Source organism: Streptomyces caeruleatus (assembly GCF_001514235.1).
Classification (GTDB): Bacteria; Actinomycetota; Actinomycetes; order Streptomycetales; family Streptomycetaceae; genus Streptomyces; species Streptomyces caeruleatus.
Genome location: NZ_KQ948925.1, coordinates 706,455 through 819,264 on the forward strand (window position 1 = coordinate 706,455; position 112,810 = coordinate 819,264).

Consider the following 112,810-nt stretch of genomic DNA (forward strand, 5'->3'; position numbering starts at 1 on the left):
CACCCTGGCGGGCATCGCCGCCGGGGCGGCCCTCGGGGTCGCGGGCGCGCTCATCCAGGCCCTCACCCGCAACCCGCTGGCCGACCCGGGGCTGCTCGGCATCAACGCGGGCGCCGCCACCGGCGTGGTGCTGTCCATCACGGCTCTGGGCATCACGAGCCTGTGGGCGTCGGTGTGGTTCGCCATGCTGGGCGCGGTGGTGGCGGGTCTGCTGGTGTACTCGCTGGCGTCGGGCGGTCGCGGCGGTGCCACTCCGGAGCGGCTCGCTCTCGGCGGTGCGGTGATCGCGGCCGTGTTCACCGGCATCAGCCAGACGCTGATGCTGCTGGACGCCCAGGCGCTGGACCAGCTGCGGTTCTGGAGCGTGGGTTCGCTCGCCCGCGCCGACGACGAGACCCTGACGACGATCACGCCGTTCGTCGTGGTGGGCCTGGTGCTCGCGCTGGCGCTGGTCCGTCCGCTGAACGCGCTCGCGCTGGGCGACGACGGCGCCCGGGCGCTGGGCGCGCACGTGGACCGCACCCGCTTCCTGGGCCTCGCGGCCATGATGCTGCTGTGCGGGGCGGCGACCTCGGCCGTCGGGCCGCTGGTGTTCGTCGGCCTCGCCGTCCCGCACATCGCCCGCATGATCGCCGGAGCCGACCAGCGCTGGACACTGCCGCTGTCCATGCTCCTCGCCCCCGCCCTGCTGCTCTTCGCCGACGTCCTCGGCCGGGTCGCCGTACGCCCCGACGAACTCGACGCCGGCGTGGTCACCGCGGTGGTCGGCGCCCCGGTGTTCATCGCCCTGGTCCGCTACCGCAGGGCGGTGACGGCATGACGCCCCAGGCACCGCCCGAGGCACCGACGCGGGCCACGGCCCGCTCACGCACCCGCTCGCATGTCGTACGAAGCCGCACGCACCGTTTCTCCCTACGGGTGGACGTGCGCGCCGTGACCGTCTGCGTCCTGGTGCTGGCCACCACCGCCGGCGTCGGCGTCCTCGCGCTCGGCACCGGCGAGTACGCGATCTCCCCGGCCGACGTGGTCCGCACCCTGCTGGGCAACGGCAGCCCGCGCACCGACTTCGTGGTCAACGACCTCAGACTGCCCCGTCTGCTGACCGGCATCCTCGTCGGCGCGGCGCTCGGCCTGAGCGGGGCCCTCTTCCAGAGCCTGACCCGCAATCCGCTGGGCAGCCCCGACATCGTCGGCTTCACCTACGGCTCCGCCACCGGGGGCCTGCTGGTGGTGCTGCTCGTCGGCGGCACCGGCGGGCAGATCGCCGTCGGCGCGGTCGGCGGAGGCCTGGCGACCGCCGTCCTCGTCTATCTGCTGGCGTGGCGGCAGGGCATCCACGGCTACCGGCTCGTCCTGGTCGGCATCGGCGTGAGCGCCCTCCTCCAGGGAGTGAACGCCTACCTCCTCGCCAAGGCCCGCTTCACCCAGGCCGCCCAGGCGATGGTCTGGCTCAACGGCAGCCTCAACGGCCGGGGTTGGGCGGACGTGCGCCCCGCCGCCCTCGGCCTCCTCGTCGTCCTCCCCCTGGTCGCGCTCGCCGCGAACCGGCTGAAGATCCTGGAGATGGGCGACGACGTCGCCGGCGGCCTCGGCGTCCCGGTCCAGCGCACCCGGCTGGTCATCCTGGTCCTGGCCACGGCCGCCTGCGCGGTGGCCACCGCCGCGGCCGGCCCCATCCCCTTCGTGGCCCTCATCGCCCCCCAGCTCTCCCGCCGCCTCACCCGCTCCCCGGGGCCCAACCTCCTCGCCGCCACCTGCACCGGTGCCCTCCTCGTGGTCACCGCGGACTTCGCGTCCCAGCGCATCCACGAGTCGGCCCAGCTGCCGGTCGGGGTGGTGACCGCGGTGGTCGGCGGGGTGTACCTGGGCGTGCTGCTGCGCAGGCAGCGGCGGGCGGGGCGGATCTGAGGTCAGTGACCGTGACCGGGCTCGCCCTCGTGCTCCGCTGAGGACGAGCCCGAAGGCGCGCCAGCGGGCACGTCCGAAGGCGCCTCCCCCGGGCCCGTCGCCGCCCCCGCCCGGACCGTGAACGCGGCGGTGTGCACCTTCCCTTCGTGCTTGAAGTCGAGGAACAGCCGGTACGTGCCGGTGCTCGGTGCCGTCGCCGTGAACGAGATCTCCGGGCCGGGCTCGGTCGTGCCGTCGCCGGGTTCGCCGTTCGGGTGGACGTGGAGGTAGGCGAGGTCGCCGGAGCGCAGGGCGACGAGGTGGCCGTAGGCGCCGAGGTAGGGCTGGAGGTTGGTCACGGGGTGGCCGTCGCGGGAGACCTTGAGCTTCAGTTCGGTCTCCTTGCCGGGGCGCAGGCCGCCGTCCAGCCGGACGTCGTAGCCGTCGACGTCGGCGGTGCTGTTCGGGGCGGGCAGCCGCTGCGGCTCGTAGGTGCCGGAGGCCGCCAGGTCGGCGCCGAGGGTGAGGTTCTCGGCGTCCTTCGCGGCCGGGGTGAAGTCGGCGAAGACGCGGTAGCCGCCCGCGCGGGGCAGGTCCACGGGGATGCTCCAGGTGCCGTCGGCAGCACGGGTGGGGTGCAGGTGACGGTAGGTGCCGAGGTCGCGGGAGGCCACGATGAGGTGGAGTTCCTTGTCGTGCTCGCGCCGGTAGGCGGTGACGGCGCGGCCGTCGTCGTCGCGGATGACGAAGCTCAGGCCGGTGCGCTCGCCCGCCGTGACGCTCCGGGTGCGCAGGTCGAGGGTGTAGCCGCCCTCGGAGATCTGCAGTCCGCCGGCCGGTTCGGTCTCGTGCCCGCCGTGTCCGTCCTGTCCGCCGTCTTCGTTCGGCGCCTGTGACGCCTCGCCGTGGCTCTCGTGACGGGCGGGCGCGGGGTCCTCGACGACGGGGTCGACAGCCTCACCCACGCCGTAGGCGGTGCCGAAGGTCGCGGCCAGTGCGGCGGCGAACGCGGTGATCCTCAGTCCGGCATGCATGGCGGTCTCCTGCGGGTCGGTCACTCGATACGATCCTTCACTGCACTTCACCATACCCCTGGGGGGTATGAAGTCAACCCGGCTAGCACTTGCCTCGCCTACCCCCTGGGGGTATACATGGACATCGGCAAGGATACCCCTACCCCGTATCCTGGTCGACCGCGGCCCCACCCCTCAGGAGGAACCCATGTCCATCACCACCTACGCCGTCTCCGGCATGAGCTGCGGCCACTGCAAGGCCACCCTCACCAGGGCGATCGGCGAGCTGGACGGCGTCACCGAGGTCGGCGTCGACCTCGCGACCGGCCAGGTCACCGTCACCAGCGCCGCCGAGCCCGACGACGCCCTGATCGCCGAGGTCGTCGACGACGCCGGCTACGAGCTGACCGGCCGCGCCGCCTGACCCGCACCCCGCCCCGCCCCGCAGGAGCCCGGCCGCGACCGGCTCCGCCCGCACCCCGCACCAGGAGCAGCGATGACCACCACCGCGTCCCACCCCACGGCCGAGGTAGAGCTCGCCATCGGCGGCATGACCTGCGCCTCGTGCGCCGCGCGCATCGAGAAGAAGCTGAACCGCATGGACGGCGTGACCGCCACGGTCAACTACGCCACCGAGAAGGCGAAGGTCAGCTACGCCGACGAGGTCTCCGTCCAGGACCTGATCGCCACCGTCGAGGCGACCGGGTACACCGCGCGGGAGCCCGCCCCGCCCGTGCCGGACGCCAAGGACGCTCAGGACACGTCCGGGAGCGGAGAGCCGCACGACGAGCTGCGGCCGCTGCGGGAGCGGTTGGTCACCGCCGTCACGCTCGCCGTGCCCGTCGTCGCGATGGCGATGGTCCCGGCCCTCCAGTTCGAGTACTGGCAGTGGCTGTCGCTCACGCTGGCGGCGCCCGTCGTGACGTATGCCGCCTGGCCCTTCCACAAGGCGGCGTTCACCAATCTGCGGCACGGCGCCGCCACCATGGACACGCTGATCTCGGTCGGCACGTCGGCCGCGTTCCTGTGGTCGCTGTGGGCGCTGTTCCTCGGCACGGCGGGCGAGCCCGGGATGACCCACCCCTTCGAGCTGACCATCTCCCGGGGTGACGGCTCGGGGAACATCTATCTGGAGGCCGCCGCCGGAGTCACCGCCTTCATCCTGGCCGGGCGCTACTTCGAGGCCCGTTCCAAGCGCAAGGCGGGCGCGGCGCTGAAGGCGCTTCTCGAGCTGGGCGCCAAGGACGTCACCGTGCTGGACGCGGGCGGCCGTGAACGGACCATACCGGTCTCGGAGTTGAAGGTCGGCGACCGCTTCCTGGTCCGCCCCGGCGAGAAGATCGCCACCGACGGCACCGTGGTCGAGGGCTCGTCGGCCGTGGACGCGTCGATGCTGACCGGCGAGTCCGTGCCGGTCGAGGTCGCCCGGGGCGACGCGGTCACCGGCGCCACGCTCAACGCGGGCGGCCGTCTCGTCGTCGAGGCCACCCGGGTCGGCGCCGACACCCAGCTCGCCCGGATGGCCAGGCTGGTGGAGGACGCGCAGAACGGCAAGGCCGCGGCACAGCGGCTCGCGGACCGGATCTCCGCCGTCTTCGTGCCGATCGTGATCGCCCTCGCGCTGGGCACCCTCGGCTTCTGGCTCGGCAACGGCGCCGGACCGGCCGCCGCCTTCACCGCCGCGGTCGCCGTACTGATCATCGCCTGCCCGTGCGCCCTGGGTCTTGCCACGCCGACCGCGTTGCTGGTGGGCACCGGGCGGGGCGCGCAGCTCGGCATCCTGATCAAAGGGCCCGAGGTGCTGGAGTCCACCCGTGAGGTCGACACGATCGTCCTCGACAAGACGGGCACGGTGACCACGGGCCGGATGACGCTGCTCGCCGTGCACACCGGCGACAACGCCGGGGAGGCCGAAGTGCTGCGGCTCGCTGGGGCGTTGGAGCACGCCTCCGAGCACCCGGTCGCCCGCGCCGTGGCCGACGGGGCCCTGGAGAAGCTGGGTTCGCTGCCGACGCCGGAGGACTTCGTGAACGTGCCCGGTCTCGGGGTGCAGGGTGTGGTGGACGGGCACGCGGTGCTGGTGGGCCGGGAACGGCTCCTTCAGGAGTGGGCGATGGAGCTGCCGGCTTCCCTCGCGCACGCCAAGTCCGAGGCCGAGGCGGCCGGTCGTACGGCCATCGCGGTCGCCTGGGACGGCGAGACGCGGGCCGTCCTGGAGGTCGCCGACGCGGTCAAGGAGACGAGCGCTGAGGCGATCCGGCGGCTGCGCGACCTCGGCCTCACCCCGATCCTGCTGACCGGTGACAACCGGGCCGTGGCCGAGTCCGTGGCCCGCGAGGTCGGGATCGCTCAGGAGCACGTCATCGCCGAGGTGCTGCCGCAGGACAAGGCCGATGTGGTCAAGCGGCTGCAGGGTGAGGGCCGTTCGGTGGCGATGGTCGGCGACGGCGTCAACGACGCGGCCGCCCTCGCCCAGGCCGACCTGGGGCTGGCCATGGGCACCGGCACGGACGCCGCGATCGAGGCCGGCGACCTGACCCTGGTGCGGGGTGACCTGCGCGTCGCGGCCGACGCCATCCGGCTCTCCCGCAGGACGCTCGGCACCATCCGGTCGAACCTGTTCTGGGCCTTCGCCTACAACGTCGCCGCCCTGCCGCTCGCGGCGGCCGGACTGCTCAACCCGATGATCGCCGGCGCGGCCATGGCGTTCTCGTCGGTGTTCGTCGTCGGCAACTCGCTGCGGCTGCGCTCTTTCCGGGCCGTGAACTGAAGCCGCCGCACGAAGGGGGCGCCGCACCCGCGGCGCCCCCTTCCCATTGCCGGCCTCTCAGCCGAAGGCCTTCACGGCCTGGTAGTACGTCCATGCGGTGCTGTTGCAGGCGGTCTTCGTGCCCCCGCTGTAGCCGGCGCACACACGCTTGAGGTCCTCGTAGAAGGCGCTGTCCACACGTGACTTGTTGGCGTCGAAGGCGCCTATGGCCTTGTAGTTGCGGTAGCCGAAGTCGTGACGGGCACAGGACGTGGAGAACGGGAAGCCGAAGGGGTTGTCGGGCGAGGAGGAGCAGTAGTCCGTGGACCAGTCGAAGCCGTAGGCGGACCAGGCGGACTGGTTGGCGCGGGCGGCGACCCAGGCGTTGTAGCTGGACGCGCTGGTCTGGGTCCAACCGGCGAGGACCTGGGGCTTGTCGGCGGGCGCGGCCCCGGCGGCCGGGGCGGCGCCGAGAACCGCGGCGAGGGCCAGGGTCGAGGTGGTCAGAGCGGTGGCGAGTCTGCGGTGCATTCCACACCTCCATGAGACTGCGACCCGGCCGTCGGGTCGCAGGTTCATGACAAGATGATTGACACGCCAACCATCCTTCACACCGCATGCATCCCAAATACGCCCTTAACTCTTGGACATGCCGGTCCGTCGGACATGAACGGCAGTCAGCGCCAGGGCCAACGGCCCAGGGGCGAGGAACGCGAGCGGCACCAGCATCCACGCGCACAGCACCGCCGTCGCCAACGCGAGCAGCACCAGTCCGCTGCCGCCCAGGTCCCGCACCGAGTCCCGGGCGGCCTCCCGCAGCGCCGCCCGCCAGTCGGTGAGCGACTCGGGGCGGACGCAGGCCCCGAGGCCCACGACCAGGGCGGCCGCGCCGATGGCACCGGCCGCCACCGCGAACAGCGGTGCGCCCGGCAGCCCGGCGCCGGCGAGCGCGAGATCGGCGGCGAACAGCAGGGCGCCCAGGAGGGCGAGGGCGCCCGCCGCGAGGTCACCGGCCCGCAGCCGCCGCCGTAGCAGCGCGAAGTACCGCCCGGCGGTGGCCGGTTGCCCCTCTCCGGCGCCCCGCAGCACCGCGCACGCCGTCGACAGCGCGGCCGGCACCGTCACGAGGGGAAGGCAGGCCACGGCCGTGGCGAGGCCGACGCTCAGCACGTCGGCGAACAGGGTCATCCGGGGCCCGAAGACCTCGCCCGGCTCACGTGTCCCCATGCCGCTCACCCCTTGAGCCCGGAGCTGGCCATGCCCTCCACCAGCAGACGCTGGAAGGCGAGGAAGAACAGCACGATCGGCAGCAGCGCGATCACGGACAGCGCGAACATCGGGCCGAACGCCGAGGTGCTGGACGCGTCCACGAACGACCGCAGGGCGAGGGTGAGGGTGAACTTGTCCGGGTCGAAGAGATAGATGAGCTGGGTGAAGAAGTCGTTCCACGTCCAGATGAAGGTGAAGATCGCCGTGGTGATCAGCGCGGGCCGGTTGAGCGGCAGGACGACCTTGAAGAAGCTGCGGAAGGGACCGCAGCCGTCGATGCGGGCCGCCTCCTCCAGCTCGCGGGGCAGTCCGCGCATGAACTGGACGATGAGGAAGACGAAGAAGGCCTCCGTGGCGAGGAACTTCGGCAGGATCAGCGGCCAGTAGGTGTTCACCAGGCCGAGCTGGTTGAAGATGATGTACTGCGGGATCAGCACCGCGTGGTGCGGCAGCATGATCGTGGCGATCATGAAGGCGAACAGCGGCCCGCGGAAGCGGAACCTGAGGCGCGCGAAGGCGTAGGCGGCGAGCGAGCAGCTGATGACGTTGCCGAGGACCGCGCCGCCCGCGATCAGCAGCGAGTTGCCGAGCAGCCGCCAGATGGTCACGTCGTTGACGCCGCCCAGGGCCGTCGAGTAGTTCGACCACTCCAGACGGCTGGGCAGCAGGTCGAGGCTGGCGATGACCTCGTCGGCGGGCTTGAGCGAGGTGGCCAGCAGCCAGGCCAGCGGGTACAGCATGACCAGCAGCGCGGCCAGACAGCCGACGTGCAGGGCGATCCGGCCCCAGGCGACGGGCTTGCGGACGACGGGAGTTGTGGTGCTGGTCATCGCTCCCCCTCGGAGGCGTAGAAGACCCAGGAGCGCGAGGTGCGGAACAGCACCGCCGTGACGGCGCCGATGACGATCAGCAGGACCCAGGCCATGGCGGAGGCGTAGCCCATGTGGGAGGCGACGAAGCCGCGGTCGTAGAGGTAGAGGGTGTACACGAGGGTCGAGTCGGCGGGGCCGCCCTTGCCGGCGCCGATGGCGAAGGCGGGCGTGAAGACCTGGAAGGCCTGGATGGTCTGCAGGACGAGGTTGAAGAACAGCACCGGGGACAGCATCGGCACGGTGACGGACACGAACTGCCGCCATTTCCCTGCTCCGTCGACGGCCGCCGCCTCGTACAGCTCGCTCGGGATCTGCTGGAGCCCGGCGAGGAAGATGACCATGGGCGCGCCGAACTGCCACACCGTCAGCAGGGCCACGGCAAGCAGTGCCCAGCCGGGCTTGTTGACCCAGCCGCCGGTGCCGAGCAGGTTGTCCACGGTGCCGCCGTCGTTGAAGACGGCGCGCCAGACGAGGGCGATCGACATCGAGGCGCCGAGCAGCGAGGGCGCGTAGAAGGCGGACCGGTAGAAGCCCTTGCCGCGTTTCATGGACTTCAGGGCGAGTGCGACGGCCAACGCGAGGGCCAGCTGCAGAGGCACGGCGATGACGACGTAGGTCAGGGTGGTCACGACCGAGCGCCAGTAGCGCGGGTCCTCGGTGAACATCTGGACGTAGTTGCGCAGGCCGACCCAGCGCGGCGGGTTGAACAGGTCGTAGTCGGTGAAGGACAGGTACAGCGACACGGCCATCGGCAGCAGGGTCAGGACGACGGCGCCGAGCACCCACGGGGAGAGGAAGACCCAGGCGGGGCCCTGGCTCTCCCGCTTGGGGCGGCGCTTCGGGGCGGTGGTGGCCCCCGGTTTCCTGGCGGCGGGCGCGGGGATGTCGGTGGTGGTCATGACCTCAGCTCCGCCTTCGCCTCGGTGACGTAGTTCTGGGCCGCCTCGCGGGGCGACATGCGCTCGTACGACACCTGGTCGTAGTCGCGCTGAAAGGTGGCCTGGAGGGCGTTGTCGCCGGAGGGCGGGGCCTGGGGCGGGTCCTTGAGGGTGCCTTCCAGCAAGGACTGGTAGTCGGCGATCGTCCTGTCGAAGTCCTTGAGCTGCGGCTGGGTCTCCTCGCGGACGGACTCGTTGACGGGGATACCGCGGGTGGCGCCGAGGATCTTCGCCGCCTGTTCGTCGTTGACGAGGAAGTCGACGAGCTGGGCCGCCTCCTTCGGGTGCCCGGTGGTGGCCCCGACGCCGAGGAACATCGACGGCTTGAAGTACTGGCCGGGGATACCGTCCTCGCCGGACGGCATCGGGGCGAGCCTGACGCCGGTCGGTATGAGGGCGAGGAAGCCGCTGGCCGGCGCGTCCCAGTTGGGGTCGGAGACGGCCTTGCCGCGGCCGAGCGGGGTGTTCTCGACGGAGCCGTCGAGCTGGGTGGTCTGCTCGGCGGGCGAGACGGCGCCCTCGCGCCGGAGCCGGTCGGTGAAGGTCCACCAGCGGGCCAGGTCGTCGGCCGTGAAGCCGAGCCCGCCGTCCTCGGTGTAGAGGGACTTGCCCTGGCCGCGCAGCCAGACCTCGAAGCAGTCCTCGCTCTGGCCGGGGTCGGTGGAGCCGGGCTTGCCGGTCTTCTTCGCCAACGCCCGCATGGCGTCGGCCCATTCGCTCCAGGTCCAGCTCCGGCCCGGAAGCGGAACGCCGGACGCCTTCCAGGCCTCGACGTCATAGGCGACCGTCTCGGTGCCGCGGCCCTGCGGGACGGCGTACTGCGTGTCGTCAAGACGGCCGGTGGCGAGCAGCCCCGGGTCGATCTCACCGGTGCGCAGGACGGCCTTCTGTTCGGCGAGGTCGAGCAGGACGCCACCGGAGGCGTACTGGTCGATCTGCCGGTAGTCGAGCTGCATCACGTCGGGGGCGTCGCCGCCCGAGGCCTGGACGGCGAGCTTCTGTTTGTAGGCCTCGTAGGCCGAGAACGACGTCCGCACCTGGATGTCCGGGTGCTGTTTCTCGAACAGGGCGACGGCCTGCTCGGTGCGTTCCGCGCGGTCGGGGTTGCCCCACCACGTGTAGCGCAGCACGACCTTGCCGCCGCCGACCGACTCCCCGGATCCTCCACAGCCGGCCAGCATCGCGCAGAGCACGAGTGCGGCGGCCGACGCGCAGAACCCCTTTGTCCTGTGTCCGGGCATGCCGAGGTCACCTCTTCTCTCCTCGGTCCTTCTGTTGGCCCCCCTCGGCCCCCTCGCTCCCCTGGGCGAGCTACTCGCTCTGGTACGGCAGCGTGACCCCGGGCAGGTTGTACTCGTCCCGGCGGCCGCACATCCCGAACCCGCCGAGCCTGGTGGGCCCGGCCTCGTGCGCGGTCGCGTCGGCGAGATACGCCGGCTCGCCCGCCTCCAGCGCGTCGAGCTGGGCGCCCGTGCGCTCGGCGGTGGCCAGCGCGCCCGCCCCCCACAGCTCCCGCCAGTTCGGCACCTTGGCCCGCACCAGCCGGGCCGCGGCCCGCTGAAACTCCAGATACGGGCCGTTGTCACCGGCGACGAGCGCCTCGCGCAGGACGAGGTAGCCCTCGACGGCGAGGTCCCTGCGGCGGCGCGCGGCGGCCGCCGTGTCCGGGCCGGTGCCGGGCCGCAGGGCCGCCACCTGCGCATACCGCTCCGGATCCGCGAGTACCTCCGGCGGGAAGGTGAAGACCGCGTCCCCGGCTTCGGGCAGTCCGCTGTTCTGCATCAGCACGGTGATGCGCAGATCGCCGCCCTGGACCATACGGTGCACGGTCCCGGGGGTGAACCAGGCGACCGAGCCCGGCTCCAGGGGAATGTCCCGGTAGCCGTCGGGGCTCAGCGTCTGCACGGCACCCCGGCCGCCCGTGACGACGTACGCCTCCGTGCAGACCAGGTGGAGATGCGGGCTGCCGCCGCACACACCGTCGGCGGCCTCCCAGTCGTAGGCGCTGAGATGGGACAGGCCGACGGCGCCGGGCAGCGGGTGCGGCAGGTTCGGCTTCACCACGGCAGTCCCTCCAGGTGGGCGGCCACCTGCTCCCGGTCCCAGGCCCCGTCGGCGAACACGACGCGGTAGCGGTAGGCGAAGGACTCGCCCGGCGGCAGCGCGAACTCCTCGAAGAACGCCCAGGAGAACGCGACCGTGGGGATCGGCTCGGAGCGCACGAACCAGTGGGACTCGTGAACGGCGTCCGCGTTCTCGGGCGCGTGCGCGAACACGAGCGTGGAGTGGCCGTCGATGTCGTCGTGCTCGGTGGTGAAGGCGAGCCAAGGACCCTGACTGCCCATCAGCTTGTCGGCGTCCGCGTCGGATTCCGGTGCGAAGGCGGTCCCGCCGGTGAAGTCGCGCGGCCCGCGCCACTGGAGGCCGGTGTAACCGGCCAGCTCCCGGCCCTCGGTCGTCGGGGAGCCGAAGAGCAGCGGCTCGGCACGGAGGTTGGTGAGCCGGATCGACCAGTCCAGCGCCCAGGCGCCGGCCTCCTCGTCCACCGAGTGGACGGTCAGCCCGCGCACCTCGCGCGCCCACTCCTCGCCGCCGTTCTCGACCCAGGTGAGCTCCTCGGTGAACGCGAGCCGGTCGTCCTCGACCGTGAACTCGCCGAACCCGTCGTGCCGCATGGAGCCGACCCGCTCGGGCAGGGGCAGGTAACCCTGGCCGTGGACATAGCAGTTGCCGCCCCAGAAGTTCTGCCCGGACAGGTGACTCGCCGTCATCTGCAGGCCCTTGTGCCAGCGGTGGTCGTTCGGCCGGTAGCCGGTCACGGTGTGTCCGGCGAGGGTGCGCACAGGGTGGGCGTACGGCTTGCGGGACTCGAAGGCCGCCGGGTCGGGGCGGTAGACGTACCGCAGGATCTCGGTGCCGTTCGCGGCCGTGACGGCGATGTGGTCGCCGTGCGCGTGGGTGACGCGGATGCTCATGCGCGCTCCTTGGGGGCCCAGTGGGGGTGGTCGCCGTGCATGGCCGGGTAGAAGGGGTCGCCGGGCCGGATCTCGCCGGCGTGCACCGGGCTGCCCGTGAAGGCTGCCTTGTAGAGGGCGGCGGCGAAGTCGAGGGTGGCCCGGGCGTCGGGGCCGCTGCCCGGGGGCCGGACACCGTTGTCGTAGGCGTCGAGGAGGGCGCCGAGCTGTGCCGTGTGCGAGCTGGGCAGGTCCGCGGCCGGGGTGCGCCAGGCGGTGGCGCGCTCGGAGGGGACGTGCGGGGCGGGCGTGTAGACCCAGTCGTCGTTGCGGTGGCCGTACAGGTGGGTGAGTTCGACCGTCGCGTCGGCGCAGTCCACGCGGATGCGGCTCACCTCGTGCGGGGAGAGCACGCTGTTGACGACGGTGGCGAGGGCGCCGTTCTCGAAGCGGACGAGAGCCGTGGAGACGTCCTCGCTCTCGGTGTCGTGGACCAGGCGCGCGGCCATGGCCCGGATCTCCGCCCACGGCCCGAGGAGATGCAGCAACAGGTCGAACTGGTGGATGCCGTGGCCCATCGTCGGCCCGCCGCCCTCGGTGGCCCAGCGTCCGCGCCACGGCACCGCGTAGTAGGCGGTGTCGCGATGCCAGGTCGTCTGGCAGTGCGCGACGAGCGGGGCGCCCAGCTCACCGCTCGCGATCAGCTCGCGGGCGTGTACTGCGCCGGAGCCGTAGCGGTGCTGGAAGACGACCGAGGCGTACGCGCCCGACGCCTCCTCGGCCGCCGCGATGTCGTCGTACTCGGCGAGGGACAGGCACAGCGGTTTCTCGCACAGCACCCAGGCGCCCGCCTTGAGCGCGGCGACCGTCTGCTCCCGGTGCAGTGACGGCGGCGTGCCGATCAGTACCAGGTCGGGGCGTACGGCGTCCAGCATCTCCCCGGTCGAGGTGTACCCGGTGACGTCCTCGCCCGCGAGTTCCCGGAAGGCGTCCAGCCGGGCCTGGTCCACGTCGACGGCGGCGACCAGCTCCGCCCGGTCCGCGTGGTGTCTCAGGGCGGAGAGATGGCTGCCGCTGACGATGGCGCCGGTGCCGATGACGGCGACGCGGCGGCGGACAGGGCGTGGGGACATGCAGTTCTCCTCGGACGGCCGACGGACAGCCCGCTCAGAAAGCGCTTGCACTTCGAGGGCGACCCTAGGCAGGGAGCGAATGTCAGGACAACCCCTCTGCGGCGACATGAGCAAAGCCCGACCGTTCGGCTCGGCTCACCCCCGGCACGCTCCCCTGCCGGGCGGGCACTCAAACGGGACGAAGATCACCAACGGCCGAGGGGCGACGGCGTGGCGCTCCACGGCGGCGATGTGCGGCACGCCCTCCGCCAGGAATCCGCCGACCAGCGTCGTCACGGTGGCCTGGCTGAGGCCCGTGTGCCGGGCGAGTTCCTGGCGGGAGGACGGTCCGAGGTCGAACAGCGCGTGCAGCACCTCGAAACGGTTCTCGCCGCGGACGTCTCGGGCCGTGTGCCGGGCCACCGGTGCTCCCCCTCAGTCGGTCGGTCCCTCCAGCCAGAGCGTACGGATCTCCGGCGTCCCACGCCCCTCGATACCCTGCGCGAGCAGGGTCAGGCCCGGCCAGTTCGGCGGTACCCAGAGCGCGTCGGGGTCCCCGCCCGAGAAGTCGGGCCGGTCGCCCAACCAGACGCGTCCCACGCACTCTCCGCCGGCCCATCCGGTCACCCGGACCTGCGTGGCGTCCAGCCGGATCAGACAGCCGTCCGGCGAGGCCGGCAGGTCGACGTCGAGCCATGCCTCCTCCCCCGGTTTCAGCACCAGCGGAAGCCTTACCTCCGCCGTACGGCCGGAGCCGGCGGCGAACGCGGTCAGCAACGCGTCGTCCTGCACCGCGCACGACCACTCCCGTACGGCGTCCAGGGCGAGGAGTTCGGCGCGCAGGCCGGGTCCGCTCGGGTGGTGCGGCAGCGTGACCGAGACCTGGTGGGTGCCGGCGGTCAGCAGCACCCAGGGGTTCTCGGTGTGGACGGTCTGCGGCTCCCCGTCGTCCACGCTCACCCGCAGCGGTTCGACGACCCCGCGCAGACGCAGCGCCGACGGGGTGGGCGCGTGGACGGTACGGGTGTAGGTGACCGGCGCCGCGACGCGGGTGCTGCTCCAGCCGCCGAGGACCCGGGTGGGCGCGGGTGTCCCGGACCAGTGGCCGTGCACCGTCCACAGGGCCGAGACGTCGGTGGTGTCCCGGACCTTCCAGAGGGTGCCGAGGCCCCGCAGCGCGCCGAGGCGGAGCGCGGGCAGACGGGCGTCGTCGAAGTTGGCGTGGCCCCAGATCTCCACGACGGCCTCGATCGCGACACTGCCCGTCACGTCCCGCACATCGATGCGCCGCGCCGCGCCGAATCCCGCGATCGGCGGGTGTGTCCGGCCCGCCACCGCCAGGTCGACGATGTCCGCCGCGTCAGTGAGCAGCAGGGCGTCGACGTCCGTCAGATCCGTGCTGGTCCGGTAGGTGCCGCGGCCCCGGTACACCCCGAGCGACTCCAGCGTGGGCGGCAGCGTGTGCAGCCCGGCCGGCTTCTCGGGAGCCGCGTCGGTCCGTCGCCGCACCTCGCGCACGGCGGTCCGGGCGGCCTTCGGGGGCCGCTGCGGCGCGTCGGCGAGGTGCACCGTGCCGTCGGGGTCGACCGACCGCAGTCGCGCGGCCTCGGCCGACGGCAGCACCACGAGCGTGGTCCCGGCCAGGGTCTCCCGCCCGGGCACCGGGATGTCGGTCCGCGTCCCGTCCAGTACGACGGTGACCGGCACATCGGAGGAGAACACCAACACCCCGTCCGCCCGCGCCACCAGGTCCGCCGAGGCGAGGTTCAGGGTGGCGCCGGTGAGCGGCACGTCCACCGCCATCAGCGGGCACGACCCCGCAGCGACCTCGACCGGCACGCCGTCGACGACCGCCGTGCCGGACGCACCGCCCAGATGCGGTACGGCCACCAGCCGGCCGCCCCCGTCCAGCTCCAGCGCCGAGGGCTGCGAGCTCGTCGGGAAGTCACAGTCGAGTTCGGCGTACGACACCGTTGGCGCCAGGGCAAGTCGGGGACCCCATGTCTCCACGACCCGGGCCAGCACCTGCGCCTCGGCGTACTCCGGGCGCTCCAGGCCGGTCGAGGTGACGTATCCGCCGAAGTCGTAGCCGTGGCTCATGAAGTTGCCGGGCCGCCCCCAGTTGCCGCTCGACGGGGTGTACCCGAAGTTCCAGCCGGACGACTGGAGATAGGGGGCGATCAGCTTGGCGCCGCTCGCCAGCAGCCGCCGCAGCGTCCGGTGGCGCCGGTTGGTCTCGGTGACCAGCAGCGGCACGCCGCGCTCGGCGACCAGAGCCGCGTAACGGCGCACCTCGGCCTCGATGTCCGGGGAGTCGTCGTCCGGGTAGAAGTTGCAGGCCGGTACGACTCCGTCCGCCTCGCCCGTGGCGCCCGCGAGGTCGCCCTGTCCGGAGCAGGCGATGAGCGGCACCGTGATGCCGTGCCGAAGTGCCGTGTCGCGCAGGGCGGTCACATAGCCGGTGCGGTCCGCGCAGTCGAAGAAGTCCAGTTCGTTCTCCAACTGCACCATGATCACCGAACCGCCCGCCCCGTACTGGCGCTCCGCCAGCAACGGCAGCACCTGGTCGAACCACGCGGTGACCTGCTCCAGAAAGCGGGGCTCGTTCTGGCGGACCCTCAGTTCCGGGTCCAGGCCCAGCCATGCGGGCAACGCGCCGCCGTCCCACTCGGAGCAGATGTACGGGCCCGGCCGCGCGATGACGTACAGGCCCTCCTCCCGCGCGAGGTCCAGGAAGGCGGCGACGTCCCGGCGGCCCTCGAAGGACCAGCGGCCGGGCGCCAACTCGTGGAAGTTCCAAGGGAGATAGACGTCGACGCACTGGTACCCCGACGCCCGGACCTGGGCGAGCCGCTCGCGCCACTGCTCCCGGGGGAGGCGGAAGTAGAACAGGGACGCGCACAGCAGGGTGCGGGGACGGCCGTCGATCCATATGCCCTGGCCGTCTACGTGGATGGTGGTCACTTCACTCCCGCGCTTCCGCCGCTGATGTCCATCTCGTACAGGTACTTCTGGCCCAGGTAGTAGACGATGATCATGGGCAGGGCGAGCAGGACCGAGCCGACCATGACCAGGTTCCACGCCGGTGACTGGCCCGCCGCGGAGGTGCTGGTGATGTACTGGATGCCCAGGGACAGCGGCATCTTGGACTCGTCGTTCAGATAGATCAGGGGGCCCATGAAGTCGCCCCAGGTGTGGGTCAGGGTGAAGATGCCGATCGCGATCAGCACCGGCCACAGCATCGGCAGCATGATCCGCCGGTAGATGCCGAAGAAGCCGAGGCCGTCGACCATGGCCGCCTCGTCGAGCTGGCTGGGCAGCCGGGAGACGAACTGCCGTACCAGGAAGACGTTGAAGGCGTTGGAGAAGAAGTTCGGCACGATCAGCGGCAGATAGCTGTTCACCCAGCCCAGGTCCCGGAAGAGGATGAACTGCGGGATCATCGTGATCTGCGTCGGGATCATCATGGTGGCGATGACGATCAGGAACAGCGCGTTCTTGCCGGGGGCCCGCAGCCGGGCGAAGGCGTAGCCGACCAGTCCGCTGGAGAGCATCTGCCCGGCGACCGAACAGAGCGAGATGATCACGGAGTTGATCAGGAAGCGGCCCATCGGCAGTTCGGATCCGAAGACCCGGGTGAAGTTCTCCCAGTGGAACTCGGTCGGGAACAGGGTGAAGGAGTTGGTGTTCACCGTCGCGTCGCTGGAGAGCGCGATGGAGCCGACGAACACCAGCGGCATGGTGAGGATCGCCGCCACGACGATCAGCGTCGCGTAGGTGAACGGGGTGGCCCGGAACGCCCGCACCGTGCCGGGGCCCGGTCCCCCTCGGGCCTTGCGTTGCGGCCCGTTTCCCTTCGTCCGCTGCGGCGCCGGGGTGGTCAGGAGGCCGGTCATCACTTCACCTCGGTTTCGTAGAACACCCAGCGCCGGGCGGTGCGGAATGCGATCAGTGTGAAGACGAGGACCACGAGGAACAGCAGCCAGGAGATCGCCGAGGCGTAGCCCATGTGGTAGTTGCCGAAGGCCTCGTCGAACAGGTACGGCACCATCGTCTCGGCCCCGTCGTAGGCCGCGCGCAGTTTGCCCTTCGGCACCAGGATGTACACCTGGGCGAAGACCTGGAAGGCGCCGATCATCCCCATGATCAGGTTGAAGAAGATGATCGGGGTCAGGTGCGGCAGTGTGATGCTCCAGAACTGCCGCACCGCGCCCGCGCCGTCGACCTCGGCCGCCTCGTACAGCTCCCTCGGGATGCCCTTCATGGCGGCGAGCAGCAGCACCGTCGCGGCACCCGCGCTCCATGCCGACATCACGACCAGCGCGGGGATCGCCCAGTCGCCGTCGAGCAGCCAGGCCGGTCCCGAGACGCCGAACAGGCCGAGGGAGTCATTGAGCGGGCCGTTCGGGGCGAGTACCTGACGGAAGATCATCGCCGTGGCGACGAGCGGCACCAGGGTCGGCAGATAGATCAGGGTGCGCAGCAGTTTCCTGGCGCGTACCTGCTTGTTGAGCAGATTCGCCAGCCACAGGCCGAGCACCAGACCGAGCGGGACGGAGACCGCCGCGTAGTAGAAGGTGTGCCACAGCGTCCGCCAGAACCTGGGGTCGTCCGTGAGCAGCGTGACGTAGTTCTGGAGTCCGACCCAGGCGGGTGCGGTGAACGAGTCCCAGTCGGTCATCGAGTAGTAGACCGACGCGATCATCGGTCCGAACAGGAAGACCAGGAACCCGATCACCCACGGCGAGACGAACAGATAGAACCAGAGCGCCTCTCGGCGCCGCCGCGTGGTGGTGGTCGCCATCGCCGGTCATCCCGCGGACTTGATGAGGGACTCGAGGTCCTTCTGGAGGGCGGTCAGCGCCTTCTTGGCGCTCTCCTTGCCGAGCCAGAAATCGGCGAGACCGGAGTCGATGGCCGATATCATCTCGTTCCACTCGGGGATGAACGGCGCACGGAAGATGAAGTCGCTGGACTCGGCGAACGCGCCCATGTTGACGTCCGACTTCATCCACGCGGGCTTGAGGAACGCCTCGCTCTGCTGCACCGCGAGGCTTGCTGGTACGTCCTCGCCGTCGTCGATGATCTGCCGCTGCGCCGCGTCCGAGGTGAGGAAGTCGATCGCCTTGAAGGCGTTGTCGCGCTGCTGGCTGGTGCGGGAGATGGCCAGGCCGCTGCCGAACGCGGACACGGCCTGCTTCTTGCCGCGCCAGATCGGCGCGATGTCCCACGCGAACTTGGCGTCCGTCAGACCGGCGGTCACCCAGAAGCCGTTGGCGTGCGTGGCGCACTTCTGCATCGGGAAGGCCTGGTCGCCGCCGACCTCGGAGCCCATGTCGGCGTAGTCCGCCTTGCTGGGCGCCACCTTGTGCTTGAAGACCAGGTCGCCGGCCCACTGCAGGGCCTCGACGACCTCGTCGCTGTCGACGGCGGGGCGGCCGTTCGCGTCGATGATGGTGCCGCCGTTCTGGTACGCGAGGCTCCACCACTGCGGGAACCACTCGGCGCCGGTGTACCCCCACTGCTTGCCCGGGACGGTGAGCTCCTTGAAGGCGTCCAGCGCGTCGTCCCAGGTCCACTCGGCGGTGGGGGCCTTGATGCCCTTCTTCTCGTACAGGTCCTTGTTGTAGTACACGGTGATCGCGCCGGAGCGGTCCGGGATCGCGTACAGCTTGTCCTCGTACGTGTAGATGGAGCCGACCGGGCCGAACCGCTTGGCGGTGTCGAGGCCGGCCTTCTTGGCGAGGTCGTCCAGGGGCAGGAGCTGGTTCTTGCTGGAGTAGGTGTTGACGCTCTCGGCGACCTGCATGATGTCCGGGCCGCTGCCGCCCGCGATCATCGTCTGCACCTTCTGCGCGTACGCGTCGCTGGGGATCAGCTGGAGCTTGACCTTCAGCTCCGGGTACTTCTTCACCAGCAGGTCGATGCGCTTCTGGTACGTCTTGCGGTCGGCGTCGCCGCCCCAGACGGTCATGACGAGCGGCCCGCTCGAACTCCCGCTGCCGGAACCGCACGCGGTGAGCGTCACGACGCCGGCCGCTGCTCCGAGACCGAGAAACCCTCGGCGCGACATCTGGACCTTGTCTACTGGCATGGCACGACTCCTCGGTGAAAAGGCGAACACGCGGGGAACAGCCCTCGGGAGCCCGGGCCCGGCTTCGAGTGACGGTTAAATTAACCCTCGTCAAATCTCGCTACAAGACCTTGATTCCTACGAATTTCAACCTGCACGACTCGCCCACGAGCGGGAGCGGACCGCCCGCGACGCCCTCCGGAACCCGTCGGCGAAGGTCAGCCCTTGTCCAGGAAGCGCCGCAGCCGGGTCAGTGGCCAGGTGTTGATCACGTCATCCTTGGTGAGCCAGCCGCGCTGTGCCGTGCCGACGCCGTAGCGCAGGTTGGCCAGGTGGACGACGGCGTGGGCGTCGCTGTCAACCGCCAACTTCACGCCGTGCCGCCTCGCTCGCAGGATGTCCTCGTCGCGCAGGTCGAGCCGGTCCGGATGGGAGTTGACCTCCAGAGCGGTGCCGGTGCGGGCGCAGGCGGCGAAGACGGCGTCGAGGTCGACGTCGATGCCGGGGCGCTTGCCGAGGAGGCGGGTGGTGGGGTGGCCGATGATGTGGACGTGCGGGTTCTCGCAGGCCCGGACGATCCGCCGGGTCAGTGCGTCACGCCCCTGGTTGAAGTGGGAGTGCACCGAGGCCACGCACAGGTCGAAGCCGGCGAGGAACTCCGGCGGCCAGTCCACGTCGCCGTCGGGCCCGATGTTCAGCTCGGCGCCGTGCAGCAGCCGCATGCCGGCGCGCTTGCCCCGTTTGCCGTACGCCCCGTCGAGCTCACGGACGCGTTCGCGCTGGGCCAGGATCCGTTCGTCGGTCATGCGCTGCATGGCCATGTCGGGTCCGTGGTCGGTGACCGCGTAGTAGGCGTAGCCGCGCTCGGCGGCCGCGGCGACCATCTCCTCCAGCGGGGCGAGCCCGTCGGTGAGGTCGGTGTGGGTGTGCAGGTCGCCCCGGATGTCCTGCTCCTGGATCAGCTCGGGCAGCTCGCCGCGCAGTCCGGCCTCGATCTCGCCCCGGTCCTCGCGCAGGGTGGGCGCAATCCAGGGCAGGCCGAGACGGGCGTACACCTCTTCCTCGGTCCGGGAGACGATCTTCTTGCCGGTCTCGGTGTCGAAGAGCCCGTACTCGGAGAGCTTGAGCTTCTGGTGGACGGCCATCTCCCGGGTGCGGATGTTGTGCGCCTTCGAGCCGGTGAAGTACTGCATCGCCGCGCCCCAGGAGTCCGGCGGCACGACCCGCAGGTCGACCTGGAGGCCCTTGCTGGTGCGAATCGACGTCTTCTTAGCGCCGTGCGCGATGACCTCCGCGACGTACGGCAGCTCGGTGAAGGCCCGCATGACCGGCTCCGGCTTCGTCGCGGCGACGAGGATGTCGATGTCGCCGACGGTCTCGCGGACGCGGCGCAGCGAGCCGGCGTAGGAGCAGCGCTTACAGCCGGTGACCTGCGACATCTCGGCGACGATGTCCTCGGCGAGGCTCATGGCGACGTCGATCAGGACACGGTCGCCGGAGGACTGGAGCAGGCCGATGCCGTGCAGGATGTTCTCCTCGGTCTTCGGCCCGAAGCCCTTCAGGTCGCGCAGCCGTTCCTCGTGGATGGCGTCCGCCAGTTCCCCGGTCGTGGAGATGCCCAGCTCTTCGTAGATGACCAGGGCTTTCTTCGGGCCCAGCGTCGGGATAGCGGTCAGCTGCCGGACGCCGGCGGGGATCTTCGCGCGCAGTTCCTCGACGGCGGAGACCTTGCCGGTGGAGAAGTATTCGATGATCTTCTGGGCGGTCGACTTGCCGACGTTGGGAATCTCCTGGAGCCCCTTGGCGTCGAGCGTGGAGACGTCGGCGTGATAGCCGCCGACCGACCGGGCGGCCTTTTCGTAGGTACGCGTCCTGAACGCGTCTCCTCCGGTGATGGAGATCAGGTCCGCGTACTCCTGGAGCAGCGCGGCGACCTCGTCGTTGGACCGGGCCACGGTTTCAGGGTAGGCGGGGGAGGGGGGTGCCGCGATGTGTTGTTGATCGTCTGCGGGTGCTTTGTGGCTGGTCGCGCCCACGCGGCGGAGCCGCATGTCGATTCAGGCCCGCGCCCCTTTGGGGGCGTGGTCGAACCGTTCTCCGTTGCGCCAGGTCGGTGGGTGGGCCGGGGTTGCGCCTTCCTTTGTCAGGGCGGCCGCGATCCTGCGGGCCGTCAACGGGTCGGCCGGCAATGTGTGGGACGCGAACCAGCGGGCCGCCTCCGGTGCGGGAGACGGTTCGGCGAACTCGGGGCCCGCGTAGTCGTCGAGGGGCGGGTCGTAGATGTAACCGGTGACTATGCCGTGGTCGACCAGACGTTCCACCAGGGCATCGCGGTCGTTGACCAGCAGCGGGACCCGGAACAGGCACGGCGGGCCGTCGCCGGTGCGACCGCGCAGGGCCGGGGTGGCCCAGGTGGTGCCGGACAGCAGCGAGACGCCGGCCCTGCGTCGGGCGAGATCGCCGTCGAGCAGGGACATCCGTAGCTCCAACTGCCCGCGGACCAGGGCGCCGTGGCGGGAGCGGAAGCCGTGCAGGTCGACCCGTACCCAGGGCTCGTACGCCGCCAGGCTCGGGGCGTGGCGGGCGCTGCCGGCGAGGCGGGGGGCGTGCAGGGCCATGCGGAAGTCGTCGCGTTCCAGCAGGCCGAGGCGCTGCATGGTGCGCCAGACGGGGCGTACCAGGTGCAGGGTGCGGACGGTGGAGCGGGCCAGGGGGCGGAGTGTGGTGGCGAGGTCGTCGCGGAGGCGGCGTGCGGTGAGCAGGTCGTCGCGCAGCAGTTCCAGCTCGCGCCGGGTTCGTGCGTCGTCGACGGCGAGGAAGCCGCCGGCCATGCCGGCGACGTGCTTGGACAGACTGAAGGCCGCGGCCTTCCCGAAGGTGCCGATCGGCTGCCCGTCCACATGCGTGCCGATGGCGTGGGCCGCGTCCTCGAACAGGGGGATCCCCAACTCGTCGCAGCGACGGCGCAGTTGGACCACCCGGTCGGGCAAGCCGTACAGGTTCGTCGTCAGGACGGCGTCCACGTCGCGCCAGGTGGACTCCGGTACGGCGGCCGGGTCGATGTTGCCGTCCCAGGGGGAGACGGGGGCCTGGACGGGGCGCAGGCCGGCCGCGAGGACGACGAAGAGGATCACGTCGTCGTTCACCGGGGACATCAGGATCCGTGCGCCCGGCCGGCACCAGCGGCGCAGCGCCAGGTAGAGGGCCAGTCGGGCTGAGGGCGTGTAGACGCATTCGCGTCCGATGCGCCGTGTCATCATCGCGGCGAGCCGCGATCCGTACGGCATGGTCACCTCTTCCGTGGCAGGGTCCGACGAAGGTTCGCCCCGTGCGGGCTGTGCGCGTTCGCGAACGTCGTTCGAGGACGCCGCTCGGGGTGACGGGGACCGCGAGGGCGGGCATGGCGGAACGACACCGCCGCGCGTGAAGGACGGAGAACTGGAAGGACGGGCGGAGGCAGCCCCGTCTGTTCAGCGGGCGCGGGCTCCCGCTTCGCCCGAGTGAGCCAGGCCCGAGGTGCGCAGGGTGCCGACGGTCTTCAGCAGCCGGTCGGCGGGCTCGCGCAGTCCGGGGTGGGCCAGGACGGTGTTTCTCAGGCCGCGCACCGGTCTGCGCCACAGCCGGTGCGCCGCCGCCACCGGGTGCGGGCGTATCGCGAACCCCTCGGCCACCCGCAGCTCACGGGTCTTGAGCCAGTCCTTGTACTCCTTCTCGCCGCGCCCCATGTCCATGAGCGTGACGCCGTCGCGGCCGGCGGCGTCGGCCAGCCGTAAATGCATCATCAGTCCGGGCGAGTAGTAGCCGAAGTCGGGGTCGTACGCGGTGAACCAGGCCGCGAAGACCGTGCGCGACCTCGGCCCGAAGTGCGCGGCGACCGGCCGGTCCCCGGCGTAGACCACGGACAGGATGCCGGTGAAGTGCTCCTCGCGGACCTGGAACAGATGGTCCACCAGGTCGACGATCCAGGGCTTGGAGAACCGGTCCATCCGCCCCGTTCTGCGGTACTGGGCGGACTTCCAGCGCATGAGGGTGCGCAGCATGCGCGGATCGCGTTCGTCGTACACGAAGCGCACCTCGCCCACGTCACGGCCCAGGCGCCGCTCCTTCTTCAGCGTCGTCTTGGCCTGCCCGGGGTAGGTGGCGCGCAGCCACTCGGCGTAACTGCCCTCGCCGGGCTTCAGGTCGAGCACGGGAGAGGCGAACGTCCCCGTGACGTACGGGCCGAACGGCTTCTGCTCCTCGACGAGGTGATCGAACTCGAACACGGACAGCCCGCAGGCCCGCAGCAGTTCCCGGGTGTCCCAGGTGACGCCCGGCCGGTGCACCAGGGCCTGGCAGTCGGAGAGACCGAGGCCGATGGCCCGGCCGACGCCGAGCGGGCCCCGCTCGTACGGGAGGAAGCCGACGGCCTCCCCGTTCTCGTGCAGGACCGCCACCTGCGCGCCGCGGCGGTGTCTGCCGACCCCGGTCGCGAACTCCGGCGCGAGGAAGGGGTTGGCGTAGTCGGGCGACTCGTCCATGGCCCGGTGCCACGCCCGGCGCAGCGACTCGTCCAGTTCCTCGGGTCTGTGAATCGTGATGGCGTGCGTGGATCGCATGGCGACCGCTCCCCCCAAAGTCCCCCAAGAGACGCTTTTTGGGCGCCTCGCCACTGTTTCCCCCATGTCGAACTTTGTGGCGAGCTCAAACGTCGCGAAACAGCACGCACACTGTCAAGGTGGATGATGAATCCTTTAGCTGTGCTTGGTAACGCGCGGTCCCGGTCCGGTCAGCGGATCGCGACGAGGACGTGACTGTCGCCGTACTGCCAGACGGCGCCGACGTGCCTGAATCCCGCCTGCCGCAGGAGCCGTTCGTGCGTGGACACGGACAGGCAGGGGGCGCCGCCGGTACCGGTGCCCGTGCCGCTGCCGGTGACGGCCGCCTGCCGGCGTCGGCGCTCCGCGAGCAGGTCGGTCAGCTCCGGGTCCTGCGCGACGGCCGCCCACCAGGACGCCCAGTCCTCGTGCGCCAGGGCCTGACCGCGTTCGGCGTGCCGGCGGCCGACGCACCCGGCCAGTCCGGCGAGCGCGGCGTCGTCGTGCGGGAAGTGGTCGCCGTTGACGAGCACGCCCCCGGGGCGCAGCAGGCCCGCGAGCTGCCGGTAGGTGCGGTACAGGGCGTCCGGGTCCAGGTAGTGCAGTGCCGTCGTCGACACGGCGGCGTCCAACGGGCGGTCCAGGCCCAGGGCGTGGGTCCAGTCCCGCGCGCCGATCGTCACGTCGACGTAGCGGGCCGCGTCCGCGTGGTGGGTGCGGGCCAGCTCCAGCAGCAGCGGGTCCATGTCCACGGCCACGATGTCGGCGTACGGCATCCTGCGGGCGAGCCGGGCAGCCAGGGAGCCGGGGCCGCAGCCGAGGTCGACGACGGACGGTCGGCCCGGGAGGCCGGCCACGGACTGCTCCACCACATCGGCGATCACCGTGAAACGCTCCTCGCGGTCGACGGCGTACCGCTGCTGCTGACGCTCCCAGCGCTCCACCCATCGCTCCGCCGTCGCCAGGCTCAGCCCCATCCCGTCGTGCACCTCGCCGTTCCGTACCTGTCCGCACCGTCTGCGCCAGACCCTACAGGTGGAAACGGTTCCCATTCCCTCTAATGGCGGTACGTCACCCGAGCGTGGCGAGGACGTCCAGCAACCGGTCGATCTCCTCAGGGGTGTTGTGGACGTGCAGGCTCACCCGCACCGAGCCGGTCCGCTCCCCCGCGCCGCCCTGGCAGTGCTGGTCGGAGCGGACCATGAAGCCGTGGCTGAAGAGGATGAAGCCGAGGTCCCCGGAGTCGACGGCGTTGTGGCGGAAGGTGACGATGCCCTGGCGTCGCTGCACGGACGAGTCGGCGGCCAGGCTCTTCTGGCAGCCGAGGATCTCGTACGCGTCGAGGTGGCGCAGGCCCTCGGTGAGCCGGGCCGTCAGGGCGAGGGTCCACCGCTCGATCCGGTCGGTCCCGGCGGTGTCCAGCCAGTCCAGGGCGGCGGTGAGGGAGGCGATGCCGACGGTGTTGGGGGTGCCCGACCAGCCGCCCGGCGCGAAGCGCGGTCCGCGTGACTGGCGGGCCCAGACGGCTCCCGTGCCGGGCAGGGCCATGGCCTTGTGCCCGGAGAAGACCACGAGGTCGACGTCGAGGTCGGCGACGGACACGGGCAGATGTCCGACGCTCTGGGCGGCGTCCAGACAGATCACCGCGTCCGGGCCGACCGCCCGGCGGATGCGGTGGACGTTCATGTTGCCGCCGTACACGTGGTGGACGTGGCTGACGGCGACGAAGCGGGTGCGCGGGCCCGCGAGTTCCGCGAGCGCGGTGTGGTCGTAGTCGCCGGACGACCGCTGGTACGGCATCGGCCGTACGCGGATGTGGACGCCCCGCGCCGCCAGGTGCCGTCGGGCCTCCAGCCAGGGCGCGATGTTGGCCTCGTGGTCGGCGACGGGGACGACGATCTCGTCCCCGTCGGCGAGGAGCCCCGGCAGCCAGTCGCGGGCGACGGCGCGCAGGCCCTCGGTGGTGCCGCTCGTGAAGTGGACGGTCGAGCGGTCGGGAGCGGGGTCGTCGAGGAACCGCTTCACCCGGTCGCGGGCCTGCTCGACCAGGTCCGTGGTCCGGTTGGCCCAGGGGTAGGTGCCGCGGCCGGCGTTGGCGTTGGTGGTGGTGAGGTAGGTGTGGACGGCGTCGAGCACGGACTGCGGTTTCTGGGCGGTGGCCGCGCTGTCCAGATAGGCCAGTTCCGGGTGGGCGGTGATGATCGGGAAGTGGGCGCGCAGGGTCCGCTGCCACTCCCCCAACTCCGCGATGGCGTCCGTCTCTTGGGTGTCGGTCCCGGGTGTGGTCATGGGCGTCAGTCCCGTACGAGGGGTGCGCCCGCGTCCCGCCAGGCGATGATGCCGCCGGTCAGGCTGCGGACGTCCGGGTGTCCCATCCGGGTCAGCAGGGCGGCGTGCCGGGCGGACTTCTCGCCGACCGGGCAGGCCAGCAGGACCGGGCGGTTGCGGCTGAACGGCAGTCCGCCGTGGAGGAGTTCCTCGAAGAGCTCGTCGACGATGTTGACGGAGCCGTCGATGTGCAGCGCGGCGTAGGCGTGGGGGCTGCGCAGGTCGACGACGAGCGGGGCTCCGGTGGCGATCCACGCCTGGGCGTCGGTGACGCCGATGGCCGGTGCGGTGCGGATCTCGGCGGGCGTCAGGTCGGCCGGGGAGTTCCTGCGCCGCGGGCGGCCGAAGAGGTCGGGGCGCCGCTGACGGACGTAGCTCAGATAGCTCTCGACGCGGTCGCAGACAATGAAGACCGCTGACTGGCGCTCCGTCAGTTCCTCGTCGACAGCGCGCAGTTGGCGTATCGCACCGAAGAACGCGGCGCCTCCCGTGGGTCCGGCGAGGATGCCGCAGCGGCGGTTGAGGGTCAGCATCCCCTCGATCGCCTCGTCCGCGGTGACCGCGTCGATGCTGTCGTAGGTGCCGGGGTCGAACAGGCCCACCTCGTGCGCCTCGTCGATGGTGCGGATGCCGGGGATGAAGTCGGACTTGGCCGCGACCAGGCCGGCGACCCGTACGGCGGGGTCGTGTTCGCGCAGGGCGCGGGCGACGCCGGTGGAGGAGCCGGCGGTGCCGACACAGGCGATGAACCAGTCCGGGGCGCGGCCGTCCAGGTCCTTGACGATCTCCGGTCCGGTACCGGTGAAGTGGGCCTCGGTGTTGCGCGGGTTGAAGTACTGGTCGGTGTGCAGATACGCGCTGTCGGGCGCGGAGAGGGCGCGGTGGAACAGGGTGAGCGGGTCGTCGGTGGCCGTCGGGTCCAGGCACTCGCTCTGGCCGGGCAGTTCCTCGATCTCCGCGCCGAGCAACAGCAGCAGGTCCTTGATCTCCGGGATGCGCATCCGGTTGGTGACGCTCTTGAAGGTCAGGCCGTGCATGCCCGCGAGGACGGCGAGGGCCTTCGCGGTGTTGCCGCTCGACAGCTCGACGACCTGACCGCCCCGCTCGGGTAGGGCCGCCTCCAGACGCGGGCGGGCCATGTTCCAGGCGGCGCGGTCCTTGACCGAGCCGAAGGGGTTGAGCAGCTCCAGCTTGGCGTAGAGGTCGATGTTTCTCAGGCCGTGGACGGCCGGGTCGATGCGCACCAGCGGCGTGTTGCCGATGGCCTCGGTGATGCTGTCGTACCTCACTGCGCTCCCCCCACGGGTGTGGTCGGCCAGTACTGGTCGTCCAGGCACCAGCGCCAGGTGTCGCCCTCCTGCCAGGCGGCTACCTTGCGCGCGACGGGCTGGTGCTGGGCACGGGTGGCGTGGAAGTCCATGCAGTATCCGGCCGTGTTGGCGAAGGCCAACAGGTCGCCGGGCGCGGGGCGGCGGGGCAGGAAGACCGTGCGGCGCGTGATCAGGTCGGACTCCAGGCAGCGGCTGCCGAAGAGGTACGTGCCGACCGGTTCGGTGGCGGTGCCGGGAGCGGAACCGGAACCAGTCGCGTGTCCGTGCGCGTCCCGTGGGACGACGACGGGGTCCATGAGCACCCCGTGCTCCTCCAGCGCCACGTCGTCCGCCTTCGCCGCCAGTCGTACGAGGAGAGGGCCACCGCTGTCCTGGTCGCGTACCTCCAGCACCTTCGTCAGGGTGAGTCCGCACTGGTCGAGCAGGGCCCGGCCGGGTTCGGTGTGCAGGTCGTAGAGGTGATCGAGGAGCAGGGCGGCCAGGGGGCTGCCGCCGAGGGACGCGGCCGGGTGCGCGAGCAGTTCGTCGAGGTAGCGGGCGCCCGCGACCGGGCGGTGAGCGGGGTACAGGCCGAGCGCGCCGCGCAGGGTGCCGGCCTCGTTGCGCAGTCCGTAGCCGTGCCCGCCGTAGGTAAGGGGCGGGCGGGTGCCCAGGACGGCTTCGGTGAGCCCGGTGGTGTACCGCTCCCATTGGCCGCCGTCGGCCAGGTAGTTGACGCCGAAGCCGCCGCCGATGTCGACGGCCCGGGGCCTGAGCCCTCGGCTCCGGCACTCCTCCAGCACCCGCAGGCAGCCCTCCAGCGCCGTGGCCTTCTCGGTGAGGCTGGTGGTGTCCAGGTGGTAGGCGACACCGACCAGGTCGACCACGTCGCCGTACCGCTCGACGGACTCCAGGAGGGGGTCCAACTCCCTTACCGCGGTACCGAATCGGCTGCGGCGGCTGAGCACGCGTACGCCGGACGTCTCGAACTCCGAAAGACGGAGCATGACGCGGGTCCTGGGCAGGGCGTGTTTGCGTACCAGCGTGACGAGTTGCTCCAGCTCGTCTCGCGTGTCGAGGCTGACGGTGACCGAGGTGCGGGCCGCCAGCCACAGGAACTCCGGGTTCTTCGGGCCCGTCGCCGTGATCCGGTCCGGGGTGAGGCCCGCCCCGAGGGCGTGCTGCAGCTCGCCCAGCGAGGCGACGTCCACGCCTGCGTCCGTGGCGGCGAGGCGTCGCAGCAGGGCGCTGGAGCGGTTGGCCTTGTGGGCGAAAAACACCTGGCCGGAGAGGTGACGGGCGCCGTACACGGAGCGGAACTGCTGGAGGTTGTCGGCGAGCTGGTCGGGGACGACCACGTGCAGCGGGGACCCCAGGGCTTCGGTGAGCGTGTGCAGCAGGACCGGCGAGTTCAGCAACGAGCGCAGCCGCGATTCCAGCCGCGGTTCGAGATACAAGGGCTGCCCGCCCATGCCCGGCCCCTCCCCCAGCGCTACGGGCCCGGCACTCCGGGCGCCGGCGACCACTCCCCGCGGTTTGCCGTATAGCTCCTTTCCCTGCCCTCCGGTGCTTTACGCCCTGTTGCTACCCCCATGGGCGATCAGGTCAACAGACGGCCGGAACCTGTCGGGGGGCCCGCGCTCAGCCGGCTTCCCCGGCGATGTTGACCATCCAGGTGATGCCGAAGCGGTCCGTGCACATGCCGAAGACGTCGCCCCACATCTGCTTCTCCAGCGGCACGGTCACCGAGGCGCCCTCGGACAGCTTCTCCCAGTAGCCGCGCAGCTCGGTGTCGTCGTCGCCGCTCAGACTCACGGCGATGTTGTTGCCGGGGCGGTGGTCGTCCGTCGGGGTGTCGGCGCCCATCAGGGTGAGGCCGCCGGGGGACTCCAGCATGCCGTGCATGACCTTGTCGGCCATCGGGGTGTCCTGCTGGCCGTACTCGCCGTAGGTGTTGAGCACGAGGGTGCCGCCGAAGACGTCCTTGTAGAACTCCATCGCCTGCCGGGCGTCGCCGCCGAAGGTGATGTACGGGTTGAGACGCGAGGCCATGAATCCTCCTGGAATAGGGCCAAGAGCCGACTCCAAGGAAGGTAGCGCGGGCCACTGACAACGGCCCGCGCTCACGACCACATGGGCTACAGCGCCGCTACAGGGTGCGCTCCAGCCGGTCCGCGACCAGCTTCACGAACCGGGCGGGGTCCTTCGGCTGGCCGCCCTCGGCGAGCACCGCCAGCGTGTGCAGCAGTTCGGCGGACTCGGCGAGCTCCGCGCGGTCCTCGCTCGCCTCGTACGCCTGGTGCAGGCCCTTGACCAGCGGGTGGCCGGGGTTGAGCTCCAGGATCCGCTTGGTGCGCGGCACCTCCTGACCCATCGCCCGGTACATGTTCTCCAGGGCCGGGGTCAGGTCGTGCGCGTCGGAGACGACACAGGCGGGCGAGACGGTGAGCCGGGCCGAGAGGCGGACCTCCTTGATGTCGTCGTCCAGGCGCTCCCGCATCCAGCCGAGCAGCCCGGCGTACTCCTCGGCCTGCTTCTCCCGCTCCTCGTCGGCCTTCTCGTCGCCCTTGCCGTCCAGGTCGATCGCGCCCTTGGCGATGGAGCGCAGCTTCTTGCCCTCGTACTCGCCCACGGCGTCGACCCACACCTCGTCGACGCCGTCGGTGAGCAGCAGGACCTCGACGCCCTTGGCCCGGAACGCCTCCATGTGCGGGGAGTTCTCGATGCTCTGCCGGGACTCGCCGGTGATGTAGTAGATGTCGTCCTGGCCGTCCTTCATCCGCTCCACGTACCGCGCGAGTGTGGTCGGCTCGTCGTCGGAGTGCGTGGTCGCGAACGACGCGACGGCGATGATGGCCTCGCGGTTCTCGGTGTCGGTGAGCAGGCCCTCCTTGAGGACCGGGCCGAACTCCCGCCAGAAGGTGGCGTAGCGGTCGGCGTCCTTGGCCATGAAGTCCTTGACCGTGGACAGGACCTTCTTGGTCAGCCGGCGCTGCATCATCCGGATGTGCCGGTCCTGCTGGAGGATCTCGCGGGAGACGTTCAGCGAGAGGTCCTGCGCGTCGACGACGCCCTTGACGAAGCGGAGGTAGGGCGGGAGCAGGGCCTCGCAGTCGTCCATGATGAAGACGCGCTTCACATAGAGCTGGACGCCGCGCTTGAAGTCGCGCGTGAACAGGTCGTGCGGGGCGTGCGCGGGGACGAAGAGCAGGGCCTGGTACTCGAAGGTGCCCTCGGCCTGGAGCCGGATCGTCTCCAGCGGTTCGCGCCAGTCGTGGCTGATGTGCTTGTACAGCTCGTGGTACTCGTCGTCGGACACCTCGTCGCGCGAACGGGCCCACAGGGCCTTCATCGAGTTCAGCGTCTCGGGGTCCGGCGTGCTGTCGCCGTCGGCCTGCTCCGGGACCATCCGGATCGGCCAGGTGATGAAGTCCGAGTACCGCTTGACGATCTCCCTGATCTTCCACGGCGAGGTGTAGTCGTGGAGCTGGTTCTCGGGGTCGGCGGGCTTGAGGTGGAGCGTGACCGACGTGCCCTGCGGCGCCTCGGCCACGGTCTCCAGGGTGTAGGTGGCCTCGCCGCGCGACGTCCAGCGGGTGCCCTGGCTCTCGCCGGCCCGCCGGGTCACCAGCGTCATCTCGTCCGCCGCCATGAAGCCGGAGTAGAAGCCGACGCCGAACTGGCCGATGAGCCCTTCGGCACCGGCCTCGTCCTGGGCCTCGCGCAGCTCCTTCAGGAAGGTGGCGGTGCCCGAGTTGGCGATGGTGCCGATGAGCTGCCCGACCTCCTCGTACGACATCCCGATGCCGTTGTCCCGCACCGTGAGGGTACGGGCCTCCTTGTCGATGTCGATCTCGATGTGGAGGTCCGACACGTCGGCGTCGAGGGAGTCGTCCCGCAGCTTCTCCAGACGCAGCTTGTCGAGCGCGTCGGAGGCGTTGGAGAGGAGTTCCCGCAGGAAGACCTCCTTGTTCGAGTAGACCGAGTGGATCATCAGCTGGAGCAGCTGACGGGCCTCTACCTGGAACTCAAACGTCTCGGTCGGCATGGTTCGCGACTACCTCACATCAGTCACCGGAACAGGGTCGCAGTCACTGTAAGACACGAGGTCAGCGCGGTGTGCCGGGATATGGCAGAACGGTTCAGACGAGGTGGGCGAAGACCACCAGGTTCGCGGTGTAGTCCCTGACCTGCCGGTCGTAGTCCCCGGCGCAGGTGATCAGGCGGACCTGGGCGCGGGGGGTGTCGCGGTACACGCGGTCGCTGGGGAAGCTGTCCTTGTCGAAGGTCTCCGTGTCGTCGACCACGAAGGACGCCTTGCGGCCGTCGGCGCGCAGTACCTGGAAGCGGTCGCCCTTCTTGAGCTCGCGCAGGCTCGCGAAGACCGCGGCGGACGTCGTCGTGTCGACGTGCCCGGCGATGATCGAGGTGCCCGTCTCCCCGGGGGAGGCGCCCTTGGCGTACCAGCCGACGAGGTTGGTGTCGTGGGCCGGCGGGGGTTCGAGCTGGCCCGTGCTGCCGATGGCGAGGTCGGTGAAGGGGGCGTCGACGGAGATCTTGGGGATGAGCAGCCGCACCGGCCGGGACCGCGGCAGATGCTTGCCCACGGGGCGCGAGGCGTGCGAGGAGGACTTGCCCGCACGGGGGACGTGCGACTCGATCGCCGGGGCGGCGTACGGTGCGCCGCGGCCGTCGGGTGCCTCGTCGTGGCCGCCGGGCAGCGTCACCACCAGGAACACGGCGGCGACCGTGCTCCAGAGCAGCCCTCCCGCCACCCGCCTTATCCGCCGTGAGCGCGCGGAAACGGTCTCGGCGGGGGCCGGGTCGTGGTCGGGGGACGAGGGACAGCCGGCGGCCATCGGGCACCACCTCACTCGGGCACAGCAGCGAACACAGCAAGGGGAAAAATAGGGTGACCAGTGATTATTCAGGCAACGGGGCGGACGAACGGGGCCGCCGCGACGCGCGGCGCACGTGCGGCGGCCACGGCCGCTATGACGCAGGGCATGGGTCAGGCCACGGATCCGCCGGCCTTCTTGCGACGCAGCGCGTACCAGCCGGCGCCCGCGACGCCCAGCATGGCGAGCCCACCGCCGGTGACACCCGGGCTGGCGAGGCCGCCGCCACCGGTGTGCATACCGCCGCGCGGCCCGTCGTGGTCACCGCCGCCCCACGAGTCGTTGTCGTGGTCGCCCTTCCACGAGTCGTCGTCTTCCTTCCAGCCGCCGTCGTGGTCGTCGCCCTTGCTGCGGTAGCTGTCCCGGTCGCGCTTCGGGTCCTTGTCACCGCCCCAGTCGCCACCGTTGTTCGCGAGAGCCAGCGCGCCGCCGCCGGTGTGTACACCGCCACTCGGCTTCTCGTGCTTGCTCTCCTTGCCGTAGTCGCTGTCCTTCTCGTACTTGCTGTCCTTGTCGTAGTCGCTGTCCTCGTCGTGCTTGCTCTCCTTGCCGTGCTCCTCGTCCTTGGAGCCGCTCCAGTCGTCGTCCTTGTCCTTCAGGAGAGTCAGCGCGCCGCCGCCGGTGTGTACACCGCCACTCGGCTTCTCGTGCTTGCCCTCCTTGCCGTAGTCGCTGTCCTTGCCGTAGTCGCTGTCCTTCTCGTGCTTGCTGCCCTTGTCGTAGTCGCTGTCCTTGTCGTGCTTGCTGTCCTTGCCGTGCTCCTCGTCCTTGGAGCCGCTCCAGTCGCCCTCGTCGGTCACGAGCGTGAGCGCACCGCCACCCGTGTGCATCCCGCCACTGGGCTCGTCGTGCTTGCTCTCCTTGTCGTGATCCTTGCTGTAGGACTTGTCGTGGTCCTTGCTGTGGGACGAGTCCTCCTTGTCCTTGCTGTGCGACGAGTCCTCGTGGTCCCAGTCACCCGTCGTCATGGCGTAGGCTGCGGGCGCAATCGCCAGTGCGGCCGTGGCCGTCGCGGTGGCGAGCAGCATGCGGACAGAGCGCATAGTGAGTCCTTCCGTCACGGCCTGGGCGGCTGACGCTTCATCACCACGGGGACCAGGCCTGACGTGATCCACCGTCAGCCATTCCTCCCGGTCGCACCATCCGGAGCGATCACACGGGTTACGGCCACACTCCTACGGCCCTATGGCGGGCGCTTTTGCGCAGGTGGGAAGACGTGTCCGGCCGGGGAGGTTTGCCTCGTCCACAAGTGGTGAGGCGCGTGGGATGCCGAAGCCCAGCGTCCAGGCCGTGGACACCGCTCCGACCCCCGCCACCCCGCCGCGACCTGCGCCTTCGCAGCAGCGGGACGCCTTCTTCGACAACGCCAAGTACGCGGCGATCGTGCTGGTGGCGGTCGGCCATGCGTGGGAGCCGTTGCGCGACGGCAGCCGGACCGTAGACGCGCTGTACATGCTTGTGTACGCCTTCCACATGCCGGCGTTCATCGTGATCTCCGGCTACTTCTCCCGCGGCTTCGACGGCCGCCCCAGGCAGCTCAGACGCCTGGTGACGGGCCTGCTCGTCCCGTACGTCGTCTTCGAGACGGCGTACACCCTGTTCACCAGATGGACCGACCGGGAGCCGGACCGCCCGGTCAGCCTGCTCGACCCGCTGTATCTGACCTGGTTCCTCGCGGCCCTGTTCCTGTGGCGGCTGACGACCCCGCTGTGGCGGCGGGTACGTCTGCCGCTGCCCCTCGCGCTCGCCATGGCGATGCTGGCCACCCTGTCGCCGTCGATCGGCAACGACCTCGACCTCCAGCGTGCCCTCCAGTTCCTGCCGTACTTCGTGCTGGGACTGCTCCTCAAGCCGGAGCACTTCCGGATGGTCCGGCGCCGTGCGGTGCGGATCGCCGCGGTGCCCGTGTTCGCGGGCGCGTTCGTGGTGGCGTACTGGGCGGTGCCGCGGATGACCGGCGGCTGGTTCTACCACCGGGACAGCGCCGAGGAGCTGGGGGCGCCCGCGTGGTACGGGGCCGTGATGACGCCGGTGCTGTTCGCCTGCTCGCTGGTCCTGGTGGCCTGTTTCCTCGCCTGGGTGCCCGGGCGGCGGCTGTGGTGCACGGTGCTGGGGACGGGCACGCTGTACGGCTATCTGCTGCACGGTTTCGTCGCGCAGGGCTCGAAGTACTTCGGCTGGTACGACCCCGCCTGGGTGCAGCGGCCGCTCGGCGCGGTCGTCGTCACCGCCGTGGCCGCCGTGGTCGTGACGCTGCTGTGCACCCCGCCCGTCCGGCGGGCGCTGCGCTGGGTGGTGGAGCCGGACATGCGGTGGCTGTTCCGGCGGGAGGCGGCGGAACCGGCGGGCGGCCAGGCCGCCGTACGCGGGTGAACGCCCCTGATCAGGTCTCCTCCACCAGCCCGGCGATGTGCGCGGTGACCGTGTCGAGGATGGCCGTCCAGGCGGCGTCGTCGCCGAGCACGAGGTAGTTGAGGGTCAGGCCGTCGGTCATGGCGGCCAGGTAGCGGGCCAGGACGGGGACGGGGGCCCGCAGCCGGAGGCCCATGGTCTGCCGCAGCTGGTCGATGAGCTCGGCGTACGTCTCGGCGTACAGCTCGTACTGGCGGCGTGCCAGGTGCTCGAAGCCGGGCTGGCGCAGCGCGTACTGCGTGAGCTCGTAGGTCAGCATGTGCTCGTCGGGGTGGGCGCGGACGTGGTCCCAGTAGGCCTGGAAGCCGGCCCGGACCGTCTCCTCGAAGGTGGCCCGGGGCCGTATGGCGTCCTTCACGCGCGTCACGGAGTGCTCGGTGAGGGCCGTGATGACGGACTCGACCAGCTCCTGCTTGGAGTCGAAGCAGTAGTGGAAGACGCTCAGCGAAACGCCCGCCTCGGCGGCGATGGACCGGGTCGTCGTCCTGGGGACGCCGTCCCGGCTCATCGCTCTGATGGCCGCCTCGGTGAGCTGTCGCCGCCGCTCGGCGGACGGCAACCGTGCCATGGAACCCCTCTCGTGGGTGTCAGCTGCTGTGGACGCCGACCTCGTAGAGGGAGTAGCCCCATTCGGTGCCGCGCTGCGTGCCGTGGACGCGAACATACCTGGCCGGGGTGCCGGCGAACCGGGCCGTGTCCAGGCCGCCGTCGCCGGCGGTCATGGACCAGGCGGTCCGCCAGTTCACTCCGTCGGTGGAGAGCTCGATGCGGTACGACTTGCCGTACGCTCGCTCCCAGTCGAGGGTGACCCGCCTGACGAGCTGGGTGGACCCGAGGTCGACCTGGTACGACTGGTTGTCGCTCCAGTCGCTGGCCCAGCGGGTACGGCTGTCTCCGTCGACGGCGCGGCTGGGCTGGTAGCTGGTGAACAGGCTCCACTCCGAGGAACTGGCCGACGTCGCCGCGCCGCTCGCGAGGTTCACCCCGGACGCGTGGTTCTCGGAGGCCCCCCAGGTGTCGAGGTAGGACTCGGCGCCCCGGAAGAGGTCGTCGACCACGTCCTGGCCGCCGACGCGCCGGATGTCCTCGATCCAGTCCGGGACGAGGCCGTAGTGGGCGGCGCCGTCGGTGTTCAGGTCCCAGGTGCGCTGCCCGGTGGTCTGCCGGCCGATGACGGAGCCGCCGTCGACGCTCTTGAAGGGGTACGTCACCTTGTCGGGCGCGTCCGCTCCGCGCGGTCCCGGCCAGCCGCCGACGCCGTTCATGTCGGTGCCGTAGCCGTATCCGACGCCGTACTTGTCGCGCAGGGCCTCCGTGCGCTTCGCCTCCGCGATGAATCCCTCGGAGCCGTGCATGTACTGGGCGACGAAGCCGCCGAGGCCGTAGACCCGTTCGGTCCAGTCCAGGTCCATCCAGCTGTGCGAGGAGAGGACGCCGGGGTAGGACGCGGACTCGAAGATGTCGAGCACCCGGCCGGTGGCCTTGACGCTCATGTGGTCGATCTCCAGCATCATCTTGCGTTTCATCATGCCGCGCACGGCGTACTCACCGAGGTCGGTGAGGCCCCGGACGTTGCACTGGGCGTCAGCGCTGTACGAGGGGACCTCGACGCCCGCCGGGAGCTCCTTCTCGGCTTCGGCCGCCGTGGCGTTGCCGATGGGGTTGTCGTGCTGCGGGCCCTTGCACGTCTCGGTCTTCCAGAAGGTGCCGGTCGACAGGAACTGGCCGACGTTGATGGCCGTTCCGAGGCCGCCCGAGTCGAAGCGGACGCCGCACAGGGCGTTGTCGAACTTGTGGCACAGGAACATGCTGCGCACGCCGAGCGAGTAGAGCTCGTCCAGGCCCTTGTCGATGTCCTCCTTGCTGCACTGCGCGATGTCGAGGACCTGCTTGCAGCCGAAGGGCTCGGAGGTCTCCACGCCGAGGATGACCGCCAGCTTGCCCTGCTCGATGACGTGACGGGCCTGGGCGCTGTCGGTGACGATCCGGAACCAGCCCTTCCCGGTGCCGCCGTACATCTTGTCGACGAAGGCCTGCATGTCGTACGTCAGCTTGGCCTGGAGCCGGATGGACGTCATCTCGTCGCAGGAGCGGTCCTTGAAGAAGTACACGGAGCAGATCACGCCGTTGGTGACGAGGTCGTTGACCAGGACGCGCTGGCCGCCGCGCCAGGCCCGCTCGATCCAGGCGTAGTAGTTCTGCTGGTGGGTCAGCGAGTCGTGCCGGGGCCAGTCCTTGAAGGTGGGCCAGCCGACGGGGTCGTGCTTGCCGTCGCCGCCGTTGGTGATGAAGTCGAAGATCGCGAGGGAGCCGTCCGGGTAGTGCTCGGGGCAGTCCTTGAGGGCGTCGGCGACGCCCTGCTCGGAGAACGGCTTTCCGCAGATCAGACGGCCGCCGAAGGCCTCGTTGGAGAAGATGTGGTCGTGCGCGTCGACGAATCCGCGCACCTCGCCCTTGGCGTTGGTGCCGGTGAAGGGCTCTCCCGTGACGTTGACCTGGGAGTCCGGCGCGGGCCGTGCGGTCGGGTTCCACCAGTCGGTGCCGGCCGCCGAGCTCGGGGTGGGTCCGAGCGTGAGGGACAGCACGAGCAGGAGGAGCGACACAACGGTGACGTTCTTGCGTCGGCGGTACGGGCGTCCGGCACTGGTCACAGCCCACGTCCCTCGGTCGGCGGGAGAGCGGGGTCGAGTTGTCATGACCTCGCACAATGTGCGACGAGGATGGCCACTCCCGCATGACGAGTCAAGAGTCCGGGACAGATGACCTGCTTCGGGGCGGACATGGGCTGCTGACGGAGCGTCGGTTCACGCCGGGTGCGTGACGCGGATCTTGGACTGGCCGTGTGGGAGCTTCTCCCAGTCCGTCATGAAGCGGGCCCGCAGGCCGTGTTTCCCGGCCAGCGCCACCAGGGTCTCGGTGCGGTAGTAGAAGTCCTCGCGCAGGACGTGGTGTTCCTGCCCCTCGGTGCGGTCGAAGGTGAAGTCGAACCAGCCGCCGGGGGCCAGCACCCGGCCCACGTTGGCCAGGCACTCTTCGATGACCGGGAGCGGTGAGTGGGAGAAGACGCTGTGGGCGTGTACGACGTCGAAGTGGGCGTCGGGCAGGAAGCGCAGCGTCAGATCGCGCACCGGGGTCAGCGTGGGGAGCCGCTTCTGCAGGCCCATCTCCACGACGGTGTCCTGGGCGGCGAACAGGATGTCGGGCGAGATGTCGACGCCGTGGTAGTGGCCGGGGTCGAGGTGGCGGATGAACCGCCAGCCGCCGCGCAGGTTGCCGCACCCGATCTCCAGCATCCGGTGCTCGGGGCGCAGACCGTGGCCGACGAGGTAGTCGAACTGCATCGCCCCGAGCGCCAGCCAACGCTCCCGGTTGTGACTGCCGACCGCGGCGTCAGGGTCGGCCCGGGTGTCGGAGCGCATCACTGCGCGGTAGTAGGAGACGTGGTCGGGGTGACGGCGGCGCAGCCACATGTCGCGGGCGGTGCGGGCCAGATGGCGGGGCACGCGGTCGGGGTGGCGCAGGGCGTAGGCGACGCGATGGCCGAGGGCAGCGCGGTTGGCGGTGAGGTTCTTGGCCGGCATGGGTGGGGCCTCCCTGGGGACGCGGTACCACCGAGGATGCTCAAGCGGGCGCCTTGGCGCCACAGGGGCGGGCAGGCGGACGTGCGGGGCCGGGACGGGGGATCCTGGAGGCCGGATGCGGATCGTATGCGCTGTCGCCGTTCTCGCCGTCGCGAACCTGCTGAACAACTGGCTCGCGCGGGGCCCCGTCCTGTACGTGGTCGTCTGTGTGACCGCGACGGCGGCTCTGCTGCTGATCGCCCGATGGGACGGGCTCTCCCTGGCCGACCTGGGGCTCGACGCGGCGGCCGTGCGCAGGGGGCTGCGGTGGGCGCCCGTGCTGGTCGGGATCGTTCTGCTCGTGCTGGTGCTGCTCCTCGCCGCTCCTGCCGGGCGCGAGGCGTTCCGGGACGCCCGGGCCGCCGACCTGTCCGTGGGGCGGCTTCTGTGGGTGTCGCTGGTGCGGGTGCCGTTCGGGACCGTGCTGCTGGAGGAGACGGCCTTCCGTGGCGTGCTGTGGGCCATGATCCGGCGGCGGCACGGCACGGCGTGGGCCACGGCCGGGTCGTCGCTGCTGTTCGGGCTGTGGCATCTGATGCCGGCCCGGGGCGTCAACCGCTCCAACGCCGCCGTCGGCTCGGTCTTCGGCGACGGCACGGCCGGGGTGGCACCGACGGTGGCCGCGGCGATCGTCGCCACGGCCGTCGCCGGGGTCGTCCTGTGCGAGCTGCGCCGCCGCTCCGGGAGTCTGCTGCCGCCCATGGTCCTGCACTGGGCGGTCAACAGCCTTGGTTACGCGTTCGCCTGGGCGGCGGCCCGCTGGTGGCTCGCCGGCTGAAGGGCCGACCGACCGGGCGATCAGAAGTTGATCATGTGCCCCGCGAGCCCGTGCACCGCCTCCTTGACCGCCTCCCCGAGCGTCGGATGGGCGTGGACGTTGCGGGCGACCTCGTGCACGGTCAGGTCCCACTGCTGGGCCAGGGTCAGCTCGGGCAGCAGCTCGGTGACGTCCGGGCCGATGAGATGGGCGCCGATGAGTTCGCCGTGGGTGTCGTCGCTGATCAGCTTCACGAAGCCGGTCGCGTCGCCGAGGCCGTGCGACTTGCCGTTCGCCGTGAACGGGAACTTGGCGACCTTGACGTCGTAGCCGAGTTCGCGGGCCTGGGCCTCGGTGTAGCCGAAGCTGGCGACCTGCGGCTGGCAGTAGGTGGCCCGCGGGATCATCACATAGTCCAGCTCCATCGTCTCGGCGTCGGCGATGGTCTCGGCGGCGATGATGCCCATGGCCTCGGCGGCGTGCGCCAGCATCAGCTTCGCGGTGACGTCGCCGATGGCGAAGATGTGCGGGACCGAGGTGCGGCAGCGGCCGTCGACGTCGATCGCGCCGCGCTCGGTGATGGTCACGCCGGTCTTGTCCAGGCCGTAGCCGTCGATGTTCGGCTGGAAGCCGATCGCCTGGAGCACCTTGTCCGCCTCCAGGACCTGCTGCGAGCCGTCCTTGGCGGTGACGGTGACGCGCACCTGCGGGCCGGACTCGTCGATGGCGTCGACCCGGGTGGAGGTCAGCACGTCGATGCCCAACCTGCGGTACTGCTTGGCGAGTTCGGCGGAGACCTCGGCGTCCTCCAGCGGGGCCATCCGGTCCAGGAACTCGACGATGGTGACCTTCACGCCGTAGTTGTGCAGGATGTAGCCGAACTCGACGCCGATCGCGCCGGCGCCCGCGATGACGATCGACTCCGGCAGTTCCTCGGCCAGGATCTGCTCCTCGAAGGTCACCACCCGCGCGCTGCGCCGGGTACCGGGGAGCAGCTTGGGCGTGGCGCCGGTGGCGATGATGCACTGCTCGAAGCCGATGGTGCGGGTCTCACCGTCGTAACCGGCCACCTGGAGGGTGTGCGGGTCGAGGAAGGTGCCGCGGCCGTCGATCTCGGTGATCTTGTTCTTCTTCATCAGGTAGTGGACGCCCTTGACCCGGCCGTCCGCGACCTTGCGGCTGCGGCGGAACGCCTCACCGAAGTCGAAGGTGACCTGCCCGTCCACCTTGATGCCGAAGGTCTTCGCCTCGCGCGTGAAGATGTGCGCGAGTTCGGCGTTGCGCAGCAGCGCCTTGCTGGGAATGCAGCCCACGTTCAGACAGACGCCGCCCCAGTACTTCTCCTCCACGACCGCCACCCGCTTGCCCAGCTGGGCGGCGCGGATCGCGGCGACGTAGCCGCCGGGGCCCGCGCCGAGGACCACGACATCGAAGCGCTCGTCCTGCTCGACCATGGGGAGTTCCTTCCTGAGTACGACGTCCTGCTCTGCCGGTGCCGGTGCGTCAGCGGTGACGTCCGGCTTCTTCCAGCATGACCGCATCCACGAGGTTGTGTGGCGGTGCGGGAGGGTGACGACGATCTCAGGAGGCGGGCACTCCGGCGAGGGCGGTCCGGTGGCGGTACGGCGGCTCGGTCAGCCGAGGCACACGAGGTTGAGCACGCAGAGCTGCGCCGGCGAGGTCGCCTCCGGTGCGGGGCTGGACGGTGAGGTGGAGGTGCCGGAGTCGGAGCTGTCGGTAGCCGACGGAGCCGGCGTCTGCTGCTCGGCCGACGTGCCACCGCTGTCGCCGGAGCCGGACTGGGCTCCGCCCGAGCTCGCGTTGCCGGAGTTCGCACCACCGGTGGCGGACGGGACGCTCTGCGACTGCGGGGCCGTGGTCGCCGCGGGGGTCGGGGTGGCGGCGACGTCCGGTCGGGTGAACTGCCGGGTGGTGTGCGGCGTCGTGATGGCCTCGCGGGCGGCGTCGGTGGGGTGCGTCTTCGACGGGGTCGTGTCGACGTGCGGGGCTTCGCCGGTGTCCGCGGGGGTGGTCGCCGGGCGGGTGAGCTCGGTCTCCTGCTGCTCGGCGATCGCGGTGTTCGGGTTCTGCGGCGCGGTGGCCGCCTGGGCCTTGTCGGTGGCCCCCCGGTTCATCGCCGAGACGGTCAGACCGCCTCCGACCAGGGCGACGGCGGTCGCCACCACGGCCCGGCGCTGGTTCTTCTTCCAACGGGCCCGCTGGCGACGCCGCGCGGCCCTGCCCTCCGGGACGACGGGCACGCCTTGCACGTCGGCGGCCGGCGCGACGGGCGCCGTCTCCTCCAGGTCGGCGGACGGCACCGCCTCGTCCCGGAAGTAGCCGTCGTACCAGGTGTCGGCGGCGGGGGAATCCCACGCGGCCGCGCCGGGCGCCACCGCGGCGGGCGCGGCCGACACCGTCGGGCCCCCGATCGCGGACGGAGCGATGTCCGGGGCGTAGGCGCCGCACCCGGGGCACACGAGGGCCCCGTTGAGATGCCGTCGGCACGAGGAGCAATAGTCCATCTGCGGTCTTCCCTGGGGTCGCACGGGGGAATCGAACGGCTCGCAACGCTAACGAGGCTTTGGACGGGCTGTGTGCAGCCAGAGTGATACTCCTGCGCAGATACCCCAGGAAGTGTGTGCGGACCATGACCGCTCACAGGTCACAGCACCCCTCACGGCGCATACGGCGGCTCACCTCCAGCCATTCCTCGGCCGCGCGCCTCGTCGCCATGACGTCGGAGGCGTCGGACCCATCGGAGACGTCGAAGGCGTCGAAGGCGTCGACCAGGTCCGACTGCTCGAACAGCACGCCTCCGCGCAGGACCGCCGCCGTACGCACCACTTCGGTGAAGTCGGTGAACGGGTCGCCGTCCACGACCGTGAGGTCGGCCAGCCTGCCCTCCTCGACCGTGCCCAGGTCGGCGTCGGCGCCGAAGACCCGCGCGGGCAGCAGGGTCGCGGTGCGCAGCGCCTCGGCCGGTGACAGGCCGGCCCGGTGCAGCGCGCGCAGGGCCAGATGCAGATGCAGGCCGACGGGGACGAGCGGCTGGTCGGTGCCGAGCGCGACCAGTCCGCCGCCCGCGAGGATCCGCCGGTAGACGTTCATCTCCCTGCCCAGCGTGGCCAGTTGGGCCGCGGTGGGCGGCTGCCCGGCCTGCTGACGGACGAGCGCGGTGTCCCACGGCGGCATGAGCGCGGTGACGCGCGGGTCGTCCGCGAGAGCGGGGTCGGCGCCGAGCAGGGCCAGCGCGGTGAAGGGTGTGGCGACGAGGTGGAAGTCGGTGGCGGTGTAGATCTCCTCGACGTCCTGGTACGCCCGCCCCGTCGCCGAGGTCGCGTGCCCCACCTCCAGCCGTTGCGTCGCCTGGAGGTGGGTCGTCAGGTCCTGCCCCAGCTGTACCCCGGGGCTGCACAGATGGCTGCCGCTGCGCACCCCGAGCCGCTCGTGCGCGAAGTCGGCGGCCTCCTTCATCACCCACCCGGGGGCGCGTACGTACGTCTTCACGAAGTCCCAGTCGAGCGCGGCCCCGCGTGCCAGCGAGCGCCGCAGGCCCTCGCGGGTGCGGTGGGCGCGGCCCATGCTGTAGGCGACCCGTGCCCCGTCGAGGAGTTCGCCGGTGGCCAGCAGCCGGGGTCCGGCGAGGGCACCGGCGGCGACGGCCTCCCGGATGCGGGCCTGTTCGTAGGCGAAGCCGCCCAGCGAGACGGCCGTCGTGATGCCGTACGCGAGTTGCAGCGCGGTCTGGCGGCCGCCGTACGTGGTCTGCCAGGGGTGGGTGTGCGCGTCCCACAGGCCCGGGATCACGGTGCGGTCGCTCGCGTCGACACGGCGGGCGGCGGGGCGGCCGGCACGGTGCGGGGAGACCTCCGCGATCCGGCCGGCGCGGATCACGACGTCGATGTCCTCGCGGACGTCGTCGCCGGTCCCGTCCCAGAGGCGGCCCGCGTGCACGACCGTGTCCGCCGGGCGCGGTCTGCGGTAGTCCAGCGGGACGCGGACGGTACGGGTCCTGCCGCCGCCGTGGATGTCGGCGAGGCGCAGGGTGCCCGCGGAGAGGTAGAGCAGGGTGCGGGCGTCGGCGGACCAGGAGGGGTGGTCGGCGGGTTCGGTGGTGAGCCGGCGCGGCTCACCGTGCGGGGTGCCGTCGGCCCGGACGGGCAGCAGCCACAGCGCGGACTCGGCGACCACGGCCATCCAGCGGCCGTCCGGGGACCAGACGGGGCCCGAGTCGTAGCGGTCGGAGAGGGAGGTGTGCGGGGCGAGGGCGTGCAGGGCGGCGGTCCCGGTGGTCGTGTCGACGACGCGGATGAGGTTGTAGCCCTCGCGGAAGCGCTGATTGAGGCGGTTGCGGTCGCACAGCGCCACAGAGCGGCCGTCGGGCGACCAGCTGGGGCGGCCGGGCAGCCCGCCGGCGCCGAGCGGTGCGGCGAGGACGCGTTCGGTGCCGTCGGGCAGGTCGCGGACCAGGAGGTTGCCGGACATGTCCAGACAGGCCAGCCGGTTCCCGTCGGGCGAGAGGGCGGGGAAGACCCGGCCGCCCTCGGCGAGTACGGTCTCCTCCCCCGAGTCGAGGTCCCGGCGCCGTACGGCGAACAGGCCGTCGCGGTCGTCGGCGTACACGAGCGCCGTGCCGTCGGGCGTCCAGGTCGGCGCCGACACATAGCGGGTGGTGGGGACTTGAAGCACCTTGCGGGGTGCGCGGCCGCCCGTGGTCCCGGCGGTCCACAGCGCGTTGAGCGCGGCGAAGGCGACGCTGCGGCCGTCCGGTGACAGGGCGGGCAGGTGCAGCGCGCGGACGGGACGGGTGCCGGTGCCCTCGAAGTCGTACGCCTTGGTGCGGTGGCGGGGCCGGTGCACGGGCAGCGTGGCCGTGAACGGGATCTCCTCGCCGTCGCCCGGCGCGTCCGGGTCGACCAGGCGGAAGTGGCCGTCGACCGTGAGGAGCAGCCGCCCGGTGTCCGTCCAGCGGGGCGGCACGGGGAGGACGTCGCCCGCCACGGCGACCGGCGTGCCGTCCACGACGAGCGTGCAGGAGGCGGCGGGGGCGGCCGTGGTGCGCAGGTGGGCCAGTCGTCCGGCGGGCGAGACGGCGGGGGTCATGAGCTGGGCGCCGGAGTCGTCGGTGCGCTCGGCGGTGACGGGGCCCGAACCGTCGGCGGCCACGGACGCGACGGTGTCCGCCCTGAGGGTGCCCGTCGCGGTGACGCCGGCCCGCACGAACAGCACCCGCTCGCCGTCGGGCGACCATGCCGGGTCGAAGTCCTCCCAGCCGCCGTCCTGTCCGGGGCCCTGCTGCCCGGGGCGCCCGGTGAGCCGGGTCAGGCCTCCGGTGCGTACGTCCACGACCCAGACGCGGTACGGGGCGCCGGTCACGGTGTCGCCGCCGCGCTCGGAGGCGAACGCGATCCGGGTGCCGTCCGGCGACCAGGCCGGACCTCGGTCGTCCCACGGCCCGTCGGTGAGCTGCCGCAGCCCGGTGCCGTCGGGCCGCAGCGTCCAGAGGTGGAAGCCTCCGCCGCGGTAGGCGCAGACGACGAGGCGGCTTCCGTCGGGCGAGAACTGCGGGCGGGTGGGTTCGAGGCCGGGCGCGGTGATCCGGGCCGCGGTGCCGCCGTCCCTCGGAATGGACCAGAGCACGTTCTGGACCTCGGCGACCAGCCGGTCACCGGCCGGGGCGAGGGTGGCGGAACCGCCGGTGGCGGCGGTGAAGGAGAGGGAGGTCCTGGTGGCGGCCGTGGCCGGTGTGCCGGCGCCGGCGGCGGCCGTAGCCGTGGCCGCCGCGGTCACGGTGGCGGTGACCTGGAGGAATCTGCGGCGGGAGAGCGGGCCGGAACGGACGGCGTCCGAGGCGGCTGACGTGTCGTCGAAGTCCAAGAGGGCTCCCAGGGCGCGGAGTTGACGAGCCGGACAGGAGAGACCCCCGAAGCCTGCCCGGTCACCGGCCGTCGATCGCCGCCGAGCGAAAATTTCGCGCAATCCGGCGACTCTTTCCCGCGGGCCGGCGTCTGGCGCATAGTGAGGGCGCTGTTCTTCGACCCCGAAAGGACGAGATGACGCGGAAGAAGGCTCTGGTGGTCCGAGGCGGATGGGAGGGGCATCAGCCGGTCCGGGCCACCGAACTGTTCCTGCCCTTCCTGCGGAGCAAGGGCTACGCCGTCCGGATCGAGGAGTCCACCGACGTCTACGCCGACGCCGCCGAGATGGCCGCGACGGACCTCGTCGTCCAGTGCGTGACGATGTCGCAGATCAGCGCCGAACAGTTGGCGGGACTGACCGCGGCCGTCGTGGCCGGCACCGGCTTCACCGGCTGGCACGGCGGCATCGCCGACTCGTTCCGCGCCTCCTCCGACTATCTCCATCTGGTGGGCGGGCAGTTCGCGACCCACCCGGGCAAGGAGCCCTGCGAACGCGTGGGAGGCCAGGAGGACAACTACCTGCCTCACACCGTCACCATCACGGAGCTGGGCCGCGAGCACCCCGTCACGGCGGGCATCGAGGACTTCGAACTGCACACCGAGCAGTACTGGGTGCTCCACGACGACCTGATCGACGTCCTGGCCACCACCACCCACCCCGCCCGGCCGTGGCAGCCGTGGCACCGCCCGGTCACCTCGCCGGCGATCTGGACCCGGCGGTGGGGCGCCGGGCGCGTCATGGTGACGACACCGGGGCACAGCCTGGACGTCCTGGAGAACCCGGCCGTCCGCACCGTCATCGAGAGGGGCATGCTGTGGGCAACGCGCACCGCATCGGCGTCGTAGGGCTCGGGGTCATCTCCCGCGCGTACCTGGACACCCTCGTCGGCCACCCCCGTGTGCGGGTCACCGCGGTCGCCGACCTGGACGCCGCCCGGTCGGCCGCGGTCGCCGCCGACGTACCCGGCGTTCGGGCGCTGACCGTCGCTGAGTTGCTGAGCAGCCCGGACGTGGACACGGTGCTCAACCTCACCGTCCCCGCGGCCCATGCCGAGATCGCCCTCGGCGCCATCGGGCACGGGAAGCACGTCTACGGGGAGAAGCCGCTGGCCGCGAACCTCGCCGACGCGCATGCCGTGGTCGAGGCCGCCGCGAAGGCCGGGGTCGGTGTGGGGTGCGCGCCGGACACCGTCCTCGGCACCGGCGTCCAGACGGCGCGGGCGGCCGTGGCCGCGGGGAGCATCGGACGTCCGCAGTTCGCCACGGCCATGATGGTCACGCCGGGCCACGAACGCTGGCATCCGCACCCCGACTTCTACTACACGGCCGGTGGTGGCCCGCTGCTGGACATGGGGCCGTACTACCTCGCCTCCCTGGTCCATCTGCTCGGCCCGGTGCGGGCCGTGACGGGGGCGGCCGGGCGGTTGCGGTCCGAGCGCGTGATCGGGTCCGGCCCGCGCGCGGGCGAGCGGATCCCGGTGGAGGTGGACAGCCATGTCTCCGGAGTCCTGGAGCACGTGGACGGCACCCTGACGACGATCACGACGAGCTTCGACGGCGTGGCGACGACCGCCGCGCCGATCGAGGTGCACGGCGAGACGGGCACCCTCGCCGTCCCGGACCCGAACCACTTCGACGGTGAGGTGCGGCTCTTCGAACTGGGCGCCACCGGGTGGCGTACGCTCCCGCCCTCGGCGGGCTACGTCGACGGCACCCGCGGTGTCGGACTCCTCGACTTCGTCACCGCCGACGAACGGCGCGCGCCCCGCGCCAACGGCGAACTCGCCCTGCACGTGCTGGAGACGATGAGCGCGCTGCTGCGGTCGTCGGCCGAGGGGCGCCGGATCGAACTGACGACGTCGGCGCAGGTGCCCGCGCCGGTGCCGTTGACGGGGGCGGAGGAGTGGAAGGGACACGGCTACCCCCAGTGAGAGGTCGCCCTCTCCTTCCGGTCGGCGAAGCCGTGCTCGGCGTTCAGCGGGAGGTGAGGGGGGTCTCGGACTCGACGCGGGTGAGTTTCTCGGGGTTGCGGACGTAGTAGAGGCCTGTGACGCGGGCGTTCTCCGTACGGAAGGCCAGCACGCCGTCGATCGCGCCGTCCACGCGCAGGATCAGTGCGGGGTTGCCGTTGACCGTCGTGCGCTCGCTGGTGAAGGTGCCGCCGGCCTTGGCGACACTGCCGGCCATGTAGCGGAGCACCTTGTCGGCGCCGACGACCGGATGCGGGGCTGCCAGCTTGAGGCCGCCGCCGTCGCTGACGAAGACGACGTCCGGGGCGAGTACGTCGAGCAGCCCGTGCAGGTCCCCGGTCTCGAGCGCGGACTGGAACGAACGCAACGCTGCCCGGGTCTCTTCCGGGGAGACCGATGTGCGTGGCCGTCGGGCGTCGACGTGCCGGCGGGCCCGGTGGGCGATCTGGCGTGTGGCGGCGGGACTCTTGTCGATCGCGGCCGCGATGTCCTCGTAGTCGATGTCGAAGACCTCGCGCAGCACGAAGACGACGCGTTCGGTGGGTGAGAGGGTTTCGAGGACGAACATGAGTGCCAGCGACAGGTTCTCGGACAGTTCGACGTCCTCGGCCACGTCCGGCGCGGTGAGCAGCGGCTCGGGCAGCCAGGGACCGACGTAGGCCTCCTTGCGCCGTTTGAGGGTGCGTAGCCGGTTGAGCGCTTGCCGGGTCGTGACCCGTACCAGGTAGGCGCGCTGGTCCAGCACCCGCTCCAGGTCGACCTCGACCCACCGCAACCAGGCCTCCTGGAGGACGTCCTCGGCGTCCGCCGCCGATCCGAGCATCTCGTACGCGACGGTGAACAGCAGGTCGCGGTGGGCGACGAAGGCGTCGGTCGCGGGGTCGGTCGCGGGGTCGTTCATGTCGTGCGCTTCGCTCTCTCGTGGTGGGCGACAAGGCACTTGGCGGCTAGGCCGAGCGTCGGGTGCCGTGCGGCGTCGTGGGGTGTTCCGGCTGAGGGGTTTCCAGGCGGTTGCCGCTGTCACCGTGGGATCCGCGGGAACTGGCCTTGCGTGCCCCGGACACCAACTTGTTGAGGGTGAACCGGCAGGCGATCTCCTTGACGCCGGCGCCGGTCCGCCCGCTGATGCTGAGCGCGTTCACCTTGTCGTTCGGGTAGGAGAACTGGGTGACGCCCTCGTTGCGGCCGAGGCTGAGGGACTGCCCGGCGAAGAACATCCGGACGGGAGCGGGCGTCTTTCCCGCGATCCGGCGCCGGATCGTGTCGGCGGCTGCCGGGCCCAGCTGCACGGCGGCCTGGCAGCTCATCCGGAAGGGGTGGTCCGGCATCACCGCGGCGTCCCCGGCGGCGACGATGCGTTCGTCGTCCACGCTGGTCGGCGTCGTGTCGGTGAGCAGCCGGCCGTCGGCATCGGTGCGCAGTCCGCTGCGGGCGGCCAGGTCCGGGACGCGGAATCCCGCGGTCCAGACGGTCACCGCGCTGGGCAGCGAGCGGCCGTCGTCGAGCTGTACGGCGTCCCGCGTCACTTCCGTCACCCGCGCGCCGGCGCCTTCGAGGACGGTCACCCCCAGCTCGGCCAGCCGGCGGGCGACCGGACGACGGACTCGGGCGTGCAGGGAGGGGCCGAGCACGCGGCCGCAGACCAGGGTGACCTCGCGGCCCGCCTCCGCCAGCTCGGCGGCGGTCTCCAGGCCGGTCGGGCCGGACCCCACCACGGTCACCGAAGCCGACGCGGACGCCGTGTCCAGCGCCGACCGCAGTCGTCCCGCCCCCTCGAAGTCCGAGACCCAGTGAGCGAACTCCGCCGCTCCGGGCACGCCGGGCACGCCGGGATCGGCGGCGCCGCTGCCCACCGCGTAGACGAGGTAGTCGTAGGAGAGCGTTCCACCGCCCGCCAGCGACACCCGGCGCCCGGCGGCGTCGATCCGGGTGGCGGTGTCGACCACCAGCCGGACATCCCCGCCCAGAACCTCACCGAAGCCCTCGACCGCGTCGTCGGAGCCGGTCACGAGCTGGTGCAGGCGGATCCGTGAGACGAACTCGGGACGCGGATTGACCAGGGTCACCGACACGCCATCTCGCCGAGCCAGCCGGTTGGCCGCCGTCACGCCCCCGTACCCTCCGCCGACGACCACTACCTCGACGTTCCCGTTCATCGTGTCTCCTCGTGTTGTGGACTCGGCATGGAGACACCGGCCGGCCCTCCGGCGTGACAACCTGCGGATGAGACGTAGCGCACATCAAGGGCGTCGGGATCAGCGCCGCAGGGCCAGGTCGTCGCGAGCCGGCTTGACCGCGGCGGGAAACGCGGCGACCACCACGCCGAACAGGTTGATCGTCATCAAGGCCCTGGTCATCAGCGCCGCGGCCAGCATCGGGAGCGCCACCACCTCGACCCGGACGGCCACCGACCCGGACGAGCCGCCCAGACGGCTGTCCTCCTCGTCGAGCAAGGTGTTGGCCACCTGCCGGCAGACATAGCCCAGACCGAAGTAGATCGGTCCGCGGCGGCTGCCCGCTCGGCGAACTCGGGACGGACGCGGAACGCCCCGTGGACCGGCATCAAGACACCGGCCCCCCCTCTGGACACCGGCCACCCCTCTGCCGTGACAGCCCGCGGATGCGACGTAGCGCACACCGGCCACAACGGACCGTCGTGCCTGCTCCTGGGTCCCGTCAGTCCACCGGCCACGTGTGCGCGGCCGCGTTGAGGTGCATGTAGTCCATGTACGTCGTGGTCATCCGCCGCAGCGCCTCGCCCCTGTCAACGACTCCGGCCTTCTCCAGCTGGTGCACGGTCTCCGCCTGCCACAGGGCCCCGTTGCGGGCGACGAGGCAGCGCTGCTCGACGATGCCCAGCAGGGGTTCGCGCCACGCCGCGTCGAGGCCGGCCAGCTCCAGGCCGCGATGGGCGAGGGGCAGCAGGCGGCGCAACACCAGCTCCGGGACCGGCACTTCGCCCATGCCGGGCCAGTACAGGCGGGCGTCGATACCGTCGCGGGCGGCGGTGTGGAGGTTCTCCTCGGCGACCGAGAACGACATCCGCGTCCAGATCGGCCGGTCCTCGTCGACGAGGGCGCGGGTCAGGCCGTAGTAGAAGGCGCCGTTGGCGATGATGTCGGCCACGGTGGGCCCGGCGGGCAGGACGCGGTTCTCGATGCGCAGATGCGGGCCGCTGTCGGTGACGGCGTAGATGGGCCGGTTCCAGCGGTAGATCGTGCCGTTGTGCAGGGTCAGTTCGCCCAGTTGCGGGGCGCCGCCCTCGTCGAGCGCCTGCTGTGGGTCCTCGTCGTCGCACATGGGCAGCAGGGCCGGGAAGTAGCGCACGTTCTCCTCGAACAGGTCGAAGACGCTGGTGATCCAGCGTTCGCCGAACCACACCCGGGGTCGTACGCCCTGGGCCTTGATCTCCTGGGGGCGGGTGTCGGTGGCCTGCTCGAACAGCGGGATACGGGTCTCGCGCCACAGCTCCTTGCCGAAGAGGAAGGGCGAGTTCGCCGCGAGGGCGATCTGTACGCCCGCGACGGCCTGGGCCGCGTTCCAGTAGTCGGCGAAGTCCTTCGGCGCGACCTGGAGGTGGAACTGGGTGCTGGTGCAGGCGGCCTCGGGGGTGATGGTGTCGGCGTACGTCGCCAGGCGCTCGACGCCGTCCACGGTGATCCGCAGGTCCTCGCCGCGGGCCGCGAAGATCTGCTCGTTGAGCAGCTGGTACCGAGGGTCGCCGGACAGGGCCCGTTCGCCGACGTCCGCCTCTCCCAGGGTCGGCAGGATGCCGATCATGATCAGGTGGGCGCCGACGGCGGCGGCGCGGTCCTCGGCGTGGTTGAGCGCGTCACGGATCGCCTGCTCCCAGGCGCCGGGGCCGCCGGTCGTCAGCTCCCGGGGCGGGATGTTGATCTCCAGGTTGAAGCGGCCCAGCTCGCTCGACCAGGAGGGGTCGGCGATGGCCTGGAGGACCTCGGTGTTGCGCATCGCCGGCCGTCCGGCGTCGTCGACCAGGTTGAGCTCGATCTCCAGGCCGACCCGGGGGCGCTCGCTCTCGAAGGTCGACTCGCGCAGCATCTGCGCCAGCACGTCGAGACAGCCGTGCATCTTCTCCCGGTACCGACGGCGATCCTCCCGTGTGAACACCAGGGCCGGCACATCGCGTCCCATCAGTGCCCTCCCGAGTTCCCTCGGCTGACAGCTCTCGTCCCAGCGTCGCACTTCGGGCGGCACCCGGACAGTCGGCCGGCGAAGGCGCTGCCCTTGTCGTCTCCCCCGGGTCCACCTAGCCTGACTTTGTGCCGCCAATAAACAAAACCCGATCGCACAGCGCCGTGCCGGGTACGCCCCACGACCTGACCCGCCTGCGCATCGCCCTGACCACCTTCTTCGCCCTCGACGGCTTCGTCTTCGCCGGCTGGGTCGTCCGTATCCCCGCCATCAAGCAGCAGACCGGCGCGTCCGCCAGCGCCCTGGGCCTGGCCCTCCTCGGCGTCTCCGCCGGGGCCGTCGTAACGATGGTGCTCACCGGCCGCCTGTGCCGCCGCTACGGCAGCCACCTCGTCACCGTCGTCTGCGGCGTCCTGCTCTCCCTCAGCGTGGCCCTGCCCCCGCTCACCCACTCCGCGCCCGCCCTCGGCGCCGTCCTGCTGGTCTTCGGTGCCGCGTACGGCGGGATCAACGTCGCCTTCAACAGCGCGGCGGTCGACCTCGGCCGGGCCCTGCGGCGGCCCATCATGCCCAGCTTCCACGCCGCCTTCAGCCTCGGCGGCATGGTCGGCGCCGGACTCGGCGGGCTGGTCGCCGGGGCGTTGTCGCCGACGCGGCATCTGCTCGGCCTCACCGTGATCGGGCTGGTCGTCACGGCCCTCGCGGGCCGCGTCCTGCTGCGCGTCGCGCCGCCGGAGCCCCCCGAGAGGACCCGGAAGGACGAGTCCACGCCCCGCCGCCTGGACACCCGGACCCGCCGCCTCGTCATCACCTTCGGCCTGATCGCCCTGTGCACGGCCTACGGCGAGGGAGCCCTGGCCGACTGGAGCGCCCTGCACCTGGAGCAGGACCTGCACGCCTCACCGGGCGCGGCGGCCATCGGCTACTCCTGTTTCGCGCTCGCCATGACCGTCGGCCGGCTCACCGGCGCCTGGCTGCTGGAGCGCCTGGGGCAGACGCGCACCCTCGTCTCGGGCGGCGCCACCGCCGCGGCCGGGATGCTGCTCGGCGCGCTCGCCCCCACCCTCTGGGCGGCACTCCTCGGCTTCGTGATCACCGGGCTGGGCCTCGCCAACCTCTTCCCCGTCGCCGTCGAACGCGCCGGCACGCTGGCCGGCCCCGACGGGGTCGCCATCGCGTCCACCCTGGGCTACGGCGGCATGCTGCTGGGCCCACCCGCCATCGGCTTCATGGCGGACTGGCTCTCCCTCCCGCTCGCCCTCACGAGCGTGGCCGCCCTGGCCGCCACGGCGGCGGTCATCGGCTTCGGCACCCGCCGTGCGACGGCACGCTGAACGGCCAACAGGTATTGCGTCGTAGGTGAGTTGAGGCCCCGTGATGCACATAAGTCGCACTGCGGGGAATAACGTGGGTGTCCACGACCGGTGTTGGCCGGTTTCGTGGTCCTGACCACACACATGCGGGAGTGTCCATGACTGAAGAGCCAGAGAACACCGGGCACGAGGCGCTCGCCAAGATCGACACCTCGGTGCCGCAGTCGGCTCGGATCTGGAACTACTGGCTGGGCGGCAAGGACAACTACGAGGTCGACCGGGTGGCCGGTGACGCGTTCCGCGAGATCTTCCCCGGGATCGAGACCGGCGCCCGCGCCGCGCGGTACTTCCTCGCCCGTGCCGTTCGTCATCTGGCCGCCGAGGAGGGCATCCGGCAGTTCCTGGACATCGGCACCGGGCTGCCCAGTGTGGACAACACCCATGAGATCGCCCAGCGGGTGGTCCCCGAGTGCCGGATCGTCTACGTCGACAACGACCCGTTGGTCCTGGCCCACGCCCGCGCGCTGCTCACCAGCACGCCCGAAGGGGTCACCAACTATGTCGACGCGGACCTGCGCGACCCGAGCACCATCGTGCGGGAGGCCGGGAAGACGCTGAACTTCGACCAGCCGGTCGCCCTGATGCTGATGGGCATCCTGGGTCACATCGAGGACTACGACGAGGCGCGCTCGATCGTGCGGCAGCTCGTGGACGCGCTGCCCTCCGGCAGCTATCTGGTGCAGTACGACAGCACCGACACCAGCGAGTCCTACGTCCGGGCCATCCAGCAGTACAACGACGGCGGCTCGATCCCGTACATCCTGCGCAGCCCCGAGCAGATCGCGGGCTTCTTCGACGGTCTGGAGCTGCTGGAACCGGGAGTGGCCTCGTGCTCGCGCTGGCGTCCGGACCCGGACGCCTGGGGTCTTCCCGCGGAGGTGCACCAGTACGGCGGGGTGGCCGTCAAGCGCTGACGCCGCGGGACCGTTGGCCGGCCGAACACCGGCCCGCGCCCCGCCCCGCCGCGCCGCGCCGCGGATCAGGTTTCCTGCAGGATGCGATGGAGGATCGTCGGCGTCTCGTCCGGCGATTCCGCCTCGACCACCAGGCGGTTCATGACATCCCAGTAGCGCTCGACCTCGCCCGGCCGGTCCGGGTAGAGGGCGGTGGCGAGCCGTTCGAGATAGACCATGTCGGGCAACAGACCGCCGGGCAGGCGCAGCACGGTCACGGGGCCGCTCTCCGCGGCGTGGCCGCCGGCGAGGAACGGCAGGATCTGCACGGTGACCTGCGGGAGCCGGCAGATCTCGATGAGATGCCTGAGCTGGGCGCGCATCACGTCGAGGCCGCCCACCGGACGGCGCAGCGCCGTCTCGTCGATCACGGCCCAGAACTGCGCCGCCGGCCGGCGGTGCAGGATCCGCTGCCGTGTCGCCCTCAGCATGCATCGCCGGTCGGTCTCCCGCGCACCGGCGCCGGGGTGGGCGAGGCGGATGGCGGCACGGGCGTAGTCGGGGGTCTGCAACAGGTGGGGGACGCGCTGGACCTCGAAGCAGCGGATGAGGCTCGCCGCCTGTTCGGCGCCGAGGTAGAGCTGTGCCCAGGCGGGCACGACATCACTGTAGTACTGCCACCAGGCGGGGGTGTTGGCCTGTTCGGCCAGGGTCAGCAGGGTGGCACGCTCGGCCTCGTCCGTGACGCCGTAGAGGGTGAGCAGATCCTCCACGTCCCGCGGTTTGACCCCGTGGCGGCCGCCCTCCAGCCGACTGATCTTGGACCGTGAGGCCCGGATGACGTGCCCCGCGGCCACGCGGGAGATCCCCTGCTCCTCCCGCAGTCCGCACAGCCGCGCGCCCAGCACCAGCCGCGCCGCCACGGGCCCGGCCGACTGCCCGTCCAGGCCCCTGCCGCCGATCGGGGTACGTGCTGCCTCATCGGGGCGCATGGGCGATCTCCCTGCGACGAACGCGACTTGCGCGCATACAAGCGGTGCGGCCGCCATCCTAGGGGCTGTCGGGTACTTTGATCTTCGAGTCCAGCGAACGACCACCCGGACGTGCGGACGACAACAGGCCACTCCAGCCGATCCTCCGGTCGAGCTCGGCCAGAGGCGGCCGCACGGTGGCGTGCCGGTGGCGCGGTCCGCATCATGACCGGATGGCGCGACTCCACGACATCGTCATCGACTGTGCCCGGCCGGCCGCCACGGCCCGCTTCTGGGCTGCCGCCCTCGACGGTTACGCCGTCGCCCCCTACGACGACGCCGAGCTCGCGCGGCTGCGCGCGCAGGGCATCGCCGACCCCGAGGACGACCCGACCGTGCTCGTCGAACCCTCCGGCGGCGGCCCGCGTCTTTGGTGTCAGCTCGTGCCGGAGGCCAAGCTCGTGAAGAACCGTCTGCATCTGGACCTGGTCTCCGGCGCCCCGGAGGCGGAGCTCGGCCGGCTCACCGGCCTCGGCGCGACGGTCCTCGTCCGGTTCGAGGACCACTGGGTCCTGGCCGACCCCGAGGGCAACGAGTTCTGCCTCTTTCCCACCGCGCCCTGAACAGCACTTCGAAAGTGCTTCCCTTGGACCGCACTCCATCCGGCACACTCACCCCCATGGAGACACCCGACTTCGTCCGCGCCCTCGACCGCGAGGGCCGGCTGCTGGCGGCGGCCGCCGAGGCCGCAGGGACCGACGCGAAGGTGCCGACCTGCCCGGAGTGGCAGGTGCGGGACCTGGTGCGGCACACCGGGATGGTGCACCGCTGGGCGGCGGCGTTCCTGACCGAGGGGTACATGTCCCCCCACCCCGACGGCGGGCTGCCCGACCTGGACGGCGCCGAGTTGCTCGACTGGTTCCGGGAAGGGCACCGCCACCTGGTCGACACGCTCGCGGCCGCCCCCGCCGACGTGCGGTGCTGGCACTTTCTGCCCGCGCCGTCACCTCTCGCGTTCTGGGCCCGCAGACAGGCGCACGAGACGACCGTGCACCGCTTCGACGCGGAGGCGGCACGCGGAGGTACGCCGAGCGGGATCGACGCCGGCTTCGCGGCGGACGGCATCGACGAGTTGCTGTGCGCCTTCCACGCCCGGCCGAAGAGCCGGGTCCGCAGCGCCGAGCCCCGGGTGCTGCGGGTGCGGGCGACGGACACGGACGGCGCGGTGTGGACCGTACGGCTGTCGCAGGAGCCGCCCGCGGCCGAGCGGGGCGACGCCGGGCGGGCCGACTGCGAGATCTCCGGACCGGGCGCGCAGCTCTATCTGTCGCTGTGGAACCGGCAGCCCTTCCCGCACGTGACCGGCGACGAGTCCGTCGCCACGCTGTGGCGGGAGAACTCCGCCGTCACCTGGAGCTGAACCAGGGCCCGACGACGGTCAGTTCGCCAGCATTTTCGTCAATACCGCACGCTGCACGGGCAGTACCGTGCCGTGCAGCGTGCGGCCCTTCGGCGTCAGGTACACCTTGACGCCCCGCCGGTCCTCCTGGCACATCCCGCGCTCGACGAGCCCGTCCTTCTCCAGCCGGGCGATCAGCCGCGACAGGGCGCTCTGGCTCAGATGGACGCGCTCGGAGATCTCCTGCACGCGGTACGACGGGCACTTGGCGTCCGCCAGCACGTCCAGGACCTCGAAGTCGCTTGCGCACAGGCCGTGTCGGCCGAGCGCGCGGTCGAGTTCGCACTGGGTACGCGCATGCAGCGCCAGGATGTCGTGCCACTGGTCCACGAGTGCCTGCTCGGGCTTCTTCGCCGCCATGGGCGCACCGTAGCAGAGTCCCGCAATTATTGCATCGGAATTAAATGCGCTTGCATTCGATGCATACGCATGTACTGTCTCCGTCATGACCTCTCCGCTCACCACCCCCGCGTCCGACGGACGCTGGACCCCCCGGCTGTGGGGCACCCTCCTGGTCCTGTGCGCCGCGATGTTCCTGGACGCGCTGGACGTCTCGATGGTCGGCGTCGCCCTGCCGTCCATCGGCGCCGACCTGGGGCTGACCACCTCGACCCTGCAATGGATCGTCAGCGGCTACATCCTGGGCTACGGCGGCCTGCTGCTCCTCGGCGGACGCACCGCCGACCTGCTGGGCCGACGCCAGGTCTTCCTGGTGGCCCTCGCCGTCTTCGCGCTCGCCTCGCTGCTCGGCGGGCTCGTCGACTCGGGCCCGCTGCTGATCGCCAGCCGTTTCATCAAGGGCCTGGCCGCCGCCTTCACCGCCCCCGCCGGCCTGTCCATCATCACCACGACGTTCGCCGAGGGCCCGATCCGCAACCGAGCACTGGCGATCTACACCACCTGCGGCGCCACCGGCTACTCGATGGGGCTCGTCTTCTCCGGCCTGCTCACCGAGGCCAGTTGGCGCCTGACCATGCTGCTCCCGGCGCCCGTCGCGCTGATCGCCCTGGTCGCCGGCCTGAAACTGCTCCCGCGCACCGAGCGCGAACGGACCAACGGCGGCTACGACATCCCCGGCGCCATCCTCGGCACCGCCTCGATGCTCCTGCTCGTGTTCACCGTCGTCGAGGCACCGGCGGCGGGCTGGGGCTCGGCCCGCACGATCCTGTCGTTCGTCGCCGTCGTCGTCCTGCTGACAGCCTTCGTCCGCGTCGAGCGACGCAGCCCGAGCCCACTGATCCGGCTGGGCGTGCTGCGCTCCGGAGCCCAGGTACGGGCACAGCTGGGCGCGTTGACGTTCGTCGGCAGCTACATCGGCTTCCAGTTCCTCGTCACGCTGTACATGCAGCAGCTGCTCGGCTGGTCGGCGCTGCACACGGCGCTGGCCTTCCTGCCGGCGGGCGCGCTCGTGGCACTGTCGGCGACGAAGGTCGGTGCGGTCATCGACCGGTTCGGCACGGCACGGCTGATCGCGGTCGGCTTCGCCGCGCTGGTCGCCGGCTACCTCCTGTTCCTGCGGATCGACCTCGACCCGGTCTACGCCGCGGTCATCCTGCCCACCATGCTGCTGGTGGGCGCCGGCTTCGCGCTGACCTTCCCCTCGCTCAACGTCCAGGCCACCAACGGCGTCGACGAACACGAGCAGGGCATGGTCTCGGGCCTGCTCAACACCTCGGTCCAGGTGGGCGGCGCGCTGTTCCTGGCCGTCGTGACCGCGGTCCTGACCGCCAACAGCCCCGAGGAACCCGCTTCCCCGCAAGCGGTCCTCGACAGCTACCTGCCCGCCCTGGTCGTGACCACCGTGATCGCGGTCGCGGGCCTCCTGATCGCCCTCACCGGACTGCGCACGCGCCGCGAGCAGCGGACCGTCGTGGTCGCCAAGTCCACCGCGAGGGAGGCGGAAGCGGAGCGTGTGGCGCTGCGCGACTAGGGAAACACCCCCTAGGGGGGACCACCTCCCATGTGCGCCCGGCGGAGCCGCTTGCTCCGTCGGGCGCACTCCTGTTTGACTCAAGGTATGGAGAACTACGGGGGACGGCGCCGGCAGGCGGAGCGGGACGCGATCACCGTCGAGATCGGGTACGCGCTGTTCAGTGCGGCGTTCGCGGCGGCGGTGCTGTTCGGGGCGATCGTCGGGCCGGCGTACGTCTTCGACGTGTCGGACGGTACGCGCGGCCCCCTGGTCGGCGTGGGCAGCACGGTCGCTGTCGTGCTGTTCTTCGCCCGGGTCGTCAGCGTGCTGACGCGGTTCCGGCGGACGTCTCAGCCCAGCCAGCCCGGCCGCACCAACCCCGACTCGTAGGCCAGCACCACGAGTTGGGCCCGATCGCGGGCGCCGAGCTTCACCATGGTGCGGCTGACGTGGGTCTTCGCGGTGAGTGGGCTGACCACCAGGCGCCGGGCGATCTCCTCGTTGGACAGGCCGATGCCGACCAGCGCCATCACCTCCCGCTCACGCTCGGTGAGTTCGGCGAGGGCGTCCGCGGCGGCCGGCTCCTTGGAGCGGGCGGCGAACTCGGCGATCAGACGCCGGGTCACGCCCGGCGACAGCAGCGCGTCGCCCTCGACCACCGCCCGTACGGCACGCAGCAGTTCCTCCGGCTCGGTGTCCTTGACCAGGAACCCGGAGGCGCCCGAGCGGATGGCCTCGAAGACGTACTCGTCGAGTTCGAAGGTGGTCAGCACGACCACCCTGACGTCCTTCAGTGCCGTGTCCTCGGTGATCCGGCGGGTCGCGGCGAGGCCGTCCAGGAGCGGCATGCGGATGTCCATCAGCACGACGTCGGGCCGCAGTTCGCGCACCTTGCGCAGCGCCTCCTCGCCATCCGGGGCTTCCCCGGCCACCTCGATGTCGGGCTGGGCGTCGAGCAGTGCCCGGAAACCGGCCCGCACCAGTGACTGGTCGTCGGCGAGCAGTACGCGGATCACCGGTCCTCCTTGACCTCATGAGCCGTCTTCAACGGCAGTACGGCGAGCACCCGGAACCCCCCGTTGGCACGCGGGCCCGCCTCGATCGTGCCACCGAGCGCGGCCGCCCGCTCCCGCATTCCGGCGAGTCCGTTGCCACTGCCGCCCGCGTCGGCGCCGGTCGCGGGACCGTCGTCGTCGATACGCAGCCGTAGCGTCGTCCCGTCGTCGTGATCGAGGTGCACGCGCGCGTGCCGTGATCCCGAGTGGCGTACGACGTTGGTGAGGGCCTCCTGGACGATCCGGAAGGCGGCGAGGTCGGTGCCGGGCGCCAGGCGGGGCGGCTCGCCCTCGACCTCGACGGTGAGGCCCGCGCTCGCGGCCTGCTCCACCAGTTCGGGCAGCCGGTCCAGGCCGGGCGCCGGGGTGCGCGGGGCGTCGCCGGGGGTGCGCAGCGTGTCGAGGACCTGGCGGACCTCGCCGAGCGCCTCCTTGCTCTGGGCCTTGATGGTGGTGAGCGCCGTGCGCGCCTGCTCGGGGTCGGTGTCGAGGAGGGCGAGGCCGACGCCCGCCTGCACATTGATCACGCTGATGCTGTGCGCGAGGACGTCGTGCAGTTCGCGGGCGATCCGCAGCCGCTCCTCGTCGGCCCTGCGCCGCGCCGCCTGCGCCCGTTCGGCCCGCTCCTTCGCCCACTGCTCGCGCCGGGTCCTGGCCAGCTCCGACACCGCCACGATCGCCGCCACCCACGCGGCGATCACTCCTTCCTGCCCCCAGGGCGCGGCCGAGTCACCGGACGGCGGCAGCCACTGGTACAGCCAGTGCGCCACCAGGGCATACCCCACCCAGAACACGCCGACCGCCGCCCAGGCGGCCTTGCGGTGGCCCAGGACGATGGCGTTGAAGCAGGCCAGGGCGACGGCCACGAAGACCGGCCCGTACGGGTACCCGGCACCCAGGTACACCGTGGCGGCCGTCGCCGTCCCGAACGCGACGGCCACCGGGTACCGCTTGCGCCACAGCAGCAGCGCCGACGCCACGAACAGCAGGGCGCGCGCGAAGGGGTCGAGCGGCGCCCGGTCGTCGAGCTGGCCCTGGGCGGCGAAGTTCGAGCCGGCCATCACGAAGAAGGTGACCAGCAGGGTGGAACGCCACGGCCAGCGAGGAGCGCGCTCCTCGTCGGCCCACCCGCTCCACCCCGGCGGCCCGTGCCGCCACCACGTCTGCGGCCCACCGCCCCGGCGTGCCTGCTGCTCTTCCATGCCCGCCACGCTAGACGCGATGACGGCCGGGCGGCGTCCCCCGCGCGTGGTGATCACACGTACTCCCGGCGAAGTACGTCCGCCGTCCCGGCCTGCCTGATCCGCGGCCCGCGCCGCGCGCACTGCACACCCGGATCCTGCGCCAGGACCCGGCGCCGCCGCCGGTCCCCTGACGACTCGCGCCGACCTAACCGCGTCCGTCCACCAGGCCGACCCCGTGCGCGAGCCGGCCCACCGCGTGCCGGAAGAACGCCTCCCGGTGCTCCACGACCCGGTTGAACTGCCCGAACAGGTCGAACCCGACGAGCCCGAAGAGCTCGGCCCAGGAGGCGACCAGGGCCGCGACGTTGGCCGGCGGGAGGTCGGGGGCCAGGTCGGCGGTCATGCGCTCCGCCTCGGGGCGCAGGTCGGCGGGCAGGGGTGCCGGTTCGGTGAGGCCGGAGGTCGCGTGGGCCTCGCGCAGGATGCCGATGAAGACGAGGCCGACGCGGGAGGCGGGTGGGACCGTCGTGTCGGGCGCGGTGTACCCGGGCACGGGCGAGCCGTAGATCAGCGCGTACTCGTGCGGATGGCGCAGCGCCCAGTCCCGTACGGCCTGGGCCACCGATATCCAGCGCTGGACTGGTCCGGCGTCGACGGCCTCGGCGTGCGCGGCCTCGGCGCTCTCCCCGAGGGAGTCGTAGGCGTCGATGATGAGGGCGGTCAGCAGGTCGTCGCGGCTGGGGAAGTAGCGGTAGAGCGCGGAGGAGACCATGCCGAGTTCGCGGGCCACGGCACGCAGGGAGAGTTTGGCGGCACCTTCGGCCGCGAGCTGTCTGCGGGCCTCGTCCTTGATGGCCGCGGTGACTTCCATCCTGGCGCGGGCGCGTACGCCCTTTGCGGTGCTGCTCATGACGGCCAGTCTTCCAGAAGAACAGAGCGGTGCACACATTCGAGAGCACTGCTCTTGCTTTGGATCAGCGTTGTCGTGCACACTGCTCTCAAGTGAGAGCACCGCTCTCTCAATCGTCCGAACCGGAACTCCGGGAGTCGCCATGACGTCGCCGTACTACCTCAAGGGCAGCCCGCTCAACGTCCGCCTCAACAGCGTGATCGGCTGGCTGGCCCGGCACGGGCTCAGCATCGCGGGCACGGCGGAGCTGTCCGTGCGCGGGCGCAAGAGCGGCAGGATGCAGCGCATCCCGGTCAACCCGCACAGCCACGACGGCGCGCGGTACCTCGTCTCGGCCCGCGGCCACTCCCAGTGGGTGCGCAACATGCGCGCCGCCGGCGGTGGGGAACTGCGCGTGGGGCGCAAGGTCCGTGAGTTCTCCGCGGTGGAGCTTCCCGACGAGGAGAAGCTCCCGATCCTGCGGACCTATCTGGAGAAGTGGGGCTGGGAGGTCAACCAGTACTTCAACGGGGTCACCGCGAAGTCCTCCGACGAGGAGATCGTCGCGGCGGCCCAGGACCACCCGGTCTTCCGGATCACCGTCAGGAAGTGACGTCGTCGGCCACGGGCTGCGCACGGCGGTCCATCGCGGTGAGCGCGCGGTGGGCCATCGGATGGGTGCGGACGATCTCGGCCAGTGACGTCGAGCCGCGGGTGATGTCCGTGAACGCCTTCCAGGCCGGCCGGAAACCGGTCAGCGTGGCGTGGAAGAGGCCGGGACGGCGCTCGAAAGCGGTCAGCAGCCGCTTGCCGACGCTCATCTCGACGCCGAGCCCCGCCTTGATCGCGAAGGCGTAGTTCAGGGCCTGGCGCCGGGTATCCACCGCGTCATGCGCCTCGGCGATCCGGACCGCCCACTCCCCCGCGAGCCGCCCCGACCGCAGCGCGAACGAGATGCCCTCGCGCGTCCACGGCTCCAGCAGCCCCGCCGCGTCCCCGCACACCAGCACGCGCCCGCGTGACAGCGGCGAGTCGTCGGCACGACAGCGGGTCAGGTGCCCTGAGGAGATGCCCGGTTCGAAGCCGGCGAGGCCGAGCCGTCCGATGAACTCCTCCAAGTACCGCTTGGTGGCGGCTCCTTCACCGCGCGCCGAGATCACGCCCACCGTCAGGGTGTCGCCCTTGGGGAACACCCAGCCGTAACTGCCGGGAATCGGCCCCCAGTCGATGAGCACCCGCCCCTTCCAGTCCTCGGCGACCGTCTCCGGCACCGGGATCTCCGCCTCCAGGCCGAGGTCCACCTGGTCGAGCTTGACCCCGACATGCGCTCCTATCCGGCTGGCGCTGCCGTCCGCGCCGACCACGGCCCGCGCGAGGAGCGTCTCGCCGCCCTGCAGGACCACGGCGACGCTGCGCCGGTCCGGCACCGCCGAGCCGTGCTGCTCGACGCGCTGCACGGTGACGCCCGTACGCAGCTCGGCGCCGGCCTTCTGCGCGTGCTCGACGAGCTGCTGGTCGAACTCGGGACGGTTGATCAGCCCGAAGAGCATCTGCTTGGAGCGCCGGGTCCGGGTGAAGCGGCCGTTGTTGGAGAAGGTGACCGCGTGCACGCGGTCGCGGAAGGGCAGTTCGAAGCCGGGCGGCAGCGAGTCGCGCGAGGGGCCGATGATGCCGCCGCCGCATGTCTTGTAGCGCGGCAGCTCCGCTTTCTCCAGCAACAGCACGCGCCGCCCGGCGACGGCCGCCGCGTACGCGGCCGAGGCCCCCGCGGGTCCCGCGCCCACCACGACGACGTCCCACACCCGCTGCACGTCGTCCGCCGAAGAGTTCTCGCTGCTCACGATGGTCTACTGCTCCCGATCAAGCCGCCTACGCCTGCTGTCCCCCGCATCCTACGGCGGGCATCGTCGCAGGCCGCTGTGGGAGGATCACAGCACTCACACGTACAACGTCGCACCCACAAGGAGCGTGCCCATGTCGTCGAATCCGGTCGCCGAGACCGTCGCCTCGCTGATGCCCGGCGCGAAGGCGGAGCTCACCGAACTGGTGGCGTTCAGGTCGGTGGCTGACTTCGACCAGTTCCCGAGGAGCGAGAGCGAGGGCGCCGCCCGCTGGGTGGCCGACGCGCTCGGCGCCGAGGGCTTCCAAGACGTGGCCCTGCTCGACACCCCGGACGGCACGCAGTCGGTCTACGGCTACCTGCCGGGGCCCGAGGGCGCGAAGACGGTCCTGCTGTACGCCCACTACGACGTGCAGCCCCCGCTGGACGAGGCCGCCTGGAGCACCCCGCCCTTCGAGCTGACCGAACGCGACGGCCGCTGGTACGGGCGCGGGGCCGCCGACTGCAAGGGCGGCGTGATCATGCACCTGCTCGCCCTGCGCGCGCTGAAGGCGAACGGCGGCATACCGGTCCACGTCAAGGTGATCGCCGAGGGCTCGGAGGAGATGGGCACCGGCGGTCTGGAGCGGTACGCCGAGCAGCACCCGGACCTGCTGGAGGCCGACACCATCGTGATCGGCGACGCGGGCAACTTCCGCGTCGGCCTGCCGACGGTCACCTCCACCCTGCGCGGCATGACCCTGCTCCGCGTGCAGATCGACACCCTCGAAGGCAACCTGCACTCCGGCCAGTTCGGCGGGGCGGCGCCCGACGCGCTCGGCGCGCTGATCCGTGTCCTGGACTCGCTGCGCGCCGAGGACGGTTCGACCACGGTGGACGGGCTGAACGGCGAGGCCTCGTGGGAGGGGCTCCAGTACGCGGACGAACAGTTCCGCCAGGACGCCAAGGTCCTCGACGGCGTAGAGCTGATCGGCTCCGGCACGGTCGCCGACCGGATCTGGGCGCGCCCCGCCGTCACGGTCCTCGGCATCGACTGCCCGCCGGTCGTCGGCGCCACCCCGTCCGTGCAGGCGAGCGCACGTGCGCTGATCAGCCTGCGGGTGCCGCCGGGCGTGGACGCGGCCGAGGCGACCAAGCTGCTCCAGGCGCATGTCGAGGCGCACACGCCGTGGGGTGCCCGGGTCCGCACCGAGCAGATCGGCCAGGGCCAGGCGTTCCGCGCCGACACGAGCAGCCCGGCGTACCAGGCCATGGCGGACGCGATGGCGGTCGCCTACCCGGGCCAGGAGATGCAGTACGCCGGCCAGGGCGGCTCGATCCCGCTGTGCAACACCCTCGCCGCGCTCTACCCGCACGCGGAGATCCTCCTCATCGGCCTGAGCGAGCCGGAGGCCCAGATCCACGCCGTGAACGAGAGCGTGTCGCCGCAGGAGCTGGAGCGCCTGTCGGTCGCCGAGGCGCTGTTCCTGCGCAATTACGCGGCGAGCTGAGGCAGTCGGCGCTCAGGATGGGTCCATGACCCGCACCGAGCGCCTCGCCGCCCACACCGACATCGCCACGTCCCTGGCGCTTCTCTCCGACCACGAGCTCGCGGACCTGGTGGCGGAGGGGACGCCGGTGGGAGCCGGGATCGGCGGGCCGACGAAGGTGATCGAGGTCAACGGCGCCCGGGTCTTCGTGAAGCTGGTCCGGCTCACGGACGTCGAACTGCTCCCGGAGAACGTCAGGTCCACGGCGAACGTCTTCGACGTGCCCGCCTTCTGCCACTACGGCGTCGGCAGCGTCGGAAGCCCGGGCGTCGGCGCCTGGCGGGAGCTGGCGGTGCACACGATGACGACGAACTGGGTCGTCTCCGAGCGGTTCGCGGGGTTTCCGCTGATGCACCACTGGCGGGTCCTGCCGCAGCGGCCGCAGCCCCTCCCGGACGACCTGGCGGACGTGGAGCGGGCCGTCGCCCACTTCGGCGGCGGCCCGCAGGTGCGCGAGCGCATCGAGGCCCTGCGCACGGCCACGTCAAGCCTGGCGCTGTTCCTGGAGTACCTCCCACACACCCTGCACGACTGGCTCGGCGACCAGCTCGCGACGGGTGACCCGGAGGCGGCCTGCGCCCTGGTGGAACAGGGCCTGGAAGCCCTCACCGCCTTCCTGGGCGCGCAGGGCCTCCTGCACTTCGACGCCCACTTCCAGAACCTCCTCACCGACGGCCGGCGGCTCTACCTCGCCGACTACGGCCTCGCGCTCTCCGGGCGCTTCCGGCTGTCCGGGCAGGAGCGCGACTTCCTCGCCCGGCACCGTCACTACGACCGCGCCTACACCAGCTGGTTCCTGGTGATCTGGCTGGTCACCGAGTTGTACGGGTACCGCGGGCAGGAGCGGAGCGCCTTCGTCCGGTCCTGCGCCGACGGCGCGCTGCCCGGCGGCGGGATCCCGGAGGCCGCCGCCGCGCTGATCGCCCGCCATGCCCGAAGCGCTGCCGTGATGGACGACTTCGTGCGTCGCTGGGATCAGGAGAGCAGGCTGACCCCGTTTCCGGACGCGGAGACGTTCGGCGTGGTTCAGGACGTCGGAATCCCGGCCTCCAGATAGAGCGCCGCCCCGCGCTCCCGCGCCCGAAGCGCCCAGCGCAGCCGCTCGTAGCGCACCGGTGGAAGCAGATCGGCCGCCTCCTCCTCGGTGACGAACCGCCAGTCGCGCAGTTCGGGCCCGGGCAGCAGGAGACGTTCGGCCTCCGTGGAGTCCAGGCGGCCGCCGTCGAAGAGAAGGCGCAGACCTCCGTACCCCGGGGGCGAGGGCCGCTCCCAGTCGACCACGAGGAGCCGCGGTACGTCGTCGAGCCGTATCCCCGTCTCCTCCGCGACCTCCCGGATGCCCGCCCGCGCGGGCGCCTCACCCCGTTCGACGACCCCGCCGGGGAACTCCCAGCCCGCCTTGTAGGTGGGGTCGACGAGCAGGACCCGGTCCTCCTCGTCGAAGAGCAGGACGCCCGAGGCGACGGTCTCGGCCGTGGGCTCGGGCGTCTGCACGATGTCGCAGACCGGGACCGCACCGCTGCCGACCGCCTCGGCGATGCGGACGGCGGTCTCGTACGGGGTCAGCGGGCCGTTGTCGACGGGATAGGCGTCGGCCGTGAGCCAGGAGGCGAGTGCGGTGCGGTAGGGCTCTATGTGGTCGTACGACCACTGCCGGACCCGTATCTCGCCGTCGGACAGGTCGGGCGGGATCTCCCGTCCGGCTATTCGCTCGCGCAGGATCGTTTCCGCCGGGGCGAGGAGAACATGTCTGACGGTGATGCGGCGAGCGGCCAGGCCGCCGAAGATCTCGTCGCGGTGCTCCTGGCGCAGCAACGTCATCGGGACCACGAGGGTCCCGCCGAGCTCGGCGAGCAGCGCGGCCGCCGTGTCGATCACGAGACGCCGCCAGATCGGCAGGTCCCTGAAGTCACCGACCTCGGTGAGGTGTTTGGGCGGAAGCAGGTGGCTGAGTGCTCCGCCGATGACCTCGGGGTCGAAGAGCGTGCTGTTCGGGATCAGCTCGATCAGTTCGCGTGCGGTGGTGGTCTTCCCCGCACCGAACGCGCCGTTGATCCAGACGATCACGTTTCCCCCTCTTCTGTTGGCCCCCTGTGGCTTGCCCGCTCCACCCTGCCACGGAAACCAGCTCCCGTAGAGAGCGCATGACAGCGGCGCCGGGCCCCCTCGGGTGCGGGGGTACGGCGCCGCGGTCGAGTCAGGGGGCTCGTCAGCCCTTCTTTGCCTTCTTCCCGTGCGGGGCGTCGTTCACAGCCCGGTCCGTCTCACGGTTGATGGCCCGGCCGACGGTGTCCAGGGCCTTGTCGACGCTCACACCGCCGAGCTTGGTCTCGGCACCGGCCGGCAGCCCGGCGTCAGGGGCACCGGTGGCGGGGGAACCGGTGACCGGGAGCTCGATGGCGTGGGACGGCGTGACCGCCGCGACGACGAATCCGGTGGCCAGGGAGGCGATGGCGAGCATGCTGCGCTTCTTCATGACCGTTTCAACTGCGAAACGGAGGCGGGAGTCACGCTCCGCCTCGGGGCGATCGGGACGGCGACGCGATTTCGGCCCCCGGCCGCGCCTAGACCGACTGGGCCTGGGGGAGCCGGCGCTGCCGCACGCGCCGTACCAGGTCGTCCGCGGCTTCCGGCCACCGGGCGTACTCGAAGGCGAAGCCCTCGTCGAGCAGCCGGCCCGGCACGACACGGCGGCTCTTGAGCAGCAGCTCGGTGTCCGAACGCAGCGCGAACGCGCCGATCTCGGCCATCCACCTCGTCGCGGGCAGGCCCACGGGGACGCCCGACGCGGAGCGCAGTGCCCGCATGAACGCGCGGTGCGGCAGGGGTTCGGGAGCGGCGAGGTTCACCGGCCCGGCGAGATCCGGCCGGTCCACCAGGAACTCGACCGCGCGGACGAAGTCCCGTTCATGGATCCAGGAGACGTACTGCCCGCCGCCCGCCACGGGCCCGCCGAGTCCCAGCCGCGTCAGTCGCAGCAGGACGTCGAACACGCCGCCGCGATCGGGGCTCATCACCATGGCGGAGCGCAGGGCGACCTTCCGCGTGTGCGGCGTGTCGGCCTCCTCCTGCGCCCGCTCCCACTCCTTGGCGATCTCGACGCTATACGCCCAGTAGTCCGGCACATCGGGTTCGCCGCCGCCGATGACGCCTGTCGCCTCGTCGTGGGGCGCGTCGGACCGGTGGGCGTAGACGGTTGCCGTGCTCATCTGGAGCCAGACCCGCGGCGGCCGGGCGGCGGCGCCGATCGCCTCTCCCACCACCCGGGTGGAGTGCACACGCGAATCCATCATGGCCCGCAGATTGGGCGCGGTGTAGCGGCAGCTGACACTGCGCCCGGCCAGGTTGATCACGATGTCGCTGCCGTCGATCGCCGTGGCCCAGGGACCCTGCGTCTCCCCGTCCCAGTGGAGCTCGCCCGCGCGCGTGGGCCGCCTGGTCAGGACGACGACCTCGTGGCCCGCGCCGCTCAGCGCACGGTTCAGGACCGTGCCCACCTGCCCGGTTCCTCCGGGGATCACTATCTTCATCGGCTCCCCCTCGTCTGTGGGAAGGAGCCTAGCGCAGACTCTTGAACATGTTCAAAACGCCGCCGGGGGACTCCGTATGCCACCCGACGACTTCCAACACACTCCGACAGGTTCTACCGTGAGTCCACCATGACGCGTACATGTCGTCATCCAATTCCGCAGGTACGGAGGAACGTAACGATGCGTCACCTTCACACCCGCACAACCCGTCGCAGAGCGGTCGGAGCGCTCGCCGCCGGCCTGCTGTGCGCGGCGGGGCTCGGCGCCCCCTCCGCCGCGGCCCCGGCCTCCGCGGCCCCCGTCGCGCCCGCCGTCGACGACGGCCTCGCCCTCACCCCGCCCATGGGCTTCAACAACTGGAACTCCACCCACTGCCGTGCCGAGTTCAACGAGTCCATGGTCAAGGGGATCGCGGACATCTTCGTCGCGAAGGGCCTCAAGGACGCCGGGTACCAGTACGTCAACCTCGACGACTGCTGGGCCCTGCCGTCCAGGGACGCGAACGGGAAGCTCGTACCCGACCCGGTCCGCTTCCCGGGCGGGATCAAGGCGGTCGCCGACTACGTCCACGCCAAGGGCCTGAAGCTCGGCATCTACACCAGCGCGGGCACGAAGACCTGCAACACGGCGGGCTTTCCGGGTTCCCTGGGCCATGAGTACAGCGACGCCCGGCAGTTCGCGGACTGGGGCGTGGACTACCTGAAGTACGACAACTGCAACAACCAGGGTGCGGACGCCAGGCTGCGCTACACGACCATGCGCGACGCCCTGAAGGCCACCGGCCGCCCCATCGTCTACAGCATCTGCGAGTGGGGCGAGAACAAGCCGTGGGAGTGGGCGGCCGACGTCGGTCATCTCTGGCGCACGACCGGTGACATCAGCGACAACTGGGGCTCGATGCTGTCGATCCTCAAGCGCAACCTGCCGCTCGCGCCGTACGCGGGACCCGGCCGCTGGAACGACCCCGACATGCTGGAGGTCGGCAACGGGGGCATGACCCAGACCGAGTACCGCTCCCACTTCTCGATGTGGGCGATCATGGCCGCGCCGCTGCTCATCGGCTCCGATCTGCGGTCGGCCTCCGAGGAGACCTTCGAGATCCTCGGCAACCGCGAGGTCATCGCGGTCGACCAGGATCCGCTGGGCAAGCAGGGCGCCGTGATCTCGTCCGAAGGCGGGCGCTGGGTCGTCGCCAAGGAGATGCGGGACGGCAGCCGAGCGGTCGCCCTCTTCAACGAGTCCGGCACCGCCCAGCGCATCGCCACGACCGCCGACGCGGTCGGCCTGGCCGACGCCGACGCGTACACGCTGCGCGACCTGTGGCAGCACCGCGGCTACCACACCGCAGGCACGATCTCCGCGACCGTCCCCGCCCACGGCACGGTCCTCCTGCGCGTCTCCGCCGACCCCAGGTGGGCCCACCACCCGCCCGCCGTCGAACTCGGCCTGGACGGCGACTCGTTGGTCGAGGCGGGCGGGACGGTCGCCTGGACGTCGACGGTCACGGACCTCGGGCGTACGGCGGCCAGGCGCGTGTCCGTCGCCCTGACCGGGCCGGCCGGGTGGACCGTGAAGGCGACGTCCCCGACCGCCTCGCCCACGCTGCCACCGGGCCGTTCCCTGCGCACCACATGGACCGTCACCGCGCCGCAGGGGACGCCGACCGGGCCGTACGACCTCACCCTCAGGACCAGCTACCGGTCACCGTCCGGCGTCCGCGTCGACAACGCGCTCCCCTTGACCGCGACCGTGGTGACGCCACCGCCCGCGGGGACGTCCGGGCTCGGTGACCTCGCGTGGCTGTCGGCCGGCAACGGCTGGGGACCGGCGGAGCGCAACACCAGCAACGGCGAGAGCGAGGCGGGCGACGGGAACCCGATCACCATCGGGGGTGTCGGGTACGGCACGGGGCTCGGTGTCCATGCCGAGAGTGCCGTCGAGTACTACGCCGGCGGCGCGTGCGAGACGGTGACCGCCGACGTCGGTGTCGACGACGAGACGGGTGCGAACGGCACCGTCGCCTTCGAGATCTGGGCGGACGGCACCAGGGCCGCCGCCACCGGCGTCCTCACCAACGCGATGCCGGCCCACCCGCTCACGGCCGACGTGACCGGCGCCCGGGTGGTCCGGCTGGTCGTCACCGACGGCGGCGACGGCATCGACTCGGATCACGCGGACTGGGCGGCGGCGCGGATGAGTTGCTGACGTTTGTCACTGTCCTCGCCCGCCGACTCACCTGAACCTGGGGGGAGTTGAAGCCGGAGCGAGGGAACGGGAGCACGGGTGACGGCGACAGGGCGGCCGGTGGCGGGGTCCGTGACCGCCGGGCCGAGCAGGTTCGGTGTCGTACGCGTCTGGGTCGGGTCGCTGGCGGCGGTGCTGGTGCGGCGTGGGCCTGCGCCCGGGCTGCGGCACTCGGCAGGCGTGCGGCAACTGGTGCTGCCGCTTGTGGCGATGGAGATCGTGGTGGCCTTCTCGCTGTCGTCGATGCCGCCGCCCCCGGCCCGGCCGGTGCACGCGGCGTTCGAGGCGCTGCTGGTACTGGCCGGGCTCGGGCTGGTGGCGGCGGTGCTCCGGCATCCGCACCAGGTGGACGCGGAGCGGGTGGTGCTGCGGACCGGGTTCCTCGGCGAGGTGACGTTGCCGCGCTCGGCGGTCCGCTCCGCCTCGTCGGTGGTGCGCACGGTTCCGGGCCGGGGCCCGCGGCCCGTGCCGGGCGAACCCGGCGCGGTCGCCTGCTCCGTGGGCAGCGCACTGAACGCGGCCCTGCGCCTGGACCCACCGGTCCGCCTCGACCTGGGCACGGCAGTGCTGGTGGACGCGGGGACGGTGTACGTGTCGGCGGACTCCGTGCCGGACCTGTCGGCCGCGCTCGCAGCGACCTCGCCGCGCTAGGGGGCGACCGCACGGTCCGGGCCCACACGTCACATCCAGTTCCGTCCTGTTCCGCCCCGTTCCGGCGAGTGAACGTTCCTGCCCCGCCGCGCGCTCACACCCCCGCCGCCGCGCCCGCCTTCCCCGCGAGCGCGGCCGCCGCGGCGCCCACCAGCCCGGCGTCCGTGCCCATCTGGGCCGGCGTGATCGTCAGACGCTGGACGAAGGACAGGGTGGCGTAGTCGCCCAGCGCCTTGCGGAGCGGCGTGAAGAGGACGTCGCCCGCCTTGCCCACTCCCCCGCCGATCACGGCGATGTCGATCTCGACGAGGGTCGCGGTGGCCGCGATCCCGGCGGCCAGGGCCTGCGCGGCACGCTCGAAGGAGGCCACGGCGACCGGGTCGCCCTCCCGGGCGGCGGCGGCGACCGCGGCGGCGGAGGTGTCGCCGTCGGGGCCGGGCCGCCAGCCGTTCTCGATCGCCCGGCGCGCGATGTTGGGGCCGCTCGCGATGCGTTCCACACAGCCGCGCGAACCACAGGGGCACAGGTCGCCGTCCAGGTCGACGCTGATGTGGCCGATGTGGCCGGCGTTGCCGGTGGGGCCGGGGTGCAGTCGGCCGTTGAGCACCAGGCCGCCGCCGACTCCCGTGGAGACGACCATGCAGAGCGCGTTGTCGTGCCCCCGGGCGGCCCCCTGCCAGTGCTCGGCCGCCGTGATGGCCACACCGTCGCCGATCAGCTCGACCGGAAGCCCACCGGCCGCCTCCCGGACCCGCCGGACCAGCGGATAGTCGCGCCAGCCGGGCACGTTCACCGGGCTCACGGTGCCCGCGGAGGCGTCCACCGGCCCGGCGCTGCCGATGCCGAGGGCCGTGGCGCGGTCCCACAACGGCGACACGGTGAGCTCGCCGACGACCTCCTCGACGGCCCGCATCACCGTCTCGCCGTCCTCCCGCGCCGGCGTAGCGCGCTGAGCCCGGGCCACGATCGTGCCGTGGCCGTCCACCAGCGCTCCGGCAATCTTGGTGCCGCCGATGTCGAGCGCAGCCACGAGGTCGGTGTGCATCAGTGTCAGTTCTCCCCGTCAACCATTCGGATCTCCCCGTCAACCACGGGAATTGGGCGAGCCGGTCTCGCGGTGGGGGCGCAGGCCGGAGATTGCGGTGGACAGTGTCCCCTGGATCTGACAACGTTGTCCAGGCTCTATGCTCGACGCCACATCCTCATACAAACCCATGGACCGACGCATCCCCATGGACCGACGCATCCCCATGGACCGACGCATCCCCATGGACCGACGCATCCCCGTGGACCGACGCATCCCCGTGGACGACAGGACAGGACGCCGCATCGTGCCCGAGACCATCCGCCGATCCGACCGCGCACCCGAGAACCGCTACGGCAACCGTCCGACCATGAAGGACGTGGCGGCGCGGGCCGGGGTCGGTCTGAAGACCGTCTCGCGCGTGGTCAACGGTGAGCCCGGGGTCACCCCGGAGACGGAGCGCCGCGTCCAGGAAGCCATCGACGCCCTGGGCTTTCGCCGCAACGACAGCGCCCGGGTGCTGCGCAAGGGCCGTACGGCGAGCATCGGCCTGGTCCTGGAGGATCTCGCCGACCCCTTCTACGGCCCGCTGAGCCGCGCGGTCGAGGAGGTCGCCCGAGCGCACGGCGCCCTGCTCATCAACGGCTCCAGCGCCGAGGACCCGGACCGCGAGCAGGAGCTGGCGCTGGCGCTGTGCGCGCGTCGGGTGGACGGGCTGGTGATCATTCCGGCCGGTGACGACCACCGGTACATGGAGCCCGAGCTCAAGGCGGGCGTCGCCACGGTGTTCGTGGACCGGCCGGCCGGGAAGATCGACGCCGACTGCGTGCTGTCCGACAACTTCGGCGGTGCCCGTGACGGCGTCGCCCACCTCATCGCGCACGGCCACCGCAGGATCGGCTTCGTCGGCGACATGCCCCGCATCCACACGGCGGCCGAGCGGCTGCGCGGCTATCGGGCCGCCATGGAGGACGCGGGGATACCGGTGGAGGACTCCTGGATGTCCCTGGGTGTCACCGACCCCGAGCGGGTGCGCCGGGCGGCCGAGGAGATGCTCTCCGGCCCCTCCCCCGTCACCGCGATCTTCGCGGGCAACAACCGGGTGACGGTCACCGTGATCCGAGTCCTCGCCGAGCAGAGCCGCCCCGTCGCCCTCGTCGGCTTCGACGACATCGAGCTCGCCGACCTGCTCCAGCCGGGCGTCACGGTCGTCGCCCAGGACGCCGCGACCCTCGGCCGTACCGCCGCCGAACGTCTCTTCCGCCAGCTCGACGGCACCCTGGTCACCCCCGAACGCATCGAGCTGCCGACACGGCTGATCACCCGTGGCTCGGGCGAACTGCCGCCGGCGGACTGAGCGGCCGATGGACGACCTCACGACCGGGCCGTCGCGCCCCGCGCCCTCGCCATCGTCCTCGCACAGCCGCACGCTGGAGGCGCTCGGCCTGGCCGACGCGCCACGCGATCAGCCGCTCCTCTACCCGGGCGCCTGGCCCGCGGACTCCGGACTCCTCGACGGTGACCAGCTGCTGCCCCTGGACCGTCTGGTGCACGACGACCGCGTACCCGTCCTCGCGGTCGGCTCCAACGCCTGTCCCGGCCAACTGCGGCACAAGATGGACGCGTTCGGGATCACCTCCCCCATCCCCATGGTGAAGGTCCGGATCACCGGCATCGACGTGGGCGTCTCCGCACACGTGAGCCGCCTGGGATACGTCTCCGCGTCGCCCTTCGACGCCCCGGGCCACGTACGGGAGCTGTTCATCACCTGGCTCGACACCGAGCAGCTCGAGGTGATCGACGCGAGCGAGGGCGTGCCGGTGCCGCACGGCAACTACGCCCGGGTCTGGCTGCCGGCGCCCGACGTGCGGATCGAACTGGCCGACGGCGGCACGCTGCCGGGCACCTTCGTGTACGTCAACCGCCATGGCGTCCTGCACGGCGGCACCGGCGCCCCGCGCACCCACCCCGGTCAGCGGGCGCTGATCACCGAACTCCTCACGGGCTCGGCCCGGTTGCGGGAGCTCTTCGGTGACACCCCCGAGGAGTTCTGCGCACGAGCGCGGGCCGACGCGCGGCTGTGCGAGCGCGGGACCCGGCTGTTCGCGCAGGAGCGGATGGTGACGGCCTCCGGGCTGGAGAAGTACGTCGAGGTGCGGCGGACCTGAGGGTCAGCAGACGGGGAGGCCGGGCACCGGCTCGTCGTTGTTGCCGCCCTGGATGTACACGTCGCTGATGAAGACGCCGGTGTTGCCGCTGTCGTCGTCCGTCTTGGCCCACCAGACGTTGGTCCACTGCCCGGACGTCTCGCGACGGCCCAGGTTCTGCTGGCAGTAGAAGTAGTTGGTGCCGGCGTTGAGGGTCCCGACTTTGGTACCGGAGGCGGTGTAGGAGTCCGCGGTCTTCCAGACCTGGCAGTTGTACTTGCCGCCGCCGATCGACTGGCAGGCGTCGGGCTGGGTGGTGGTGCCGCCCCCGCCCGTGGTCCCGCCGCCGCCCGTGGTTCCTCCCCCGCCGGTGCCGCCGCCGCTGCCGGAACCGCCGCCCGTGGTGCCCCCGTCGGTGCCGCCACCGCCCGAGGTCTTGGTCGGGGACGCGGTGGTGGGCTCGTCGGTGGCGTCGGCCTCCGCCGTGCCGCTGGGGGACTTGGTCGCGTCCGGGGACTTCTTGTCGTCGTCCGTGTCGGTCAGGCCGGCCTCGCCCGAGGGGCGGGCGTCGGGACTGCCGGTCGCCGGGGCGGAGGCTCCGGTGGAGGTGGTGGCCGAGGTGTTCTGCGCCTCGGTCCTGGATTCGCCCTGGTTGTTCACCAGGGCGACCGTGACGCCGGCCGCCGCGAGGACGACGGTGACGGCCGCGGCGGCGAGCAGGGCACGGCCCTTACGGCGGGCAGGGGCGCCGGAGGACGTGACCATCGGGCCGGTGGCCTGCGGGTCGTGCGGCTGCTGGGGCGGGGCGCCGTACGCAGACGCGGTCGGGTGCCCGGGGGCGCCGTATCCGTGGCCCTGGCCTGCCTGTCCCGCCGAGCCGGGCTGACCGGCGGTGCCGAAGCCCTGGACGGGCGGCGTGCCCTGTCCGGGGGTCCCGGGTCCCTGAGCCTCCGGCGCGCCCTGTGCGGCGCCGCCGAAGCGCGGGGCCCCCGGCAGGTCGGAGGCGGGTACGCCCTGCTGCCCGACCGGGTTCACACCCGCCGTGGGTCCGAAGCCGGGCGGCGTCGAGGGGACGCTGAGCTCCGTCTCGTCCGGTACGGGCCCGGCGGCCGCGGGACCCCGCAGCGCCGTGGTCGCCGCGTCCGTGCCGCCCGACTCGGCCACCGCCTGAAGGAGTTCGCGCGCCTGGTCGGCCTCGGGACGGGACTCGGGCCGCTTGTCCATGAGCCGCTGCAGGACGGGGCCGAGGGCTCCGGCGTTGCGCGGTTCCTGCAGGGGTTCGCTGACGATCGCGGTGAGGGTGGAGAAGGTCGACGTACGGCGGAAGGGTGCCGAGCCCTCCACCGCCGCGTACAGCGTGGCGCCCAGCGCCCAGACGTCCGAGGAGGGGCCCGGATCGGAGCCCTGGGCGCGCTCGGGGGCCATGTAGTCCAGGGAGCCGACGAGGTGGCCGGTGCGGGTCAGGTGGGTGGCCGAGCCGTCGGCCGGGTCCTCCATGGTGGCGATGCCGAAGTCGGTGAGGACGACGCGGCCGGAGCGTTCGAGCAGGATGTTGCCCGGCTTGACGTCACGGTGCAGGACGCCGGCCCGGTGGGCGGCGGCCAGCGCGTCCATGACCTTGGCGCCGATGCCGGCCGCCTCCCGCGGGTCGAGGGTGCCGCGCTCGCGCAGCACCGCCTCCAGGGAGGGGCCGTCGACCAGCTCCATGACGATCAGGGGGCGGCCGTCGACCTCGGCGACGTCGTGCACGGCCACTACGCCGGGATGCTTGACCCGGGCCGCCGCGCGGGCCTCGCGCTGCATCCGCAGCCGCAAATCGGCGAGTTCGGGACCGTCGGCGTCCGAGTAGGTCCGCAGTTCCTTGACGGCGACCTCGCGGCCGAGCACCTCGTCGACGGCCCGCCAGACGACGCCCATGCCGCCGCGTCCGAGCTGCCCCAGCACGCGATAACGCCCGGCCAGCAGCCGACCGGTCTCGTCCGCCTGTCCGTTCTCCCCCGATGACACCGCTGCCCCGTTCCTGTGACACCACTGACACGTCGATGCGTGGCGTACAGACTACGGGGCGGCGGTGACAACACCAGCCGGTGGTTGCGAATGTGACAGGTCCGCTACTTCGCGGAAGCCGTCAAATCGCCCCTCCTGGGCGCCGCGAAGCTCTCCAGATCGGCGCGGGTCAGACCGGTCAGCCGGGCCACCTCGCCGATGTCGAGGGCGCCGCAGTCCAGGCCGCGCAGCAGGTAGCCGCTGAGGGCCTTGGCGGTGGCGGGCTCGTCCATGACGTCGCCGCCGGCCCGGCCCGCGTACCGGGCGAGGCGGGCGGCAGCCTGCTCGAAACCTTCACGGTAGAAGGCGAAGACAGCCGCGTACCGGGTGGGGATGTGGCCGGGGTGCATGTCCCAGCCCTGGTAGTAGGCGCGGGCGAGGGCGCGGCGAGTGAGGCCGTAGTGCAGTCGCCAGGCGTCGTGGACCTTCTCGGTCGGACCGACCGGCAGGACGTTCGTCGAGCCGTCGGAGACGCGTACGCCGGTACCGGCCGCCGCGACCTGCATGATCGCCTTGGCGTGGTCGGCGGCGGGGTGGTCGCTGGCCTGGTAGGCGGCGGAGACGCCGAGGCAGGCGCTGTAGTCGAAGGTGCCGTAGTGCAGGCCCGTGGCGCGGCCCTCGGCGGCCTGGATCATCCGGGCGACGGTGGCGGTGCCGTCGGTGGCGAGGATGGACTGGCTGGTCTCGATCTGGATCTCGAAGCCGATCCGGCCGGGCTCCAGCCCGCGCGCCTTCTCGAACTGCTCCAGGAGCCGCACCATCGCGGTGACCTGCTCGGGGTACGTCACCTTGGGCAGGGTGAGGACGAGCCCGTCGGGCAGGCCGCCGGCCTCCATCAGGCCGGTGAGGAAGATGTCGAGGGTGCGGATGCCCCGGTCGCGTACGGGTGCCTCCATGCACTTCATGCGGATGCCCATGCAGGGGGCCGCCGTGCCGTTCTCGTACGCCTCGGCGATCAGCCGTGCCGCGCGGGCGGCCGACTCGTCCTCCTCGGCGTCGGGGCGGGGGCCGTAGCCGTCCTCGAAGTCGACGCGCAGGTCCTCGATGGGCTCGCGCTCCAGCTTGGCGCGTACGCGCGCGTACACGGGTCCGGCGAGTTCGTCGGACAGGCCGAGCACGGCGGCGAAGGAGGCGGCGTCCGGGGCGTGTTCGTCGAGGGAGGCGAGGGCCTTTTCGCCCCAGGAACGGATGGTGTCGGCGGCGAAGACGTCGCCGGGGACGTAGACGGTGTGGACGGGCTGGCGGCCGCCGAGGTCCCCGGGGTAGCGGCGCTCCAGCTCGGCGTCGACCGGCGCGAGGGAGGCGCTGATCTCCTCGCTGACGGCGCCCGCGAGGCTCGTCGCCACCTTCTCCTGCTGGCCCTGACCCATCCCACACCCTCCAATTTTCCGCTATACGGAATCAACAATCCGTAGAACGAAGTTAGCTGGGACCTTCCGACTGGTCAACACCATGTCCACCGGGAGCCACTCCACCATCTCGTCATGTTCACGCTCATCTCAGGACGCGGTATCACACTTCCATACGCACGCCCCGCACGACTCGTCCGGCCGTTCCCACCGAAGGAGCCCCTGTGCCGAAACACAGCCGAGTCACGCGCCGGCTGGGCCTGAAGGCCGTGCTGGCCGCCGCCGTCACCGCGCCCCTCTCCAGTACAGCACTGCCCACGTCGTCCGCCTCGGCGGGCGAACCCGACACCCGTGGCCACCTGCGGGCCATGTCCTTCAACCTGCGCTTCGCCAGCACCACCGAGCCCAACAGCTGGGCCGTCCGCAGACCGGTCATGCGCGAGCTGCTGCGCCGCGAGGCACCCCATGTCATCGGCACCCAGGAAGGCGTCTTCGCGCAGCTGCTGGACATCGACTCCGACCTCGGCCCGCACTACGACTGGCTGGGCACCGGCCGGCTGCACGGCAGCCGCGACGAGGCCATGGCGGTCTTCTACGACACCCGGCGGCTGCGCCCGACCGAGTACGACCACTTCTGGCTCTCCGACACCCCGGACGTGATCGGCTCCAACACCTGGGGCGCGGCCTTCGCCCGTATGGTCACCTGGGTCCGCTTCCGCGATCTGGCCGACGCCGGACGGGAGTTCTACGTCCTCAACACCCACTTCGACCATGTCAGCCAGTACGCGCGCGAGCGCAGCGCCGCGCTCATCGCCGCGCGGATCGCCGGGTTCGACCGCTCCCTGCCGGTCGTCGTGACCGGGGACTTCAATGTCGCCGCCCACAAGAACACGGCCTACGACACCCTGCTCGGCGCCGGTCTCGTCGACACCTGGGACACCGCACGCGAGCGCAGCGCGCTGTACGCGACCTTCCACGGCTACAAGCCGCTGACACCGGACGGCGACCGGATCGACTGGGTCCTGACCACGCCGGGGGTCACGGCGCACCGGGCGGCGATCAACACGTTCTCCGCCGAGGGTCAGTTCCCGAGCGACCATCTGCCCGTGCAGGCGTTGTTGCGCCTGGGATGACACGAGGCCCCCGTGACCGCCGGACGGTCACGGGGGCCTCGATGTGCCCGGTCGGGATCAGCCCTTGCGGGTCTTGATCTCCTCGGTCAGCGCCGGGACGACGTCGAAGAGGTCGCCGACGACGCCGTAGTCGACCAGCTCGAAGATCGGGGCCTCGGCGTCCTTGTTGATCGCCACGATCGTCTTCGAGGTCTGCATGCCCGCGCGGTGCTGGATCGCGCCGGAGATGCCGGAGGCGATGTACAGCTGCGGCGAGACGGACTTGCCGGTCTGGCCGACCTGGTTGGTGTGCGGGTACCAGCCGGCGTCCACCGCGGCACGCGAGGCACCGACGGCCGCACCGAGCGAGTCGGCGAGGGCCTCGATGATCGAGAAGTTCTCCGCGCCGTTGACGCCACGGCCACCCGAGACCACGATCGCGGCCTCGGTCAGCTCCGGACGCCCGGTCGACTCACGCGGCGTGCGCGCGGTCACCTTGGTGCCGGTGGCCTGGGCGGAGAAGGTGACGGCGAGGGCCTCGACCGCACCGGCGGCCGGAGCGGCCTCCACGGCGGCCGAGTTCGGCTTGACCGTGATGACCGGGGTGCCCTTGGAGACACGGGACTTGGTGGTGAAGGACGCGGCGAACACCGACTGGGTGGCCACCGGGCCCTCGTCGCCGGCCTCCAGGTCGACGGCGTCGGTGATGATGCCCGAGCCGAGACGCAGCGCCAGACGGGCGGCGATCTCCTTGCCCTCCGCGGAGGACGGGACCAGCACGGCGGCCGGGGAGACGGCCTCGACGGCGGCCTGCAGGGCGTCGACCTTCGGCACGACCAGGTAGTCGGCGTACTCGGACGCGTCGTGGGTGAGGACCTTGACGGCGCCGTGCTCGGCGAGCGCGGCGGCGGTGTCGGCGGCGCCGTTGCCCAGCGCGACGGCGACGGGCTCACCGACGCGGCGGGCCAGGGTCAGCAGCTCCAGGGTGGGCTTGCGGACGGCGCCGTCCACGTGGTCGACGTAGACGAGAACTTCAGCCATGGGATTGCTCTCCTGCGGAATGCGAAGTCTTGAAGGGCGGAAGGGGGTTGAGCCTCAAGCGGGCCAGAGACCCTCAGATGAACTTCTGGCTCGCGAGGAACTCGGCGAGCTGCTTGCCGCCCTCGCCCTCGTCCTTGACGATCGTGCCGGCGGTACGGGCCGGACGCTCGGTCGCGGCGTCCACGACGGTGTACGCACCCTCCAGGCCGACCTCCTCGGCCTCGATGTCGAGGTCGGACAGGTCCCAGGACTCCACCGGCTTCTTCTTGGCGGCCATGATGCCCTTGAAGGACGGGTAGCGCGCCTCGCCCGACTGGTCGGTGACCGACACGACGGCCGGCAGCGACGCCTCCAGCTGCTCGGACGCGGCGTCGCCGTCCCGGCGGCCCTTGACCGTGCCGTCCTCGACGGAGACCTCGGACAGCAGGGTGACCTGCGGGACGCCCAGGCGCTCGGCCAGCAGGGCCGGTACGACACCCATGGTGCCGTCGGTGGAGGCCATGCCGGAGATCACCAGGTCGTAGCCGGCCTTCTCGATCGCCTTGGCCAGCACCAGCGAGGTGCCCAGCGCGTCGGTGCCGTGCAGGTCGTCGTCCTCGACGTGGATCGCCTTGTCGGCACCCATGGACAGCGCCTTGCGCAGCGCGTCCTTGGCGTCCTCCGGGCCCACCGTCAGAACGGTGATCTCCACGTCGTCGTCGGAGTTCTCGGAGATCTGCAGCGCCTGCTCGACCGCGTACTCGTCGAGCTCGGAGAGCAGACCGTCCACGTCGTCCCGGTCGACGGTCAGGTCATCGGCGAAGTGCCGGTCGCCAGTGGCGTCGGGCACGTACTTCACGGTGACAACGATCCTCAAGCTCACGCCGGCTCTCCTACTGCGTCGACATTTCTCTGCTGCCTACTTGCAGGCAGCATAGGCGCCCCAAGCGGCTGATCCCGATCGGGGCGACCTGCGCTCCGAGCGAAATATTACTCGTCAGTACACCCAGTTCGTTCCCGCTAAGCAAGCGCTTTGAACTGTGACCTTTGCAACGCAGCGTAATCGGAAACCGACGGCTTCGCAGAACAGCGGGCGGCCTGGTCCGTCACACAGGTCCGGTGAGCTCAGTCACGCAGTCCGTTGAACTGGCCCTGGTGGTACAGCAGCGGACGCCCCGGGCCGGTGGAGTCGCCGAGGAGGACCTCGGCGAGCACGATGCGGTGATCGCCGGCGGGCACACACCCGACGACCCGGCACACCGTCCAGGCGAGTACGTCGCCGAGGACGGGGACACCTTCGGGGCCCTCGCCCCAGACCGTGGGCGGGCCGAAGCGGTCGGCGCCGCTGCGGGCGAAGGTGGCGGCCAGGTCCTGTTGGTGCTCGCCGAGTATGTGGACGCCGACATGGTCCGTCGCGGCGATGGCCGGCCAGCTGGAGGCGCCTGTGCCGATGCCGAAGGAGAGCATCGGGGGCTCGGCGGAGACGGAGCTGAGGGAGGTGGCGGTGAAGCCGACCGGGCCCGTCTCGCCGCGGGCGGTGATCACGGCCACTCCGGCGGCATGGCGCCGGAAGACGGAGCGGAGCAGATCGGGTGAGGCGAGCCTTGAAGTGCCGAGGCCGGACGTGGCCGTCATGGAGGTGTCCTTCTGCGAGGGGATGCGTGCGGGCCGGTGGCTGTTCAACAGCCCGGACAGCGCGCGCTCGCGGTGCGGGCCAGATCGACGTGGGCCCGTCCGAAGAGAAGGAGTTCCTCAGGCATAAGGTCAGGCTGACGATAGGTGGCGCGCACAGTCAAGTGCGTTCCGGCATGTGGGAGATGACTCACCCTCGGCATCACGGCCCCTCAGACCGCTTCGCCCAGCGCCGCGATCACGTCCGCCTTGCGCGGCTGCCCGGTGGCCCGCCGTACGACGTTCCCGTCGGCGTCGAGGACCAGTACGGTCGGCGTCTTGAGGATGTCGAGGCGGCGTACGAGGTCCAGGTTGTCCTCGGCGTCGAGTTCGACGTGGGTCACGCCCGGGACCATGCCGGCCACCTCGCCGAGCACCCGCCGGGTGGCCCGGCAGGGCGCGCAGAAGGCGCTGGAGAACTGCACGAGGGTGGCACGTGCGCCCAGTTCGCCGCCCAACTCGGCTGCCGCGAGCCGCTTTCCGTCGTCCCGCCCGCGCACCCGTACTCTCCCGCTCCGCCGCCGTTGCAGCACTCCGTAGGCGCTCGCCGCCGCGAGCACCGCCACGCACACCACCAGTCCGGTCATCACCGTCCTCAACCCTTCACGAGACTGCAAAGATTCCCGACGCCCTGAATCCTTTCCCTTGCGGAATGCTTGATTCATGGACATCGACGTGAGGGGGCCGCGCTTCGGGGCGGCCGTGACGACCGCGGTGCTGGCGGTCGTCCTGGTCACCGGGAGCGCCTGGCTGCTGGTCTGGCAGACGCTGGCGTTCGCGCTGGGCGCGGCGGGCGGGGTGAGCCGTTCGCCGTACGGCTGGGTGTTCCGCGCGGCCGTACGGCCCCGGATCGGGCCGCCGACCGAGTTCGAGGCGCCGCAGCCGCCGCGGTTCGCGCAGGCGGTGGGCCTTCTCTTCGCGGGCCTCGGGCTGGTCGGCTACACGCTCGGCCCGGACTGGCTGGGGCTCGCCGCCACCGGGGCGGCCCTCGCGGCCGCCTTCCTGAACGCGGTCTTCGGATACTGCCTGGGCTGCGAGATGTACCTGCTCGTGCGGAGGGTGACGGTGCGCGCCGGGTAAAGACGGCACAAAAGACCGAGGTGGATCAAGGGGCGACGTGACGAGGATCTCGCCCTTCCCCGGCACTTGGGCTTGGCCCTCGGCCGTTCTTGGGGCACGATCTGCGACAAGCCGTAAACCTACGGCTGCGTAACTTCCCACTGGGAGCTTCCTTCCCAGGCAGAGAAGGAAGGGTCCACTCCGTCCATGGCAGAGCTTGTCTACCGTCCCGTCGTAGGTTTCGCCCAGGCGTTGTTCAAGGCGTGGGACCTCAAGATCGACTGCAAGGGATCGGAGAACATTCCACGCTCGGGCGGGGCTGTGCTGGTGAGCAACCACATCAGCTACCTGGACTTCGTCTTCAACGGCCTGGCGGCGCTCCCGCAGAAGCGTCTCGTGCGCTTCATGGCGAAGGAGTCCGTGTTCCGGCACCGGATCTCCGGCCCGCTGATGCGCGGCATGAAGCACATCCCCGTGGACCGCGAGCAGGGTGAGGCGGCCTACGCCCACGCGCTGGACTCGCTGCGCTCCGGCGAGATCGTCGGCGTCTTCCCGGAGGCCACGATCTCGCAGTCGTTCACGCTGAAGAGCTTCAAGTCGGGCGCCGCCCGGCTGGCCCAGGAGGCCGGCGTGCCGCTGATCCCGATGGCCGTGTGGGGCACGCAGCGGCTGTGGACCAAGGGCCACCCGCGCAACTTCAAGCGCAGCCACACCCCGATCACCATCCGGGTCGGCGAGGCGATCGAGGCCTCCAAGGACAAGTACGCGGGTGCGATCACCCGGCAGCTGCGCGAGCGCGTCCAGGAACTGCTGGAGGCCGCGCAGCGCGCCTATCCCGTCCGCCCCAAGGACGCGCACGACACCTGGTGGATGCCGGCGCATCTGGGCGGGACCGCTCCTACACCGGAGCAGGTTCGCGAGGCCGAGGCCCGCTAGGCGCTCCGCTGAGGGGGGCCGGTGGGTAGTGCCGCGTTGTGTCGGTGGTCTTCTGCGGCGCCGTCGTGGCTTGTCGCGCCCACGCGGCGGAGCCGCATATCGATACAGCCCCGCGCCTCTTAAGGGCGTTGCCGCACCGGCGTCGACGGGCGCACCTCGATCTGTGCTCCCGGGCTGAACTTCTCCAGTAGTTCCGCCAGCTCGGTCGCCGCCTGCTCGACTTCGGCCACCGGCATGGGTGCCATGCTCTCCAGCAGGAAGATGCCCGAGGTCGTCTCCTCGGTGAGCCGGGTGCGGGGGCCCTGGCGCCAGTTCCAGCGGCGGCAGGTGACGCCCGCGTCGTCGCGCCAGACGACCTCGCCCGCGTCGGGGTGCTCGACGGCCTCCTCGCCGCCGGCGACGGTCACGAAATCCTCCTCGCCGGTGGCGCGTACCAGGCGCATCCCGCCCTCGATGCGGTCGATGTCCTCGCCGCCGACCGGGACGAGGTGGGCGACGCTGATGGCGTTGTAGACATCCACCAGCAGGTTGATCCGGGGCAGTCCCGCGTCCGTCAGGGCCCTCTTGGCGAGCGCCTCCGCGGAGTTGCGGGTCCTGGAGGGCTTCGAGCCGAACGCCGTGTAGACCTCACGCCAGGCCGCGATGTGCGGGTCCTCGTGCGGAGCGCGCCCCTCCAGGCGGACGGCGAGCCGACGCGCCGCGTCGTCGAGGAGCGCGGAACTCTCCTCGGTGCTCGGCCCGTTGACCAGACCGTGCGCCTCGACGGCCACGTGGGTGAAGCCGGGCGCCAGGGCGCGCACCTCGTCGGAGACGGTCAGCGAGAGAGTCATGGTCCACCTTGCCTCGAGCATCAGAATGTGGTGCAGCATACCGGACTGCACAGTCCATCTCATTGGACGTCGAGTCGGGTGAGAAGAACGGCTGAACATCGCCGCAACCCTGTGCCCGGCCTACAACCCCTCCCCCGCCCCGCGGGTCTCGGCCACCGACCGCTCATCGACAAGGGGGAACCATGAAGCATCGCCTGTTCGCAGCCGCGCTCGCCGGCTGTGCCCTGGCCGCGGTCGGGGCCGGGCCCGTGCACGCCACGTCCGACCAGTTGTGGATCAGCGTCCCGTCCGAGACGGTGCTGCCCGTGCCGGCCGCCGGCGGTGGGGCGTCCGAGCGGACTCTCGATGTGCGGGTCACCCACGACAACACGGAGAACGGGGTGCCGGCCGGACAGCTGACCGTCGACGTCAGCGAGATCGCCGCCTTCGCGCAGGTGTCGTGGCCCGCGAACTGCGCGCCCGAGTCGGCGGTCCGGGCGGTCCGGGCGGTCTGCGACTTCGCCGGGATGCCGGCCGGGACGGACAGCACGGCGGCCGCCCTGCTGGGACTTCGCGCGCTGCCGGACACGGAGCCCGACGCGTCCGGGTACGTGCGGTACTCGGCCGTCGCCGGGGAACTGACGGCCTACCCGGCGGAGACCATGGTCAGCCTGGGCGACGGGCCGGACCTCGGGCTCAGCCAGGCCGAGAATCAGCGGGGTCTCAGGCCCGGCACGAACACCCACGTGGGGGCGACGGTCGCCAACAACGGCAGCCGCGCCGTGGACCGTACGCTGGTGTCGCTGTACGCGTCCTACGGGCTGCGGTTCCAGGAGCGGAACTCCAACTGCGAGTACCGCGACCACGCCATCGGTACGTTCGCGCTCTGCGTGCTGGACGAGGCGGTGGCCCCGGGCGAGCGGTACGAGTTGACGAGCCCCCTGCGCGTGGGACGCCAGGCGCTGTACGAGCGGTTCGACCACTCCGTACTGCCGTACTCGGACGCGGCACTGGAAGAGGCGCGCGGCGGGGAGACCTGGACCCCGGGCACGGGTCCCGAGCTGGATCTGCGTCCCGTGGCCTCACGGCAGGCCGCCGCCGGGGGCAAGGACCTCGATCTGTCGGACAACTACCGGTCCGTCAGCCTCGACGCCCGCAACACCGCCGATCTGAAGGTCACCGGCAGCAAGGTGCGCGGTGCCGCCGGGGACACCGTGACCGCGCGGGTCACTGTGACCAACCGGGGCCCGGCGTGGGTGGCGTCGCTGGGCGCGGGCGCGGCCGTCGCCACGGTGCGGTTCCAGGCACCGCAGGGCACGACGGTCGTCGGATGGCCGGAGGAGGAGTGCGCGGAGCAGTTGCCCTCGGAGGAGGGGCCGGCCGTCGCGACCTACTTCTGCCGGACGCCGATCCACCTGCGCGACAAGGCGTCGCACAGCTTCGACGTGCGGCTGCGGATCGACGAGGTGGTGCGCGGAGCACGCACCACCATCGAGACCCTGAACGACGATCCTGAGCTCTCCATCAGGAAGTTCGACCCGAATCTGCGCAACAACAAGGCATGGATCGTCGTCAACTGACGGACTCCTTCAGCTAGCGCGCCATCTCCTCCTTCAGCGCCGCCACGAAGGCGTCCACGTCGTCCTCGGTCGTGTCGAACGCGCACATCCAGCGCACGACACCGGCCGCCTCGTCCCAGAAGTAGAACCGGAACCGCTTCTGGAGCCGCTCGCTCACGTCGTGCGGGAGCTTGGCGAAGACGCCGTTGGCCTGCACGGGGTAGAGGATCTCCACCCCGTGCACGGCGCGCACGCCCTCGGCGAGGCGCTGGGCCATCTCGTTGGCGTGGCGGGCGTTGCGCAGCCACAGGTCCTTGGCGAGCAGGGCCTCCAACTGCACCGACACGAACCGCATCTTGGAGGCGAGCTGCATGGACAGCTTGCGCAGGTGCTTCATGTGGCTGACGGCGTCCTGGTTGAGGACGACGACCGCCTCGCCGAACAGGGCGCCGTTCTTCGTGCCGCCGAGGGAGAGGATGTCGACGCCGACCGCGTTGGTGAACGTCCGCATGGGGACGTTCAGGGAGGCGGCGGCGTTGGCTATGCGGGAGCCGTCCAGGTGCACCTTCATGCCGTGCGCGTGGGCGTGGTCGCAGATCGCGCGGATCTCGTCCGGTGTGTAGAGGGTGCCGAGCTCGGTGCTCTGGGTGATCGAGACGACCTGGGGCATCGCGCGGTGCTCGTCGTCCCAGCCGTACGCCTGCTTGTCGATCAGCTCGGGGGTGAGCTTGCCATCGGGCGTGGGCACGGTGAGCAGCTTGAGTCCGCCCATCCGCTCCGGGGCGCCGCCCTCGTCGACGTGGATGTGCGCGCTCTCGGCGCAGATCACCGCGCCCCAGCGGTCGGTGACCGCCTGGAGCGCGACGACGTTGGCGCCGGTGCCGTTGAAGACCGGGAAGGCCTCGGCGGTGGCGCCGAAGTGGCTGCGGACGATCCGCTGGAGGTTCTCGGTGTAGTCGTCCTCGCCGTACGCCACCTGGTGCCCGCCGTTGGCCAGGGCCAGGGCGGCGAGCACCTCCGGGTGGGCGCCGGCGTAGTTGTCACTGGCGAAGCCGCGGACGTCCGGGTCGTGGTGGCGACGGGCGTCGGTCTTCGGAGGGTTCACGGCTTCTCGGTCAGCCACAGACGGTTTCCGTTCACTTCGGCGGCGGGCTTGTCCCAGACGTCGACGACGGCGTCGGCCAGGTCCTTGACGTCCGTGAAACCCGCGAACTTCGCGTTGGGGCGGTCGGCGCGCATCGCGTCGTGCACCAGCGCCTTCACCACGAGGATGGCAGCCGCGGAGGTCAGCTCCTCGGCGCCCCCGGCCTTGCGGAAGGCGTCGGCCAGCGCGAGCGTCCAGGCCTCGGCGGCGGCCTTGGCGGCGGCGTACGAGGCGTTGCCCGCGGTCGGCTTCGTGGCGCCGGCGGCGCTGATCAGCAGATACCGGCCCCGGTCGCTGCGCTGGAGCGGCTCGAAGAAGGCGAGCGAGGTGTGCTGCACCGTGCGGATCAGCAGCAGTTCCAGGAAGTCCCAGTCGTCGAGGCTGGTCTTGATGAAGGTCTCGCTGCCGCGCCAGCCGCCGACGAGGTGGACCAGGCCGTCGACGCGCCCGAAGTCCTTCTCGATGTGGTCGGCCCAGTCCCGGGTGGACTGCAGGTCGAGCAGGTCGACGGGTTCGCCGGTGACGGTCGCGCCGCCGGACGCGTAGCGGGCCGCGTCGACGGCTTCCGCGAGCCGCTCGGGATCGTTGTCGGCGGCGGCGACGGTCGCCCCCGCCTCGGCCAGCCGCAGAAGCGCCGCCCGGCCCGCGGGTCCGCCCGCGCCGGCCACCGCGATCACCGCACCGCTGAGAGCTCCGTTCCCCGCCATGTTCTTCGCCTCCTGAGCAGTGTTCTGGGTACCGCGGTCGCTCACGCGGCGATCCGCTCGGCGCTGTCCGCGGTGATGCCCTTGGTGGAGGCGATCACGTTCTTCAGCTTCTTGGACAGGGCCTCATAGAACATGCTCAGCGGAAACTCGTCCGGAAGCACGTCATCGACGAGCTTGCGCGGCGGCTGGGTCAGGTCCAGGGCGTCCGGACCCTTGGCCCAGCGGGAGCCGGGGTGCGGAGCGAGGTAGGTGGAGACGAGCTCGTAGCCGGCGAACCAGTGGACGAGCTTCGGGCGGTCGATGCCCTCGCGGTACAGGTTCTCGATCTCGGCGCACAGCTGGTTGGTGACCTGCGGGGCGCGGTCCCAGTCGATGTGCAGCTTGTTGTCGGTCCAGCGGACGACGTCGTGCTTGTGCAGGTAGGCGAAGAGCAGCTGGCCGCCGAGGCCGTCGTAGTTGCGCACGCGCTCGCCGGTGACCGGGAAGCGGAACATGCGGTCGAACAGCACGGCGTACTGCACGTCACGGGCCTGCGGGACGCCGTCGGCCTGGAGCTTCACGGCCTCCTTGAAGGCGGTGAGGTCGCAGCGCAGCTCTTCGAGGCCGTACATCCAGAACGGCTGGCGCTGCTTGATCATGAACGGGTCGAACGGCAGGTCGCCGTGGCTGTGGGTGCGGTCGTGGACCATGTCCCACAGGACGAAGGCCTCCTCGCAGCGCTTCTGGTCATGGACCATCGCGGCGATGTCCTCGGGCAGGTCGAGGCCCAGGATGTCGACCGCGGCGTCGCTCACCCGGCGGAAGCGGGCGGCCTCGCGGTCACAGAAGATGCCACCCCAGGTGAAGCGCTCCGGGGCCTGGCGCACGGCGATGGTCTCGGGGAAGAGCACGGCGGAGTTGGTGTCGTACCCGGCCGTGAAGTCCTCGAACTTGATGCCGCAGAACAGCGGGTTGTCGTAGCGGGTGCGCTCCAGCTCGGCCAGCCAGTCCGGCCAGACCATACGCAGCACGACCGCTTCGAGGTTGCGGTCGGGGTTGCCGTTCTGCGTGTACATCGCGAAGACGACCAGGTGCTGGAGGCCGTCGGCGCGGCTCGCGGCGGGCTGGAAGGCCAGCAGCGAGTCGAGGAAGTCGGGCACCTCGAAGCCGCCCTCGGCCCAGCGGAGCAGGTCCTTCACGAGCGCTTGGTGGTAGGCGGCGTCGTGCGGCAGCAGCGGGGAGAGCTCCTCCACGGCATCCACGACGCGCCGTACTGCGGCCTCGGCGTCCGCGCGCCCTGGCGCGCCCTCGGCCTCGAAGTCGATCGATCCGTCCTTGGACTGCCATGGCCGGATCTGCTCCACGGCATCCTTGAGCACCGGCCACGCCGGGTGCTCCACCACCCTGGCCGCCGGAGGAACCTGCTCCCCCGAAGCCGCCTGCACAAGAATTTCCGTCATGTCCCATCCTCCACGGGAGAACCTCGCGTAAGGAGACCGTATACACGCGACCTTTCTCCCAGCAAGAGGAGCCTCGGGAAATTATCCTGCACATCCCCATGGTCACCGCACTTTTTCCTGCCCGTCATCCGGACAGCGCATACTCCTGCCACGGCTGGGCATACGGGACGCCGGACAAGCCCGTCGAGCCGCCACGGTCGGTCAATCCGCGCGGGACTCGCCCACGCCAGGGTGACCACTTCGGGGCCCGCACTCCAGGTACGCCAAGTCCACTGGCGCAAACCCTGTGTACACGTGGGGTTCATCACGCGCCCGGGCCACTAGGCTGCGGATCTGCCGCGCGAACACCCCGCTCCGGTTTGCGCGCGCGCCGAGCCGCCCGTCGACGGAAGCGAGTTGAACCTTGAACTTCCTTACCATCGGTCATCGCGGAGTGATGGGTGTCGAACCCGAGAACACCCTCCGTTCCTTCGTCGCCGCCCAGCAGGCCGGCCTCGACGTCATCGAACTCGACCTCCACCTGAGCAAGGACGGCGCCCTCGTCGTCATGCACGACACCGACGTGGACCGCACGACCGACGGCTCCGGCGCCATCGCCGACAAGACCCTCGCCGAGCTGCGCGCCCTGGACGCGGGCCGCGGCGAGCGCGTGCCCGTCTTCGAGGAAGTCCTGGACGCCGTGAAGTCACCGCTCCAGGCCGAGATCAAGGACGTCGCGGCGGCCAGGGCGCTGGCCGAGGTGATGACCAGGCGAGATCTGGTGTCCCGGGTCGAGGTGTCCTCGTTCCACGACGACGCCGTGGCCGAGATCGCCCGACTGGTGCCCGGGGTACGGACCGCGCTGATCGCCAGCCGCTACGGCACCGACGTCGTGGACCGCGCCGTCGCGGTCGGCGCCGCGACCGTCTGCCTGAACATCCGCCGCCTCACCCTGGAGGTCGTGGAGCACGCCCGCAAGGCGGACCTGAAGATCATCGGCTGGGTGGTCAACACCCAGGACCACCTGCGTCTCGTACGGGCTCTGGAACTGGACGGCGCGACGACCGACTACCCGGAGATCAAGCGCACCGGCCGCTTCACAGCGTAGGCGCTCCGCTGGGCTGGGCTGGGCTGGGCCGGGAGTGGTGCCGCGTTGTGCCGTCGGTCGTCTGCGGCTTCGTCGTGGCTGGGCGCGCCCACGCGGCGGAGCCGCACATCCACAGCGCCCCGCGCCCCTCTAGGGCGCTGCCCAGCCGCGCATGATCACGCGAGGTCCTTGACCAGCAGCTCGAACTGCAGGTCGTCGCGCTGCGGGATGCCGAAGCGCTCGTCGCCGTACGGGAACGGGGTCATCCGTCCCGTACGGCGGTAGCCGCGCCGCTCGTACCAGGCGATCAGGTCGTCGCGTACGGAGATCACGGTCATGTGCATCTCCGTCGCGCCCCAGGTAGCGCGGGCCTGCCGCTCCGCCTCCGCGATGATGACCTTGCCGAGGCCGGAGCCCTGGAGGGCGGGGCTGACCGCGAACATCCCGAAGTAGGCGTGGGTACCGCGGTGTTCGAGCTGGCAGCAGGCGACGACCGTTCCGTCCCGCTCGACCGTGAGCAGCCGGCTGTCGGGCGACTTGATGACCTCCAGCACGCCCTCCGGGTCGGTCCGCTGGCCTTCGAGGATGTCCGCCTCGGTGGTCCACCCGGTCCGGCTGGAGTCTCCGCGGTAGGCGGACTCGATCAGCGCGACCAGCGAGTCCACGTCGGCGTCGGTGGCGTCGCGGAAGATGAGGCCGTCGGCGGTGGGGGTCGCGGCTGTGTCCATGGGGTGCTTCTCCACTTCTCGGGCACGACTGGGCACCGCAGAGCGTAACGCGCCGCTAGGATCCGGCTGCATGGTGCACGTACTGAGCGGACGGACCCTCCTCCACCCCACCGACCCCGAGCGCGCCCGCGTCTTCTACGGCGAACAGCTCGGCCTGGCCGTCTACCGCGAGTTCGGCACGGGGCCGGAGCGCGGCACCGTCTACTTCCTGGGCGGTGGCTTCCTGGAGGTCTCCGGCCGTTCCGAGACCCCGCCGTCCCCGGCCGTCCAGCTGTGGATGCAGGTCGCGGACGTGGCGGCGGCCCACGACGAGCTGCGGGGCAAGGACGTCGAGATCGTGCGGCCGCCGGTGAAGGAGCCGTGGGGGCTGATCGAGATGTGGATCGCGGACCCGGACGGGACACGGATCGTGCTGGTGGAGGTGCCGGCGGATCATCCGCTGCGGTACCGGCCGGGGATCTGAGTCACTCCGGGCGGTGCTCCCAGCGGCGGTCGGTGCGGGTCAGCTCGCGGAAGCCGGCCGACGTGAGGTGGTCGGTCATGGTGCCGTCGCCGGCCGCCTCGTAGGCGAGGACGCGGTCCACACCGCACAGCCGCAGCCAGTCGGCGGCCTGGCCGAGCAGCCGGTGTTCCAGGCCCGCGCCGTACGCCGACGGGTCGATGTGCAGGTTGCCGAGGTCGGCGAGGCCCGCGCCGCGCGTGTGGCGTTCGGGGCGGGACAGTGACGTGTCGACCTCGATGAAGCCGAGGGCGCGTCCGTCGGCGTACGCCGTGAAGCGTGTGCCGCACTCCCCCAGCGTGCGGTCGACGGTGACGCCCGGTCGCGGCTGGTGGGGCGGCAGGTCGGCGACCCGCGCGATAAGGATCACCTCGGTGTCCCCGGTGTGCCGGAAGCCCGCGCGCTCGTAGAGGGCGCGGATGTGCGGCCAGTTGCGGTGGCAGGCCGTAGACGGCCGGGGCGGGGAGTTCGCCGCTCGCGTACCGGGCACGTACGTTCCAGCGGGCGAGCCGGGCCAGGCACGCGTTCATCAGCAGGTCGGCGGCCTCGTCGGAGTCCGGCCAGAAGGAGGCCTGCGGACGGCCGACGAACCAGTCGATCTCGCCGCGCCCACCCAGGGGTCGGTGATGAACTCGTCCGGCTGCCGCTCCAGAGCGCTGAGCACCGTGTTCACGGAGACGGAGACGCCGGGGACGACGGCGGCGACATGGGCGTTGATCAGTTCGGTGAGCTGGTCGCGGTCGGCGCGGCGGAAGGGGCGCACCTGAAGCGCGGGCATGCGGGACCTCCGGTCGGAGAACGGTGTCGGGAGGCCGCCATGCGATGCGGTACGGGGTCGAGGGTACGTCGGTGGCGGCGGCCGGCTCCAGTGGGTTTCGTCGGCCGGATGGCCGGGGCCCCGCGCCGGGCTTAGCGTGCTGGAGGGGGTTTTTCCCGGCGGGAGGAACGCCATGAAGCTCGACAAGCCGGTGACCGGCGGGCCCTGCTGGACGGAGCTGGGCACCAGCGATCTGGCCGCGGCGAAGCGGTTCTACGAGGGGCTGTTCGGCTGGCGTGCCGAGACCGATCCACGGGGCGAGGCAGGCGGCTACTCGATCGCGCACCTCGGGGACGCGGCGGTGGCCGCGCTCACGCCGCTGTACCAGGAGGGGCAGCCGGTGGCGTGGAACGTGTCGTTCGCGGTGCCGGACGCGGACGCCGCCGCCGCGCAGGTCACCGAGGCCGGCGGGACGGTGCTGGTCGGTCCGATGGACGTGTTCGACGTGGGTCGTTTCGCGGTGGCCGTGGATCCGGCGGGGGCCGTGTTCCAGCTGTGGCAGGCGCGGTCGTTCCCAGGTGCGGGGCTGCTGAGCGCGCCCGGCGCGCTGGGCTGGGTGGAGTTGCTGACCCGGGCGCCCGAGCGGGCCGTGGAGTTCTACACGACGGTGTTCGGCTGGAGCGTCAACGCCTCGGAGCACTACACGCAGTGGGGCCTCGACGGCGCCGACTTCGGCGGCATGGTGACGATGGACGACAAGTTCCCGCACGAGGTGCCGGCGCACTGGCTGCCGTACTTCGCCGTCGAGGACGTGGACACCACGGCGGCGGACGCGACGGAGGCGGGCGGCACCGTCCTCATGGAGCCCACCTCCGTCCCCGACGGGCCGCGCATCGCCGTGCTGCGGGACCCGCAGGGTGCGGTGTTCGGGGTGTACCGCGCCGCCGACGAGAAGTGACGGGCGGCGCGAGCCGGGCGGGTCGGGTCAGCCGCGCGGCGCGCCCAGCCGTCCCTCCAGCTCGCCGAGCAACTCACCCAGCAGAGTGGCGAGTTCATCCTTCCCCTGCGGAGCGAGGCCGGACAGTACGGTCGTCTCGTACGCGAGTTGCTCGGGCAGGATGCCGTCGACCAGGTCCCGGCCGGCGTCGGTGAGGCGGACGTGGGCGACGCGGCGGTCGCGGGTGTCGCCGCGGCGTTCCACCAGGCCGCGCTCGGTGAGCTGCTTCAGGCGTTTGGTGACGGCGGCGCCCGAGGAGAAGGTCTCGCGGGTGAGTTCACTGGGGGTCAGCTCGTGGCCGGTGCGGCGCAGCGCGCCGAGCAGGTCGAACTCGGGGCGGCTGAGGCCCGCACGGCGCAGTGGAGCGTCCTCGGCCTGCTGGAGCAGGGCGGCACAGCGGTTGATCCGGCCGATGATCTCCATCGGGGCGGTGTCGAGGTCGGGGTGGACGCTCTGCCACTGCCGGACCACGGCGGCCACCGTGTCCTGTCTCGTCCCGGTCGGCCCGCCGTTCGTCGCCGTCATGGCCGTACGCCCTCCGTCGTCTCGCCTGTGCGTCGGTCCGGGCGTGGTCCCTGACTGCGCCCCGTGGCCGCGAGCGTACGGGGTCCGGTCCGCTCGGTGCGCACGACCCGCTGCCGCCGCCGGTCGGGTACGGCCACGGCGGCGACGAGGCCGACCAGCGCGCCGACGACGGTGTCGACGACCCGCTCGGTGATCAGCCGCCCGGGTTCCTGGAACCCGGCGAACTCGGTGATGAGCAGCGCCATGGGGGTCACACAGACGCTGCCGAGCCAGTAGTTGCGGGCGATCAGTGCCTCGGCGCCGAAGTTGAGGGCCAGACAGCACAGGACGAGGGCGACGTCGCCGGTGTGGGCGAGCGGCACCAGCGCCGCGAACAGGAGGACGCCGAGCAGGTTGCCGACGACGCGCTGGACGCCGCGGCCCCAGGTGAGGGTGAGGTTGGCCTGGTACAGGGAGGCCGCGGTGACCAGGGCCCAGTAGGGGCGGCCGATCCCCAGGGCGAGGGAGGCGTATCCGGCGAGGGCGCAGCCGAGGGCGGTGCGGACGGCGAGCGGGGCCAGGGGGCGCAGGCGGTGCCACAACGGGGCGTGGGGCGAGGCGGGTTCTGTGCCGGTGCCCGTGAGGCCGGTGAGGTCGTCGACCTCCGGCACGGGGCGGTTCCCGCGCACCTGGCGGGCCCAGGCGCGCAGCAGGGCCGGGTCGGCGTCGGCGGGGGATGCCAGGGCGACCTCGGCGCGGACGACGAGGCGTTCGAGGGCGGCGCGGGTCTCGGTGGGGCGGCGGGTGGAGAGCAGGGCGTGCCGGGCGGCCTGTACGGCGGCGGTGGCGTGGGCACGGGCGGTGTCGCCGGGGCCGCCCTCGGCCTTGTCGCCCGCACCGGCAGTCTCGACGTACGCGGCGGTCGCGTTCAGGGCGCCGGAAGCGGCCCGGCGCTCCGGGCCGTGCGGGCGCGGCAGGCCGGGGGCCATGCCGACGAGCCAGGCCCAGGCGGCGGCCGCGGCGGCCAGGGCGAGGTGGCCGGGGATCCGGTCCGGGGTCTGCGGGGCGAACAGGGCGGCGGAGCTGATGAAGGTGAGGACCACGTTGCCGGGCGGGCCGACGCGGGTCGCGTCGCACAGCGCCTTCTGGGCGGCGGCCAGCACGGCGCCCACGGTGACCAGGACGACGGCGCTGCCGGTGAGCGAGGCCGTGACCAGTGCCGTGGCGAGGCCGCCGAGCATGCCGAGCGCCACCCACGCCAGGACGCGGGCGCGGGCCGCGTAGGGACGGCTGTGGGCGTAGAGCGCACACAGGGATCCGGCCATCGTGTACATGGCCAGATCCAGCCGGCCGAGGACCAGCAGGGCGAGGTTGGGCGGGGCGACGGCGGCGACCACGCTCAGGGCGGGCTTGAACCAGATGTCCGAGGGCCGACCGAGGCGCAGCACCCCGGCCAGGGGAAGGCGGTCGCTCATACCCGTCACCAGTTTCATACCCAATACCTTAGCAAGTGTTTTACTTGTAAAGCATGCGGGGTGACCTGCCGTGCTCCGGCGAATGCTCCCCGTGTACACCCTTGCGCTCGCGTGCGCGCCCGATCGCCTGGGCATCGACGGACTGTCCGGGACCGTCGAGCGGGAGGTGCGCGTGCACGGACCGGCTTCGCACGGCTGGCTGCTGGTCGCACTGTGTGCGGCGACCGGCGCCTACTGTCTGCTGCGGATGCGCAGCCAGGTCGAGGAGCAGCGCCGGGCCGCGGGCGGCGAGGCGCTGATGGGCTTCGGGATGGCCGCGATGGCCGTGCCCGCCGCGGTGTTCACGCCGCCGGCGTGGGCCTGGCCCGTCTACGCGGCGGTGTTCGGTGCGGCCGCCCTGCACGCCCTGTGGTCGGCGCGCGAGGGCGCGCACCATCTGCATCACCTGGTGGGGGCCTCGGCCATGGTCTACATGGCGGTCGCGATGGCCGCCGCGCCCGGTGGTCACGGCGGGCACGGCGATCCGGGCGTCCCGCTCGTGACGGGCGCCCTGCTCCTGTACTTCACGGGCTATGTGCTGCTGTCCGGCGTCCGGCTGGTGCCCGCGGCGGGCGGGGGCGGGGGCGGGGGCGACGGCTGGGGCGACCGTCCGGAGCTGGCGCGGGCCTGCCGGCTGTCGATGGGGATCGCGATGGTGGCGATGTTGCTGGCCCTCTGAAAAACTGGCAGACGTCGCAAACCACCCCCGCATTGGCCTCTCGCCCCGTCTGTCGGCGAGGATCGCAGTATGCACACCCAGTCCGTCGAATCCCCGCCCCGCCCGCCGGCCGAGCGCAGGACCGCCCGCTGGGCCGGCGCCCTGGCCGTGGGCTCCGTTCTGCTGCTCGCCCTGGTCGCGGTCCGGTGGTACCCGCTGATGACCCTCGACGGTGACGTCGCGGAGACCACGCACCGCTGGGCGGTCCAGGAAGACGGCGTCACGCACGCGTTCCGCATCCTGACGGACTGGGTCTGGGACCCGTGGACCATGCGCATCCTGACCTTCGCGGTCGCGATCTGGCTGGTGTGGCGCAGAGCGGCGCGCTGGACGGCCGGATGGCTGGTGGCCACCTGTCTGCTCGCCACACTGGTCCAGCAGACCCTGAAGGCCGTGGTCGACCGCCCGCGTCCGGTCTGGCCCGACCCCGTCGACTCCGCCCACTACTCCGCCTTCCCCTCCGGCCACGCCATGACGGCCACCGTGGTCTGCGGCCTTCTGCTGTGGCTCCTGCACCACTACGGCGCCGGACGTGTCCTGTGGCGTACGGCCGTCGCCGTGGCCGCGGTCTCGGTGGCCGGTGTCGGGCTGACCCGGGTGTGGCTGGGCGTCCACTGGGCCACGGACGTGGTCGGCGGCTGGCTGCTGGGCGCCCTGGTCGTGGTGCTGGCGGTCGAAGTGCACGCGCGGCAACGGGGCTGAGCGCGCGGCCGGTTCGGTGCGCGGGCCGCGCGATCTTCCCGCACGGCGGCAGGAGGCCCCGTAGGATCCGGGCCATGACCGCCGTCCTGTTCGACTTCTCCGGAACCCTCTTCCGTGTCGAGTCCACCGAGTCCTGGTTGCGCGGAACGCTCGCCGAGGCCCAAGTGGAGTTCGACGAGACCGAGTTGGCCGAGGCGGCGCAGGCACTGGAGGCCATGGGGGCGTTGCCGGGCGGGGTCGATCCGTCCTGGCTGCCCGAGGACGTCGCGAGCGTCTGGGGAGTGCGGGACAAGACCGCCGAGCTGCACCGGGCCGCCTACACCGGGCTCTCCCGGCACGTACGGCTCCCCGACGACCGGTTGCACGACATGCTGTACGACCGCCACATGGCGCCGGCCGCGTGGATGCCGTACCCCGACACCTCCGAGGTGCTGCGGACGCTGCGCGAGCACGGCATCGGGGTGGGGGTGGTCAGCAACATCGGCTGGGATCTGCGCCCGGTGTTCCGGGAGCACGGCCTCGACCCGTACGTGGACACCTATGTGCTGTCGTACGAGCACGGCATCCAGAAGCCCGACCCTCGGCTGTTCGCGGTCGCCTGCGCGGCGCTCGACGCCGATCCGCGCGATGTGGTCATGGTGGGCGACAACCGGCGGGCCGACGGCGGTGCGGCGGCCCTGGGCTGCGCGGTGCACTTCGTGGACCATCTGCCGGCCGAGGAGCGGCCCGACGCGCTGCGGCCGGTGCTGGATCTGGTGGGCGCCGCGTCCCGGGCGAACGGTGCCGGTCCGCGGCAGGAGACGCCGGAGAGGAAGTAGCCTCCGGCGACCATGCGAGGGGGTCGGGCCCGCCCTGGACGATCCCCCGCGTCGCCCAGGGCAGACGGCGACCCCGGCCGGGCCGAATCGAGGCCGGGCCGGAAGCGCTGAGTATAGTTGGCTGGCAGCCAGTCAACGCAGGAGTTACAGGATGTGCCCGCGCAGCGCCTCGGTCAATGAAGAGTTGCGGCGGCGTTCCCGGGAGCGGCTGCTGCAGGCGGCGGTGGAGCTGGTCGGCGAGCGGGGCTACGAGGCGACCACGCTGGGCGACATCGCGGACCGGGCGGGCTCGGCGCGCGGACTGGTGTCGTACTACTTCCCGGGCAAACGCCGGCTCGTGCAGTCCGCCGTGCACCGGCTGATGCACCGCACCCTTCAGGAGGCGCTGGAGCGCGAGCCCCGCACCGAGGACGGCCGGGAGCGGATGGCGAGGGCCATCGACGCGATCCTCGGGCTCGCCCGGGACCGGCCGGTGCTGATGCGCCAGCACATGGCGGGGATCCTCCAGGCCGAGGGCTTCGTGCAGTGCCCGGAGCAGCGGCGGCTGGCCGAGCTGTTGCGGGAGGTCTGCGCGGGGGCCGGCTCGCACGACGTCGACGCCGACTACCCGATGCTGCGCTCACTCCTCATGGGCGCCGTCTACGCGGCGCTGGTGCCCGGGGCGCCGATGCCCGTGCCGGTGCTGCGGGCCGAGTTGTTCGACCGCTACCGGCTCGACTGGGAGATGGGAGTCCCGCCGGACTCGGTGGCCGTGCCCGGCGGGACGTGCGACGAGGATCTGTCGCGGTTCTTCGCTACCGGGTCCTCACCCGGCTGCCCGGACGATCAGTCGAAGTAGTCCGGCTGTGTCTGGACATTGAGTTCGCGCAGGTGGACCCAGCGGGCCGGGTTGGTGCGCCGGTCGTCGATCTTCAGGACGTCGAAGCCCCGGGCCATCTCGTTCGCGTAGATGTAGCCGTTGTAGTAGTACGCCGACCACGCGCCGCCGGAGCTGATCGTGTCCGTGGTCAGCGGGCCGCGGTCGAAGTAGGCGATCTCCTTCGGGTGGGCCGAGTCGGTGAAGTCCCAGACGGAGACGCCGCCCTGGTACCAGGCCTGGACCATGAGGTCCTTGCCCTTGACCGGGATCAGCGAACCGTTGTGGGCGACACAGTTCTCGGTGTCCGCCTGGTGGCGGGGGATCTTGAAGTAGCTGCGGAAGACCAGCTTGCGCTTGTCGCCCTTGCCGACGATGTCGTAGATGCCGTCGGCACCGCGGTCCGGGCCGATCTCCGCGTTGCAGGTGGCCGCGCCACCGCCGCCCAGCTCGTCGGTGAAGACGACCTTGTTGGCCTTCTGGTTGAAGGTCGCCGAGTGCCAGAACGCGAAGTTCACGTTGTCCTGGACCCGGTCGATGACCTTCGGGTGCTCCGGGTCCTTGATGGAGAACAGGATGCCGTCACCCATGCAGGCACCGGCGGCCAGGCCCTTGTCCGCGAGGACCGTGATGTCGTGGCAGCCGGTGGTCTTGGAGACGCCCGGGTTGGTGGGCGAGCCGGGGTTGCCTCCGCCGTCCGGGCCCTCACCGGGGAACAGCACCGGGAAGCCCACGACCGCCGCCTTCTCGGGGGCCTTGCGCGGCACCTTGATGACGGAGATGCCGTCGTGCGGGGGCTGGCAGTCGGGGTAGGTGGCGTTCGGCGAGTACGAGGAGACGTAGACGTAGACGTTCTTGCGCTCGGGCACCAGCGTGTGGGTGTGCGAGCCGCAGGCGGTCTCGACGGCGGCGACGTAGCGGGGGTTGCGCTTGTCGCTGATGTCGAAGACCTTCATGCCCTCCCACGAGGACTTCTCGGTCGCGGGCTGGGTGGTGCTGTTGCAACTGCTGTCGCTGCGCGAGGAGTCGGTCGACAGGAACAGCAGGTCGCCGGAGACGGAGATGTCGTTCTGCGAGCCCGGGCACAGGACCTGGGCGACGGTCTTCGGCGCCGTCGGCTTGCTGATGTCGAAGATGCGGAAGCCGTCGTAGTTGCCCGCGAAGGCGTATCTGCCCTGGAAGGCGAGGTCCGAGTTGATGCCCGGGAGGGCGTCCTTGGGGATGTTGGCCAGGTGCTGGATGTTGTCGGAGTGGACGATCTCGTCCTTGCCCGGTATCTCGCCGTCCTTGAGGGCCTTTCGCACCTCGGCCCGGGTGCTGTCGGAGACCTCCTTCTCCGCGACGGGGCCGTCCCCGGGGTCGGGGATCGCGGCGGCCGGCTGCGCGGTGAGCAGCGCGGCGAGGAGCCCGGCGGTGGCAGCACCAACTCCGAGGCGTCTGCGCCGCGTTCGAGGATTGCTGAACAGGATCACTGTTTTCCTCCCTTGTGCCGTTCGCACTGGAACGGTTCACGCACGCCCGAGTATGGTCTTCACCATGCACATTTCAAGAGCGTGCCATGAACATGTAACGAAGGCGCCGCTCCGTCGGGCGCGCCGTGTTACGGCCTCACTGGCCGCCTTGGCCGTGCTCGTGCTCGGAGGCTGTGATTCCGGCTCTGGCTCCGACTCCGACTCCGACTCGGCCGCGCAGGACGGGCCTTCGGTGATCGTGCCGGGCCGGCCGGGCGAGTCCAACCGGGTGCTCTCCGCCGAGGAGGCGGCCCGGCAGCGGGTCGAGGACGACTCCCCCAACTCGGCGGACGTCGCCTACGCCCGGATGATGATCGAGCACCACGAACAGGCCCTGGAGATGACCGAACTCGCCCCGGACCGCGTCGAGTCGACGAAGGTCGGGAAGCTCGCGGAGCGGATCGCCGCCGCGCAGGGGCCGGAGATCACGGCCATGAAGGGCTGGCTGAAGAGCCACGGAAAGTCCGAGCGGAGCGAGGGCCACGACCACGGCTCGATGCCCGGCATGGCGACCGAGGCACAGCTGGCCGAACTGCGCTCCGCGCAAGGCAAGGCGTTCGACGAGCTCTTTCTCACGCTGATGATCACCCATCACAACGGGGCCATCACCATGGCCACGGATGTGAAGGGGCAGGGCAACAACATCCGGATCGAGGAGATGGCCGACGAGGTCGTCGCTCAGCAGACGAGCGAGATCTCGCGGATGCGGGACATGCTCTGACAGCGGTCCGGGACATCGCCAGGGCGGCGCTGCCGCTCTACCTCAGCACCCTGGCCGCCTCGGCGGGCGCGCTCGTCGACACGGCCCTGCTCGGACGGCACGCGACCGTCTCCCTCGCAGCCTTCGCGGTGGCCGTCGCCGTGTTCGCCCCGGCCACCGCGACCGTCGCGGGCGCGCTGCGCGGCGTCATGCCGTTCGTCGTGCCCTGCAAGGACGAGCCGGACGCGCTGCTGCCGATCGTCCGGAACGCGATGTGGCTGGCGTTGGCCGTGGGCGGGCTGTGCGCGGCGGCCGTCGCCTCGGTGCCGCTGATCGGCGGCGCGGCGGGCGTGCCCGTCGCCGTACTCACCCAACTGGGCGCATTCCCTTGGCTGTTGGCGGGGTGCGTGCTGCTCGTCGCCATCGGCCAGTCGGCGACTTCCGTCCTGGTGGCCCTCGGCCACAGCGCCCAGGTGATGCGCGCCGGCCTGCTGAGCACCGCCACGTCGGTCACGCTGTCGGTCCTGCTGGTCGGCGCGCCCGGCCCCCTTCCCGGGTACGGCCTGACCGGGGCGGGCCTCGCCATGCTCGCCGCCGCCCTGGTGGGCGCGTGGGCCAACCAGCGCACCCTGCGCCGCCGTACCGTCCTGGCCGGCCGTCCGCTGCACCCCGGACGGCCCGATCCGCGCCGGATGCTGCGGCTGGCCGCGGTGGGGATCCCGCTGGCGGGGACGGTGCTGATCAAGTTCGCGGTCCTGGGTGTGCTGACGTTCGCCGCCGCCCGGATCGGCACGGACGGCGCGGCCGTCCACGGCGTGTCCGAGTCGCTGGTGAACGTGCTGTTCACCGTGGCGGTGGCGGTCGGCCAGGCCATGATCCCGCTGACGGCCGGCGCCGCGAACGAGGGCGATGTCGCGGGCCTGCGGCGGAGCCTGTGGGCGGGCGTCGGTGTGACGCTGAGCGCGATCGGCGTGCTCGGCGCCGTCCTGCTGCTCGGCCGGCACTCGGTCGTACCGCTGTTCACCTCGGACGACGCGCTGCTCCCCCAGGTGGTGCGCCAACTGCCCCTGGTGCTACTGGTGGTGGTCACCGACGCCCTCCAGGCGGTCGCCGGCTTCGCGCTGATCGGGCTCAGACGGACCGTGCCGAGCCTCGTGTCCACCGCCGTGTGGTTCGGGGCCCTCGCGGCGGTCGCCGTCCCGGTGGCCGAGGTGGGCGGGCTCACCGCCCTGTGGGCGGCGCTGGCCTGCGCGAACCTGCTCCAGGCGGTGACCAAGTGGGCCTCGTTCCACCGCCACAGCGCGGGTGTCGGCGCGAGCGCGCCCGCCGGGTCAGTGGCGGGCCCGACGCCTCGTCAGGAAACCGGCGTCACGGGCCTGGCCGATCAGCCGGAGTGACTTGCGGCGGCCGAACCCCGTGGCCGTCATGACGGCGAGAACGGGGTCGGCGCCCTGCTCCTGGGCCGCTCGGTACTTCTGCGCCACCAGCCACTGCCCCTCGATGCCGCGCGGCCAGCCCGACCCGGCCAGGCACGGCCCGTCGGCGTTCTCACCGTCCGGTTCGGGGGCGTCCGCGTCGGTGCCGTCCGGTCCGGGATCCTCCTCCGGTGCGGCCCCGATGCCGCAGGCCTCCGAGAGCGGCTCCTCGATCCAGTCGGCGAGCGCCGCCAGGTCGTCCAGGGAGAGCGCCGGCTCGGCCCGTACGTCCTCGATGGAGACGCACCCCTCGGACACCACGGCGACCGCGTCGACATGGGCGCCGTCGCCGAACTCCAGTCGGAGCCCGAACCACGCCGTGGCCCCGGTGCCGTCCCGCACTTCCCACGCGGGCCACACGGACACGGCACCATCCGTCGCAAGGCGATCGGAAAGATTAAGAAAGGATGCTTCCAGCACACACGCAACGTAACCGCATGATCACACTCCATACGAACGAACACGCGTCCCGTACGACGCACAGCACCCTGTCAGCGGAGCGGCGGCGGTGCGATGCTGGACTCGGGAGCGACTCCCGAAGATCCTCAAGATCCCCCGAGATCCTCAAGATCCCCCGAGATCCCCGAAGGTCCCTGACGGTCCCCGGACGAGGAGTTCCGCCGTGCTGCGTGTCGCCGTCGTCGGCTCCGGACCGGGCGGGTGCTACACCGCCCAGAGCCTGGTGCAGCAGGACCCCGACGTGCTCGTCGACGTCCTGGACCGGCTGCCGTGCCCGTACGGCCTGGTGCGCTACGGGGTGGCACCGGACCACGAGAAGATCAAGTCCCTCCAGAACAACCTGCGGGCCGTCCTCGAACACGAGCGGGTGCGGTTCCTCGGCGGTGTCGAGATCGGGCCGGGCGGGGTCCCGGCCGACCGGCTGCGGGAGCTGTACCACGCCGTCGTGTACTGCGTGGGCGCCGCCACCGACCGGCACCTCGGGATTCCCGGCGAGGACCTGCCGGGCAGCTGGTCGGCGACCGAGTTCGTGTCCTGGTACAGCGCCCATCCGGACGCCGTGGACGACGGGTTCGTGCGCGGAGCGCGGTCGGCGGTCGTCATCGGCGTCGGCAACGTCGCCGTGGACGTCACGCGCATGCTGGCGCGGGGCCCGGCCGAGCTGACGTCCACCGACATGCCGCAGGCCGCCCTCACCGCGCTCGCCGCGAGCCGGGTCGGCGACGTCAGCATGGTCGGGCGGCGCGGCCCGTCGCAGGCACGTTTCACCACCAAGGAGCTACGGGAGCTGGGCACCCTGCCCGACACCGACGTGACCGTGGACGGGGAGGAGCTGGCGCTGGATCCGGCCTACGCCGACCCCTCCGGACTGCCCGCCCCGCAGCGCCGCAACGTGGAGGTCCTGCGCGGCTGGGCCGAGACCCCGCCGCACGACGCCGGCCACCACATCCGGCTGCGCTTCTTCCTGCGCCCCGTCGAACTCCTCGCGGAGGACGGGCGCGTGGGCGCGGTGCGCTTCGAGCGGACGGTGCCCGACGGACAGGGCGGTGTGACGGGGACGGGCCGGTACGAGGACGTCGCGGCCCAGCTGGTGCTGCGTTCGGTGGGCTATCGCGGAGTGCCGCTGGAGGGACTGCCGTTCGACCCCGCGAGCGGCACGGTGCCGCACCTCGCCGGGCGCGTCCTGCGCGAGGGCCACATCGCGCCGGGCGAGTACGTGGCCGGCTGGATCAAGCGGGGCCCGACAGGTGTCATCGGCACGAACCGTTCGGACGCCAAGGAGACGGTGACGGCGCTGCTGGCCGACGCCTCCGTACTCGTACGCGAGGACCGGCCCGAAGACCCCCTCGCGGCCCTGCGCGGCGAGGGCGTCGAGCCCGTTGAGTGGACGGGCTGGTGTGCCATCGAGCGGGCGGAGGCGGAGCTGGGGGCGTCACTCGGGCGCGGGGTGGTCAAGCTGCCGGACTGGCAGTCGCTCATGGATGCCGCGCACCAGAGCACCCCGTAAGGGATCGCGGGGCGGTACCGCGGTTCAGGCGCCGTCGAGGCGGGCGGCCTGGCGGCCGGCGGCGTCGAGGAGGCAGTCGAGAAGTCCCGGGAAGAGGCCGTCCAGGTCGTCCTTGCGCAAGCCGTTCATCTTGGCCGTACCCCGGTAGACCTGTTGAAGGACACCGCTCTCGCGCAGCACCCGGAAGTGGTGCGTGGTGGTGGACTTGGTCACGGGCAGGTCGAAGTGGGAACAGGAGAGCTCGTCGCCGACGGCGGCGAGCTCCCGCACGATCCGCATCCGCATCGGGTCGGACAGCGCGTGCAGCACGCCTTCCAGCCGGATCTCCTCGCGCGTCGGATGCGGGAGGTCACGGCTGCTGACAGCGGGGCTGGTCACGGCGGCTCCACTTCGTCGGGTTCCCTCACTCGGGAGTCCCCCTGCTCGGGTTCCCTTATTGTACGAGACCTCTCGTAGTTTGACACTTCCCGTACTACGATGCCTATCGTACGAGTCGACCGCTGGTCCCCGTGACGAATGGAGTCCGCCGTGAGTGCGCTCTTCGAGACCTACACCCTGCGCGATGTGACGATCCCGAACCGGGTGTGGATGCCCCCGATGTGCCAGTACTCGGCCGCGCCCGACGGCCCCGACGCGGGCGTCCCCGACGACTGGCACTTCGCGCACTACGCGGCCCGCGCGGCCGGCGGCACGGGGCTGATCATCGTCGAGGCGACCGGGGTCAGCCCCGAGGGCCGCATCTCGCCGTACGACCTGGGCATCTGGTACGACACACAGGTCGAGGCGTTCCGCCGGATCACGCGCTTCCTGGTGTCGCAGGGCACCGTGCCGGCGATCCAGCTGGCCCACGCCGGCCGCAAGGCGTCGACCGACCAGCCCTGGCGGGGCGGTGCGCCGGTGGGCGCGGACGCGCACGGGTGGCAGCCGGTGGCGCCCAGCCCGGTGCCGTTCGCCGACGGGCACCCGGTGCCGGGTGAGCTGACGGTCGCCGAGATCCAGCAGATCGTGGGGCAGTTCGCGGACGCCGCGCGGCGTGCCCTCGCCGCGGGCTTCGAGATCGCCGAGATCCACGGCGCCCACGGCTATCTGATCAACGAGTTCCTGTCCCCGTACTCCAACCACCGCACCGACGCATACGGCGGCTCGTACGAGAACCGCACCCGTTTCGCCCTCCAGGTCGTGGACGCCGTACGGGAGGTGTGGCCGGACGACAAGCCGCTGTTCTTCCGGATCTCGGCGACGGACTGGCTGGAGGAGGCCGGCTGGACGGCGGACGACACGGTCCGCTTCGCGGCCGACCTCCAGGCCCACGGCATCGACCTGCTGGACGTCTCCACCGGCGGCAACGCCGCGGGCGCCCGGATCCCCGTCGGACCGGGCTACCAGGTGCCGTTCGCGGCACGGGTGAAGGCCGAGACCTCGTTGCCGGTCGCCGCGGTGGGGCTGATCACCGACGTCGAACAGGCCGAGAAGATCATCGCCAACGGCGAGGCGGACGCGGTGCTGCTCGGGCGGGAGTTGCTGCGCAGCCCTTCGTGGGCGCGGCACGCGGCACGGGAGCTCGGCGGGGACGTGCACGTGCCGGACCAGTACCACCGGTCTGTTTGATCGCCTACTCGTCGGGGTGGCTTGTCTCGTTGTGCGGATACAGGCAGGTCGTGGCTGGTCGCGCCCACGCGGCGAAGCCGCACATCGATACAGCCCCGCGCCCCTTGGGTCGGCACGGTCGCCCGCGTCGAGCTCATCCCGGCGACACACGCTGCATGACGGCCCGCTCCAGATACGGCAGGGCACGCTGGCCCGCCACCGCCAGCGCGATCGACGCCGCGACGCCCGTCCAGGCCAGGGGGCCCAGTGGGGTGCAGCCGAAGAGGTTGCTGAGGCCGGGGGTCTCGACCAGGACGAAGAGCACGGCCGCGGAGCCGAGGGCGGTGACACGGACCAGGGGGCTGCCCCGGCGGTCGGCCAGGGTCTGGGCGAGCTGGGTGCCGACCACGGCGCACAGGGCCATGGTGGTGGAGCGGCGGGCGGTGCCCGGGGTGAAGCGGCCGATCAGCCAGGCGGACGTGGCGCCCAGCGTGGTCGTCAGGGCACGGTGCCGGATCTTGCTGGTGAGGGGGGTGCCGAGGAGTGAGGTGCCCAGGGGTTCGGTGCCTTCGGGGCCGGCCGCCGTGGATTCCGCCTCGGTCCTGTCCGTTCCCTCCGTCCCTTCCGGTTCCTTCGGCGTCACCGCCACCGCCATCGCCGGGAACAGGTCCGTGAACAGGTTCACCAGCAGCATCTGACGGGTGGACAGGGGCGCCGCGCCGGACAGCAGGGTGCCGAGGAGGCCGAAGCCCACCTCGCCGGCGTTGCCGCCGATCAGGATGGCGATGGCGTCGGCGACGCTGTGCCACAGGGCCCGGCCCTCGGCGACCGCCTCGATGAGGACCGTCAGGTCGCCGTCGGTGAGGACGAGGTCGGCGGCGTTGCGGGCGGCGGCCGAGCCACGGGCACTGATGCCGACGCCGATGTCGGCGGCGCGGATGGCCGCCGCGTCGTTGGCTCCGTCGCCGACCATGCCGACCACTCGCCCAGCGTCCCGCAGCGCCTCGACGACCTGGAGTTTCTGCTCGGGCGCCACCCGGGCCACCACGCCCATATCGCGCAGCATGCGGGCGCGTTCCTCCCGGCCCGCGGAGGCCAGTTCGTCGCCGGTGACGACGCCGGTGTCCTCGGGCCAGCCCAGTTCCGCGGCGATGGCGCGAGCGGTCTGCGGATGGTCGCCGGTCAGCATGACGGGCCGTACGCCCGCCTTGCGCAGGCCCTCGACGAGCGCGGTCGAGGTGTCACGGGGTACGTCGGCGAGCGCCAGCAGGCCCGTGAACTCCAGCTCGCCCAGCGGCTGTTCGAGGACGGCCGCCGCGTCGTCCGCGGCGTCGAGCCGGCGCCGGGCCACCGCGAGGACGCGCAGTCCGTCGGCGGCCAGGTCGTGCGCGGCCTCGGACGCCGAGGAGGGCAGGTCGGCGCAGGCGGGCAGCACCGTCTCGGGGGCGCCCTTCACCACGAGTACGGCGGTGCCGTCCTGCGCCTCGCCGACCGCGGCGGCGTAGCCACGGCCGGCCTCGAAGGGCAGGCCCTCGGTCTGGGACCACTCGGGGTCGGGTCCGGCCGCGTCCAGGACGGCCTCGTCGGTGGCGTGCACGGGCCGGTCCGAGCCGCCGTTCAGCTGGGGGCAGGCGCGTGCCGCGGTGCGCAGCGTGGGGTCGTCCGCGTCCGGCTTGCGGACGGTGCCGTCGGCGTCCGTGACGCGGACCAGGCGGAGCCGGTTCTCGGTGAGCGTGCCGGTCTTGTCGAAGCAGACGGTGTCCATCCGGCCGAGCGCTTCGAGGGTGCGTGGGGCCCGGACGAGGACTCCGCGGCGGCTCAGCCTGCGGGCGGCGGCCAGTTGGGCCACGGTCGCCACCAGCGGCAGCCCTTCGGGGACGGCGGCGACGGCCACCGCGACGCCGCCGCTGACCGCCCGGCGGACCGGAGTGCCGCGCAGCAGCGACAGCGCGGTGACTCCGGCACCGCCCGCGAGGGTCCACGGCAGCGCCTTGTCGGTGAGCTCGCGGAGCCTGGCCTGGACTCCGGCGGACGGGGGCGTCCGGGCGGCGAGGGCCACGGCCCGTGCGGCCTCCGTGCGCTCACCGGTGTCGACGACGACGGCCCGGGCCTCGCCTGCCACCACGGTCGTGCCCTCGAACACCATGCAGCTGCGGTCCGGCACGGCGGCGTCCGGCGTCGGGTCGACTCCCTTGTCGGCCGCCAAGGACTCCCCCGTCAGCGCGGACTCGTCGACCTCCAGGCCGTCCTCCCACACCAGACGGGCGTCGGCGGGCACCACGTCGTCCGCCCGGAGCTCGATCAGGTCGCCGGGGCTGAGCTTGGCGGCGTCCACGAGACGCGGGCGGGCCTCGGGCTCCTCGGCCGTGACGCGTGCCTTCTGCGTCTGCTTCGCCAGCAGTCCGGAGAGCGCCCGCTCGGCCCGCATCCGCTGGATGCCGCCGACCAGCGCGTTCAGGTCGAGCGCGCCGACGACCAGCAGGGCGTCGACGACGGAGCCGAGGATCGCCTCGGCGGCCGAGCCCACGGCGAGCACCGGGGTGAGCGGGTCGTCGAGTTCGCCGCGCACGGCGCGGGCGAGTTGCAGCGGCGCGGCCAGCGGGGCGAACACACGGTGCCGGCCCATCGCCTGAAGTGCCGTGCGCGCGCGGCCCGTCGCCTGCTCGGGCAGGGTCTGTTCCGGGCCCGGTTCGTGTTCCAGTCGTTCGCGGACCTCGGTGTGCTCCAGTTCGTGCCAGGCCACGCGGGGCCGGGGGTGCGGTGCGCGGGCCATGGCGACGCCGAGGGCGGCTCGGGTGCCGGTGAACAGGGCCCAGGTCGCGCCCGCGTCGACCGGTGTGTGCCGCAGCCCGGGCCACGGCGTGGGGCGGCCGCGCCGGGACTTGCCGATGGCGACCAGGAGTCCGGACAGGGCGGCACCGGACCGGGCCAGGACCTGTGACCTGCGCCCGACCTTGCGCGCGGCCGGGACCGCCCGCAACAGCCGCCACACATCGGCCAGTCCGTGCAGGGCCAGCACGTCCGCGCCCCAGACCACGGCACCGTCCCGGTCGGTGAGGGCGACGGCCACATCACCGGCGAGCAGTCCGGCGAGGATGTCCTCGTCGTCCTCCCCCGGCCGGGCGACGGTGACGACGACGCCGTCGTTCTCGGCGCGCAACGCGTTCACGACGTCGCTCAACGACCTTTCGTCGCGCACCACTTGGTCGGCGAGATTCGTGAAGTCGGCCAGGGCGGGGTCGTCCACCATGACGACCCGCAGGCCCGCGCGCCGCGCCGCGTCCAGCACCGTCTCCGCCCACGGGTCCGCGTCGGCACCCGGGATCCGCAGCGCGCTCGGATGCAGCACGACCGTGTCGGCCATCTCCAGCTGCCGCAGCCGCTCGGTGTCGCGCACCAGGACGCCCGCGCGCGACAGCGCGGAACTCAGCACGGCGTGGAAGGCGGCCGGACCGTAGCGGGCGGCCTTGGGAGAGCCGGCGAGCACGGCCTCCGCCGCCTCGGTGCCGTCGTGCTTGACGAGCAGCGTGGCGACCGCGCCGACGATGCTGCCGGTCTCGGCGTGCGCGGCGTATGCCTGGGCCGGGGAGGTGCGCAGCGTCGGGCGCGGGTGCCGGTCTCCGGCGACGCTTCCTCGCTCGGGCGCGCAGACGTCGTCGTGGACCATGTCGAACGCCGCCGCGCGTGCGACCGTCTCCGCGAGCTGGAGCGAGCGCAGCGCGCCGTCGAGCACCAGGGCGGTCGGGGTCCGTCCGGCACCGTGGGCGGCCGCGTTCGCCATGGCCAGCAGCATGTCCATGCGGGAGCGGCCGACCCGCGCCCGCAGCCAGCCGCGGAAGCGGGGGTTCTCCCGCAGCAGGGTCACCAGGGCCGTCACCGAGCGGGGCGAGGTCGGCAGCCGCAGGCCGTAGCCGAGGAAGGCGGCCGCGATGCCGAGCCCGTCGGCGGCGAGCGTCACGGCGGCGTCCCGTATGCCGGCCCGGTTGGCCGGGTGGGGGATGTCCTCGACCTCCTCGTCCGTGCGGGCCAGCCCGTGCCGGGCCGCGAGCTCGCTCGCCTTCTCCAGCACCCGGTCGCCGGCCGACTCCTCGACGGCGGTCACCACCAGCCGGCGCAGTCCGCCGTCCCAGTACGCGAGGGCCACGTCGGGCCGCTCCGCCAGCGCCGCGGCGACCTTGCGCGCGGCCCGCTCGGTCCCGCCCTCCCGCCGTACCCGCTCCGGTTCCTCGGGCCGCAACGCGAGGTGGGTCCGGGTGCCGGACCGCCAGGGGTGCGGTCGGCCGGGCCAGGTGTCGCGGGCGACGCGTACGACACGTGCCGCGGTGTCGGCGCCCCGTACTCCCGCCCGCGCCGTCCCGGCCACCGCCCCCGCGGCGGCTCCCACCGCGGGGGCGGCTCCTCTGAGGAGCAGACGGGGTCCGGCCACGACCAGTCCGGCCGCGGCGGCTGTCGGACGTGAGAGCAGTCCCAGAACCATCGCTCGCCTCGCTCCACCTCGTTCGACGTCGCCCTTCGGTGGAGCCCGGGTTCCCGCAAAACGGCATGTCATCCGCGTGCGGGAACCCGGTCGTGCCGCGAGGTCCGGGAAGGTCAACCGACCGTGCAGGCCGTCCCGCCCAGCGTGAAGGCGCCGGGCGCCGCGCTGTTCCCGGTGTGGTTCGCCTGGTAGCCGACGCTGACACTGGCGCCCGGCGCGAGGGCCGCGTTGTAGGCGGCGTTGGTCGCCGTCACGGCGCCGGACGCCGGGGTGTACGTGGCTCCCCAGCCGTTGGTGATCGTCTGGCCGGCGGGCAGGGTGAAGCCGAGCTGCCAGCCGTTGATCGCTGTCGTGCTCGTGTTGGTGAGGGTCAGGGAGGCGGTCAGACCCGTGCTCCAGGCATTCGTGGTGGCGGTCACCTTGCAGGCGCCGGGCTGGGGCTGGGGTGCGGGGCCGCCGCTGTCGAGGCCGAAGAAGGTGAGGACGCGGGCCGCCATGCCGTAGCCGTACAGGTTGTGGCCGACGCCTTGGAGGCTGATCGCCTCGACGGGCGCGCGGTCACCGGTGCCGCCGTAGCGGGTGCGGGTCCAGCCGGACTGGGGCGTGTCCGTGGCGGCCGGGGTCTGACTGACGCCCTGGACGTTCGTCCACTGCTTGATCATCTCCCCGAAGTTGGGGTAGCGCAGGACGTCGTCCTCGGTGCCGTGCCACAGCTGCATGCGGGGGCGGGGGCCGGTGTAGCCCGGGTAGGCGCCGCGGACCTGGTCGCCCCACTCCTGCGGGGTGTGGGTCACGGTGCCGTTCGCGCAGGCGCTGTTCCACTCGGAGCCGTCGGTGGTGGCGAAGCAGCCGAAGGGGACGCCGGAGAAGGCGGCGCCGGCGGCGAACACGTCGGGGTAGTCGCCGAGCAGGACGTTGGTCATCATCGCGCCGGAGGAGATGCCGGTGGCGAAGACGCGGCTCTCGTCGGCGTCGTAGGTGCGGGTGACCCAGTCGATCATGGACTTGATGCCGACCGGATCGCTGCCGCCGCCCCGCTTGAGCGCCTGCGGCGAGGAGACGTCGAAGCACTTGCTGCTGCGGGTGACGGACGGGTAGAGCACGATGAAGCCGTACTGGTCGGCGAGCGTGTCGTACTCGGTGCCGTTGTACATGTCCGGGCCGGAGCCGGTGCACCAGTGCACGGCCACCAGGACGGCCGGGTCGGCGGTGACGTTGTCCGGCACGTACACGTACATCCGCAGGTTGCTGGGGTTGGCGCCGAAGTCGGTGACCTCGGTGAGGGTCGCGGTGGGGACGACGTCGGCGGCCTCGGCGCGGGCGGCGGCCGTGGGGGCGGTGACGAGCAGGGCCGCCAGCAGCGGCAGGAGCGCTGCGAGGGTGGCGACGAGTGACTGGAGCGGTCTTCTCGGGGTGGTGCCGGTGGGGGTGGGCACGTGTGTGTCCCTTCTGGCGCTGTCGACACGGGTCAGCGGTGGGCTGTTCGTCTCGCGGAGAAAGCATCCGAACCATCCGAAGGGCATCGTGACATGGACACGCCCGCCATGGAAGCGCTCCCACGCCAAGTGGGAAGAGGGTCGACAGAGAGCCCTTACCCCTTACAGGACTGACGGAATTCTTCTGCGCAAAGCGTTGACCAGAAAGCGCTTGCCCCCTACGTTCCGTTCAGCAGGGTGACCGAGCCGCACCATCGAACCCCCCACAAGGCCACCCTGCCCGCTCGCAGCGTTCAACATGACGCACTTCGTTCATGTACACGATCGATTGGTCCTTCTGAAGGGACGCACCCGCATGCGCACTCTCCCCCCACGTGCACGGCCGCAAAGAACCGCGTCGGTGACGGCCGCCGCGGCCGCCCTCGCCACCGCGGCCGTCCTGGTCCTGCCGCAGTCCGCCGGCGCGGCCGAGACCTCGCCGATCGGATTCGGCGCCGGGACGACCGGCGGCGGCAGTTCCTCGGCGGTCACCGTCTCGACGCTGTCCGCCTTCAAGTCGGCGGTGACCGGCAACTCCGCCAAGGTCGTCCGGGTCAACGGCCTGATCTCGCTGAGCGGTCAGGTCGACGTCGGCTCCAACACCACGGTGCTGGGCGTGGGTTCGTCGTCCGGGTTCACCGGAGGCGGGCTGCGGCTGAAGAACGTCACCAACGTCGTCGTCCGCAACCTGAACATCAGCAAGCCGGTGGCGCCGGCCGACGGCATCACGGTGCAGGCGTCGACGAAGGTGTGGATCGACCACAACTCCTTCTCGGCCGACCGCGACCACGACAAGGACTACTACGACGGCCTGCTGGACATCAATCACGGCTCGGACAACGTCACGGTGTCCTGGAACACCTTCAAGGACCACTTCAAGGGCTCGCTCGTCGGTCACAGCGACAACAACGCGAGCGAGGACACCGGCCATCTGAAGGTGACGTACCACCACAACCAGTTCAGCAACGTCTACTCGCGCATTCCCAGCCTGCGCTTCGGCACCGGGCACTTCTACAACAACTACGTGGCCGGCGCGGACACCGCCTGCCACTCGCGCATGGGCGCCCAGATGCTCGTGGAGAACAACGTCTTCCGCGACACCAAGATCGCCGTCACCACGAACCGCAGCAGCGACGTGGACGGCCACGCCAATCTGCGCGGCAACGATCTCGGCGGGGCCGCGACCGAGATCTCCCAGGTCGGCACCTTCACCTCGCCGCCCTACAGCTACACCGCGGAGTCCGCGTCCACCGTCGTCGCCTCGGTGACGTCCGGCGCGGGCGCCGGAAAGATCTGACCACCCCCCCCAACTGGAGGAAGGCATCCGGGACATGACTTCACCAGCAAAGCCCCGCTCCCGCCGGCGCGCACTGACCGGCGCCCTGACCGCACTCGGCCTCTCGTCTGTCATGATCACGACAGTCGGGGCCCCGCCGGCGAGCGCCGCCACCTGGCCGACGCCCAGCAGCAGCCAGCCGGTGAGCTCCACGATCAACGTCTCCGGTGTCCGGGACGGCGGCATGGTCCGCTACTACGGCAGCGGCGACCTGGCCGGCGACGGCCAGGAGGAGGGCCAGGACCCGATCTTCAAGCTCGCGGCCGGCGCGACCCTGAAGAACGTCATCATCGGCGCGCCCGGCGCCGACGGCATCCACTGCGAGGGCAACTGCACGCTGCAGAACGTATGGTGGGAGGACGTCGGCGAGGACGCGGCCACGTTCCGGGGCGGCTCCACCTACACGGTGACCGGCGGCGGTGCGAAGAAGGCGGCGGACAAGGTCTTCCAGCACAACGGGCCCGGCACGCTGAACATCTCCAACTTCGCGGTCAGCGAGTTCAAGACCCTGTACCGCTCGTGCGGCGACTGCTCGACGCAGTACACGCGCAAGGTCAACCTCAGCAACATCGAGGTGACCGGCACGGGGTCGACCGCGCGTCTCGTCGGCATCAACGTCAACCGCAACGACGTGGCGACACTGCGCGGCATCACGATCCTCAACGACGCCGGCCGCAAGGTGGTGCCGTGCCAGAAGTACAACAACACCACGGCCGTGGGTACGGGTCCGGACAGCACGAACTGCCTGTACTCCACG

101 protein-coding genes and 1 pseudogene (2 of these 102 only partly in view) are annotated in these 112,810 nt (G+C 71.6%); 38 read left to right on the plus strand and 64 right to left on the minus strand.

Going from position 1 to position 112,810, the window contains the following annotated elements; genetic code table 11:
• Together AQJ67_RS07930 and AQJ67_RS07935 are read left to right on the plus strand one after the other, a co-directional pair.
• Window positions 1-820, plus strand: partial view of a FecCD family ABC transporter permease gene (locus AQJ67_RS07930; protein WP_062717321.1) — the 3' portion only. The gene continues 263 nt to the left of window position 1, outside the view; 820 of the gene's 1,083 nt are visible here — the last part of the coding sequence; the start codon falls outside the window, past its left edge; it ends in the stop codon at window positions 818-820.
• Window positions 817-1,908: a FecCD family ABC transporter permease gene (locus AQJ67_RS07935; RefSeq protein ID WP_244190387.1), complete on the plus strand. Its 1,092-nt coding sequence runs from the start codon at window positions 817-819 to the stop codon at window positions 1,906-1,908. The genes AQJ67_RS07930 and AQJ67_RS07935 overlap by 4 nt, the downstream gene beginning before the upstream one ends.
• Before the next feature lie 2 nt (window positions 1,909-1,910).
• Here the strand turns inward: AQJ67_RS07935 and AQJ67_RS07940 are convergent, their stop codons facing one another.
• Window positions 1,911-2,921 (minus strand): hypothetical protein, encoded by a 1,011-nt coding sequence (locus tag AQJ67_RS07940; RefSeq protein WP_062717522.1) that lies wholly within the window; start codon window positions 2,919-2,921, stop codon window positions 1,911-1,913.
• A 187-nt stretch (window positions 2,922-3,108) separates the two neighbouring features.
• On the opposite strand from AQJ67_RS07940, the gene AQJ67_RS07945 reads away from it, so the two are divergent.
• Window positions 3,109-3,324: a heavy-metal-associated domain-containing protein gene (locus tag AQJ67_RS07945; RefSeq protein WP_062717323.1), complete on the plus strand. Its 216-nt coding sequence runs from the start codon at window positions 3,109-3,111 to the stop codon at window positions 3,322-3,324.
• A gap of 72 nt (window positions 3,325-3,396) precedes the next feature.
• The gene (locus AQJ67_RS07950; protein ID WP_062717324.1) at window positions 3,397-5,670 is read left to right on the plus strand and encodes a heavy metal translocating P-type ATPase; all 2,274 of its coding nucleotides are present in this window, start codon (window positions 3,397-3,399) and stop codon (window positions 5,668-5,670) included.
• A gap of 57 nt (window positions 5,671-5,727) precedes the next feature.
• On the opposite strand, the gene AQJ67_RS07955 is transcribed toward AQJ67_RS07950, so the two are convergent.
• The 24 genes from AQJ67_RS07955 to AQJ67_RS08070 form a co-directional block, all read right to left on the minus strand.
• Window positions 5,728-6,180 (minus strand): phospholipase, encoded by a 453-nt coding sequence (locus tag AQJ67_RS07955; RefSeq protein WP_062717325.1) that lies wholly within the window; start codon window positions 6,178-6,180, stop codon window positions 5,728-5,730.
• 105 nt (window positions 6,181-6,285) lie between these two features.
• Entirely contained in the window at window positions 6,286-6,876 is a 591-nt protein-coding gene (locus AQJ67_RS07960) for a hypothetical protein (RefSeq protein WP_062717326.1), read from the minus strand.
• 5 nt (window positions 6,877-6,881) lie between these two features.
• The gene (locus tag AQJ67_RS07965) at window positions 6,882-7,748 is read right to left on the minus strand and encodes a carbohydrate ABC transporter permease (RefSeq protein WP_062717327.1); all 867 of its coding nucleotides are present in this window, start codon (window positions 7,746-7,748) and stop codon (window positions 6,882-6,884) included.
• Window positions 7,745-8,689, minus strand: coding sequence for a carbohydrate ABC transporter permease (locus AQJ67_RS07970; RefSeq protein WP_062717328.1), 945 nt, complete (start codon window positions 8,687-8,689; stop codon window positions 7,745-7,747). The genes AQJ67_RS07965 and AQJ67_RS07970 overlap by 4 nt, the downstream gene beginning before the upstream one ends.
• On the minus strand, window positions 8,686-9,969 hold the full coding sequence (locus AQJ67_RS07975; protein ID WP_062717329.1) for an ABC transporter substrate-binding protein: 1,284 nt from the start codon (window positions 9,967-9,969) through the stop codon (window positions 8,686-8,688). The genes AQJ67_RS07970 and AQJ67_RS07975 overlap by 4 nt, the downstream gene beginning before the upstream one ends.
• Before the next feature lie 70 nt (window positions 9,970-10,039).
• Complete coding sequence (locus AQJ67_RS07980; RefSeq protein WP_062717330.1) at window positions 10,040-10,792, minus strand: cupin domain-containing protein; 753 nt, start codon at window positions 10,790-10,792, stop codon at window positions 10,040-10,042.
• Entirely contained in the window at window positions 10,786-11,703 is a 918-nt protein-coding gene (locus AQJ67_RS07985; RefSeq protein WP_062717331.1) for a DUF6807 domain-containing protein, read from the minus strand. Before AQJ67_RS07985 ends, AQJ67_RS07980 begins: the two co-directional genes overlap by 7 nt.
• On the minus strand, window positions 11,700-12,815 hold the full coding sequence (locus tag AQJ67_RS07990) for a Gfo/Idh/MocA family protein (RefSeq protein ID WP_062717332.1): 1,116 nt from the start codon (window positions 12,813-12,815) through the stop codon (window positions 11,700-11,702). The genes AQJ67_RS07985 and AQJ67_RS07990 overlap by 4 nt, the downstream gene beginning before the upstream one ends.
• Window positions 12,816-12,950: 135 nt before the next feature.
• Window positions 12,951-13,217, minus strand: a complete 267-nt coding sequence (locus AQJ67_RS07995) for a MarR family transcriptional regulator (protein WP_062717333.1) — start codon at window positions 13,215-13,217, stop codon at window positions 12,951-12,953.
• Between the two features lie 12 nt (window positions 13,218-13,229).
• On the minus strand, window positions 13,230-15,758 hold the full coding sequence (locus AQJ67_RS08000) for a beta-galactosidase (protein WP_062717334.1): 2,529 nt from the start codon (window positions 15,756-15,758) through the stop codon (window positions 13,230-13,232).
• Window positions 15,755-16,690, minus strand: coding sequence for a carbohydrate ABC transporter permease (locus tag AQJ67_RS49085; RefSeq protein WP_079055824.1), 936 nt, complete (start codon window positions 16,688-16,690; stop codon window positions 15,755-15,757). Before AQJ67_RS49085 ends, AQJ67_RS08000 begins: the two co-directional genes overlap by 4 nt.
• Window positions 16,690-17,598, minus strand: a complete 909-nt coding sequence (locus AQJ67_RS08010) for a carbohydrate ABC transporter permease (RefSeq protein ID WP_062717335.1) — start codon at window positions 17,596-17,598, stop codon at window positions 16,690-16,692. The genes AQJ67_RS49085 and AQJ67_RS08010 overlap by 1 nt, the downstream gene beginning before the upstream one ends.
• A 6-nt stretch (window positions 17,599-17,604) precedes the next feature.
• Window positions 17,605-18,888 carry an ABC transporter substrate-binding protein gene (locus AQJ67_RS08015; protein WP_062717336.1) on the minus strand — a complete coding sequence of 428 codons (1,284 nt, stop codon included), beginning with the start codon at window positions 18,886-18,888 and terminating at the stop codon, window positions 17,605-17,607.
• A gap of 197 nt (window positions 18,889-19,085) precedes the next feature.
• Window positions 19,086-20,822: a DNA polymerase/3'-5' exonuclease PolX gene (gene polX / locus AQJ67_RS08020; RefSeq protein ID WP_062717337.1), complete on the minus strand. Its 1,737-nt coding sequence runs from the start codon at window positions 20,820-20,822 to the stop codon at window positions 19,086-19,088.
• Between the two features lie 102 nt (window positions 20,823-20,924).
• Window positions 20,925-22,154: a DegT/DnrJ/EryC1/StrS family aminotransferase gene (locus AQJ67_RS08025; RefSeq protein ID WP_062717338.1), complete on the minus strand. Its 1,230-nt coding sequence runs from the start codon at window positions 22,152-22,154 to the stop codon at window positions 20,925-20,927.
• Between the two features lie 183 nt (window positions 22,155-22,337).
• The gene (locus tag AQJ67_RS08030; RefSeq protein ID WP_062717339.1) at window positions 22,338-23,465 is read right to left on the minus strand and encodes a GNAT family N-acetyltransferase; all 1,128 of its coding nucleotides are present in this window, start codon (window positions 23,463-23,465) and stop codon (window positions 22,338-22,340) included.
• Between the two features lie 170 nt (window positions 23,466-23,635).
• Window positions 23,636-24,421 (minus strand): class I SAM-dependent methyltransferase, encoded by a 786-nt coding sequence (locus tag AQJ67_RS08035; protein WP_062717524.1) that lies wholly within the window; start codon window positions 24,419-24,421, stop codon window positions 23,636-23,638.
• A gap of 94 nt (window positions 24,422-24,515) precedes the next feature.
• On the minus strand, window positions 24,516-25,733 hold the full coding sequence (locus tag AQJ67_RS08040; protein WP_062717340.1) for an aminotransferase class V-fold PLP-dependent enzyme: 1,218 nt from the start codon (window positions 25,731-25,733) through the stop codon (window positions 24,516-24,518).
• Between the two features lie 5 nt (window positions 25,734-25,738).
• Window positions 25,739-27,061 (minus strand): pyridoxal-phosphate dependent enzyme, encoded by a 1,323-nt coding sequence (locus AQJ67_RS08045; protein ID WP_062717341.1) that lies wholly within the window; start codon window positions 27,059-27,061, stop codon window positions 25,739-25,741.
• Entirely contained in the window at window positions 27,058-28,554 is a 1,497-nt protein-coding gene (locus tag AQJ67_RS08050; protein WP_062717342.1) for a type III PLP-dependent enzyme domain-containing protein, read from the minus strand. The genes AQJ67_RS08045 and AQJ67_RS08050 overlap by 4 nt, the downstream gene beginning before the upstream one ends.
• A 169-nt stretch (window positions 28,555-28,723) precedes the next feature.
• Window positions 28,724-29,134 carry a VOC family protein gene (locus AQJ67_RS08055; RefSeq protein ID WP_062717343.1) on the minus strand — a complete coding sequence of 137 codons (411 nt, stop codon included), beginning with the start codon at window positions 29,132-29,134 and terminating at the stop codon, window positions 28,724-28,726.
• Window positions 29,135-29,231: 97 nt separating this feature from the next.
• Window positions 29,232-31,130: a molecular chaperone HtpG gene (gene htpG, locus AQJ67_RS08060; RefSeq protein ID WP_062717344.1), complete on the minus strand. Its 1,899-nt coding sequence runs from the start codon at window positions 31,128-31,130 to the stop codon at window positions 29,232-29,234.
• A gap of 94 nt (window positions 31,131-31,224) precedes the next feature.
• Window positions 31,225-31,941 (minus strand): class F sortase, encoded by a 717-nt coding sequence (locus AQJ67_RS08065; RefSeq protein WP_079055825.1) that lies wholly within the window; start codon window positions 31,939-31,941, stop codon window positions 31,225-31,227.
• Between the two features lie 152 nt (window positions 31,942-32,093).
• Window positions 32,094-33,023 (minus strand): hypothetical protein, encoded by a 930-nt coding sequence (locus AQJ67_RS08070; protein ID WP_063807292.1) that lies wholly within the window; start codon window positions 33,021-33,023, stop codon window positions 32,094-32,096.
• 223 nt (window positions 33,024-33,246) lie between these two features.
• Between AQJ67_RS08070 and AQJ67_RS08075 the strand changes: the two genes are divergently transcribed.
• Window positions 33,247-34,353, plus strand: a complete 1,107-nt coding sequence (locus AQJ67_RS08075) for an acyltransferase family protein (RefSeq protein ID WP_062717346.1) — start codon at window positions 33,247-33,249, stop codon at window positions 34,351-34,353.
• 10 nt (window positions 34,354-34,363) lie between these two features.
• Here AQJ67_RS08075 and AQJ67_RS08080 read toward each other — a convergent pair whose 3' ends face one another.
• The 3 genes from AQJ67_RS08080 to AQJ67_RS08090 all read right to left on the minus strand — a co-directional run bounded on the left by AQJ67_RS08080 (window position 34,364) and on the right by AQJ67_RS08090 (window position 37,973).
• Entirely contained in the window at window positions 34,364-34,960 is a 597-nt protein-coding gene (locus AQJ67_RS08080) for a TetR/AcrR family transcriptional regulator (protein WP_062717347.1), read from the minus strand.
• Window positions 34,961-34,979: 19 nt separating this feature from the next.
• The gene (locus tag AQJ67_RS08085; protein WP_062717348.1) at window positions 34,980-37,043 is read right to left on the minus strand and encodes a discoidin domain-containing protein; all 2,064 of its coding nucleotides are present in this window, start codon (window positions 37,041-37,043) and stop codon (window positions 34,980-34,982) included.
• A 153-nt stretch (window positions 37,044-37,196) separates the two neighbouring features.
• On the minus strand, window positions 37,197-37,973 hold the full coding sequence (locus AQJ67_RS08090; protein ID WP_062717349.1) for a class I SAM-dependent methyltransferase: 777 nt from the start codon (window positions 37,971-37,973) through the stop codon (window positions 37,197-37,199).
• Window positions 37,974-38,088: 115 nt separating this feature from the next.
• Here AQJ67_RS08090 and AQJ67_RS08095 point away from each other — a divergent pair, with 115 nt between their 5' ends.
• Window positions 38,089-38,790 (plus strand): CPBP family intramembrane glutamic endopeptidase, encoded by a 702-nt coding sequence (locus tag AQJ67_RS08095; protein ID WP_062717350.1) that lies wholly within the window; start codon window positions 38,089-38,091, stop codon window positions 38,788-38,790.
• Between the two features lie 20 nt (window positions 38,791-38,810).
• On the opposite strand, the gene lpdA is transcribed toward AQJ67_RS08095, so the two are convergent.
• From lpdA to AQJ67_RS08110, 3 genes are all read right to left on the minus strand, one after another.
• Window positions 38,811-40,223 carry a dihydrolipoyl dehydrogenase gene (gene lpdA, locus AQJ67_RS08100; RefSeq protein WP_062717351.1) on the minus strand — a complete coding sequence of 471 codons (1,413 nt, stop codon included), beginning with the start codon at window positions 40,221-40,223 and terminating at the stop codon, window positions 38,811-38,813.
• Between the two features lie 180 nt (window positions 40,224-40,403).
• Entirely contained in the window at window positions 40,404-41,294 is an 891-nt protein-coding gene (locus AQJ67_RS08105; RefSeq protein WP_062717352.1) for an SCO2400 family protein, read from the minus strand.
• Between the two features lie 133 nt (window positions 41,295-41,427).
• On the minus strand, window positions 41,428-44,649 hold the full coding sequence (locus AQJ67_RS08110) for an amidohydrolase family protein (RefSeq protein ID WP_062717353.1): 3,222 nt from the start codon (window positions 44,647-44,649) through the stop codon (window positions 41,428-41,430).
• A gap of 176 nt (window positions 44,650-44,825) precedes the next feature.
• Here AQJ67_RS08110 and AQJ67_RS08115 point away from each other — a divergent pair, with 176 nt between their 5' ends.
• Complete coding sequence (locus AQJ67_RS08115) at window positions 44,826-45,536, plus strand: ThuA domain-containing protein (RefSeq protein WP_062717354.1); 711 nt, start codon at window positions 44,826-44,828, stop codon at window positions 45,534-45,536.
• Window positions 45,506-46,621 (plus strand): Gfo/Idh/MocA family protein, encoded by a 1,116-nt coding sequence (locus AQJ67_RS08120; RefSeq protein ID WP_062717355.1) that lies wholly within the window; start codon window positions 45,506-45,508, stop codon window positions 46,619-46,621. The genes AQJ67_RS08115 and AQJ67_RS08120 overlap by 31 nt, the downstream gene beginning before the upstream one ends.
• 43 nt (window positions 46,622-46,664) lie before the next feature.
• Here AQJ67_RS08120 and AQJ67_RS08125 read toward each other — a convergent pair whose 3' ends face one another.
• The 4 genes from AQJ67_RS08125 to AQJ67_RS08140 all read right to left on the minus strand — a co-directional run bounded on the left by AQJ67_RS08125 (window position 46,665) and on the right by AQJ67_RS08140 (window position 50,815).
• Complete coding sequence (locus AQJ67_RS08125) at window positions 46,665-47,561, minus strand: RNA polymerase sigma-70 factor (RefSeq protein ID WP_062717356.1); 897 nt, start codon at window positions 47,559-47,561, stop codon at window positions 46,665-46,667.
• A gap of 46 nt (window positions 47,562-47,607) precedes the next feature.
• A complete protein-coding gene (locus AQJ67_RS08130) occupies window positions 47,608-48,816 on the minus strand; it encodes an NAD(P)/FAD-dependent oxidoreductase (protein ID WP_062717357.1) in 1,209 nt (402 codons plus the stop codon).
• Window positions 48,817-48,915: 99 nt separating this feature from the next.
• A complete protein-coding gene (locus AQJ67_RS08135; RefSeq protein WP_159058731.1) occupies window positions 48,916-49,113 on the minus strand; it encodes a hypothetical protein in 198 nt (65 codons plus the stop codon).
• Window positions 49,114-49,336: 223 nt separating this feature from the next.
• Complete coding sequence (locus AQJ67_RS08140) at window positions 49,337-50,815, minus strand: glutamate-cysteine ligase family protein (protein WP_062717359.1); 1,479 nt, start codon at window positions 50,813-50,815, stop codon at window positions 49,337-49,339.
• A gap of 164 nt (window positions 50,816-50,979) precedes the next feature.
• Between AQJ67_RS08140 and AQJ67_RS08145 the strand changes: the two genes are divergently transcribed.
• A complete protein-coding gene (locus AQJ67_RS08145) occupies window positions 50,980-52,149 on the plus strand; it encodes an MFS transporter (RefSeq protein ID WP_062717360.1) in 1,170 nt (389 codons plus the stop codon).
• Window positions 52,150-52,286: 137 nt separating this feature from the next.
• Window positions 52,287-53,102 (plus strand): SAM-dependent methyltransferase, encoded by an 816-nt coding sequence (locus tag AQJ67_RS08150; RefSeq protein ID WP_062717361.1) that lies wholly within the window; start codon window positions 52,287-52,289, stop codon window positions 53,100-53,102.
• A gap of 65 nt (window positions 53,103-53,167) precedes the next feature.
• On the opposite strand, the gene AQJ67_RS08155 is transcribed toward AQJ67_RS08150, so the two are convergent.
• Window positions 53,168-54,073, minus strand: a complete 906-nt coding sequence (locus AQJ67_RS08155) for a helix-turn-helix domain-containing protein (RefSeq protein ID WP_062717362.1) — start codon at window positions 54,071-54,073, stop codon at window positions 53,168-53,170.
• A 212-nt stretch (window positions 54,074-54,285) separates the two neighbouring features.
• Here AQJ67_RS08155 and AQJ67_RS08160 point away from each other — a divergent pair, with 212 nt between their 5' ends.
• Both AQJ67_RS08160 and AQJ67_RS08165 read left to right on the plus strand, forming a co-directional pair.
• Window positions 54,286-54,675 carry a VOC family protein gene (locus AQJ67_RS08160; RefSeq protein WP_062717363.1) on the plus strand — a complete coding sequence of 130 codons (390 nt, stop codon included), beginning with the start codon at window positions 54,286-54,288 and terminating at the stop codon, window positions 54,673-54,675.
• A 56-nt stretch (window positions 54,676-54,731) separates the two neighbouring features.
• Complete coding sequence (locus AQJ67_RS08165) at window positions 54,732-55,472, plus strand: maleylpyruvate isomerase family mycothiol-dependent enzyme (RefSeq protein WP_062717364.1); 741 nt, start codon at window positions 54,732-54,734, stop codon at window positions 55,470-55,472.
• 18 nt (window positions 55,473-55,490) lie between these two features.
• Here AQJ67_RS08165 and AQJ67_RS08170 read toward each other — a convergent pair whose 3' ends face one another.
• Window positions 55,491-55,871: a MarR family winged helix-turn-helix transcriptional regulator gene (locus AQJ67_RS08170; RefSeq protein WP_062717365.1), complete on the minus strand. Its 381-nt coding sequence runs from the start codon at window positions 55,869-55,871 to the stop codon at window positions 55,491-55,493.
• An 85-nt stretch (window positions 55,872-55,956) separates the two neighbouring features.
• On the opposite strand from AQJ67_RS08170, the gene AQJ67_RS08175 reads away from it, so the two are divergent.
• Both AQJ67_RS08175 and AQJ67_RS08180 read left to right on the plus strand, forming a co-directional pair.
• Window positions 55,957-57,441 (plus strand): MFS transporter, encoded by a 1,485-nt coding sequence (locus AQJ67_RS08175; protein WP_062717366.1) that lies wholly within the window; start codon window positions 55,957-55,959, stop codon window positions 57,439-57,441.
• A gap of 87 nt (window positions 57,442-57,528) precedes the next feature.
• Window positions 57,529-57,813 carry a DUF6332 family protein gene (locus tag AQJ67_RS08180; protein ID WP_062717367.1) on the plus strand — a complete coding sequence of 95 codons (285 nt, stop codon included), beginning with the start codon at window positions 57,529-57,531 and terminating at the stop codon, window positions 57,811-57,813.
• Here the strand turns inward: AQJ67_RS08180 and AQJ67_RS08185 are convergent.
• The 3 genes from AQJ67_RS08185 to AQJ67_RS08195 all read right to left on the minus strand — a co-directional run bounded on the left by AQJ67_RS08185 (window position 57,774) and on the right by AQJ67_RS08195 (window position 60,572).
• On the minus strand, window positions 57,774-58,439 hold the full coding sequence (locus AQJ67_RS08185; RefSeq protein ID WP_062717368.1) for a response regulator: 666 nt from the start codon (window positions 58,437-58,439) through the stop codon (window positions 57,774-57,776). The two genes, AQJ67_RS08180 and AQJ67_RS08185, sit on opposite strands and share 40 nt — an antisense overlap.
• Entirely contained in the window at window positions 58,436-59,680 is a 1,245-nt protein-coding gene (locus tag AQJ67_RS08190) for a sensor histidine kinase (protein WP_107122809.1), read from the minus strand. Before AQJ67_RS08190 ends, AQJ67_RS08185 begins: the two co-directional genes overlap by 4 nt.
• A gap of 187 nt (window positions 59,681-59,867) precedes the next feature.
• Window positions 59,868-60,572 (minus strand): TetR/AcrR family transcriptional regulator, encoded by a 705-nt coding sequence (locus AQJ67_RS08195; RefSeq protein WP_062717370.1) that lies wholly within the window; start codon window positions 60,570-60,572, stop codon window positions 59,868-59,870.
• Between the two features lie 142 nt (window positions 60,573-60,714).
• Between AQJ67_RS08195 and AQJ67_RS08200 the strand changes: the two genes are divergently transcribed.
• Window positions 60,715-61,164: a nitroreductase family deazaflavin-dependent oxidoreductase gene (locus AQJ67_RS08200; protein WP_062717371.1), complete on the plus strand. Its 450-nt coding sequence runs from the start codon at window positions 60,715-60,717 to the stop codon at window positions 61,162-61,164.
• Here AQJ67_RS08200 and AQJ67_RS08205 read toward each other — a convergent pair.
• Window positions 61,154-62,392, minus strand: a complete 1,239-nt coding sequence (locus AQJ67_RS08205; protein WP_062717372.1) for a geranylgeranyl reductase family protein — start codon at window positions 62,390-62,392, stop codon at window positions 61,154-61,156. The two genes, AQJ67_RS08200 and AQJ67_RS08205, sit on opposite strands and share 11 nt — an antisense overlap.
• A gap of 133 nt (window positions 62,393-62,525) precedes the next feature.
• On the opposite strand from AQJ67_RS08205, the gene AQJ67_RS08210 reads away from it, so the two are divergent.
• Window positions 62,526-63,881 carry a dipeptidase gene (locus tag AQJ67_RS08210; protein WP_062717373.1) on the plus strand — a complete coding sequence of 452 codons (1,356 nt, stop codon included), beginning with the start codon at window positions 62,526-62,528 and terminating at the stop codon, window positions 63,879-63,881.
• Between the two features lie 25 nt (window positions 63,882-63,906).
• Window positions 63,907-64,977, plus strand: coding sequence for a protein kinase family protein (locus AQJ67_RS08215; RefSeq protein ID WP_062717374.1), 1,071 nt, complete (start codon window positions 63,907-63,909; stop codon window positions 64,975-64,977).
• Here AQJ67_RS08215 and AQJ67_RS08220 read toward each other — a convergent pair.
• The 3 genes from AQJ67_RS08220 to AQJ67_RS08230 all read right to left on the minus strand — a co-directional run bounded on the left by AQJ67_RS08220 (window position 64,947) and on the right by AQJ67_RS08230 (window position 67,450).
• Window positions 64,947-65,987: an NUDIX hydrolase gene (locus AQJ67_RS08220; protein ID WP_062717375.1), complete on the minus strand. Its 1,041-nt coding sequence runs from the start codon at window positions 65,985-65,987 to the stop codon at window positions 64,947-64,949. The genes AQJ67_RS08215 and AQJ67_RS08220 overlap by 31 nt on opposite strands.
• Before the next feature lie 142 nt (window positions 65,988-66,129).
• A complete protein-coding gene (locus tag AQJ67_RS08225; RefSeq protein WP_062717376.1) occupies window positions 66,130-66,396 on the minus strand; it encodes a hypothetical protein in 267 nt (88 codons plus the stop codon).
• An 88-nt stretch (window positions 66,397-66,484) separates the two neighbouring features.
• Complete coding sequence (locus AQJ67_RS08230) at window positions 66,485-67,450, minus strand: TIGR01777 family oxidoreductase (RefSeq protein ID WP_062717377.1); 966 nt, start codon at window positions 67,448-67,450, stop codon at window positions 66,485-66,487.
• A 180-nt stretch (window positions 67,451-67,630) separates the two neighbouring features.
• Here AQJ67_RS08230 and AQJ67_RS08235 point away from each other — a divergent pair, with 180 nt between their 5' ends.
• Entirely contained in the window at window positions 67,631-69,655 is a 2,025-nt protein-coding gene (locus AQJ67_RS08235) for an NPCBM/NEW2 domain-containing protein (protein WP_062717378.1), read from the plus strand.
• Window positions 69,656-69,733: 78 nt separating this feature from the next.
• Window positions 69,734-70,345: a hypothetical protein gene (locus AQJ67_RS08240; RefSeq protein WP_159058732.1), complete on the plus strand. Its 612-nt coding sequence runs from the start codon at window positions 69,734-69,736 to the stop codon at window positions 70,343-70,345.
• A 94-nt stretch (window positions 70,346-70,439) separates the two neighbouring features.
• On the opposite strand, the gene AQJ67_RS08245 is transcribed toward AQJ67_RS08240, so the two are convergent.
• Complete coding sequence (locus AQJ67_RS08245; protein WP_062717380.1) at window positions 70,440-71,390, minus strand: ROK family protein; 951 nt, start codon at window positions 71,388-71,390, stop codon at window positions 70,440-70,442.
• A 259-nt stretch (window positions 71,391-71,649) separates the two neighbouring features.
• Between AQJ67_RS08245 and AQJ67_RS08250 the strand changes: the two genes are divergently transcribed.
• Both AQJ67_RS08250 and AQJ67_RS08255 read left to right on the plus strand, forming a co-directional pair.
• A complete protein-coding gene (locus AQJ67_RS08250; protein ID WP_062717526.1) occupies window positions 71,650-72,726 on the plus strand; it encodes a LacI family DNA-binding transcriptional regulator in 1,077 nt (358 codons plus the stop codon).
• 7 nt (window positions 72,727-72,733) lie between these two features.
• Window positions 72,734-73,537 carry a hypothetical protein gene (locus AQJ67_RS08255; RefSeq protein WP_062717381.1) on the plus strand — a complete coding sequence of 268 codons (804 nt, stop codon included), beginning with the start codon at window positions 72,734-72,736 and terminating at the stop codon, window positions 73,535-73,537.
• 3 nt (window positions 73,538-73,540) lie between these two features.
• Here AQJ67_RS08255 and AQJ67_RS08260 read toward each other — a convergent pair whose 3' ends face one another.
• Both AQJ67_RS08260 and AQJ67_RS08265 read right to left on the minus strand, forming a co-directional pair.
• Window positions 73,541-75,523, minus strand: a complete 1,983-nt coding sequence (locus AQJ67_RS08260; protein WP_062717382.1) for a serine/threonine-protein kinase — start codon at window positions 75,521-75,523, stop codon at window positions 73,541-73,543.
• A gap of 104 nt (window positions 75,524-75,627) precedes the next feature.
• A complete protein-coding gene (locus tag AQJ67_RS08265) occupies window positions 75,628-76,932 on the minus strand; it encodes a DUF6986 family protein (protein ID WP_062717383.1) in 1,305 nt (434 codons plus the stop codon).
• Window positions 76,933-77,135: 203 nt separating this feature from the next.
• Between AQJ67_RS08265 and AQJ67_RS08270 the strand changes: the two genes are divergently transcribed.
• Window positions 77,136-78,044 carry an endonuclease/exonuclease/phosphatase family protein gene (locus AQJ67_RS08270; protein ID WP_062717384.1) on the plus strand — a complete coding sequence of 303 codons (909 nt, stop codon included), beginning with the start codon at window positions 77,136-77,138 and terminating at the stop codon, window positions 78,042-78,044.
• Between the two features lie 57 nt (window positions 78,045-78,101).
• Here the strand turns inward: AQJ67_RS08270 and AQJ67_RS08275 are convergent, their stop codons facing one another.
• The 4 genes from AQJ67_RS08275 to AQJ67_RS08290 form a co-directional block, all read right to left on the minus strand.
• Window positions 78,102-79,064, minus strand: coding sequence for an electron transfer flavoprotein subunit alpha/FixB family protein (locus AQJ67_RS08275; protein ID WP_062717385.1), 963 nt, complete (start codon window positions 79,062-79,064; stop codon window positions 78,102-78,104).
• Between the two features lie 73 nt (window positions 79,065-79,137).
• Complete coding sequence (locus tag AQJ67_RS08280) at window positions 79,138-79,926, minus strand: electron transfer flavoprotein subunit beta/FixA family protein (protein WP_062717386.1); 789 nt, start codon at window positions 79,924-79,926, stop codon at window positions 79,138-79,140.
• 242 nt (window positions 79,927-80,168) lie between these two features.
• Window positions 80,169-80,678: a flavin reductase family protein gene (locus tag AQJ67_RS08285; protein WP_062717387.1), complete on the minus strand. Its 510-nt coding sequence runs from the start codon at window positions 80,676-80,678 to the stop codon at window positions 80,169-80,171.
• Window positions 80,679-80,887: 209 nt separating this feature from the next.
• Complete coding sequence (locus AQJ67_RS08290; protein WP_062717388.1) at window positions 80,888-81,301, minus strand: TlpA family protein disulfide reductase; 414 nt, start codon at window positions 81,299-81,301, stop codon at window positions 80,888-80,890.
• A 76-nt stretch (window positions 81,302-81,377) separates the two neighbouring features.
• On the opposite strand from AQJ67_RS08290, the gene AQJ67_RS08295 reads away from it, so the two are divergent.
• Together AQJ67_RS08295 and AQJ67_RS08300 are read left to right on the plus strand one after the other, a co-directional pair.
• Window positions 81,378-81,794, plus strand: coding sequence for a DUF4395 domain-containing protein (locus tag AQJ67_RS08295; protein ID WP_062717389.1), 417 nt, complete (start codon window positions 81,378-81,380; stop codon window positions 81,792-81,794).
• Window positions 81,795-81,980: 186 nt separating this feature from the next.
• The gene (locus tag AQJ67_RS08300) at window positions 81,981-82,709 is read left to right on the plus strand and encodes a lysophospholipid acyltransferase family protein (RefSeq protein ID WP_062717390.1); all 729 of its coding nucleotides are present in this window, start codon (window positions 81,981-81,983) and stop codon (window positions 82,707-82,709) included.
• A gap of 119 nt (window positions 82,710-82,828) precedes the next feature.
• Here the strand turns inward: AQJ67_RS08300 and AQJ67_RS08305 are convergent, their stop codons facing one another.
• On the minus strand, window positions 82,829-83,539 hold the full coding sequence (locus AQJ67_RS08305; protein WP_062717527.1) for a B3/B4 domain-containing protein: 711 nt from the start codon (window positions 83,537-83,539) through the stop codon (window positions 82,829-82,831).
• Between the two features lie 182 nt (window positions 83,540-83,721).
• On the opposite strand from AQJ67_RS08305, the gene AQJ67_RS08310 reads away from it, so the two are divergent.
• Window positions 83,722-85,098, plus strand: coding sequence for a hypothetical protein (locus AQJ67_RS08310; RefSeq protein WP_062717391.1), 1,377 nt, complete (start codon window positions 83,722-83,724; stop codon window positions 85,096-85,098).
• Window positions 85,099-85,111: 13 nt separating this feature from the next.
• Here AQJ67_RS08310 and AQJ67_RS08315 read toward each other — a convergent pair whose 3' ends face one another.
• From AQJ67_RS08315 to AQJ67_RS08325, 3 genes are read right to left on the minus strand one after another with little or no spacing between them, the layout of a single operon-like run.
• Window positions 85,112-86,182, minus strand: coding sequence for a threonine aldolase family protein (locus tag AQJ67_RS08315; protein WP_062717392.1), 1,071 nt, complete (start codon window positions 86,180-86,182; stop codon window positions 85,112-85,114).
• Window positions 86,179-86,928, minus strand: a complete 750-nt coding sequence (locus AQJ67_RS08320) for an SDR family NAD(P)-dependent oxidoreductase (RefSeq protein ID WP_062717393.1) — start codon at window positions 86,926-86,928, stop codon at window positions 86,179-86,181. The genes AQJ67_RS08315 and AQJ67_RS08320 overlap by 4 nt, the downstream gene beginning before the upstream one ends.
• 41 nt (window positions 86,929-86,969) lie before the next feature.
• Window positions 86,970-88,367, minus strand: coding sequence for a DUF6421 family protein (locus AQJ67_RS08325; RefSeq protein WP_062717394.1), 1,398 nt, complete (start codon window positions 88,365-88,367; stop codon window positions 86,970-86,972).
• A 403-nt stretch (window positions 88,368-88,770) separates the two neighbouring features.
• On the opposite strand from AQJ67_RS08325, the gene AQJ67_RS08330 reads away from it, so the two are divergent.
• Window positions 88,771-89,454, plus strand: a complete 684-nt coding sequence (locus tag AQJ67_RS08330) for a glycerophosphodiester phosphodiesterase (protein ID WP_062717395.1) — start codon at window positions 88,771-88,773, stop codon at window positions 89,452-89,454.
• Between the two features lie 155 nt (window positions 89,455-89,609).
• On the opposite strand, the gene AQJ67_RS08335 is transcribed toward AQJ67_RS08330, so the two are convergent.
• Window positions 89,610-90,161 (minus strand): GNAT family N-acetyltransferase, encoded by a 552-nt coding sequence (locus tag AQJ67_RS08335; RefSeq protein WP_062717396.1) that lies wholly within the window; start codon window positions 90,159-90,161, stop codon window positions 89,610-89,612.
• A 70-nt stretch (window positions 90,162-90,231) separates the two neighbouring features.
• Here AQJ67_RS08335 and AQJ67_RS08340 point away from each other — a divergent pair, with 70 nt between their 5' ends.
• Window positions 90,232-90,624, plus strand: coding sequence for a VOC family protein (locus tag AQJ67_RS08340; RefSeq protein WP_062717397.1), 393 nt, complete (start codon window positions 90,232-90,234; stop codon window positions 90,622-90,624).
• A gap of 1 nt (window position 90,625) precedes the next feature.
• Here AQJ67_RS08340 and AQJ67_RS08345 read toward each other — a convergent pair.
• Window positions 90,626-91,438, minus strand: a pseudogene (locus tag AQJ67_RS08345) (N-acetyltransferase).
• Between the two features lie 172 nt (window positions 91,439-91,610).
• On the opposite strand from AQJ67_RS08345, the gene AQJ67_RS08350 reads away from it, so the two are divergent.
• Window positions 91,611-92,375: a VOC family protein gene (locus tag AQJ67_RS08350; protein WP_062717398.1), complete on the plus strand. Its 765-nt coding sequence runs from the start codon at window positions 91,611-91,613 to the stop codon at window positions 92,373-92,375.
• Between the two features lie 27 nt (window positions 92,376-92,402).
• On the opposite strand, the gene AQJ67_RS08355 is transcribed toward AQJ67_RS08350, so the two are convergent.
• Both AQJ67_RS08355 and AQJ67_RS08360 read right to left on the minus strand, forming a co-directional pair.
• Window positions 92,403-92,939 carry a MarR family winged helix-turn-helix transcriptional regulator gene (locus AQJ67_RS08355; RefSeq protein WP_062717399.1) on the minus strand — a complete coding sequence of 179 codons (537 nt, stop codon included), beginning with the start codon at window positions 92,937-92,939 and terminating at the stop codon, window positions 92,403-92,405.
• Complete coding sequence (locus AQJ67_RS08360) at window positions 92,936-94,411, minus strand: FUSC family protein (protein WP_062717400.1); 1,476 nt, start codon at window positions 94,409-94,411, stop codon at window positions 92,936-92,938. The genes AQJ67_RS08355 and AQJ67_RS08360 overlap by 4 nt, the downstream gene beginning before the upstream one ends.
• A 154-nt stretch (window positions 94,412-94,565) precedes the next feature.
• Between AQJ67_RS08360 and AQJ67_RS08365 the strand changes: the two genes are divergently transcribed.
• The 4 genes from AQJ67_RS08365 to AQJ67_RS08380 all read left to right on the plus strand — a co-directional run bounded on the left by AQJ67_RS08365 (window position 94,566) and on the right by AQJ67_RS08380 (window position 97,508).
• Window positions 94,566-95,111 carry a DUF5134 domain-containing protein gene (locus tag AQJ67_RS08365; RefSeq protein ID WP_062717528.1) on the plus strand — a complete coding sequence of 182 codons (546 nt, stop codon included), beginning with the start codon at window positions 94,566-94,568 and terminating at the stop codon, window positions 95,109-95,111.
• Between the two features lie 69 nt (window positions 95,112-95,180).
• The gene (locus AQJ67_RS08370) at window positions 95,181-95,852 is read left to right on the plus strand and encodes a phosphatase PAP2 family protein (protein WP_062717401.1); all 672 of its coding nucleotides are present in this window, start codon (window positions 95,181-95,183) and stop codon (window positions 95,850-95,852) included.
• A 74-nt stretch (window positions 95,853-95,926) separates the two neighbouring features.
• A complete protein-coding gene (locus AQJ67_RS08375; protein ID WP_062717402.1) occupies window positions 95,927-96,670 on the plus strand; it encodes an HAD family hydrolase in 744 nt (247 codons plus the stop codon).
• Window positions 96,671-96,821: 151 nt separating this feature from the next.
• Window positions 96,822-97,508, plus strand: a complete 687-nt coding sequence (locus AQJ67_RS08380; protein WP_062717403.1) for a TetR/AcrR family transcriptional regulator — start codon at window positions 96,822-96,824, stop codon at window positions 97,506-97,508.
• Here the strand turns inward: AQJ67_RS08380 and AQJ67_RS08385 are convergent.
• Window positions 97,496-98,998 (minus strand): LVIVD repeat-containing protein, encoded by a 1,503-nt coding sequence (locus AQJ67_RS08385; RefSeq protein WP_062717404.1) that lies wholly within the window; start codon window positions 98,996-98,998, stop codon window positions 97,496-97,498. The genes AQJ67_RS08380 and AQJ67_RS08385 overlap by 13 nt on opposite strands.
• Before the next feature lie 64 nt (window positions 98,999-99,062).
• Here AQJ67_RS08385 and AQJ67_RS08390 point away from each other — a divergent pair, with 64 nt between their 5' ends.
• Window positions 99,063-99,758 carry a DUF305 domain-containing protein gene (locus tag AQJ67_RS08390; RefSeq protein WP_062717529.1) on the plus strand — a complete coding sequence of 232 codons (696 nt, stop codon included), beginning with the start codon at window positions 99,063-99,065 and terminating at the stop codon, window positions 99,756-99,758.
• Between the two features lie 128 nt (window positions 99,759-99,886).
• The gene (locus tag AQJ67_RS08395; protein WP_244190388.1) at window positions 99,887-101,134 is read left to right on the plus strand and encodes an MATE family efflux transporter; all 1,248 of its coding nucleotides are present in this window, start codon (window positions 99,887-99,889) and stop codon (window positions 101,132-101,134) included.
• Here the strand turns inward: AQJ67_RS08395 and AQJ67_RS08400 are convergent.
• On the minus strand, window positions 101,069-101,578 hold the full coding sequence (locus AQJ67_RS08400; protein ID WP_062717405.1) for a DUF6214 family protein: 510 nt from the start codon (window positions 101,576-101,578) through the stop codon (window positions 101,069-101,071). The two genes, AQJ67_RS08395 and AQJ67_RS08400, sit on opposite strands and share 66 nt — an antisense overlap.
• 256 nt (window positions 101,579-101,834) lie before the next feature.
• Between AQJ67_RS08400 and AQJ67_RS08405 the strand changes: the two genes are divergently transcribed.
• Complete coding sequence (locus tag AQJ67_RS08405; protein WP_062717406.1) at window positions 101,835-103,178, plus strand: FAD-dependent oxidoreductase; 1,344 nt, start codon at window positions 101,835-101,837, stop codon at window positions 103,176-103,178.
• A gap of 24 nt (window positions 103,179-103,202) precedes the next feature.
• Here the strand turns inward: AQJ67_RS08405 and AQJ67_RS08410 are convergent, their stop codons facing one another.
• A complete protein-coding gene (locus AQJ67_RS08410) occupies window positions 103,203-103,556 on the minus strand; it encodes an ArsR/SmtB family transcription factor (RefSeq protein ID WP_062717407.1) in 354 nt (117 codons plus the stop codon).
• 150 nt (window positions 103,557-103,706) lie between these two features.
• On the opposite strand from AQJ67_RS08410, the gene AQJ67_RS08415 reads away from it, so the two are divergent.
• Window positions 103,707-104,786, plus strand: a complete 1,080-nt coding sequence (locus AQJ67_RS08415) for an NADH:flavin oxidoreductase/NADH oxidase (protein ID WP_062717530.1) — start codon at window positions 103,707-103,709, stop codon at window positions 104,784-104,786.
• A 133-nt stretch (window positions 104,787-104,919) separates the two neighbouring features.
• Here AQJ67_RS08415 and AQJ67_RS08420 read toward each other — a convergent pair whose 3' ends face one another.
• Both AQJ67_RS08420 and AQJ67_RS08425 read right to left on the minus strand, forming a co-directional pair.
• The gene (locus tag AQJ67_RS08420; protein ID WP_062717408.1) at window positions 104,920-109,242 is read right to left on the minus strand and encodes a cation-translocating P-type ATPase; all 4,323 of its coding nucleotides are present in this window, start codon (window positions 109,240-109,242) and stop codon (window positions 104,920-104,922) included.
• A 113-nt stretch (window positions 109,243-109,355) separates the two neighbouring features.
• Window positions 109,356-110,678 carry an extracellular catalytic domain type 1 short-chain-length polyhydroxyalkanoate depolymerase gene (locus AQJ67_RS08425; protein WP_062717531.1) on the minus strand — a complete coding sequence of 441 codons (1,323 nt, stop codon included), beginning with the start codon at window positions 110,676-110,678 and terminating at the stop codon, window positions 109,356-109,358.
• A gap of 355 nt (window positions 110,679-111,033) precedes the next feature.
• Between AQJ67_RS08425 and AQJ67_RS08430 the strand changes: the two genes are divergently transcribed.
• Window positions 111,034-112,014, plus strand: a complete 981-nt coding sequence (locus tag AQJ67_RS08430) for a pectate lyase family protein (protein WP_062717409.1) — start codon at window positions 111,034-111,036, stop codon at window positions 112,012-112,014.
• Between the two features lie 34 nt (window positions 112,015-112,048).
• Window positions 112,049-112,810 carry the 5' portion of a pectate lyase gene (locus AQJ67_RS08435; RefSeq protein ID WP_062717410.1) on the plus strand. It continues 21 nt past the right edge of the window, so the window shows 762 of its 783 coding nt (coding positions 1-762); its start codon is at window positions 112,049-112,051; its stop codon lies off the right edge, out of view.

Coding starts and splice junctions, on each gene's coding strand:
- AQJ67_RS07935 (WP_244190387.1), top strand. CDS start 817: ATGACGCCCCAGGCACCGCCCGAGGCACCGACGCGGGCCACGGCCCGC.
- AQJ67_RS07940 (WP_062717522.1), bottom strand. CDS start 2,921: ATGCATGCCGGACTGAGGATCACCGCGTTCGCCGCCGCACTGGCCGCG.
- AQJ67_RS07945 (WP_062717323.1), top strand. CDS start 3,109: ATGTCCATCACCACCTACGCCGTCTCCGGCATGAGCTGCGGCCACTGC.
- AQJ67_RS07950 (WP_062717324.1), top strand. CDS start 3,397: ATGACCACCACCGCGTCCCACCCCACGGCCGAGGTAGAGCTCGCCATC.
- AQJ67_RS07955 (WP_062717325.1), bottom strand. CDS start 6,180: ATGCACCGCAGACTCGCCACCGCTCTGACCACCTCGACCCTGGCCCTC.
- AQJ67_RS07960 (WP_062717326.1), bottom strand. CDS start 6,876: ATGGGGACACGTGAGCCGGGCGAGGTCTTCGGGCCCCGGATGACCCTG.
- AQJ67_RS07965 (WP_062717327.1), bottom strand. CDS start 7,748: ATGACCAGCACCACAACTCCCGTCGTCCGCAAGCCCGTCGCCTGGGGC.
- AQJ67_RS07970 (WP_062717328.1), bottom strand. CDS start 8,689: ATGACCACCACCGACATCCCCGCGCCCGCCGCCAGGAAACCGGGGGCC.
- AQJ67_RS07975 (WP_062717329.1), bottom strand. CDS start 9,969: ATGCCCGGACACAGGACAAAGGGGTTCTGCGCGTCGGCCGCCGCACTC.
- AQJ67_RS07985 (WP_062717331.1), bottom strand. CDS start 11,703: ATGAGCATCCGCGTCACCCACGCGCACGGCGACCACATCGCCGTCACG.
- AQJ67_RS07990 (WP_062717332.1), bottom strand. CDS start 12,815: ATGTCCCCACGCCCTGTCCGCCGCCGCGTCGCCGTCATCGGCACCGGC.
- AQJ67_RS49085 (WP_079055824.1), bottom strand. CDS start 16,690: ATGACCGGCCTCCTGACCACCCCGGCGCCGCAGCGGACGAAGGGAAAC.
- AQJ67_RS08010 (WP_062717335.1), bottom strand. CDS start 17,598: ATGGCGACCACCACCACGCGGCGGCGCCGAGAGGCGCTCTGGTTCTAT.
- AQJ67_RS08015 (WP_062717336.1), bottom strand. CDS start 18,888: ATGCCAGTAGACAAGGTCCAGATGTCGCGCCGAGGGTTTCTCGGTCTC.
- AQJ67_RS08025 (WP_062717338.1), bottom strand. CDS start 22,154: ATGCCGTACGGATCGCGGCTCGCCGCGATGATGACACGGCGCATCGGA.
- AQJ67_RS08030 (WP_062717339.1), bottom strand. CDS start 23,465: ATGCGATCCACGCACGCCATCACGATTCACAGACCCGAGGAACTGGAC.
- AQJ67_RS08035 (WP_062717524.1), bottom strand. CDS start 24,421: ATGGGGCTGAGCCTGGCGACGGCGGAGCGATGGGTGGAGCGCTGGGAG.
- AQJ67_RS08040 (WP_062717340.1), bottom strand. CDS start 25,733: ATGACCACACCCGGGACCGACACCCAAGAGACGGACGCCATCGCGGAG.
- AQJ67_RS08050 (WP_062717342.1), bottom strand. CDS start 28,554: ATGGGCGGGCAGCCCTTGTATCTCGAACCGCGGCTGGAATCGCGGCTG.
- AQJ67_RS08055 (WP_062717343.1), bottom strand. CDS start 29,134: ATGGCCTCGCGTCTCAACCCGTACATCACCTTCGGCGGCGACGCCCGG.
- htpG (WP_062717344.1), bottom strand. CDS start 31,130: ATGCCGACCGAGACGTTTGAGTTCCAGGTAGAGGCCCGTCAGCTGCTC.
- AQJ67_RS08065 (WP_079055825.1), bottom strand. CDS start 31,941: ATGGCCGCCGGCTGTCCCTCGTCCCCCGACCACGACCCGGCCCCCGCC.
- AQJ67_RS08070 (WP_063807292.1), bottom strand. CDS start 33,023: ATGCGCTCTGTCCGCATGCTGCTCGCCACCGCGACGGCCACGGCCGCA.
- AQJ67_RS08075 (WP_062717346.1), top strand. CDS start 33,247: ATGCCGAAGCCCAGCGTCCAGGCCGTGGACACCGCTCCGACCCCCGCC.
- AQJ67_RS08080 (WP_062717347.1), bottom strand. CDS start 34,960: ATGGCACGGTTGCCGTCCGCCGAGCGGCGGCGACAGCTCACCGAGGCG.
- AQJ67_RS08090 (WP_062717349.1), bottom strand. CDS start 37,973: ATGCCGGCCAAGAACCTCACCGCCAACCGCGCTGCCCTCGGCCATCGC.
- AQJ67_RS08095 (WP_062717350.1), top strand. CDS start 38,089: ATGCGGATCGTATGCGCTGTCGCCGTTCTCGCCGTCGCGAACCTGCTG.
- lpdA (WP_062717351.1), bottom strand. CDS start 40,223: ATGGTCGAGCAGGACGAGCGCTTCGATGTCGTGGTCCTCGGCGCGGGC.
- AQJ67_RS08105 (WP_062717352.1), bottom strand. CDS start 41,294: ATGGACTATTGCTCCTCGTGCCGACGGCATCTCAACGGGGCCCTCGTG.
- AQJ67_RS08115 (WP_062717354.1), top strand. CDS start 44,826: ATGACGCGGAAGAAGGCTCTGGTGGTCCGAGGCGGATGGGAGGGGCAT.
- AQJ67_RS08125 (WP_062717356.1), bottom strand. CDS start 47,561: ATGAACGACCCCGCGACCGACCCCGCGACCGACGCCTTCGTCGCCCAC.
- AQJ67_RS08130 (WP_062717357.1), bottom strand. CDS start 48,816: ATGAACGGGAACGTCGAGGTAGTGGTCGTCGGCGGAGGGTACGGGGGC.
- AQJ67_RS08140 (WP_062717359.1), bottom strand. CDS start 50,815: ATGGGACGCGATGTGCCGGCCCTGGTGTTCACACGGGAGGATCGCCGT.
- AQJ67_RS08150 (WP_062717361.1), top strand. CDS start 52,287: ATGACTGAAGAGCCAGAGAACACCGGGCACGAGGCGCTCGCCAAGATC.
- AQJ67_RS08155 (WP_062717362.1), bottom strand. CDS start 54,073: ATGCGCCCCGATGAGGCAGCACGTACCCCGATCGGCGGCAGGGGCCTG.
- AQJ67_RS08160 (WP_062717363.1), top strand. CDS start 54,286: ATGGCGCGACTCCACGACATCGTCATCGACTGTGCCCGGCCGGCCGCC.
- AQJ67_RS08165 (WP_062717364.1), top strand. CDS start 54,732: ATGGAGACACCCGACTTCGTCCGCGCCCTCGACCGCGAGGGCCGGCTG.
- AQJ67_RS08170 (WP_062717365.1), bottom strand. CDS start 55,871: ATGGCGGCGAAGAAGCCCGAGCAGGCACTCGTGGACCAGTGGCACGAC.
- AQJ67_RS08175 (WP_062717366.1), top strand. CDS start 55,957: ATGACCTCTCCGCTCACCACCCCCGCGTCCGACGGACGCTGGACCCCC.
- AQJ67_RS08180 (WP_062717367.1), top strand. CDS start 57,529: ATGGAGAACTACGGGGGACGGCGCCGGCAGGCGGAGCGGGACGCGATC.
- AQJ67_RS08190 (WP_107122809.1), bottom strand. CDS start 59,680: ATGGAAGAGCAGCAGGCACGCCGGGGCGGTGGGCCGCAGACGTGGTGG.
- AQJ67_RS08195 (WP_062717370.1), bottom strand. CDS start 60,572: ATGAGCAGCACCGCAAAGGGCGTACGCGCCCGCGCCAGGATGGAAGTC.
- AQJ67_RS08200 (WP_062717371.1), top strand. CDS start 60,715: ATGACGTCGCCGTACTACCTCAAGGGCAGCCCGCTCAACGTCCGCCTC.
- AQJ67_RS08210 (WP_062717373.1), top strand. CDS start 62,526: ATGTCGTCGAATCCGGTCGCCGAGACCGTCGCCTCGCTGATGCCCGGC.
- AQJ67_RS08215 (WP_062717374.1), top strand. CDS start 63,907: ATGACCCGCACCGAGCGCCTCGCCGCCCACACCGACATCGCCACGTCC.
- AQJ67_RS08225 (WP_062717376.1), bottom strand. CDS start 66,396: ATGAAGAAGCGCAGCATGCTCGCCATCGCCTCCCTGGCCACCGGATTC.
- AQJ67_RS08230 (WP_062717377.1), bottom strand. CDS start 67,450: ATGAAGATAGTGATCCCCGGAGGAACCGGGCAGGTGGGCACGGTCCTG.
- AQJ67_RS08235 (WP_062717378.1), top strand. CDS start 67,631: ATGCGTCACCTTCACACCCGCACAACCCGTCGCAGAGCGGTCGGAGCG.
- AQJ67_RS08245 (WP_062717380.1), bottom strand. CDS start 71,390: ATGCACACCGACCTCGTGGCTGCGCTCGACATCGGCGGCACCAAGATT.
- AQJ67_RS08255 (WP_062717381.1), top strand. CDS start 72,734: ATGGACGACCTCACGACCGGGCCGTCGCGCCCCGCGCCCTCGCCATCG.
- AQJ67_RS08265 (WP_062717383.1), bottom strand. CDS start 76,932: ATGGGTCAGGGCCAGCAGGAGAAGGTGGCGACGAGCCTCGCGGGCGCC.
- AQJ67_RS08275 (WP_062717385.1), bottom strand. CDS start 79,064: ATGGCTGAAGTTCTCGTCTACGTCGACCACGTGGACGGCGCCGTCCGC.
- AQJ67_RS08285 (WP_062717387.1), bottom strand. CDS start 80,678: ATGACGGCCACGTCCGGCCTCGGCACTTCAAGGCTCGCCTCACCCGAT.
- AQJ67_RS08290 (WP_062717388.1), bottom strand. CDS start 81,301: ATGACCGGACTGGTGGTGTGCGTGGCGGTGCTCGCGGCGGCGAGCGCC.
- AQJ67_RS08295 (WP_062717389.1), top strand. CDS start 81,378: ATGGACATCGACGTGAGGGGGCCGCGCTTCGGGGCGGCCGTGACGACC.
- AQJ67_RS08300 (WP_062717390.1), top strand. CDS start 81,981: ATGGCAGAGCTTGTCTACCGTCCCGTCGTAGGTTTCGCCCAGGCGTTG.
- AQJ67_RS08305 (WP_062717527.1), bottom strand. CDS start 83,539: ATGACTCTCTCGCTGACCGTCTCCGACGAGGTGCGCGCCCTGGCGCCC.
- AQJ67_RS08310 (WP_062717391.1), top strand. CDS start 83,722: ATGAAGCATCGCCTGTTCGCAGCCGCGCTCGCCGGCTGTGCCCTGGCC.
- AQJ67_RS08320 (WP_062717393.1), bottom strand. CDS start 86,928: ATGGCGGGGAACGGAGCTCTCAGCGGTGCGGTGATCGCGGTGGCCGGC.
- AQJ67_RS08325 (WP_062717394.1), bottom strand. CDS start 88,367: ATGACGGAAATTCTTGTGCAGGCGGCTTCGGGGGAGCAGGTTCCTCCG.
- AQJ67_RS08335 (WP_062717396.1), bottom strand. CDS start 90,161: ATGGACACAGCCGCGACCCCCACCGCCGACGGCCTCATCTTCCGCGAC.
- AQJ67_RS08340 (WP_062717397.1), top strand. CDS start 90,232: ATGGTGCACGTACTGAGCGGACGGACCCTCCTCCACCCCACCGACCCC.
- AQJ67_RS08350 (WP_062717398.1), top strand. CDS start 91,611: ATGAAGCTCGACAAGCCGGTGACCGGCGGGCCCTGCTGGACGGAGCTG.
- AQJ67_RS08355 (WP_062717399.1), bottom strand. CDS start 92,939: ATGACGGCGACGAACGGCGGGCCGACCGGGACGAGACAGGACACGGTG.
- AQJ67_RS08360 (WP_062717400.1), bottom strand. CDS start 94,411: ATGAAACTGGTGACGGGTATGAGCGACCGCCTTCCCCTGGCCGGGGTG.
- AQJ67_RS08370 (WP_062717401.1), top strand. CDS start 95,181: ATGCACACCCAGTCCGTCGAATCCCCGCCCCGCCCGCCGGCCGAGCGC.
- AQJ67_RS08375 (WP_062717402.1), top strand. CDS start 95,927: ATGACCGCCGTCCTGTTCGACTTCTCCGGAACCCTCTTCCGTGTCGAG.
- AQJ67_RS08380 (WP_062717403.1), top strand. CDS start 96,822: ATGTGCCCGCGCAGCGCCTCGGTCAATGAAGAGTTGCGGCGGCGTTCC.
- AQJ67_RS08390 (WP_062717529.1), top strand. CDS start 99,063: ATGCACATTTCAAGAGCGTGCCATGAACATGTAACGAAGGCGCCGCTC.
- AQJ67_RS08420 (WP_062717408.1), bottom strand. CDS start 109,242: ATGGTTCTGGGACTGCTCTCACGTCCGACAGCCGCCGCGGCCGGACTG.
- AQJ67_RS08430 (WP_062717409.1), top strand. CDS start 111,034: ATGCGCACTCTCCCCCCACGTGCACGGCCGCAAAGAACCGCGTCGGTG.